102 protein-coding genes and 1 pseudogene (1 of these 103 only partly in view) are annotated in these 113631 nt (G+C 60.3%); 57 read left to right on the top strand and 46 right to left on the bottom strand.

Going from position 1 to position 113631, the window contains the following annotated elements; genetic code table 11:
* The 3 genes from C3Y91_RS09195 to C3Y91_RS09185 all read right to left on the bottom strand — a co-directional run.
* A protein-coding gene (locus C3Y91_RS09195) for an efflux RND transporter permease subunit (protein WP_024319362.1) crosses the window boundary here: on the bottom strand, positions 1-1904 show its 5' portion. 1297 nt of this gene lie to the left of the window's left edge; 1904 of the gene's 3201 nt are visible here — the first part of the coding sequence; it begins with the start codon at positions 1902-1904; its stop codon lies off the left edge, out of view.
* A gap of 118 nt (positions 1905-2022) precedes the next feature.
* A complete protein-coding gene (locus C3Y91_RS09190; RefSeq protein ID WP_018495560.1) occupies positions 2023-3213 on the bottom strand; it encodes an efflux RND transporter periplasmic adaptor subunit in 1191 nt (396 codons plus the stop codon).
* Between the two features lie 46 nt (positions 3214-3259).
* Positions 3260-4072 (bottom strand): alpha/beta hydrolase fold domain-containing protein, encoded by an 813-nt coding sequence (locus C3Y91_RS09185; protein WP_018495559.1) that lies wholly within the window; start codon positions 4070-4072, stop codon positions 3260-3262.
* A 164-nt stretch (positions 4073-4236) separates the two neighbouring features.
* On the opposite strand from C3Y91_RS09185, the gene C3Y91_RS09180 reads away from it, so the two are divergent.
* The gene (locus tag C3Y91_RS09180; RefSeq protein WP_003561999.1) at positions 4237-5148 is read left to right on the top strand and encodes a LysR family transcriptional regulator; all 912 of its coding nucleotides are present in this window, start codon (positions 4237-4239) and stop codon (positions 5146-5148) included.
* Between the two features lie 266 nt (positions 5149-5414).
* Here the strand turns inward: C3Y91_RS09180 and C3Y91_RS09175 are convergent, their stop codons facing one another.
* Both C3Y91_RS09175 and C3Y91_RS09170 read right to left on the bottom strand, forming a co-directional pair.
* Positions 5415-6317, bottom strand: a complete 903-nt coding sequence (locus C3Y91_RS09175; protein ID WP_130662105.1) for an SDR family NAD(P)-dependent oxidoreductase — start codon at positions 6315-6317, stop codon at positions 5415-5417.
* Between the two features lie 86 nt (positions 6318-6403).
* Complete coding sequence (locus tag C3Y91_RS09170) at positions 6404-7144, bottom strand: SDR family oxidoreductase (RefSeq protein ID WP_018073689.1); 741 nt, start codon at positions 7142-7144, stop codon at positions 6404-6406.
* Between the two features lie 121 nt (positions 7145-7265).
* On the opposite strand from C3Y91_RS09170, the gene C3Y91_RS09165 reads away from it, so the two are divergent.
* Genes C3Y91_RS09165 through C3Y91_RS09155 form a run of 3 tightly spaced genes read left to right on the top strand, consistent with a single transcriptional unit; the run spans position 7266 to position 9170 of the window.
* Entirely contained in the window at positions 7266-8174 is a 909-nt protein-coding gene (locus C3Y91_RS09165) for a LysR family transcriptional regulator (RefSeq protein ID WP_024319359.1), read from the top strand.
* A 39-nt stretch (positions 8175-8213) separates the two neighbouring features.
* The gene (locus C3Y91_RS09160; protein ID WP_018073687.1) at positions 8214-8528 is read left to right on the top strand and encodes a hypothetical protein; all 315 of its coding nucleotides are present in this window, start codon (positions 8214-8216) and stop codon (positions 8526-8528) included.
* Between the two features lie 27 nt (positions 8529-8555).
* Complete coding sequence (locus C3Y91_RS09155) at positions 8556-9170, top strand: DNA-3-methyladenine glycosylase (RefSeq protein WP_018073686.1); 615 nt, start codon at positions 8556-8558, stop codon at positions 9168-9170.
* Positions 9171-9228: 58 nt separating this feature from the next.
* Here the strand turns inward: C3Y91_RS09155 and C3Y91_RS09150 are convergent, their stop codons facing one another.
* Genes C3Y91_RS09150 through C3Y91_RS09135 form a run of 4 tightly spaced genes read right to left on the bottom strand, consistent with a single transcriptional unit; the run spans position 9229 to position 12827 of the window.
* Positions 9229-10770 carry a DHA2 family efflux MFS transporter permease subunit gene (locus tag C3Y91_RS09150; RefSeq protein WP_168575265.1) on the bottom strand — a complete coding sequence of 514 codons (1542 nt, stop codon included), beginning with the start codon at positions 10768-10770 and terminating at the stop codon, positions 9229-9231.
* Complete coding sequence (locus tag C3Y91_RS09145) at positions 10763-11992, bottom strand: HlyD family secretion protein (RefSeq protein WP_168575264.1); 1230 nt, start codon at positions 11990-11992, stop codon at positions 10763-10765. Before C3Y91_RS09145 ends, C3Y91_RS09150 begins: the two co-directional genes overlap by 8 nt.
* Positions 11985-12449, bottom strand: a complete 465-nt coding sequence (locus C3Y91_RS09140; protein ID WP_018073683.1) for a MarR family winged helix-turn-helix transcriptional regulator — start codon at positions 12447-12449, stop codon at positions 11985-11987. Before C3Y91_RS09140 ends, C3Y91_RS09145 begins: the two co-directional genes overlap by 8 nt.
* A gap of 15 nt (positions 12450-12464) precedes the next feature.
* On the bottom strand, positions 12465-12827 hold the full coding sequence (locus C3Y91_RS09135) for a hypothetical protein (protein WP_024319355.1): 363 nt from the start codon (positions 12825-12827) through the stop codon (positions 12465-12467).
* Positions 12828-12974: 147 nt separating this feature from the next.
* On the opposite strand from C3Y91_RS09135, the gene C3Y91_RS09130 reads away from it, so the two are divergent.
* Complete coding sequence (locus C3Y91_RS09130) at positions 12975-14150, top strand: efflux RND transporter periplasmic adaptor subunit (RefSeq protein WP_018073681.1); 1176 nt, start codon at positions 12975-12977, stop codon at positions 14148-14150.
* Positions 14147-17335, top strand: a complete 3189-nt coding sequence (locus C3Y91_RS09125; protein WP_018073680.1) for an efflux RND transporter permease subunit — start codon at positions 14147-14149, stop codon at positions 17333-17335. Before C3Y91_RS09130 ends, C3Y91_RS09125 begins: the two co-directional genes overlap by 4 nt.
* A 102-nt stretch (positions 17336-17437) precedes the next feature.
* On the opposite strand, the gene C3Y91_RS09120 is transcribed toward C3Y91_RS09125, so the two are convergent.
* Positions 17438-18214, bottom strand: coding sequence for a metallophosphoesterase family protein (locus tag C3Y91_RS09120; RefSeq protein ID WP_018073679.1), 777 nt, complete (start codon positions 18212-18214; stop codon positions 17438-17440).
* Between the two features lie 164 nt (positions 18215-18378).
* On the opposite strand from C3Y91_RS09120, the gene C3Y91_RS09115 reads away from it, so the two are divergent.
* On the top strand, positions 18379-19506 hold the full coding sequence (locus C3Y91_RS09115) for an acyl-CoA dehydrogenase (protein ID WP_024319353.1): 1128 nt from the start codon (positions 18379-18381) through the stop codon (positions 19504-19506).
* Between the two features lies 1 nt (position 19507).
* On the opposite strand, the gene C3Y91_RS09110 is transcribed toward C3Y91_RS09115, so the two are convergent.
* Together C3Y91_RS09110 and C3Y91_RS09105 are read right to left on the bottom strand one after the other, a co-directional pair.
* Entirely contained in the window at positions 19508-19972 is a 465-nt protein-coding gene (locus C3Y91_RS09110) for an RrF2 family transcriptional regulator (protein WP_024319352.1), read from the bottom strand.
* A 175-nt stretch (positions 19973-20147) separates the two neighbouring features.
* Complete coding sequence (locus tag C3Y91_RS09105) at positions 20148-20936, bottom strand: SDR family NAD(P)-dependent oxidoreductase (RefSeq protein ID WP_024319351.1); 789 nt, start codon at positions 20934-20936, stop codon at positions 20148-20150.
* A gap of 143 nt (positions 20937-21079) precedes the next feature.
* On the opposite strand from C3Y91_RS09105, the gene C3Y91_RS09100 reads away from it, so the two are divergent.
* Positions 21080-21847, top strand: coding sequence for a TIM barrel protein (locus tag C3Y91_RS09100; RefSeq protein WP_024319350.1), 768 nt, complete (start codon positions 21080-21082; stop codon positions 21845-21847).
* On the opposite strand, the gene C3Y91_RS09095 is transcribed toward C3Y91_RS09100, so the two are convergent.
* Positions 21844-22863 (bottom strand): LacI family DNA-binding transcriptional regulator, encoded by a 1020-nt coding sequence (locus tag C3Y91_RS09095; RefSeq protein WP_024319349.1) that lies wholly within the window; start codon positions 22861-22863, stop codon positions 21844-21846. The two genes, C3Y91_RS09100 and C3Y91_RS09095, sit on opposite strands and share 4 nt — an antisense overlap.
* Positions 22864-23044: 181 nt before the next feature.
* Here C3Y91_RS09095 and C3Y91_RS09090 point away from each other — a divergent pair, with 181 nt between their 5' ends.
* From C3Y91_RS09090 to C3Y91_RS09055, 8 genes are all read left to right on the top strand, one after another.
* Complete coding sequence (locus C3Y91_RS09090; protein ID WP_018073673.1) at positions 23045-24970, top strand: ABC transporter substrate-binding protein; 1926 nt, start codon at positions 23045-23047, stop codon at positions 24968-24970.
* A gap of 86 nt (positions 24971-25056) precedes the next feature.
* Positions 25057-27165, top strand: coding sequence for a family 10 glycosylhydrolase (locus C3Y91_RS09085; protein WP_024319348.1), 2109 nt, complete (start codon positions 25057-25059; stop codon positions 27163-27165).
* A gap of 104 nt (positions 27166-27269) precedes the next feature.
* Positions 27270-28256, top strand: coding sequence for an ABC transporter permease (locus C3Y91_RS09080; RefSeq protein ID WP_018073671.1), 987 nt, complete (start codon positions 27270-27272; stop codon positions 28254-28256).
* A 10-nt stretch (positions 28257-28266) separates the two neighbouring features.
* Positions 28267-29457 (top strand): ABC transporter permease, encoded by a 1191-nt coding sequence (locus tag C3Y91_RS09075; protein WP_024319347.1) that lies wholly within the window; start codon positions 28267-28269, stop codon positions 29455-29457.
* Positions 29458-29467: 10 nt separating this feature from the next.
* Positions 29468-31195, top strand: a complete 1728-nt coding sequence (locus tag C3Y91_RS09070) for an ABC transporter ATP-binding protein (RefSeq protein ID WP_024319346.1) — start codon at positions 29468-29470, stop codon at positions 31193-31195.
* A 10-nt stretch (positions 31196-31205) separates the two neighbouring features.
* The gene (gene otnI, locus C3Y91_RS09065; RefSeq protein ID WP_130662114.1) at positions 31206-32000 is read left to right on the top strand and encodes a 2-oxo-tetronate isomerase; all 795 of its coding nucleotides are present in this window, start codon (positions 31206-31208) and stop codon (positions 31998-32000) included.
* Positions 31997-32872: a 2-hydroxy-3-oxopropionate reductase gene (locus tag C3Y91_RS09060; protein WP_130673028.1), complete on the top strand. Its 876-nt coding sequence runs from the start codon at positions 31997-31999 to the stop codon at positions 32870-32872. The genes otnI and C3Y91_RS09060 overlap by 4 nt, the downstream gene beginning before the upstream one ends.
* A gap of 108 nt (positions 32873-32980) precedes the next feature.
* Entirely contained in the window at positions 32981-35083 is a 2103-nt protein-coding gene (locus C3Y91_RS09055) for a beta-galactosidase (RefSeq protein ID WP_168575263.1), read from the top strand.
* Between the two features lie 4 nt (positions 35084-35087).
* On the opposite strand, the gene C3Y91_RS09050 is transcribed toward C3Y91_RS09055, so the two are convergent.
* Positions 35088-35630, bottom strand: a complete 543-nt coding sequence (locus tag C3Y91_RS09050) for a carboxymuconolactone decarboxylase family protein (protein WP_018073665.1) — start codon at positions 35628-35630, stop codon at positions 35088-35090.
* Between the two features lie 114 nt (positions 35631-35744).
* Between C3Y91_RS09050 and C3Y91_RS09045 the strand changes: the two genes are divergently transcribed.
* Positions 35745-36218, top strand: a complete 474-nt coding sequence (locus tag C3Y91_RS09045) for a cupin domain-containing protein (RefSeq protein WP_018073664.1) — start codon at positions 35745-35747, stop codon at positions 36216-36218.
* A gap of 86 nt (positions 36219-36304) precedes the next feature.
* On the opposite strand, the gene C3Y91_RS09040 is transcribed toward C3Y91_RS09045, so the two are convergent.
* The 5 genes from C3Y91_RS09040 to C3Y91_RS09020 all read right to left on the bottom strand — a co-directional run bounded on the left by C3Y91_RS09040 (position 36305) and on the right by C3Y91_RS09020 (position 42394).
* Positions 36305-37414 (bottom strand): sn-glycerol-3-phosphate import ATP-binding protein UgpC, encoded by a 1110-nt coding sequence (locus tag C3Y91_RS09040; protein WP_018073663.1) that lies wholly within the window; start codon positions 37412-37414, stop codon positions 36305-36307.
* Positions 37415-37426: 12 nt separating this feature from the next.
* A complete protein-coding gene (locus C3Y91_RS09035; RefSeq protein WP_018073662.1) occupies positions 37427-38341 on the bottom strand; it encodes an ABC transporter permease subunit in 915 nt (304 codons plus the stop codon).
* A 10-nt stretch (positions 38342-38351) separates the two neighbouring features.
* Positions 38352-39236 (bottom strand): carbohydrate ABC transporter permease, encoded by an 885-nt coding sequence (locus C3Y91_RS09030; protein ID WP_017965892.1) that lies wholly within the window; start codon positions 39234-39236, stop codon positions 38352-38354.
* A gap of 232 nt (positions 39237-39468) precedes the next feature.
* Positions 39469-40824: an extracellular solute-binding protein gene (locus C3Y91_RS09025; protein ID WP_024319341.1), complete on the bottom strand. Its 1356-nt coding sequence runs from the start codon at positions 40822-40824 to the stop codon at positions 39469-39471.
* A 358-nt stretch (positions 40825-41182) separates the two neighbouring features.
* A complete protein-coding gene (locus C3Y91_RS09020) occupies positions 41183-42394 on the bottom strand; it encodes an ROK family transcriptional regulator (protein ID WP_018073660.1) in 1212 nt (403 codons plus the stop codon).
* 222 nt (positions 42395-42616) lie between these two features.
* On the opposite strand from C3Y91_RS09020, the gene C3Y91_RS09015 reads away from it, so the two are divergent.
* The 6 genes from C3Y91_RS09015 (at position 42617) to C3Y91_RS08990 (ending at position 48678) form a co-directional block, all read left to right on the top strand.
* Complete coding sequence (locus C3Y91_RS09015; RefSeq protein ID WP_018073659.1) at positions 42617-43855, top strand: extracellular solute-binding protein; 1239 nt, start codon at positions 42617-42619, stop codon at positions 43853-43855.
* Positions 43856-43929: 74 nt separating this feature from the next.
* Complete coding sequence (locus C3Y91_RS09010; RefSeq protein WP_075225452.1) at positions 43930-44814, top strand: carbohydrate ABC transporter permease; 885 nt, start codon at positions 43930-43932, stop codon at positions 44812-44814.
* Entirely contained in the window at positions 44814-45659 is an 846-nt protein-coding gene (locus C3Y91_RS09005; protein WP_018073657.1) for a carbohydrate ABC transporter permease, read from the top strand. The genes C3Y91_RS09010 and C3Y91_RS09005 overlap by 1 nt, the downstream gene beginning before the upstream one ends.
* Positions 45656-46678: an SIS domain-containing protein gene (locus tag C3Y91_RS09000; RefSeq protein WP_018073656.1), complete on the top strand. Its 1023-nt coding sequence runs from the start codon at positions 45656-45658 to the stop codon at positions 46676-46678. The genes C3Y91_RS09005 and C3Y91_RS09000 overlap by 4 nt, the downstream gene beginning before the upstream one ends.
* Positions 46679-47608, top strand: a complete 930-nt coding sequence (locus tag C3Y91_RS08995) for a PfkB family carbohydrate kinase (protein ID WP_018073655.1) — start codon at positions 46679-46681, stop codon at positions 47606-47608.
* A complete protein-coding gene (locus tag C3Y91_RS08990) occupies positions 47605-48678 on the top strand; it encodes an ABC transporter ATP-binding protein (RefSeq protein ID WP_018073654.1) in 1074 nt (357 codons plus the stop codon). The genes C3Y91_RS08995 and C3Y91_RS08990 overlap by 4 nt, the downstream gene beginning before the upstream one ends.
* Positions 48679-48809: 131 nt before the next feature.
* Here the strand turns inward: C3Y91_RS08990 and C3Y91_RS08985 are convergent, their stop codons facing one another.
* The 5 genes from C3Y91_RS08985 to C3Y91_RS08965 form a co-directional block, all read right to left on the bottom strand.
* Positions 48810-49637 (bottom strand): glycoside hydrolase family 16 protein, encoded by an 828-nt coding sequence (locus C3Y91_RS08985; protein WP_026171025.1) that lies wholly within the window; start codon positions 49635-49637, stop codon positions 48810-48812.
* A gap of 50 nt (positions 49638-49687) precedes the next feature.
* On the bottom strand, positions 49688-51169 hold the full coding sequence (locus C3Y91_RS08980) for a lipopolysaccharide biosynthesis protein (RefSeq protein ID WP_168575262.1): 1482 nt from the start codon (positions 51167-51169) through the stop codon (positions 49688-49690).
* Positions 51170-51248: 79 nt separating this feature from the next.
* Positions 51249-52493 carry a glycosyltransferase family 4 protein gene (locus tag C3Y91_RS08975; protein ID WP_018073651.1) on the bottom strand — a complete coding sequence of 415 codons (1245 nt, stop codon included), beginning with the start codon at positions 52491-52493 and terminating at the stop codon, positions 51249-51251.
* Complete coding sequence (locus C3Y91_RS08970) at positions 52490-53836, bottom strand: glycosyltransferase family 4 protein (protein ID WP_164567792.1); 1347 nt, start codon at positions 53834-53836, stop codon at positions 52490-52492. The genes C3Y91_RS08975 and C3Y91_RS08970 overlap by 4 nt, the downstream gene beginning before the upstream one ends.
* Complete coding sequence (locus tag C3Y91_RS08965; protein WP_026171024.1) at positions 53836-54573, bottom strand: Crp/Fnr family transcriptional regulator; 738 nt, start codon at positions 54571-54573, stop codon at positions 53836-53838. The genes C3Y91_RS08970 and C3Y91_RS08965 overlap by 1 nt, the downstream gene beginning before the upstream one ends.
* A 473-nt stretch (positions 54574-55046) precedes the next feature.
* On the opposite strand from C3Y91_RS08965, the gene C3Y91_RS08960 reads away from it, so the two are divergent.
* From C3Y91_RS08960 to C3Y91_RS08940, 5 genes are all read left to right on the top strand, one after another.
* Positions 55047-55748, top strand: a complete 702-nt coding sequence (locus C3Y91_RS08960; RefSeq protein ID WP_018073648.1) for a sugar transferase — start codon at positions 55047-55049, stop codon at positions 55746-55748.
* Positions 55749-55864: 116 nt separating this feature from the next.
* Positions 55865-57625: a GumC family protein gene (locus tag C3Y91_RS08955; protein ID WP_130763745.1), complete on the top strand. Its 1761-nt coding sequence runs from the start codon at positions 55865-55867 to the stop codon at positions 57623-57625.
* Positions 57622-58644, top strand: coding sequence for a glycosyltransferase family 2 protein (locus C3Y91_RS08950; protein ID WP_174826987.1), 1023 nt, complete (start codon positions 57622-57624; stop codon positions 58642-58644). Before C3Y91_RS08955 ends, C3Y91_RS08950 begins: the two co-directional genes overlap by 4 nt.
* A gap of 5 nt (positions 58645-58649) precedes the next feature.
* Positions 58650-60035, top strand: coding sequence for a polysaccharide biosynthesis/export family protein (locus C3Y91_RS08945; RefSeq protein WP_168575261.1), 1386 nt, complete (start codon positions 58650-58652; stop codon positions 60033-60035).
* A 125-nt stretch (positions 60036-60160) separates the two neighbouring features.
* A complete protein-coding gene (locus C3Y91_RS08940; protein ID WP_168575260.1) occupies positions 60161-61630 on the top strand; it encodes a hypothetical protein in 1470 nt (489 codons plus the stop codon).
* Positions 61631-61818: 188 nt separating this feature from the next.
* Here C3Y91_RS08940 and C3Y91_RS08935 read toward each other — a convergent pair whose 3' ends face one another.
* A complete protein-coding gene (locus tag C3Y91_RS08935; RefSeq protein ID WP_168575259.1) occupies positions 61819-62118 on the bottom strand; it encodes a hypothetical protein in 300 nt (99 codons plus the stop codon).
* A 308-nt stretch (positions 62119-62426) separates the two neighbouring features.
* Here C3Y91_RS08935 and C3Y91_RS08930 point away from each other — a divergent pair, with 308 nt between their 5' ends.
* A complete protein-coding gene (locus tag C3Y91_RS08930; protein ID WP_027689281.1) occupies positions 62427-63338 on the top strand; it encodes a glycosyltransferase family 8 protein in 912 nt (303 codons plus the stop codon).
* A gap of 132 nt (positions 63339-63470) precedes the next feature.
* Positions 63471-64493 (top strand): glycosyltransferase family 2 protein, encoded by a 1023-nt coding sequence (locus C3Y91_RS08925; RefSeq protein WP_018073639.1) that lies wholly within the window; start codon positions 63471-63473, stop codon positions 64491-64493.
* A 183-nt stretch (positions 64494-64676) separates the two neighbouring features.
* Here C3Y91_RS08925 and C3Y91_RS08920 read toward each other — a convergent pair whose 3' ends face one another.
* A complete protein-coding gene (locus C3Y91_RS08920; protein WP_168575258.1) occupies positions 64677-65429 on the bottom strand; it encodes a Crp/Fnr family transcriptional regulator in 753 nt (250 codons plus the stop codon).
* Between the two features lie 452 nt (positions 65430-65881).
* On the opposite strand from C3Y91_RS08920, the gene C3Y91_RS08915 reads away from it, so the two are divergent.
* On the top strand, positions 65882-66538 hold the full coding sequence (locus C3Y91_RS08915) for a sugar transferase (protein WP_024319330.1): 657 nt from the start codon (positions 65882-65884) through the stop codon (positions 66536-66538).
* A 66-nt stretch (positions 66539-66604) separates the two neighbouring features.
* Here C3Y91_RS08915 and C3Y91_RS08910 read toward each other — a convergent pair whose 3' ends face one another.
* Both C3Y91_RS08910 and C3Y91_RS08905 read right to left on the bottom strand, forming a co-directional pair.
* Positions 66605-66901 (bottom strand): hypothetical protein, encoded by a 297-nt coding sequence (locus C3Y91_RS08910; protein WP_018073636.1) that lies wholly within the window; start codon positions 66899-66901, stop codon positions 66605-66607.
* A 588-nt stretch (positions 66902-67489) separates the two neighbouring features.
* A complete protein-coding gene (locus tag C3Y91_RS08905; RefSeq protein WP_168575257.1) occupies positions 67490-68599 on the bottom strand; it encodes an acyltransferase family protein in 1110 nt (369 codons plus the stop codon).
* Positions 68600-68850: 251 nt separating this feature from the next.
* Here C3Y91_RS08905 and C3Y91_RS08900 point away from each other — a divergent pair, with 251 nt between their 5' ends.
* Positions 68851-71169 carry a membrane-bound PQQ-dependent dehydrogenase, glucose/quinate/shikimate family gene (locus C3Y91_RS08900; RefSeq protein ID WP_168575256.1) on the top strand — a complete coding sequence of 773 codons (2319 nt, stop codon included), beginning with the start codon at positions 68851-68853 and terminating at the stop codon, positions 71167-71169.
* Positions 71170-71426: 257 nt separating this feature from the next.
* Here C3Y91_RS08900 and C3Y91_RS08895 read toward each other — a convergent pair whose 3' ends face one another.
* Positions 71427-72182 (bottom strand): SDR family NAD(P)-dependent oxidoreductase, encoded by a 756-nt coding sequence (locus tag C3Y91_RS08895; RefSeq protein WP_018073633.1) that lies wholly within the window; start codon positions 72180-72182, stop codon positions 71427-71429.
* Positions 72183-72412: 230 nt separating this feature from the next.
* Between C3Y91_RS08895 and C3Y91_RS08890 the strand changes: the two genes are divergently transcribed.
* The 6 genes from C3Y91_RS08890 to C3Y91_RS08865 all read left to right on the top strand — a co-directional run bounded on the left by C3Y91_RS08890 (position 72413) and on the right by C3Y91_RS08865 (position 76268).
* Positions 72413-73000 (top strand): L,D-transpeptidase, encoded by a 588-nt coding sequence (locus C3Y91_RS08890; RefSeq protein WP_024319328.1) that lies wholly within the window; start codon positions 72413-72415, stop codon positions 72998-73000.
* Positions 73001-73165: 165 nt separating this feature from the next.
* Positions 73166-73285 (top strand): hypothetical protein, encoded by a 120-nt coding sequence (locus C3Y91_RS37830; protein WP_026171022.1) that lies wholly within the window; start codon positions 73166-73168, stop codon positions 73283-73285.
* Positions 73286-73446: 161 nt separating this feature from the next.
* Positions 73447-74031 (top strand): hypothetical protein, encoded by a 585-nt coding sequence (locus tag C3Y91_RS08880; RefSeq protein WP_018073631.1) that lies wholly within the window; start codon positions 73447-73449, stop codon positions 74029-74031.
* 50 nt (positions 74032-74081) lie between these two features.
* A complete protein-coding gene (locus tag C3Y91_RS08875; protein ID WP_018073630.1) occupies positions 74082-74675 on the top strand; it encodes a protein-S-isoprenylcysteine O-methyltransferase in 594 nt (197 codons plus the stop codon).
* A 10-nt stretch (positions 74676-74685) separates the two neighbouring features.
* A complete protein-coding gene (locus tag C3Y91_RS08870) occupies positions 74686-75471 on the top strand; it encodes a hypothetical protein (RefSeq protein WP_024319327.1) in 786 nt (261 codons plus the stop codon).
* On the top strand, positions 75468-76268 hold the full coding sequence (locus C3Y91_RS08865; protein WP_018485524.1) for an SDR family NAD(P)-dependent oxidoreductase: 801 nt from the start codon (positions 75468-75470) through the stop codon (positions 76266-76268). The genes C3Y91_RS08870 and C3Y91_RS08865 overlap by 4 nt, the downstream gene beginning before the upstream one ends.
* A 322-nt stretch (positions 76269-76590) precedes the next feature.
* Here C3Y91_RS08865 and C3Y91_RS08860 read toward each other — a convergent pair whose 3' ends face one another.
* The 3 genes from C3Y91_RS08860 to C3Y91_RS08850 all read right to left on the bottom strand — a co-directional run bounded on the left by C3Y91_RS08860 (position 76591) and on the right by C3Y91_RS08850 (position 79583).
* The gene (locus C3Y91_RS08860) at positions 76591-77373 is read right to left on the bottom strand and encodes a FadR/GntR family transcriptional regulator (protein WP_130656109.1); all 783 of its coding nucleotides are present in this window, start codon (positions 77371-77373) and stop codon (positions 76591-76593) included.
* A gap of 194 nt (positions 77374-77567) precedes the next feature.
* A complete protein-coding gene (locus tag C3Y91_RS08855; protein WP_130665025.1) occupies positions 77568-78554 on the bottom strand; it encodes a substrate-binding domain-containing protein in 987 nt (328 codons plus the stop codon).
* Between the two features lie 48 nt (positions 78555-78602).
* The gene (locus C3Y91_RS08850) at positions 78603-79583 is read right to left on the bottom strand and encodes an NAD-dependent epimerase/dehydratase family protein (protein ID WP_024319324.1); all 981 of its coding nucleotides are present in this window, start codon (positions 79581-79583) and stop codon (positions 78603-78605) included.
* A gap of 259 nt (positions 79584-79842) precedes the next feature.
* On the opposite strand from C3Y91_RS08850, the gene C3Y91_RS08845 reads away from it, so the two are divergent.
* Together C3Y91_RS08845 and C3Y91_RS08840 are read left to right on the top strand one after the other, a co-directional pair.
* A complete protein-coding gene (locus tag C3Y91_RS08845) occupies positions 79843-80583 on the top strand; it encodes an ATP-binding cassette domain-containing protein (protein ID WP_130693101.1) in 741 nt (246 codons plus the stop codon).
* Between the two features lie 40 nt (positions 80584-80623).
* On the top strand, positions 80624-81622 hold the full coding sequence (locus tag C3Y91_RS08840) for an ABC transporter permease (protein ID WP_018486235.1): 999 nt from the start codon (positions 80624-80626) through the stop codon (positions 81620-81622).
* A 58-nt stretch (positions 81623-81680) separates the two neighbouring features.
* Here the strand turns inward: C3Y91_RS08840 and C3Y91_RS08835 are convergent, their stop codons facing one another.
* From C3Y91_RS08835 to C3Y91_RS08810, 6 genes are all read right to left on the bottom strand, one after another.
* Positions 81681-82730, bottom strand: a complete 1050-nt coding sequence (locus C3Y91_RS08835; protein ID WP_018073621.1) for an ABC transporter ATP-binding protein — start codon at positions 82728-82730, stop codon at positions 81681-81683.
* A gap of 13 nt (positions 82731-82743) precedes the next feature.
* Positions 82744-83586 (bottom strand): ABC transporter permease subunit, encoded by an 843-nt coding sequence (locus C3Y91_RS08830; protein ID WP_168575255.1) that lies wholly within the window; start codon positions 83584-83586, stop codon positions 82744-82746.
* Positions 83583-84506: a carbohydrate ABC transporter permease gene (locus tag C3Y91_RS08825; RefSeq protein WP_164567785.1), complete on the bottom strand. Its 924-nt coding sequence runs from the start codon at positions 84504-84506 to the stop codon at positions 83583-83585. The genes C3Y91_RS08830 and C3Y91_RS08825 overlap by 4 nt, the downstream gene beginning before the upstream one ends.
* Positions 84507-84517: 11 nt before the next feature.
* Positions 84518-85765: an ABC transporter substrate-binding protein gene (locus tag C3Y91_RS08820; RefSeq protein ID WP_131717967.1), complete on the bottom strand. Its 1248-nt coding sequence runs from the start codon at positions 85763-85765 to the stop codon at positions 84518-84520.
* Between the two features lie 132 nt (positions 85766-85897).
* Positions 85898-86689 carry an SDR family NAD(P)-dependent oxidoreductase gene (locus C3Y91_RS08815; protein WP_018073618.1) on the bottom strand — a complete coding sequence of 264 codons (792 nt, stop codon included), beginning with the start codon at positions 86687-86689 and terminating at the stop codon, positions 85898-85900.
* Positions 86689-87444, bottom strand: coding sequence for a FadR/GntR family transcriptional regulator (locus tag C3Y91_RS08810; RefSeq protein ID WP_024319320.1), 756 nt, complete (start codon positions 87442-87444; stop codon positions 86689-86691). Before C3Y91_RS08810 ends, C3Y91_RS08815 begins: the two co-directional genes overlap by 1 nt.
* A gap of 160 nt (positions 87445-87604) precedes the next feature.
* On the opposite strand from C3Y91_RS08810, the gene C3Y91_RS08805 reads away from it, so the two are divergent.
* From C3Y91_RS08805 to C3Y91_RS08795, 3 genes are read left to right on the top strand one after another with little or no spacing between them, the layout of a single operon-like run.
* Positions 87605-88750, top strand: a complete 1146-nt coding sequence (locus C3Y91_RS08805; protein WP_168575254.1) for a mandelate racemase/muconate lactonizing enzyme family protein — start codon at positions 87605-87607, stop codon at positions 88748-88750.
* 58 nt (positions 88751-88808) lie between these two features.
* Positions 88809-89675, top strand: a complete 867-nt coding sequence (locus C3Y91_RS08800; RefSeq protein ID WP_018073615.1) for a DUF6772 family protein — start codon at positions 88809-88811, stop codon at positions 89673-89675.
* Positions 89675-90010, top strand: coding sequence for a hypothetical protein (locus C3Y91_RS08795; protein ID WP_018073614.1), 336 nt, complete (start codon positions 89675-89677; stop codon positions 90008-90010). The genes C3Y91_RS08800 and C3Y91_RS08795 overlap by 1 nt, the downstream gene beginning before the upstream one ends.
* Positions 90011-90044: 34 nt before the next feature.
* On the opposite strand, the gene C3Y91_RS08790 is transcribed toward C3Y91_RS08795, so the two are convergent.
* The 5 genes and pseudogenes from C3Y91_RS08790 to C3Y91_RS08770 form a co-directional block, all read right to left on the bottom strand.
* Complete coding sequence (locus C3Y91_RS08790; RefSeq protein WP_130675700.1) at positions 90045-91439, bottom strand: FAD-dependent oxidoreductase; 1395 nt, start codon at positions 91437-91439, stop codon at positions 90045-90047.
* A gap of 19 nt (positions 91440-91458) precedes the next feature.
* Positions 91459-92262: an SDR family NAD(P)-dependent oxidoreductase gene (locus C3Y91_RS08785; protein WP_024319318.1), complete on the bottom strand. Its 804-nt coding sequence runs from the start codon at positions 92260-92262 to the stop codon at positions 91459-91461.
* A 614-nt stretch (positions 92263-92876) separates the two neighbouring features.
* Positions 92877-93230 (bottom strand): annotated as a pseudogene (locus C3Y91_RS08780) (IS5 family transposase); the annotation flags it as partial.
* A gap of 171 nt (positions 93231-93401) precedes the next feature.
* On the bottom strand, positions 93402-94070 hold the full coding sequence (locus tag C3Y91_RS08775) for a hypothetical protein (protein WP_018073609.1): 669 nt from the start codon (positions 94068-94070) through the stop codon (positions 93402-93404).
* Positions 94071-94094: 24 nt separating this feature from the next.
* A complete protein-coding gene (locus C3Y91_RS08770) occupies positions 94095-95495 on the bottom strand; it encodes a selenium-binding protein SBP56-related protein (protein ID WP_024319316.1) in 1401 nt (466 codons plus the stop codon).
* 809 nt (positions 95496-96304) lie between these two features.
* Between C3Y91_RS08770 and C3Y91_RS08765 the strand changes: the two genes are divergently transcribed.
* From C3Y91_RS08765 to nuoG, 14 genes are all read left to right on the top strand, one after another.
* Positions 96305-96805, top strand: coding sequence for an NADH-quinone oxidoreductase subunit J (locus C3Y91_RS08765; protein WP_024319315.1), 501 nt, complete (start codon positions 96305-96307; stop codon positions 96803-96805).
* Positions 96805-97107 (top strand): NADH-quinone oxidoreductase subunit NuoK, encoded by a 303-nt coding sequence (gene nuoK, locus C3Y91_RS08760; RefSeq protein WP_007819572.1) that lies wholly within the window; start codon positions 96805-96807, stop codon positions 97105-97107. Before C3Y91_RS08765 ends, nuoK begins: the two co-directional genes overlap by 1 nt.
* A 5-nt stretch (positions 97108-97112) precedes the next feature.
* Positions 97113-98576 carry a monovalent cation/H+ antiporter subunit D family protein gene (locus tag C3Y91_RS08755; RefSeq protein ID WP_024319314.1) on the top strand — a complete coding sequence of 488 codons (1464 nt, stop codon included), beginning with the start codon at positions 97113-97115 and terminating at the stop codon, positions 98574-98576.
* Positions 98573-98827, top strand: a complete 255-nt coding sequence (locus tag C3Y91_RS08750) for a hypothetical protein (protein WP_075225432.1) — start codon at positions 98573-98575, stop codon at positions 98825-98827. The genes C3Y91_RS08755 and C3Y91_RS08750 overlap by 4 nt, the downstream gene beginning before the upstream one ends.
* Positions 98820-100595 (top strand): Na(+)/H(+) antiporter subunit D, encoded by a 1776-nt coding sequence (locus C3Y91_RS08745; RefSeq protein WP_168575253.1) that lies wholly within the window; start codon positions 98820-98822, stop codon positions 100593-100595. Before C3Y91_RS08750 ends, C3Y91_RS08745 begins: the two co-directional genes overlap by 8 nt.
* An 8-nt stretch (positions 100596-100603) precedes the next feature.
* On the top strand, positions 100604-102079 hold the full coding sequence (locus C3Y91_RS08740) for an NADH-quinone oxidoreductase subunit M (RefSeq protein ID WP_026171019.1): 1476 nt from the start codon (positions 100604-100606) through the stop codon (positions 102077-102079).
* Positions 102076-103515, top strand: a complete 1440-nt coding sequence (locus tag C3Y91_RS08735; RefSeq protein ID WP_018073602.1) for an NADH-quinone oxidoreductase subunit N — start codon at positions 102076-102078, stop codon at positions 103513-103515. The genes C3Y91_RS08740 and C3Y91_RS08735 overlap by 4 nt, the downstream gene beginning before the upstream one ends.
* Positions 103516-103670: 155 nt before the next feature.
* Complete coding sequence (locus tag C3Y91_RS08730; protein WP_018483156.1) at positions 103671-104036, top strand: NADH-quinone oxidoreductase subunit A; 366 nt, start codon at positions 103671-103673, stop codon at positions 104034-104036.
* Positions 104024-104527, top strand: a complete 504-nt coding sequence (locus C3Y91_RS08725) for a NuoB/complex I 20 kDa subunit family protein (RefSeq protein WP_018073600.1) — start codon at positions 104024-104026, stop codon at positions 104525-104527. The genes C3Y91_RS08730 and C3Y91_RS08725 overlap by 13 nt, the downstream gene beginning before the upstream one ends.
* Positions 104524-105060, top strand: coding sequence for an NADH-quinone oxidoreductase subunit C (locus tag C3Y91_RS08720; RefSeq protein WP_024319310.1), 537 nt, complete (start codon positions 104524-104526; stop codon positions 105058-105060). The genes C3Y91_RS08725 and C3Y91_RS08720 overlap by 4 nt, the downstream gene beginning before the upstream one ends.
* Before the next feature lie 29 nt (positions 105061-105089).
* Entirely contained in the window at positions 105090-106304 is a 1215-nt protein-coding gene (gene nuoD, locus C3Y91_RS08715; protein ID WP_018483159.1) for an NADH dehydrogenase (quinone) subunit D, read from the top strand.
* A gap of 16 nt (positions 106305-106320) precedes the next feature.
* The gene (gene nuoE, locus C3Y91_RS08710) at positions 106321-106830 is read left to right on the top strand and encodes an NADH-quinone oxidoreductase subunit NuoE (protein ID WP_018073597.1); all 510 of its coding nucleotides are present in this window, start codon (positions 106321-106323) and stop codon (positions 106828-106830) included.
* A 4-nt stretch (positions 106831-106834) separates the two neighbouring features.
* On the top strand, positions 106835-108100 hold the full coding sequence (gene nuoF, locus C3Y91_RS08705) for an NADH-quinone oxidoreductase subunit NuoF (protein WP_024319309.1): 1266 nt from the start codon (positions 106835-106837) through the stop codon (positions 108098-108100).
* Between the two features lie 33 nt (positions 108101-108133).
* Complete coding sequence (gene nuoG, locus C3Y91_RS08700; protein ID WP_024319308.1) at positions 108134-110713, top strand: NADH-quinone oxidoreductase subunit NuoG; 2580 nt, start codon at positions 108134-108136, stop codon at positions 110711-110713.
* A 74-nt stretch (positions 110714-110787) separates the two neighbouring features.
* On the opposite strand, the gene C3Y91_RS08695 is transcribed toward nuoG, so the two are convergent.
* Genes C3Y91_RS08695 through nuoH form a run of 3 tightly spaced genes read right to left on the bottom strand, consistent with a single transcriptional unit; the run spans position 110788 to position 112853 of the window.
* On the bottom strand, positions 110788-111228 hold the full coding sequence (locus tag C3Y91_RS08695) for a CBS domain-containing protein (RefSeq protein WP_024319307.1): 441 nt from the start codon (positions 111226-111228) through the stop codon (positions 110788-110790).
* Positions 111229-111273: 45 nt separating this feature from the next.
* Positions 111274-111840, bottom strand: a complete 567-nt coding sequence (locus C3Y91_RS08690; protein ID WP_017961924.1) for an NADH-quinone oxidoreductase subunit I — start codon at positions 111838-111840, stop codon at positions 111274-111276.
* Positions 111841-111851: 11 nt separating this feature from the next.
* A complete protein-coding gene (gene nuoH / locus C3Y91_RS08685) occupies positions 111852-112853 on the bottom strand; it encodes an NADH-quinone oxidoreductase subunit NuoH (RefSeq protein WP_024319306.1) in 1002 nt (333 codons plus the stop codon).
* Positions 112854-113631: the final 778 nt, after the last annotated feature.

Here is a 113631-nt window from a genome sequence, read left to right as displayed (position 1 = left end):
ACGATGCCGGCATTCGAGGAGTTGGTGAAGCCGTTGATCGACAGGCCTGGGAAGGCGATCGCATTGGCAACGCCCGGCTGCGCCAGCGCGATGTCGGTCATGCGCTTGATGACGTCCTCCGTACGGTCAAGGCTTGCGGCATCCGGCAACTGGGCGAAGCCGATCAGATACTGCTTGTCCTGCGACGGCACGAAGCCGCCCGGAACCGTGCTGAACAGGCTGTAGGTCGCACCGACCAGTGCCAGATAGATCACCATGACGATGCTCTTGCGCGACAAGAGCCCACCTACACCCTTGCCGTAGGCATTCGAGCCCGCGCCGAAAACACGGTTGAAGCCGCGGAAGAACCAACCGAAGATGGCGTCCATGAACCGCGTCAGCCAGTCCTTCGGCTGATCATGGCCCTTCAGGAGAAGGGCTGCCAGCGCCGGAGACAGGGTGAGCGAGTTGAAGGCCGAGATGACGGTCGAGATTGCGATCGTCAGCGCGAACTGGCGATAAAACTGACCTGACAGGCCGGAGATGAAAGCGAGCGGCACGAAGACCGCGACGAGCACCAGCGCGATCGCGACGATCGGACCGGAGACTTCCTTCATCGCCTTGTAGGTGGCGGCCCGCGGCGACAAGCCCTGTTCGATATTGCGCTCGACGTTTTCGACCACGACGATCGCGTCGTCGACGACGATACCGATCGCAAGCACCAGGCCGAACAGACTGAGCGCGTTGATCGAGAAGCCGAAGACATACATGACCGCGAAGGTGCCGATAATCGATACCGGAACCGCGATCAGCGGGATGATCGAGGCGCGCCACGTCTGCAGGAACAGGATGACGACGAGGACGACGAGCGCAATGGCTTCGAGCAGCGTGTCGATGACCTTCTCGATCGAGGCGCGCACGAATTTCGTCGTATCGTAGACGATCTCGTACTTGACGCCGGCAGGCATGGCGAGCTGCAACTGATCCATGGTCGCGTTCACATTGTCCGCGATTTCGATCGCGTTCGAACCCGGCGCCTGCAGAACAGCAACGGCGACGGCCGGCTTGCCGTCGAGCAGCGAACGCAGGGTGTAGTCAGCAGCACCGAGCTCGATGCGGGCGACATCGCGAAGGCGGGTGATCTCGCCACTGGCGCCCGTCTTGACGATGATGTTGCCAAATTCCTCAGGCGTGCGCAGGCGACCCTGGGCATTGACGTTGAGCTGCAGGTCCACACCGGGCTGGCTTGGCGATGCGCCGATGATACCAGCGGCGGCCTGGATGTTCTGGGAGCTGATCGCGCTGCTGATGTCGCTGGCGGCGAGATTGTGCTCAGCGGCCTTCTGTGGGTCGATCCAGACACGCATGGAATAGTCGCCGGCGCCGAAGACCTGTACCTGACCGACGCCTGCGATGCGGGCGAGCCGATCCTTGATGTTCAGGGTCGCGTAGTTGCGAAGATAGGTGATGTCGTGATCGCCCCCGTCAGAGACGAGGTTGACGACCATGATGAAGTTGGGCGAGCTCTTGACTGTCGTAATGCCGAGCGCGCGGACTTCCGCCGGCAGGCGCGGTTCGGCCTGCGAAACGCGGTTCTGCACGAGCTGCTGCGCCTTGTCCGGGTCGGTGCCGAGCTTGAAGGTGACGGTGACGTTGAGCACGCCGTCCGACGTCGCCTGGCTGGCCATGTAGAGCATGCCCTCGACCCCGTTGATCTGCTCTTCGAGCGGCGTCGCCACCGTTTCGGCGATGACGGACGGGTTGGCGCCGGGATAGGTGGCGCGCACGACGATCGACGGCGGCACGACCTCCGGATATTCGGAAATCGGCAGCGCGCGCAGGCCGATCAAGCCGGCAACCAGGATGAGGACCGAAAGAACACCGGCAAAGACCGGGCGGTCGACAAAGAATCTGGAGATGTTCATATCAAAGCCCTCTCCGGGGTGAACATGGATGCAACGTCCCTCTCCGGCGGTTTGGGAGTCGCCGGCGGGTCATATCATTTCGGGTATTGGCCTTCCCCCGGAGGGGAAGGCAAAGTCTTTACTGCGCGGTCGCGACCTTCTCTTCCATCTGAGGTGCGACGACTGCACCTGGACGGATGCGCTGCAGACCGTTGACGACGATCTTTTCGCCGACGTTCAGGCCGCTTTCGACAACCCGCTGGCCGTCGGCCAGCGTGCCGAGCTGGACCTGCCGATAGGCGACCTTGTTCTCACCATCGACGACGAAGACGAACTTCTTGTCCTGGTCCGTGCCGACGGCACGGTCGCTGATGACGATCTTGTTCTCGGCCTTCGGCTGACCCATGCGCACCCGCACGAACTGGCCGGGGATGAGACGTCCACCCGGATTATCGAAGACGGCGCGTACGCCGATCGTACCGCTTGATGCATCGACCTCGTTGTCGATCAGCTGCAGCTTGCCCTTGATCGGCGTGCCGCTGTCGGTCAGCGTACCGACCTCGACCGGGATCTGCTCGACGGCAGGCAGGGCGCTATCCGTCTGCGGAAGCTGGGCAAGCGCGCGCGTCACCATCTCTTCGCTGGCATTGAAGCTCGCATAGATCGGATCGACGGAAACGAGCGTCGTCAGCGCCGGCGAGGTCGAACCGGCCGCGACGAGGTTACCGGCGGTCACCTCGATCTTGCCGATGCGGCCGGAAACCGGAGCCCGCACCTGCGTATAATCGAGATCGAGCTGGGCCGACTGCAGTGCGGCCTGCGCCGAACGCAGCCCCGCCTGAGCCTCGGCCAGCGAACTCTGACGCTGATCGAGATCACTCTGGGAGATGGTGCGGTTGTCGGAAAGCCTGCGGCCGCGGTCGAGTTCAGTCTGCGCCAGGCTAACTTTGGCTTCGGCCGAAGCGACCTGGCCTTGCGCCTGCGCCACGCTCGCCTGGTAGGGGGCCGGGTCGATGGTGAAGAGCAGGTCGCCCTGCTTCACCAGCGCCCCTTCACGGAAAGCCACCGACAGGATGGCGCCGGCCACACGGGAACGCACCTGCACACGATCGACGGCTTCCAGACGGCCGGAGAAATTCTCCCAGGCCGTCACATCATGCGCCGCAACGACGGCCACCGTCACCGGCACAGCGGGAGCCTGTGCAGGGGCGGAAGCGGCCGTGGCGGTCGTGCTCATCGGCAATTCGAAAAACAATGCGGCGCCGGACACGGACGCAACAAGGCCTATGCCGGCGCCCACCAGGGCCCAGCGCTTCTTTCTGGACGTCATCGGTACTCTCCTTACGGCTCAAGGCCGCCGAAATATCAGGTCTTCTTCAATGCAATTGCGGTTGAACGCTTACGTCCCGAAGGAAGCTTCCGAAATGGCGGCTGACGTTTTCCTGCCAGTCGGGCGCTCCGTCGGATTTCCCACCATAAATCGAGGGCCAGCCCGTCCCGGCGGGAAGGACATGCTGGCGCACACCGACGCCGGCCTGTTTCAGGCGGGCACCGTAACCAATTGTCTCGTCGTGCAGAGGATCGTCCTCGGCAGTGAATATCAACGCCGGCGCGACGCCCGAAATACGAGAACAGAGGCAAGGCGCCGCATAAGGGTGGCAACCGCCGCCGCTCAGATAGTGGCTCCAGCCCTCCGTCCAGCGTTGGCGCATGCCGATGGCTTCGGCCTTGCGGATCGAGGACGTGCCCATGAAGGGATCGAGCAGCGGCGAAATCAGGATCTGGCCGTCGAGCGCGTCCGGCATCTGGTCGCGCGCCTTCAGCGCCACACCGGCGGCGACATTGCCGCCTGCTTCTTCGCCAGCGACGAAGAGCAACGATTTCCGGTCGCCGAGACCGGCGCGTTTGTTGGCGAGATAGGTGAAAACGGAAAAGGAGACTTCCAGCGCTTGCGGGAATAGGTTGCCGGACAGGCTGCTGTAGTCAGCAGCGACGACGATGGCGCCAGCCTTGGCGAGACTCATCGCCACCGGCCGGTCGACGTTCTTGTCGCTATCCAGAAACGCGCCGCCGTGCAGGTAAAGCACAATCGGCGGACCCTTGCCGTAATCGGCGCCCTGGTAGATGCGTGCGGAAACGGGGCCGATGGCCACCTTGTCCAGCATCATATCTTTCCATTCCACCGTCATGCTTCCGGTCTCTTTTGCGTCGGCCACAAGCAGACAACGCCTGCCGCTTGCATTTTGTACAAAAAAGATATTGTTATTCCAACCAAGGAATAAGAAGCTATATCGCGATAACACTGTTCCAGATCTCGAACAATGGTGCAACGCAAACTGCGGATTTGAAACCGATGGATCAGCTCTCGGCAATGCGCGTCTTCATTCGCGTCGTGGAGACGGGCAATTTCACCCGCGCCGCCGACATGCTCGCCATGCCCAAGGCGACGGTAACCAATCTCATCCAAGGCCTGGAGGCGCATCTGCGCACCAAGCTTTTGAATCGTACCACGCGCCGGGTGATGGTGACCACGGACGGCGCGCTTTATTACGAACGCGCCGCCCAGATTATTTCGGAACTGGAGGAACTCGACGGCAGCCTTTCCAATTCACAGAGCCTGCCGAGCGGGCGGCTCCGCGTCGAGATGGCCGGCGCTTTTGCCGATTGGATCGTCGTCCCCGCACTATGCGATTTTTATCAGCGTTATCCCGATATCCGTATCGACCTCGGTGTCGGCGACCGCACGGTCGATTATCTTGCAGAAAATGTCGATTGTGCGCTGCGGGCCGGCACGCCGGCCGACCAGTCGCTGATTGCGCGGCGCGTCTCCGAAGTCGAGATGATCACCTGTGCTTCGCCGAGCTACATCCAGAAATTCGGCATGCCCGAGCGGCCGGAAGATCTGGAGGCGGATCATTACTCCGTCAACTATTTCCGCGCCCAGAACAACCGGACGCTGCCCTTCGAATTTCGCCGGCACAACGAGGTGATCGAGACCAGTCCGCGTTACATCGCCTCGGTCAACGATAGCCGCACCTATCTGACGGCTGCGCTGACGGGTCTCGGCATCGCGCAGGTGCCGATCTTCATGGCGCGCGAGCCGATGGCAAGGGGCGAGCTCGTCCGCGTGCTGCCGGATTGGCGTCGCGATCCGCTGCCGCTCTATGTCGTTTATCCGCCGAACCGCCACCTCAGCAACAAGGTCCGCGTCTTCGTCGACTGGCTGGTGAAGCTTCTGGTCGAGGCGAGACTGAACGACGTCTGAGCGCCAAAACAAATACGGCCCGGAAGGCAGGGGAACCTTCGACGGGCCGCAATGTACAACTTTGAACATCAAGCCTGTCGCACGGTAGCAAGGGCGCGGCAGGCTCTGGAGGTTCGGAAGAGAGCGGCAGGGAATTCCACTCTCTCGCGATAAAACAGATATACGCACTCCCCGCAGGATTGTAAGAAAAAATTCCGCAATCGCGTTCACATAATTGCGATGAGGGCCTGGCTCCCATGTTTCCGCGCGGGGCGGCGGTCCAGGTTTCAATTCCTGACAGCCGGCTTCAGCAGGTCCTCGAGGCCGATGCGGCGGAACAATTCCGCCCGGACACGGTCGGCAACGCCGTTGACGATCTCCGCGCCGTCCTCGGACGGATCGATATGGACGCGGAACGGCCTCGTACCGAAGGGCTTGCCGACGACATCGACGATGGCGGCGGCTACCGCGCCGGCATCGGCGTCGGCCGGTTCAAGCGCTGCCAGGCCCTGCAGCGCCTGCTCCGGCACACCCTTGTAGGGTCCTTCATTATATTCGGCGGCGCGGGCAGTATCATCCGGCGAGCCGGAATGGGCGAAATGGTTGGTGCCCTTGGTGAAGGCGCCAGGCACGATGATCGAGGTCTCGATGCCCCAGCGGGTAAGCTCGCTGGCATAGGAGACGGCAAGTGAATCCATCGCCGCCTTGGCGGCGAAATAGGGCGAGAGATAGGGAGGCGTGCCGCCACGGCTGCTCGACGACGATACCCAGACCACCAAGCCCCTGCCCTGCCTGCGAAGATAGGGAAGTGCAGCGCGGTTCACACGCTGGGTGGAGAGCACGTTGACGTCGAAGAGCTCGGCGAACTGTTGCGGCGTGAAGGCTTCTGCCGGGCCGAAGGACATATGGCCGGCATTGTGGAGGATGACATCGAGGCGACCAGCATCGGCGATAATCCTGGCGATGCCTGATACAACCGAAGCGTCGGAGGCGACATCGAGTTCGACGCTGCGCAGATCGACATTATTGTCCTTGGCGAATTGAGCAGCGTCGGCGACGGCGGCAGCGTTGCGGCCTTCCGTGGCACGCATGCCGGCATAGACGGTGTGACCGGCCCTGGCCAGCGCGCGGGCGGTAAGAGCGCCGAAACCGCTGGAAGCGCCTGTTATGACGATGACTTGCTTGCTCATGATCGTATTCCTTCTAGGTTCGATTGGGGTTGGCTGAAGTGGAAGCTTGGGCGGGCGACGGCCGGAAGACCGTCGTCGGTCTTTCGTCAGATCACGCCGCCATTGGCGCGCAGCGTCTGGCCGTTGATCCAGCCGCCATCAGGGCCGGCGAGGAAGGCGACCGCAGCGGCGATGTCGTCGGGCGTGCCGAGACGCTCCAGCGGGTTCATCTTCGCCATCCGGGCAACGAGTTCGTCCGACTTGCCGTTGAGGAAGAGGTCAGTTGCAACGGGACCGGGCGCGATGGCGTTGACGGTAATGTTACGGCCGCGCATCTCCTTGGCCATGATCGCCGTCAGTGTTTCCACGGCAGCCTTGGTAGCGGCGTAGACGCCATAGGTTTCGAGCTTCAGGCCGACGACGGATGTCGAGAAATTGATGACCCGGCCACCGTCGCGCAGACGCTTGGCGGCTTCCCTGAGCGTATTGAAGGTGCCCTTCAGGTTGACGCTGATCTGGCGGTCGAAATTAACGTCGTCGGCCTCGGCAAGTGAAGACAGCATCATGATCCCGGCATTGTTGACGAGCACATCGACGCCGCCGAAGGCGGTTTCCGCAGCATCGAACATGCGGCGGACGGCTTCGACATCGCCGACATCGGCCTTCGCCGTCAGTGCCTTGCCGCCCGCCTGCTCGATCTTCTCAGCCAATTCCTCGGCCGGAGCGGCGTTGCCGGAATAATTGATGACAACGGTAAAGCCGTCTCTGGCGAGGCGCTCTGCGACTGCTGCGCCGATGCCGCGGGAAGCGCCAGTCACCAGTGCGACCTTGTTTTCGTTGCTGGCCATTTTCGTTCTCCTTCAGGGATGCGCCGCAGCGCGTTTTCGATGAGGAGAAGATGCCGCTTTTCTCTGGGCGGATAATCAGGCATTATCCGGCATCACTATCCGGGAATGACGAACAAACAAGATGGACAGATTCGATGCCATGCGGGTCTTTTCCCGCGTCGTGGAACGCCGCAGCTTTACTCTTGCGGCCGAAGATACCGGCCTGCCGCGCTCGACCGTCACCGATGCGGTGAAACAGCTCGAAGCCCGTCTCGGCGTGCGCCTGCTCGAGCGTACGACGCGCCATGTCAGCCCGACGCTCGACGGCGAAGCCTATTACCAGCGCTGCCTGTCGATCCTCGCCGATATCGAGGAAGCCGAAGGCGCCTTTGCCGGCGCCAAACCGAAGGGCATGCTGCGCGTCGACGTGCATGGCACGCTGGCCCGCCATTTCGTGCTGCCGAGCCTGCCGTCCTTCCTGGAGACCTATCCTGAGATCGAATTCTACATGAGCGAGGGCGACCGGCTGGTCGACCTGGTGCGCGAGGGCATTGACTGCGTGCTGCGCGTCGGCACGCCTCAGGACAGCGACATGATCGCCCGGCGCGTCGCCATGCTTGTTGAGGTGACACTCGCCTCCCCCGCCTATATCGCCCGTCACGGCCAGCCGCAGCATCCGAACCGGCTTGCCGGCCATCGCATGGTCGGCTTCCGCTCCAGCGGCACCGGCAGTCTGCTGCCGCTCGAATTTATCGTCGACGGCGCAGTAGCCAACATCGGCATTCCGGCGACCGTCGCCGTCAATGCCGCCGAAAGCTATATTTCAGCGGCCAAGCTGGGCCTCGGCATGATCCAGATCCCGCGCTATCACGCTGAAAAGGATCTGGCCGAAGGCACGCTGGTCCAAGTGCTGCCGGATTTTCCGCCGATGCAAACACCGGTGTCCCTGCTCTATCCCCGTAACCGCCAGCTTTCGCCGCGCGTACGCGTCTTCATCGACTGGCTGGTGAAGGTCTTCGCTCGACAAAATTCTGAAAACGCGCTTCACTAAAATGCGCTTTGCTAATATGAGCGCCCTCGGAGAACGGCCATGGCACTCAACGATATCACCGTCTACCAAACGGAGGACGGCTTCGTTGTCGAATTCGGCGGCGAAGGCGAAGACAGCGTTGCAGTGACGCTGCGCAGCACGCCTGAACTGACGCCGGAAAACGCCGTCTTGCGGGCCAAGGCCCTGCTCGCAGCGGCGATCGAACCTGCCCATGGCGACAGCGCCCGCGGCAAGGATCCCGCTTTGCTCGAAGAAGAGCTGGAGGAGGGTCTGGAAGATTCTTTCCCCGCGAGCGACCCCATCTCGGTCACCTCATCGTCGATCCCGATGCGCGATCCGAATGCCGGCCGTTAGACGCGGCTTGGCAGATCGGCAAGGGGAATGCTATCGGCGTTCATCATGACGGATGCAACGACGAATGGCGCGATCGGCGTCGGCGCACTTGCCGGCGAAAGCCTCAGAAAATTTTTCGAGCGCGATGCGATCACCGTCTCTCGCGACCTGCTAGGCTGCCATCTGACCGTGGATGGCGTCGGCGGACGCATCACCGAGACCGAAGCCTATTTCCCCGATGACGAGGCCTCGCACAGCTTCCGCGGCCCGACCAAGCGCAACGGCGCCATGTACGGCAAGCCGGGCAACGTCTATATCTACCGCATCTACGGCATGTACTGGTGCCTGAATTTCGTCTGCCATCCGGGCTCGGCTGCCCTCATTCGCGCCCTGGAGCCGGAAACGGGAATCCCTGTGATGATGGCGCGGCGCGGCACCGATATGCTGACGTCGCTCTGCAGCGGTCCCGGCAAGCTCTGCCAGGCGCTCGGCATCGATATAACGATCAATGACAGGCTGCTCGATCGCCCGCCCTATGTGATCGCGCCGTCCGCGCCCGTGCCGATCGTCTCGGGAAAACGCATCGGCATCACCAAAAATGCCGAAGCACCATGGCGCTTCGGCATTCAGGGATCGCGATATCTCAGCAAGCCGTTCCGCTAGAACATGATGCCGAAAAGTGCGACGCGGTTTTCCCCGGAATTGCGGCAACGCCTGGAGTTCACTCCATCACCGCGCTGTGGTCGATGGCAGGCGCTGCCTTGGGTTTGCGCAGCAGGAGCACCAGCGGAATGACCGCAAGCGACATCAGCATCAGCAGCTTGAAATCGTCCATATAGGCGATGATCGTCGATTGCAGCGTGATGATCTCGTTGAGTGACGCGCGTCCGGCCGCCGTCAGCGGGCTGAGCCCCTGCGCCGCCGCCGCGTTGAAGGCGTGGTTGAACGGCGTCACATAGGCTGCGATTGATTCATGATTGCTCTGTGTGTTTTCGACGATCAGCGCCGAGACGATCGAGATGCCGACCGACGAGCCGATGTTTCGCGACAGGTTATAGAGGCCGGTGCCGTCGCCGCGCATATGGGCGGGCAGCGTGGCAAAGGCGATCGTCGTCAGCGGCACGAACAGGAAGCCGAGGCCGGCGCCCTGGATGAAACCGACGGAGACGATCGTCCATTGTGAGACATCGGGCGTCCAGCCGGTCATGTCGTACATCGCCCAGGCGGTAAGACCGAGACCGAGCACCAGCAGCAAGCGCGTATCGACCTTGCCGATCAGCCGTCCGACGATGAACATGCAGAGCATGGTGCCAAGCCCGCGCGGCCCCATCACGATGCCGGCGGTGATCACGGGATAGCCCATCAGCGTTTGCAGATAGGGCGTCATCAGCGCCAGCGAAGCGAGATAGGTGATGCCGATCACGAAGATGAAGATCATGCTGATCGAAAAATTCTGGTCGAGAAACAGCTTCGGGTTTACGAAGGATTTCTCCGCCGTCAGCGTATGCACGACCAGCAGATAGAAGGCGGCAGCGCAGATCAGCGCCTCGATGACGATCTCGCCCGAAGAGAACCAGTCGAGCTGCTCGCCGCGGTCGAGAAAGAGCTGCAGCGCGGCGATGCCGAGGCTCATCATCCCAAAGCCGAACCAGTCCAGCTTGGCAAGCAGATCCCGCTTGGTCTCGGTGACGAAGACGACGATGCCCATGAAGGCGAGCGCGCCGATCGGCACGTTGATATAAAACACCCAGCGCCAGCTGATATTGTCGGTCAGCCAGCCGCCGATGACAGGCCCAAGCACCGGCCCAACCATGACCGAGACGCCGAAAAGGGCCATGGCCGAGCCGCGCTCCTCGACGGTATAGATGTCGAGGAGGATGCCCTGGGAAAGCGGCACCAGCGATGCGCCGAACAAGCCCTGCAGCAGGCGGAAGGCGACGATCTGGTTCAGCGATTGCGCAAGGCCGCAGGGGACGGAAGCGACCACGAAACCGACAATGGCGACGAGCAGCACGCGCTTGCGGCCGAACTTGGCGGCAAGGAAGCCGGAAGGTGGCGTCATGATCGCCGCCGCGACGATATAGGAGGTCAGGACCCAGTTGATCTGGTCGGCCGAGGCCGACACGCTGCCCTGGATATAGGGCAGCGCCACGTTGGCAATCGTCGTATCGAGCGCCTGCATGATGACAGCGAGGATGACGCAGGCGGTGATCGCACCCCGATTGGCAATCGGGGCTGCCGGGGAAGCGGGAGCGTTACTCATCACCCTTGCCCTGAGGCCGGCCCAGAAGTGCGTTGACGAAATCGGGCAGGCCGCGGACGTGGCCGGTCTCGACATCGACGACCGTGCTCATGCCGACGCGAAGCGGCGGCTTGCCGTCCGTGTCCTCGATGCTGACGCGCATCGGAATGCGCTGGACGACCTTCACCCAGTTGCCCGTGGTGTTCTGCGCCGGCAGCAGCGAGAAGCTGGAGCCGGAGGCCGGGCTGATGCTCTCGACCTTGCCCTTCCAGACCACACCCGGATAGGTGTCGACGGAGATATCGGCCGTCTGGCCGGGCTTGACGTAAGTGAGTTCGGTTTCCTTCGGGCTGGCGGCGATCCAGAGATGGTTGGTGCCGACGAGCGAGAAGGCCTGCTGCGAGGCTTCCAGGTAGGAGCCGACCTGCAGCGCGTTGACGTTGGTCACGATGCCGTCGAACGGCGCCTTGACGACGCTGTGGTCGAGTTCGCGCTGGGCATTGTCGACCTGCGACTTGGCCTGCAGGTAGAGCGGGTTTTCCTCGACCGGCTGGTCGGCATTGCCGCCGAGTTGGGCGAGCGTCGTTGCGGCTTCCGCCTTGGCGACGGCAACCTTCTGCTGTGCGGCTTCCAGATTGTGCTTGGCTTCGTCATAGGCCGACTGCGTCGCGCTGCCGTTGTTGACGAGGTTTTGCTGCCGGTCGAACTGATCCTGATAATAGGGCAGATCGGCTTGCGCCTGCGTGATCTCGGCAAGCGATTGCTGATAGCTGGCCTTGAGATTCATGATCTGGTTGCGCTGCGCGCCGAGCTGCGCCTTTGCGCCATCGAGCGCGATCTTGAAAGAATCCGACCGCAGGCGGAAGAGCACCTGCCCCGCCTTGACCGCCTCGTTCTCATGCACGTTGATCTGGTCGACGATGCCCGAGACATCGGTGGTAAGCCCGACCATATCGGCCTGGATATAGGCGTTGTCCGTCGACATCACCTGACCACCATTGACGTAATAGTAACCGCCGACGACGAGCGCCACCGGCAGCAATGCAAACAGGATCGGCCGCGTGAGACTGCGCCGGCGGCGGACCTTGTTGCCGCCAGGCGCAGCCACGGCGGCAGCCGGCGCTGAATTGGATGAAGGCGCTTCGGCTACCGTTTCCTGCTGTTTCGCTTGGTTTTCTTCGACAGGAGTCGTGATCTTGGCATTGGCGTCGGCAACGACGCGGAGGGGAGATTGATCAGCCATCGTTCGTCTCATTCTCGTCAACCGGGCTCCGGCATGCCTGAACCAGGTTCGTCTTCATTACGGATAGGATGTGGAAAAGCTGCTCGCGCTGCTCGGCCGAAACGCTTTGCAACGCTTCTGCGCGGGTGGTGTCACCGAGCTCGCGCATTTCGGCGAGCAGCGGGTGCGCCTCGTCGCGCATGTAGAGCAGCCAGATGCGCCGGTCGGTCGGATGCTGGCGGCGCTCGATCAGCCCGCGTTCGGCGAGCTTGTCGAGAATGCGCACCAGCGTGATCGGCTCGACTTCGAGGATTTCGGCAAGGCCGCCTTGGTGAATGCCTTCGTTATTCGAGAGATAGGCAAGCGTCTGCCATTGCGACCGGGTCAGCCCAAGGCACTTCGCGCGTTGCTCGAACCGCTTGCGCAGCAGCCGTGCGACATCGTGGAGAAGGAAACCGAGGGTCGGAGTGGCGTTCATGAAAACCTGTAACCGTTATTTATAAGCATACTTATAATATCGGTAGATATATTGAGCATGCGCCTTGTACAAGGGCATGAACGGCAGATTCAACGGCAGCGGCGAAAATGCCGCAGACTGGGTCAAGCATATCTGCGGCTCCTCCCTTTCTCTCGCGCCGACGAGATCGACGATGATGTCTTTCACATGCTGGAACAGGAGCTCGACTGGGGCCGAACTCGCCGCCCTGCCACCCCGGCAGAGACGAGATCGTCGAGAGCTGATGCCCTCTGTGACGTTTTGATGGATTCCGGAATCGTTACCAATTGGCATTTGCAATTTTTCGCCGCTGCCGTTTATAGTCCAATTCCATAGGGTTACGATTTTTCCGATGTGCATTGCGTGCCGGCCTTCCTTTTCCAGGGGATTGAATGCCGGGGGAATCACGGGGGCAGAGACCCTCGTTCAAAGCAGCAAGACATGAACAGCATCACTTCATCTTGAGGTTGGCGGCAGTGAATCGGCCGTCGAGATTGGAGGACCGGTATGACTTACGCGCTTCGACAGATGGTGGTGCTTGGCTGTATTGCCGCATTCATGCCTCTCCCCGCGCTGGCCCAGAGCGCCCCGCCGCCCCCGCCCGTCACCGTCGCCAAGCCTGTCGTGCGCGATGTCGTCGACAGCGACGAGTTCATCGGCCGTTTCGAGCCCGTCGACGAAGTCTCCGTCCGTTCGCGCGTCGGTGGTTACCTGCAGGAAATCCATTTCCAGGACGGCGCCCTGGTCAAGCAGGGCGATCTGCTCTTCGTCATCGACCAGCGGCCGTTCGTAACCGCGCTCAATCAGGCAAAGGCAGCACTCGAAGCCTCGCAATCCGCCCTGGTCTTTGCCGATGCGCAGTATAAGCGCGCGCAATCGCTTGCTTCGAGCGGCAGCCAATCGGCGCAGACGCTGGACGATCGTCGCCGCGAATTCGATTCGGCCCAGGCCAATGTCCGCGGCGCCCAGGCTGCCGCCGATCGCGCATCTCTCGACATGGAATATACCGAAATCAAAGCGCCGCTCAGCGGCCGTATCGACCGCCGGCTGATCTCCGCCGGCAACCTCGTGCAAACCGACCAGACCATTCTCACGACGATCGTTTCTCTCGACCCTATCGATTTCTATTTCGACGTCGATGAGCGCCGCCTGCTGAATTTCGCCGACACGGCGCGCAAGCTGGGCAAGGATCTCCAGCAGGGCGGTGGCGGACTGGATGTATCCGTCACGATCTCCGATCCCAATGCCAAACCATTCAAGGGAAAGCTCGATTTCGCCGAGAATCGGGTCGACAATGAGAGCGGCACCATTCGTCTGCGTGCCCGCTTCCCCAACCCCGATCTCGTCCTTCAGCCCGGCCTCTTCGGTCGCATACAAGTCGAAGCTTCCAACACCTACCAGGCCATTCTTGTCCCCGACGAGGCGATCGGCTCGGACCAGAATGAGCGCGTTGTTTATGTCGTCGCCGAAGACGGCACGGTTTCGACCAAGCCCGTAAGGCCCGGACCGCGTCTCTACGGCTACCGGGTCATACGCGAGGGCCTTGATGGCACCGAGACGATAATCGTCAACGGCCTGATGCGCGCCCGGCCAGGTGCAAAGATCACGCCTCAGATGACCGAACTGCCGCAGGAGCGGCAGGACACTGCGCCCGAAACCGCCGGCGCGGAGAGCGGACAATGAGATTTGCTCATTTTTTCGTGGACCGGCCGATCTTTGCGGCCGTGATCTCGATCCTTCTTCTCGTCGTCGGCGGCATTGCCTATACGCAATTGCCGGTATCGCAGTATCCGGAGATAGCGCCGCCGACCATCGTCGTGCGCACCTCTTACCCGGGTGCCGACCCACAGACGATCGCCGATACCGTTTCGACGCCGCTCGAACAACAGATCAACGGCGTCGAAGACATGCTTTATATGTCTTCTTACTCCAGCGCCGACGGCGCCATGTCGCTGACGATCACCTTCAAGCTCGGCACCGATCTCGACAAGGTCCAGGTGCTCGTCCAGAACCGCGTTTCCATCGCCCTTCCCCGTCTTCCCGAAGAAGTCCAGCGACTTGGCGTGACCACCGACAAAAGCTCGCCGGATCTGATGATGGTGGTGCATCTGCTTTCGCCGTCGCACCGCTATGATCAGCTTTACGTCTCGAACTACGCCCGCAACCGCATCCGCGACGTTCTCGTGCGCCTAGACGGCGTCGGCGACGTGCAGATCTTTGGCGAACGCCAGTATTCGATGCGAATCTGGCTGGATCCGGAAAAGCTCTCCGCCTACGGGATGACGTCAGATGACGTCGTCTCCGCATTGAGAGACCAGAACGTTCAGGTATCAGGCGGCAAGATCGGTGCCCCACCCGTCACCGGCAAGAATGCATTCGAATATACGGTGCGAACGGACGGCCGCTTCTCCGACGTGCGCGAGTTCCGATATGTCATTGTGAAATCGACGACTTCGGGCCGGCTCGTGCAGTTGCAGGATGTCGCCCGGATAGAACTCGGCGCACAGGATTACGTCACCAACAGTTATCTCAACAACGATCCCGCAGTTGCTCTCGGCATCTTCGCCCGGCCGGGAACCAACGCCCTGGACACGGCCCATCAAGTCCAGACGCTGATGAAGGACATATCCCAGAATTTCCCGCCGGGTCTGGAATATCGTATCGTCTACGACACGACTGAATTCATCTCGGATTCGATCACCGAGGTCTATAGAACCATCGCCGAAGCGGCCATCCTCGTAGCAATCGTCGTTCTTGTCTTCCTGCAATCCTGGCGAACCGCGATCATTCCAATCATTGCCATCCCGGTATCGCTGATCGGCACCTTCGCCGTCCTGCTCGCCTTCGGCTTCTCGCTCAACATGCTCACCCTGTTCGGTCTCGTGCTGGCGATCGGTATCGTCGTCGACGACGCGATCGTGGTGGTGGAAAACGTCGAGCGCAATCTGGCACGCGGCATGACGCCGAAGCAGGCGTCCCATGTCACGATGGACGAAGTCGGAACCGCCGTCGTCGCCATCTCGCTGGTGCTAATCGCCGTGTTCGTGCCGACAGCCTTCATTCCAGGTATCTCTGGCCAGTTCTACCGGCAGTTCGCGGTCACGATCTCCGTCACCACTGCAATTTCCGCATTGAATTCGCTCACACTGTCGCCCGCGCTCGCAGGCATATTGCTGAAAACCCATGACCACGAAACCAAGCGCACGAATGTCGCATCCCGTCTGGGAAGAGGGCTTGCAGACGGCTTCAATCATGGATTCGATCGGCTGAGTTCCGGCTATTCGTGGACCGTTCGGCATCTGGTCAGCAGTTGGGTAGGGTTGACAGCCGCGATGGTCACCTTCGTCTGCCTGCTGGGAGCAACCTGGTATATGGGCACGAAAGTTCCCGCGGGCTTTATCCCGACCATGGACCAGGGTTACGCCATCATCGTCATACAGCTACCGGACGGCGCCTCGCTCGCCCGTACCGATGCCGTCGTCAAACAGGTGGGCGATATCGCCCGCACCGTGCCCGGCGTCGGCAATGCCGTGCAATTTGCCGGCTTCAGCGGAGCGACATTCACCAATGCCTCGAATGCCGGCGTCGTCTTCGTCCCGTTCAAGTCCTTCGCCGAACGTGAAGAAGGCGGGGAGAACGCCAACAAGATCATCGGCGAGCTTTACGGCAAGCTGCAAAGCATCCAGGAAGCCTTCATCATTGCCATCCCCCCGCCATCCGTGCGTGGCGTCGGCAATTCCGGCGGCTTCAAGATGCAGATTTCCGATCTCGAAAACGCCGACATGACGCGCGTGCTCGGCCTCGCTCGGCAGATGATGGGTGCGGCGGCAACGACCGAGGGGCTGACCGGCGTCTTTACGACATTCTCCGATGCAAGCCCGCAATATTTCCTGGCGATCGACCGCGACAAGGCGCGTTTCCTGAATGTGCCGATTCCCAATATCTTCAACGCCCTTTCCATCAATCTCGGCGTCGCCTATGTCAACGACTTCAATGCGTTCGGCCGCGTCTACCAAGTTCGCGCCCAGGCCGACCGGCAATACCGCATGGACCGGGAAGACATCCTCGCCCTGAAGGTCCGGTCGGCGACCGGGGCGCTGGTTCCGCTTGGAACCTTGATGGACATCCAGGATGCCAGCGGCCCGGCGCTTGTCCAGCGCTACAACATGTATGTCTCGGTGCCGCTTCAGGGCAATCCGACGCCAGGCACGTCGACGGGCGATGCCATCGCCAAGATGGAAGCGCTGGCAGCCAAGATCCTGCCGCAGGGGACCACCTTCGAATGGACGGAACTTGCCTATCAGGAGACCCACACCGGCAACACCGCCATCTATATCTTCGCCCTGTCCGTCGTCTTCGTCTTCCTGGCGCTGGCGGCACAATATGAAAGCTGGGTTCTGCCCCTGGCGATCATTCTCATCGTCCCGCTGGCGGTGCTCGCGGCATTGATCGGTGTCTCGCTGAGGGGAATGGACAACAATGTCCTGACGCAGATCGGCCTGATCGTCTTGATTGGCCTTGCGGCCAAGAACGCCATTTTGATCGTCGAGTTCGCCAGGCAGGCGGAAGACGAGGGCAAGTCGCCGGTGGAGGCGGCCATCGAGGCCAGCCATCTTCGCCTGCGCCCGATCCTGATGACGGCATTCGCCTTCATCTTCGGTGTTCTGCCGCTTGCCATCGCCACCGGCCCCGGCGCCGAAATGCGCCAGTCGCTCGGCACCGCCGTATTCTCGGGCATGCTCGGCGTGACCTTCTTCGGCCTGTTCCTGACGCCGGTCTTCTACGTCGTGCTGCGCGGCTGGCGCCGCAACCGCCCGGCCACTGTAGAACCAGCGAAGACAGAGCCGGTCGAGGAAGGGGTCGTCTGAGACGATCCCGCCCGGCTCTGCAGCGCCGCGCGTCTTTTCAGACGCGCAAAGGACGCTGCAACGCTTTGAATCGACGCATCGGCTGGGAAACAGGCACAGAAGTCAGGTCGAAAACAGATGGACCTTGCCCTGCCACAAGCGGGCGACGGTGAGCTTGCCGCTGCGAAAGGCGCGCGTATCGAGATTGAGCCGCCTCGGCCGTATGTCGGGTTCGTCGTTCGGCGTATGACCGTGAACGACGAGTTTCGGCAACGGCACCCGGCTTTCGAGAAACCGCTGGCGGATGAGCACCAGATCCTCGTCCGTCTGCTCGCTGAGCCGCAGCTTCGGATTGATGCCGGCATGCACGAAAATCACGCTCGGGGTCTCCAGCAGCACGGGCATCGCCCGCATGAAATCGATATGCGTCCGCGGCAGCGACTGGCGGATGAAGGCATCGAGCTTCGCGCCGGAGGGAAAGACCAGCGGCAGGTGCTCCGGATCGAGGCCATAGGATTTGAGCGACTCCGCTGACCCCATCTGCATCCAATCGTCATAGGAGATCCAGCCGTCGACATAGTCGAGCATGGCGACTTCGTGATTGCCGGCAAGGCAGATGCGGTCGAATCCATCTGGCGGTGGCTCCATAAGATGGGCGATCACCTGTGACGATTCCGGGCCGCGGTCGATATAGTCGCCGAGCGTGACGATCAGCTTACGCCCGGGCAACTGCGCGCCATCACGCAGGATCGCCTCTTCGGCTTTCACAAGCAGATCGTACCGACCGTGAATGTCGCCGATCGCATAGGTTGGAATAGCGGCAAGATCCAGCGTCAGGCGCGGTCTCGGCTGGCGTGCCATTTTCGAAACCTCGCTGTTGCGAGCACGAGAGTCGCTCATCATATTTCTCGATCAAGGAAGCCCCACCTAACCGTAAGTAGAGTGAAGGACAAGGCAATCAAGCTGGTAAGAAAATTCAAAGCACCCGCGTTTTGTAGAAAAACCGGCCTTATCATTCGAGGGGCAATCCCTCACTCCTGTATCCGTCGAGAAAAGAGTGACCGATGGGAACGGTATCGCAGTTTCATGAGAGCCTGAGGCCTCCCGCGCATCGCATCGAAAGCGAAGAGGAGGCGATATCCACGGCCCGGGGCCTCGCCGCCGCATTCCGGCATCAGGCGAGCGAGCGCGATATCAACCGCATCCTGCCCTTTGCCGAGCTTGATGCGCTGTCGGTATCGGGACTGACGGCAATCACTGTTCCGCCAGACCATGAAGGGCTCGACGTGTCGAACGCCCTGCTCGCCGAAATCGTTGCAATCATCGCCGAGGGCGATGCTTCGATCGGCGAGGCGCTGGAAAATCATTTTTGCGCGCTGGAAACGCTCCGCACCCAGGCTGCCGAGGATTTGAAGGCATCGCTGTTTGCCCGTGTGCTGCTCGGCGACCGCCTTTCAGGCGCCGCCTTCACCGACGGGGCCGAACTGACCGCCGAAGGCCCAGGCTACCGCCTGAGCGGGCGCACGCGGCAGGCACCCGGTATTCTATTCGCCGACTGGATCGCCGCTGCCGCCACCGCTCCGCCCAGCCGCCCGGTGACACTCTACCTCGCACGCACCGACGAAGGCGTGCAGGTGGTCGACGATTGGGATGGCTTCGGCCAGCGCACCAATGGATCGGCGACGGCGATCGTCGGCACGCTTCACGTCAATGCAGATGCGATTGTCCCTGCCCCCTCGTCCGGATATTCGACCGGCATCTCGCTCGGCCTGCTGCTGAAGGCGGGCGTTAGCCTGGGCATCGCCCGGGCTGCATGGAGCGACCTGATGACCGCGATCGGCGATCCCAGCACGCCCGTCCTGCCCGGGATCGGCAAGCACGCCATCCGCATCGAAACGACGGCGGCAGCCTTGGAACGGGCTGGCCGCAAACTCGACATTGCCCAGGTCAATCCTGTGGAGGCCGCAATGGCGGACGCACATTTTTCCGCCTCGGCCGCCGCAATCCTTGCCGGGGAAACGGCACTCGACACCGCAAACGCGCTGTTTGAACTTGCAGGAGAAACATCGGCCGGCATCGGCCTCAATCTCGACCGCCATTGGCGCAATGCCCGCATTCACGCGCTATCGCTGCCGCGGGATAAGCTGTTGCACACCGCAGGCGAATATATGTCGAAGCCCGGCAGGCTCTAATTCAGCTGGCCGCGGAGATTGGGAATTCTTCCTTCGCGCCTTCGACGCGGCCGCCGTCGGCGACGAACTGCTCGAGGGTCATATTGTCGAGAATGGCGGCGATCGCGTCCCGAACATCGGTCATCGAGCGCCGCACCTGACAGGTTTCCGGATCGGCACAGTCGTCGCAGGCCTCGTAAGCCGTACGGCTGGCGCAGCGGATCGGCGCTAAGGGCCCGTCGAGCGTGCGGATGACATGGCCGATGCGGATTTCAGAGGCCGGCCGCGACAGGGAATAGCCGCCGCCCGGCCCCTTCTTCGAGCGCAGGATGCCGACATTGCGCAATTCGAGCAGGATCGTATCGAGAAACTTCTTCGGGATATTGTTACGGGCGGCGATGTCATTGATGAAGGCGGTCTCGCCCGGCGCCAGCCGTGCCAGGTCGACCAGCGCCTTCAGCCCGTATTTTCCCTTTTTCGTCAGCATCGTCGTCGCCTTGTAGAAATCGCAGTATTTATCCTGCCAATAGCAGGCAAATAGCGTCAAAAGCGTGAACATACAACAAAATAGCTATTATTTATAGCTTGTATCGGCAACGTCCACAGAAACGCCCGGCAGCCTCGAGAAAGACCGGCCGCCGCGCGCTTTCCGACCTCTTCGGTTAGATCGTCTTCAGCATGCCGCCATCGACGAAATAGGTCGAGCCGATGCAATAGCTCGCACGCTCCGAACTGAGGAAGACAAAGACGTTGGCCAGTTCCTCCGGCGTGCCGAACCGTTTGGAGGCGGCGTGCTCGTTGGCGACGCTCTGCAGATAGCCTTCCCAGTTGCCGCCGGTTTCCGCCGTCAATTGCTTGGCGGTCTTGATCCAGTCGGGCGTCAGGATAAGGCCGGCATTGACGCAGTTGACGCGGATATTGTCCTTGATGAGTTCGGTCGAGAGCGTCTTCGAAAACATCATCAGCGCCGACTTGCTGACATTGTAGATCGGCTCGTACCAGAGCGGCTGGACGGCGCAGATCGAGGCGTTGTGCAGGATCGCACCGCCGCCCCGTTCCTTCATCTGTGGCGCGATGCCGCGCGCCAGCCGCACGGCGGCCATCACATGCAGGTCCCAATAGTCCTGCCACTTCTCGTCGGGCGCCTCCATCACCGTCTCGTTCGATCCGGTGCCGGCATTGTTGATGAGGATATCGGCGCCGCCTTTTGCGGCCGCCGCCGCGATGATCGCCTCGGTTCCCCCAACCGTCGCCACATCGGCTGCGACAGCCGCGGCGCTGACGCCGTACTTATCGGCGATACGGGCGGCTTCCGCCTCGAGCCGTACGCCGCCGCGTGCTGCCAGCACGAGGTCGGCGCCCTCAGCCGCCAGCCCCTCGGCGATCGCCAGTCCGATGCCGACCGACGCACCCGTTATGACGGCAGTCTTTCCCTTCAATCCGAGATCCATGTCTTCCTCCGCAAACGGCCGGAGATCCCGGCCTGATGTGCTGAGTGTTCCGCCAATGAACACCGGGCGTCAAGCGCCCGCGCTCCTCTTGCGGCAGACGCCGATCTGTCGCATGCCTGCATCAACTGATGGGAGGAGTTTTCATGCGACGTTATTCAGCCTGCATAGAGTGGCTGTTTGCCGAAGAGGGCGACAGCTTTCCCGATCGCATCCGCCGCGCCCATGCGGCCGGCCTGACGGCGATCGAATTCTGGCGCTGGACCGACAAGGATCTGGACGCGATCGAGGCGGCGCTGAAGGAAACCGGCCTTGCCGTCTCCAGCCTCGTCGCCGAACCGATGATCGCGCTGACCGACGCCGCCAACCGGCAGACCTGGCTGAAAGGTCTTGCCGAATCCGTCACTGTCGCAAAGCGCCTCGGCGCGCCGGTGCTGATTGCCCAGGCGGGCGACGATCTCCCGGGCCTGACCCGCGAAGAACAGCGCCGGGCGATCACCGAAACGCTGAGAGCGGGCGCCGATATCCTCAAAGGCAGCAGTGTGCGCCTCGGCGTCGAGCCGCTCAACATTCGCATCGACCATGTCGGCTATTTCCTCGATTCAACCCGCGAAGGCCTCGACATCATCGATGCCGTCGCCCGCCCCGAGATCGGTATCGTCTACGACATCTACCATTCCGCCGTCATGGACGAGAGCACCGAGGAGGTGCTTGGCTGTCGCCTCGACCGCGTTATCCATGTCCATGTCGCCGATCATCCCGGTCGCAACGAACCGGGCTCAGGCAGCAGCGACCTTGCCCACCGCCTCGGCTGGATCTTCGCTAATGGCTATAACGGTGCAGTCGGTCTGGAATACCGGCCGACAAAGCCGGGTGCGGACGCCGTCAAGGCAGCGATCGCTTCGCTTGGCTAGGCATCGGCAACGTCGAGGCTCACAGCCACCTTGCAGGGGCCGGCCGAGCGGCGTTCGATGATCCGCGAGGCGATCATGATGCGTCGCGCCGGCATGCCCGGCAGGCGTGGATTCTCGATGCGTTCGAGCAGCAGACGTAGGCCGACGGCGCCACACTCCTGCCCCTCCATGCGCACCGTCGTCAGCGCCGGCGAGATCTGCGTCGCCGGCGAAAAATCGCCGAAACCGACGACCGAGACGTCGTCGGGAATGCGGTATCCCTGACCGAGCAGTTCGGACACCACGGTCAGCGCTAACCCATCATGGGCGCAGAAGAAGGCCGTTGGCCGGATGCCCCTTTGCTTCAGTGCCTGGTAGGCCGTCGCGAAGCCGTTCTGCTCGTCGAACTGCATAACGTGTAGGGTAACATCGGAATAACGTTCGGCGACTTCGCGGGCACCGTAATAGCGCTCCTGCCGCCCCCGAAAGCCCGGCGTGCCATAGACATAAACGATCGAGCGATGGCCGAGACCGGCCAGATATTCGATCACCGCCTGCCCCGCCTCATGATCCGTACCCGTCACCTGGTCGGCCTGCTCCAGCGGATCGACCCAGCCAAAACGTACGATCGGAACGCCCGTGGCACTCGCCGCCGCCACTGCCTCGCGGTCATGGGGGCCGACGAGGATCAGTCCGTCACATGCGCGTGCCAGCTCTTCCAGCTGCCCCTGATTATGGGTCCAGCGGAGGCGCAGCGTCATGCCCAGCCGGTGCGCCTCGCGCTGCACGCCGTTCTGAACCTGCATATAAAGCTCGCTATTGACGGCATCCAGGTCGTGAAAGACCACGGCGACCTCGCCTGCAGCACCCTGCCCGGCTGGCCTCGTATAGCCGAGGCGCTGCGCCGTCTCGCGGATCAGTGCGCGCGTTTCCTCGCTGACGCCGCTCTTGCCGGCAAGCGACCGCGACACCGCATATTTCGACAGGCCGACCTCCCGCGCGATCGTCTGCAATGTAACCCGGCCTCTGCTTCCCACGTGGCACCCCTACATTCGGTTGATGGGACGCTGGCTATATCAACCGCATCCCAAAAGGAAATTTTCGCACTAACGAAAACATAACGCTTTACCTAACAATATCCAAATGTAATCTTTCCCTCATCCCAAGCCCAACAGCAAAATAATGAATAAGGGCACGGATTTTTGGAGGATAACCCCTATGATCAAGCTGAAACGACGTGCGTTTCTGGCCGGGACATCGGCCGTATTCATCTTGCCGGCGCTGCCGGTTTTCGCCACAGAGTTCAAGGAAGCCGATATCCTGAAAACGAAGGTGTCGAGCGGCGCCCTGCCGGCCCTGAAGGACCGGCTTCCCGAAAATCCGCTCGTCGTCAAACCGGTCGAAAGCGTCGGCAAATACGGTGGCGATTGGAACATGGCGCTGGTCGGCGGTGGCTCGCTGTCGATGCTGTTCCGCTACCAGGCCTATGAGCCGCTGCTGCGCTATACGCCCGACTGGTCCGGCGTGACGCTGAACGTTGCCGAGTCCTTCGAGGGTGACGCCGATTCCAGAGTCTATACGATCCGCCTGCGCAAGGGCATGAAGTGGTCGGACGGTCATCCCTACACCACCGCCGACATCAAGTTCTGGTACGACACCGTCTTTACCGACAAGCGCGTCGCCTTCGTCGGCCAGGATCATTGGAAGTCCGGCGGCAAGCCGGCCAAGCTGGAGATCGTCGACGAGCAGACCTTCAAGGTCACCTTCGACAAGCCGAACGGTCTTTTCCCGCTGCAGGTCGCCTGGGCCAACAACGACCAGACGACGCGCACGCCGAAACATTATCTCGAGCAGTTCCACATCGACTTCAATCCGAAGGCCGATGAACTCGCCAAGCAACGCGGCTTCGAAAGCTGGATCGCCTCTTTCCAGGCGGCCGCCGGTTTCCAGGACGACAACGCCTTCTTCTTGAACTCCTCGAAGAAGCCCTGCGTGCATGCCTGGATGTTCACGATAGCGCCCGGCGAAAACACCGAACGCGCCGTTGCCGAGCGCAATCCCTACTATTGGAAGGTCGACACCGAGGGCAACCAGCTGCCCTATATGGACCGCATCGTCTACCAGATGGTCGCCGACCCGCAGGTTCTGCTGCTGAAGGCCATGCAGGGTGAAGTCGACCTGATGGACCAGTATATCGCCACACCCAACAACAAGTCGGTTCTCTACGATGCGCGCGAGCAGGGCGGCTATGATTTCTACACGCTGACTTCGACCGAGGCCAATGTGATGAATTTCATCTTCAACCTGAACCACAATGACGAGACCAAGCGGACGCTCTTCCGGAACAAGGATTTCCGTGCGGCACTCTCGACCGCACTCGACCGGCAGTCGCTGATCGATGCCGTCCTCGTTGGCCAGGGGGCGGCTGCCCAGCCGTCGATCAAGAAGGAAGATCCGCTTTACAACGAGCAGCTCGCCACGCAGTTCACGGCCTATGACGTCGACAAGGCGAATGCCATGCTCGACCAGATCGTGCCGAAGCGCGACGACCAGAACTTCCGCCTCGACGAAAAGGGCCGCCGCCTGACGATCATCTTCGAGATCGACCAGGCGCGCGCCGTCTTCCTCGATCTCTTCCAGCTTGTCATTCCGATGTTCCAGGCGGTCGGCATCGATGCGCAGATGCGCTCGATGGACCGTTCGCTCTGGGAGACGCGCGTCCGCCAGGGCCGCGATTTCGACGCGACCGCCCACCAGTTCGGCGCAAATGGCGGCGTCGCCGCCATGCTCGACCCACGCTACTACGTGCCGACCGATGCCAACGCCATGTATGCCCCGGCCTGGCAACTCTGGTATCGCGACCGCGCCAATGCCAATGCCGAGGAACCGCCGGAAAGCACGAAGAGCCAGCTTGCGCTCTACGACAAGCTGAAGGCGACTTCCGACTCATCAGGCCAGCGCGAGGTCATGAAGCAGATCCTGCAAGGCGCCGCCGACAACTTCTATGTCTTCGGCATCTCGCTGCCGCCTGATGGATACGGCATCGTCAAGAACAACATGAAGAACATCACGAAGATCATGCCGAACTCCTTCGGCTGGCCGACGCCCGCTCCGACCATGCCGGAGCAGTTCTACAAGGCCTAATGGCCTTCAACCTCATGAGCCATACCAGGCGCCCGACGAGCCGGTCGGCGCCGGGGGCCTTCTTTGCCAATGATTGGATGAAGACGATGCTCGACGCCAGAAAACAGAACACCCACACGCTGAGGACGCCGGATTGGTTCAAGACCGCGACCCGCTGGACCCAGCTGACCTTCGTGGAAGACGACCCGGAGAAATACGACCCGGCCTTCTGGATCAATGTCTTCAAACGCACGAAATCGAACGCGGTCTGCCTCAGCGCCGGCGGCTATATCGCCTATTATCCGAGCGACGTGCCCTACCACTATGTGAGCAAATATCTCGGCGACAAGGACATCTTCGGCGCGCTCGTCGACGCCGCCCGCAAGCTCGACATGCATGTCATGGCCCGCGTCGACCCGCATGCGATCCATGACGATGCCGCCAAAGCCCATCCGGAATGGGTGATGATCAATGCCGACGGCACGCCGCGCCGCCACTGGGCCTATCCCGATGTCTGGGTCACCAATGCCTATGGCGACTACAACAGCCTCTTCATGCCTGAGGTGGTCAAGGAGATCGTCCGCAAATACGATATCGATGCGGTCTTCGCCAATCGCTGGCAGGGCCACGGCGTCGATTATAGCGAAGACAGCGCCCGCCGCTTCAAGGATATGTCCGGCCACGCCCTGCCGGTAAAACCCGATGCCGAGGATCCGGCCTGGCAGGCTTGGGTGCAATGGCGCCGCCGCGTGCTCACCGACATGATCGCGCAATGGGACGATGCCGTCAAAGCGATCCGCCCGCATGCGAGCTTCATTCCGAACATGGGCGGCGCGTCGCTGATGGAATTCGACCTCTCGGTCATCGCCAGGCACTGCCCCTTCCTCGTCGTCGACCATCAGGGCCGCAAGGGGCTCGAGCTCGGCTGGTCGGCCGGCCGCAACGGCAAGCGCATTCGCGCCACCTTCCCCGACCGCCCGGTCGTGCTGATCACCTCGATCGGCCCGGAGGAGGAATATCGCTGGAAGGATGCCGTCACCTCGGGTGAGGAGATGCAGCTCTGGATCAATGACGGCACTGCCCACGGTCTCTATGCCTGGTTCACCAAGTTCAACGGTGTCGTGCCCGACAAACGCTGGGTCGAGCCGGTGGCCGACGCCTTCGGCCTGCAGGCAGCCGTCGAGCCCGTGCTGGAAAGCATGAAGCCGACCGCTGAAATCGCCGTCATCGATCCCTCGACAACGCTGCGCCACTGGGCGCCGGAAGAGCGGCATTCCGCCGAGAAGCACGATCTCGGTCTCTATCACGCCCTCGTCGAAGCCCGGCTGCCCTTCGAGCTGCTCTCGGACCAGGTGCTGACCGAGGAAAACCTCGACCGCTTCAAGCTGATCATTCTCGCCAACGCCTCCTGCCTTTCGGATGCGCAGAACGCGGCGATCCGCGCCTATGTCGATCGCGGCGGCAGCGTGATTGCCTCTTATGAGACCTCGCTGCGTGATGAATTCGGCAAGAGGCGTGCCGACTTCGGCCTGGCCGACGTGCTCGGCGCCAAATACGTCTCCGGCCCGCGCGGCATCGTCAAGAACACCTATGTCGCCCTTTCCGGCGATCACCCGATCAATCGGGATTTCGACGACGCCGAACGCATCATGGGCGGCACCCGCCTGATCCACGCCGAACCGTCGGCCGATGCCAAGACTCCCTTCCTTTATATCCCCGACTTTCCCGATCTGCCGATGGAAGAGGTCTATCCGCGTGAAGAGCCGAAAGGCGCTGCCGTCATCGCCCGCGAGACTGGCAAGGGTGGCCGCACGGTTTACATCCCCTGGAACATCGGCGAGATCTTCTGGGAGGTCTTTGCGGTCGATCATGCGCGGCTCATCGCCAACGCCGTCCATTGGGCACTCGGCAAGACGCCGCGTGTCACCGTCAAGGGCAAGGGCGTCATCGATCTGGCGCTGCGCGAAAACGGTGAGGGCCTGGCGCTCAGCCTCTTCAACCTCACCAATCCGATGATGATGAAAGGTCCGATCCGCGACAATTACCCTCTGGCAGCGCAGACCGTTTCGGTGGAGATTCCGGAGGGCCGATCGGTGGCGAAGGCGTGGCTCGTCGTTGCCGACCGCGCCGCAAGCTTCAGCTTCGGGAATGGCCGCGCCCAGGTGGAGGTACCTGGTATCGATCGGCTGGAGGTCCTGCACATCACCTGGAAATGAGGTGACACGCGACGGAGGAGCGCTTTCGGCCTGGAGGGCCGAAGGCGGGTGAAGATCCGGGGGAATCGCCTCACAGCGTTCCCGACGGGAGGAGAAACGTTTCGATGCTTGGCTATATCTTCAAGCGCGTGCTCTACATGATCCCGACCTTGTTTGGCATGTCGCTGATCTCGTTCCTGATCATCCAGCTGCCGCCGGGTGACTATCTGACGTCGATGATCGCCACCATGAGCGACAGCGGCCAGACCGTCGATCCGGCGCAGATCGAGCGGCTGAAGGAAATCTACGGCTTCGACGACCCCTTCTATGTCCAATATCTGAAATGGATCTGGGGCATCGTCAGCCGCGGCGACTTCGGCTACTCCTTCGAGTGGGGCCAGCCCGTCTCCGGGCTGATCTGGGCGCGCATGGGCTCGACGCTGGTAATCTCGCTCTTGAGCCTGCTCTTCGTCTGGGTCGTGGCTTTGCCGATCGGCATCTATTCCGCTGTCCGCCGCCACTCCATCGGCGACCACGTCTTCACCTTTCTCGGCTTCATCGGCCTTGCGGTGCCGAACTTCATCCTGGCGCTGACGCTGATGTACATCGCCTATAAATATCTCGGCCAGAGCGTCGGCGGGCTGATCTCGCCTGAGTATGCCGAGGCGCCTTGGAGCCTCGCCAAGGTCGGCGATTTCCTCGCCCATCTCTGGATCCCGATCATTATCATCGGCGCATCCGGAACGGCAGCGATGATCCGCATCCTGCGCGCCAACCTGACCGACGAACTGCACAAACCATATGTCGTCACCGCCCGCGCCAAGGGACTGCCGGAATACAAGGTCATCTTGAAATATCCGGTCAGAATCGCGCTCAATCCCTTCGTCTCGGCGATCGGCTGGGTTCTGCCGCACCTCGTCTCTGGCGTGACGATCACCGCCATTGTGCTGAACCTGCCGACCGCCGGCCCGCTGCTTTTCCGCGCGCTGATTTCGCAGGATATGTATCTCGCCGGCAGTTTCATCCTGCTTCTGAGCGCGCTCACCCTCGTCGGCATGCTGCTGTCGGATCTGCTGCTGGCGCTGCTCGATCCGCGCATCCGGTTCAATTGAGGGGGACGCGATGAGCACGCACGAAACCTTCGGAAACCACGCGGGTCCGCTTCACACTGTTGCCGATGGCCCGTCGATCAGCCCGCTGAAACAGGGCAAGACCGTCTCGACCGCCGCGATCGGCCCTTGGCGGCTGGTCGCCGGCAAACTGATCCGCCAGAAGGTGGCGATGGTGGCCGGCGCCATCATCCTCTTCCTCTATCTGGTCGGCCTCTTCGCCGAATTCCTGGCGCCGGCTTTGCCGATGACCTCTCGGCCGCAATATACCTATGCCCCGCCGCAAGGCTTCAGCTTCTTCGTGGAAAAGCCGGACGGCAGTTCGGAGTTCAATTTCCATGTGAAGGGCTACAAGGTCGAGATCGACAAGGTGGCGCTGCGCCGCACCTTCGTCGTCGACGACACCAAGGTCGTCCCGATCGGCTTCTTCGTCAAAGGCGCGGCCTATGACCTCTGGGGCCTGATCCCGATGAACCGGCATCTGATCGGCCCGCTCAACCAGAACGACCCGATGTATCTGCTCGGCGCCGATCGGCTCGGCCGCGACGTCTTCTCGCGCCTCGTCTACGGCACCCGCGTATCCATGTCGATCGGCCTCGTCGGCGTCGCCATGTCGCTGATCCTGGGCGTCGTGCTCGGCTCCATCTCCGGCTTTTACGGCGGCTGGGTGGATACGCTGATCCAGCGTGTCATCGAGGTCGTCAGCGCCATGCCGACCATTCCGCTGTGGCTTGGCCTGGCGGCGGCGATCCCGCTGACATGGTCGCCGGTCAATGTCTACTTCGTCATAACGATCATCGTCTCGCTGCTTGGCTGGACCAGCCTGGCGCGAGAGGTGCGCGGCCGGTTCCTGGCTCTGCGCAGCGAGGATTTCGTCGTTGCCGCCCGGCTCGACGGATCGAGCGAGGCGCGGCTGATCTTCCGTCATATCCTGCCGTCGCTGACGAGCCATATCCTTGCGGTCGTGACGCTGGCCGTGCCGACCATGATCGTCGCCGAGACCTCGCTTTCCTTCCTCGGCATCGGCCTCAAGCCGCCGGTCGTCAGTTGGGGCGTACTGCTGCAAGATGCGCAGAACATCCGCACCGTCGCGACCGCGCCGTGGCTGCTGATCTGGCCGTCGCTCGCAGTCGTCATCGCCGTCCTGTCCTTTAATTTCTTCGGCGACGGCCTGCGCGATGCCGCCGACCCCTATGACAATTGAGGAGGAAACCATGACCGATCTTTCAGAAGACGTCGTTCTCTCCGTCGAAAACCTCTCGATCGATTTCAGGCTGCGCACCCACATCCTGCACGCCGTCGAAAATGTCAGCTTCGAGCTGAAGCGCGGTGAGACACTCTGCCTCGTCGGCGAAAGCGGCTCCGGTAAGAGCGTCACCGCCCGCTCGCTCCTGCAGATCGTCGACAGCCCCGGCAGCATCGTTTCCGGCCGCATCCTGCTCAGCAACGGCGACGGGGTCACCGGGAGTAACGGCATCACCGATATCGCCGCGCTGAAACCGTCCGACCGGGCGATGCGCGCCATCCGCGGCCGTCGTATCGGCCTGATCTTCCAGGAGCCGATGAGCTCGCTGTCACCGGTCCATACCATTGGCTCGCAGATCATCGAGGCCGTGCGCCTGCACAGCAATCTCGATCAGCGTGCCGCCCGCGAAAGGACCATCGAACTGCTGCGCCAGGTCGAAATTCCGAATCCGGACAAGATGGCCGACCGCTACACCTTCGAGTTCTCCGGCGGCATGCGCCAGCGCGCCATGATCGCCATGGCGCTTGCCGGCAATCCCGACATTCTCATCGCCGACGAACCGACGACGGCGCTCGACGTCACCACCCAGGCCGAAATCCTTGACCTGATCAAGCGATTGCAGGTCGAACGCGGCATGGCCATGCTGCTCATCACCCATGACATGGGGATCGTCGCCGAAGTGGCAGATGACGTCGCCGTCATGCGCTTCGGCCGCATCGTCGAACGCGGCCCAGTGGATGCGATCTACCATGCCGCCGAGCATCCCTATACCCGGCAGTTGCTGGCCTCGACGATCAAGCTCACCCACCATGTCGAAGGCCGGCTGCCCGCCGTGGCGCTCTCGCCGGAGGCGCCGCAGCCGATCCTGTCCGTCCGCAATCTCGGCAAGATCTACGGCTGGCACGGCAAATCAAACACGCTGCGCGCCGTCGACGACGCCAGCTTCGATCTTTATCCCGGCGAAAACCTCGGTATCGTCGGCGAAAGCGGCTCCGGCAAGACGACGCTCGGCCGGCTCATCCTGCGCACCGTCGAGCCGACATCGGGCAGCATCAGCTATCGCGGCAAGGACGGTAGCGAGATCGACGTCACGAAACTCACCAAGCGCGAACTCCGCACCTTCCACCGCGAGGTCCGCCTGGTCTTCCAGGACCCTTTCGCCTCGCTCAATCCGCGCATGACCGTCAAGGAAGTGATCGGCGATCCGCTTGTTGTCAACGGGCTGGCCAAGGGCAAGGCGCTGGAGGACCGCGTCGCTGAACTGATGCGTCTGGTCGGCCTCGACCCGATAGCTATGGAGCGTTATCCCCATGCCTTCTCCGGCGGGCAGCGCCAGCGCATCGGCATCGCCCGCGCCCTTGCGCTCGATCCGCGCATCATCATCGCCGATGAGGCGACGTCGGCACTCGATGTCTCGATCCGCAGCCAGATCCTCGACCTGCTGCTCGATATCCGTCAGCGGCTGAACCTGAGCTTCATCTTCATTTCGCACGATATTTCGGTCGTGCGTTATTTCTGCGATCGCGTCGCCGTCATGCATCGCGGCAAAATCGTCGAACTTGGCGAGGCCGAACAGATCTGCACCGCTCCCGAAGAGGCCTATACGAAGAGCCTCATCTCCGCCGTGCCCAATCCCGACCCTCGCGACAAGCGCATGCTGCACCGGCATCGTTTCGTCGCGCCTGCCAATATTTAAGGACGATCCCGTGCCGAAATTTTCCGCCAACCTTTCCTTCCTCTACCAGGACCTGCCCTTTCTCGACCGTTTCACGGCAGCCGCAAAGGACGGCTTCGGCGCCCTCGAATATCTCGGCCCCTATGCCGAACCCAAGGAGAAGGTCGCCGAGGCGCTGAAGGCGAGCGGCCTGAAACAGGCGCTCTTCAACGTGCCATCAGGCGACTGGGCCGGCGGCGAGCGCGGCATCGCCTGCCTGCCGGAGCGAGTAGAGGAGTTCCGCAACGGGATCGCGCAGGCGCTCGATTATGCCGCAGCGCTCGATTGCCGGCAGGTGAATGTCATCTCCGGGCTGGTGCCGAAGGGTGCGGACCTTCAAACGCTGGAAACGGTGCTGGTCGATAATCTGAAATATGCAGCAAAGCGTTGTGCCGACGTCGGCGTCAGGCTGCTGGTCGAGCCGATCAACCTGCGCGATATTCCCGGCTTCTTCCTGTCGACCACCGCTGATGCCGAACGCATTCTCGACCGGGTCGGCTCGGACAATCTCTACATCCAGTATGATTTCTACCACATGCAGATCATGCAGGGTGACCTGATCCCCACCTTCACAAGGCTGAAGGAGAAGATCGCCCATGTGCAGATCGCCGACAATCCCGGCCGCAACGAACCCGGCACCGGCGAGATCAACTACCACTTCATCCTCTCCGAGCTCGACCGCCTCGGTTACAACGGCTGGGTGGGCTGCGAGTACAAGCCGAAATCCGGCACCAGCGAAGGCCTCGGCTGGATGAAACCCTATCTGAAGTCAGCGAGGACAGCATGAACATCGGATTTATCGGACTGGGCGTCATGGGCCGCCCGATGGCGGAACACCTGATCGACGCCGGCCACACGCTGCACCTGAGCCGGGTGAAGGAGGCTTCGCAACATCTTGTCGACAAGGGCGGCAAAGCCGCCGCCAGCGCCAGGGCGGTGGCGCGCGCCTCCGACATCGTCATCCTGATGCTGCCGGATACATCAGATGTCGAGGCGGTGCTGTTCGGCGAAGACGGCGTCGCCTCCGGCCTCTCCCAGGGCAAGCTGGTTATCGACATGAGCTCGATCTCGCCGGTCGCCACCAAGACTTTCGCCAAACGCATCGAGGCGCTCGGCTGCGACTATCTCGATGCCCCGGTTTCCGGCGGTGAGCTCGGCGCCAAGGCCGCATCGCTGACGATCATGGTTGGCGGCAAGGAGCAGGTATTCGAGCGCGCCAAGCCGCTTTTCGAAAATTTGGGCAAGAGCATCACCCATGTCGGCGGTAGCGGCGACGGCCAGACGGCCAAGGTCGCCAACCAGATCATCGTCGGTCTGACGATCGAGGCGGTTGCCGAAGCGCTGCTGTTTGCCAAGCGTGCCGGCGCCGATCCGGCCAAGGTGCGCTCTGCACTGATGGGCGGCTTTGCCGCTTCGCGCATTCTCGAAGTGCATGGCGAGCGCATGGTCAAGCAGACCTTCGAGCCCGGCTTCCGCATCCGCCTGCACCGCAAGGACATGACGCTTGCCGTCGATGCCGCCCGCGCACTCGATCTGTCGCTGCCGAACACGGCCGCCACGCAACAGCTGATGAATGCGGCGATCGCCAATGGCGACGGCGAACGCGACCATTCCGCCCTCATCCGCACCCTGGAACTCCTCGCCGGAGGACCGCGCTAGATCAACGCTTTTTAGAATAACCGGACGACATCTTCGATTGCCGACTGCCGGAGCCTTCTTTCCGGACGGCGAAGCCATGTCCGGGCATCGATAGAAAAGGATAGGAAAATGCTCAACAAAGATATCCAGTTGCCCTACGGCGCCGTCTATTTCCGCAAGTCGAATCCGCCCCGCGAGGATTGGGAACGCGACTACGCCACCGCTGGGCAGGACGGCCTCAACATCTTCCGCCACTGGTTTATGTGGAGCGCGATCGAAACTGCTCCCGGCGTCTATGAATGGGAGGAATATGATCGTCAGATGGACCTTGCCGCCGCAAACGGCATCAAGACCATTATCGCCGAGCTGATCCATGCCGTGCCCGACTGGGCGGTGCGCAAATACGCTTATGCGTTGCAGGTCAATGCCGACGGCACGAAACTCGGTTCCTATATGGGCGTCTCGTCGGCGACCGGCGGCTTCTCCAACAATGGTGGCGGCGCCGGCGCCTTGACGCTGAACTGCCCCGAAGTGAAGGAAGCCGCCGGCAAGTTCCTGACCGCGCTCGCCACCCGCTATAAGGATCATCCGGCGATCTATGGCTACGACGTCTGGAACGAGTGCAACTATTCCGCCGATGTCGATTACAGCCCCTATGCCAAATCAGCCTTTCGCAAATGGCTGGAAAAGAAATACGGCAGCCTGAAGGTCCTGGCGAAAGCCTGGTACCGCTACAGTTATGCCGAATGGGACGATATCGAGCCGCCGGTGCACATGGCGCCCTATCCCGAATGCATCGACTGGCTGCAGTTCAAGCGCGACAATTTCTACGACCAGATGCAGTGGCGCATCGACACGATCCGCGCCGTCGACAGCAAGAATGTGATCGCCGCCCACGGCATATCGGGCGCAATTCCCAACATGGCGGCCAACGGCTGCGACGACTGGCTCGCCGCCTCCAAGGTCGAGGTCTACGGCTTCACCTGGATCCAGGCCCGCAAGGGGTCGGAAGCCTGGAGGAACTGGTACGGCGTCGACATCAACCGCGCCGCCGCCCGCGGCAAGCCGTTCTGGCATGCCGAACGCCAGGGCGGCCCGCTCTGGCTGCAGCCGCAGGTGATCGGCCGCGACAAGGAGGATGGCCGCGTCGTCGAGCCCGAGGATATCCGCCTCTGGAGCATGACCTCACTTGCCGGCGGCGCCCGCGGCGTGATCAATCTGCGCTGGCGCCCGCTGCTCGACGGTCCGCTCTTCGGCGCTTTCGGCTCCTACGGCATGGACGGCTCGCGCACGCCGCGCTCCGATATGGCAAGCGCCATGGCGAAATGGGCAAATGACAAGGCGCAAGGCCCCCTCTGGGAAGCAAAGCCCGTGCGCGGCGAGGTCGGCATCCTCGTCGTTCGCGAAACGCAGGAATTTGACCACCTCCTGAACCACGACCGCAAGGAAAAGCCCTATCCCGAAGCCATGTGGGGGGCCTATCGCGCCTTTCTCGAAAATGGCGTGCAGCCGGACTGGGTGCATATCGACGATATCGCAGCCTATGATTTCCTCTATTTCCCCTATCCGATCATGTTCACATCGGAGCAGGCAAGGAGCCTGAAAGCCTGGGTCGAAAACGGCGGCACGCTGATTGCCGAGGCATGCCCCGGCTATTTCGGCGATCGCGGCCATGTCGGCACCGTGCAGCCGAACATGGGCCTCGACGAGGTCTTCGGCGCGCGCGAGGAGGACGTCGAATTCATGCCCGATATCGGCGACCGCATCCATTTCGATCTCGACGGCGCGGCGGTCGACGGTGGCGGCTTCCTGCAGTCTTATCGGCTGACCGGCGGAACGGGACGCGGCCACTTCACCGACGGCCGTCTTGCCGTCGTCGAAAATGCCTATGGCAAGGGCCGCACGCTGCTGATCGGCACCAATCCTTCCGTGGCCTATTACCGCACGCAGGGGAAGGCGAACGGCGCTTTCTTCGCCGAGCTATTGAGATGGAGCGGGAAGAAGCGCCACGTGACGCTGTCGAATGCTGCACTCTTCGCCCGTATCCACGAGGGAGAAAAGGGCAGCTTCCTCTGGCTCGTCAATCCGACAAGGGCGGCGCAGAAGACCGAGGTGACGCTCGCCCGGGGAACGCTTGCGCAAAGCCAGGCAGTCTGGCCGATGGACCATATCGGCAATAGTGGCATCGAGGTGCCGCCGCGCGATGTGCTGATCCTGCCGCTTGATAGCTGAAACTTCAGGATGCGGATGAACTGGCGCCTTCGGCAAAGGCTTCAAGCTCGGGATCGAAATCGACCTCGACGACATTGTTGAAGACGGCGGTCGCCAGCATGATGCCGGCGAAGGCGACGAGATCGACGAGCACCTTGGTCTCGTAGCGCTCTTTCAGCTCTGCCCAGAGTTTGGCGGGAACGGCGTTGGAATCCGCGACGATCGCCCTGCCGAAGGTGTCGAGCAGCGCTTCCTCGTCTGAAAACTTCAGCGCATCGGGATTGAAACCCTTGTTGATCAGCGCCCGGCGAAAGAAGGTGATGGCGATCTTCGATTTCGCCGCCTTCGAGATCGCATGCGAGAAGATCCAGATCGCCCGGTCGCTGACAGCAGGATCAAGCTCGGCCCGCAGCGTGAACCATTCGGCATAGATGCGATGGGCGGCTGGCGAATGCAGCAGTGTGCGCTTCATGTTGGTCATCCGCCCGCGCAGCCTGACTTCCTCGTCATGCGCCGCACAAACCTCTTCCGAAGCGGTATCGTAATCGATCTGCGGGAGGTGGCTCATCGGGTCCGTCCTTTCCTTGTGCACAGAAGCTATGTGCGGCAGCACAGCCGCAAATCCACTTGGCCACCGCCCAGCTCGAGCCTAGACTGATAAAATCGAAGCTGGAGGCAAGGCATGAGCGACGATCACGAGCATCATCATGTCGACTGGCGGGAACATGGCGTCAAGGTCATTCCCGGCAATTCGCTCGATCCGAACACCACGCAGACGCCGGGCATGAACCGCGCGACCGCGATCAACAATGCGCGCGCCGGGGCCGAGAAGATCTGGGCCGGCACGGTCACGATCCATGCCAATGCCAAGACTGGCGCCCATCACCACGGCGATCTCGAAAGCATCATCTACGTGGTCAAGGGCAAGGCCCGCATGCGCTGGGGCGAGCATCTGGAATATACCGCCGAGGCCGGCCCCGGCGACTTCATCTACGTTCCGCCCTATGTGCCGCATCAAGAGATCAACGCCAGCCGCGACGAGACGCTGGAGTGCGTTCTCGTCCGCTCAGGCCAGGAACCGGTCGTCGTCAACCTCGACATCGAGCCGGTCGAAAAGCCGGAAGACGTTGCGTGGATCGACCCGATCCACCGATAGAGCAATTCACGATCGAGCAAGCGGCTGACATCCTCAGCCGCCGAACGCTCTGCCAAGATCCTCGCAAAGGATCATCGCAGACCGCTTTAGGCGTGAACAGCACCGACACCGCTCATGGCGGGGTTCTCGATGACCCGGCCGGTATCGGCGGCATAGAGGTGGATCTGGTCGTAATCGATCGCGATGCCGATCGGATCGCCCGACTTCACCTTCACGGCCTCAGTCAGCGCCACGGCAAAGGGCAGCCCATCGAAATCGGCGTGGACGACGCGGCTTGCGCCGAGCTCTTCGATGAAATCGGCCGTTGCGGTGAGGGCGCCGGGAGCATCCGGGGCGACCAGCCGGGCGGCCTCGGCGCGCATGCCGAGCACGACGCGTTTGCCTTTCAGCGGTGCGGCGCGCTCGCGCGGCAGCGCGACTTTGCGGCTTTGATCGTAGACGAAGACGCCCTCGTCATTGATTGTGCCCTCGAGCAGGTTCATCGCCGGCGTGCCGACGAAGCCTGCAACGAAACGCGAGACCGGATGATGATAAACCTCTTCCGGCGTGCCGACCTGCTCCACCCTGCCGCCATTCATCACCACCAGCCGGTCGGCCAGCGTCATCGCCTCGGTCTGGTCATGCGTGACGAAGATTGACGTGGCGCCGAGGCGGCGGTGCAGGCGGCGGATTTCGGCGCGCATGGCGATGCGCAGCTTGGCGTCGAGGTTCGACAGCGGCTCGTCGAAGAGAAACACCTTCGGCTCGCGGATCATCGCGCGGCCCATGGCGACGCGCTGGCGCTGACCGCCGGAAAGAGCGGCGGGCCGACGGTCGAGGAAGGGTTCGAGGCTGAGCGCCTTGGCGACCTCGCCGATGCGCCGCTGACGCTCCGCCTTCGAGACGCCGGCCACCTTCAATGCGTAGCCGATATTCTCGGCAACACTCATATGCGGATAAAGCGCATAGTTCTGGAACACCATGGCACAGCCGCGCTCGCGCGGCTCCAGCTGGTTGACGACGCGGCCGTCAATGGCGATTTCACCGCCGGTGATTTCCTCGAGGCCGGCGATCATACGCAGCAGCGTGGACTTGCCGCACCCGGACGGGCCGAGGATGACGATGAACTCGCCCGACTGGATGTCGAGATCGACGCCGTGAACGACGGGGGTCTTGCCGTAGTTTTTCTTCACGCCACGAATGGAGATCGGTGCCAAGGGAGTACTCCTTCACTTCTCGGTGGAGATAAGGCCGCGTACGAACCAGCGCTGCATCAGAATGACGAGGATCAATGGCGGCGACATGATGATCAGGGTTCCGGCCATGGCGACGTTCCAGTCGGGCAGGCCGAATTCGGACGGGATGAGGGTCTTGAGCTGCGTCACGGCGATGCCGAAATTCGGATCGGTGGTGATCAGCAGCGGCCAGAGATACTGGTTCCAGGCCCAGACGAACATGATGGTGAAGAGCGCGATCATATTTGGGCGCGAGAGCGGCAGCAGAATGTCCCAGAAGAACCGGACCGGGCCCGATCCGTCCATCTTCGAAGCCTCGGCAAGCTCGTCCGGAACCGTCAGGTAGAACTGCCGGTAGAGGAAGGTGCCGGTCGCGGTTGCGACCAGCGGCAGAACGAGACCGGGATAGGAATTCAGCAGACCCCATTCGAGCTTGATCTGGACGCCGGTGATCTGCGCAATGAGCCAGCTTATGCCGGTAACGTCGAGGATCGTCTGGAAAGGCTGCAGCGCATTGGCCGCAATCGAATAGGTCGGCACGATACGGACTTCCAGCGGCAGCATCAGCGTGATGAAGATGATCCAGAAAATCACATACCGGCCACGGAAGCGGAAGTAGACGATCGAGAAGGCTGCCATGGAAGACAGCATGACCTTGCCGGCGCCGACGGTTGCGGCGAAGATGATGCTGTGGAACAGCTTGTTGCCGAGATCGGCGCGAACCCAGGCGGTCTGCGCGTTTTCCCAGAAATGCGAGCCTGGAACCAGCGGCAGCGGCACGCGATTGACCGTCTCCAGATCGAGTGTCGACGCGATGATGACGATGGCGAAAGGCAGAAGCGCGATCACCATGCCGAGCGCGAGAAGCGTATAGCAGATGAAGTTGAATATCGGCGTGCGTTCGATCATGTTCGCGACCTCACTTGTAATGCACGCGCCGCTCGATGAAGCGGAACTGGAAGATGGTGAGAAGAACAACGAGCACCATCAGGATGATGGACTGCGCTGCGGCGCCCGAATAATCGAGACCTCTGAAGCCGTCGAAATAGATCTTGTAGACCATGAGTTCGGTGGCGCGCGCCGGGCCGCCCTGCGTCATGACGTCGACGATACCGAAGGAATCCTGGAAGCTCTCGGTGATATTGATGACGAGCAGGAAGAACAGCGTCGGCGTCAGCAGGGGCAGCTGGATATCCCAGATCCGGCGCATCGGCCCCGAACCATCCATCGCGGCGGCCTCGATCAGCGAGCGTGGAATGCCTTGCAGCGCCGAGAGGAAGAAGATGAAGTTGTAGCCGATATATTTCCAGGAGAAGGCGACGATGACGGCGATCATCGCATCCTTGCCGTCGAGTGCGGGGTTCCAGAGGCCGGGCCAGACGTGGTTGATGACCGACAGAAGGCCGGCCTCCGGCGCCAGGATGAAGCGGAAGGCGAGGCCGAGAGCGGGAGCCGCAATTGCGTAAGGCCAGATGAAGACTGACCGGTAGACTTTGTGGCCGCGCAGTTCACGATCCGTCAAAAGCGCCAGGATAAGCGCCAGCCCCATGGCAATGGCCGTCGAGCTGAAGCCAAAGATCATGCTGCGGGTGATCGAGTCCCAATAGATCGGATCGGTGAGCAGCTGTTTAAAATTGTCGAAACCGACCCAGGCATTACCGCCGCCCCATGGCTGCTCGAGCGTAAACGCCCAATAGAGCGCCTGCGCACTCGGCCAATAGAAGAAGACGAAGATCAGCAACAGCATCGGAAATGCGAAGAGCAGCCCGATCGTCGTTGAGGAGAAAGTGACGCGCTTTTCCATGAGTGGTCGTTTTCGTCCTGGTTTGGTTTAAAACATGTCGCGCAAAAATGTGCAGCGGTTTTGCGGTAACGACATGCGTCAAAATAGAGATCTAAAGCGCGAGGAGCGAATCTGAAAGATTGCGACGCGCTTTAGGCGCGGGCGGCAAGTTCGCATCCGCGGCTGGCTAAATAACTTACAAGGACGCACCCGGCGCGCGAAACGCGGGCCGGGTGCGGCTCATATCAAGCGATCAGGGGAGCTGAACGTTCTTATAGGTCTGCTGGAACCGACGCAGAAGCGTATTGCCGCGTTCAGCAGCGCTGTCGAGCGAAGCCTGGATATCGGCATTGTTGACGAAGATTGCCTGCAGACCATTGGCGATTTCGGTGCGGACCTGCAGCAGGCCACCGAGGCGGATGCCCTGCGGAGCAGCATCGCCAGCAGGCGATGCGGTCAGGCTCTGAATGGCGAGTTCGCGGCCGGCATAAGGAGCCTTGTCGTAGAAGCCCTGCTTCTTCAGATATTCGAAGCCGGAGTTACGAACCGGGATGTAGCCGGTAACGGTCGACCAGGTAAGAGCTTCTTCCGGCTTTGCGATGAAGTTGAAGAAGGCAGCGGCAGCTTTGTATTCAGCGTCGGAATGACCCTTCAGAACCCAGAGCGAAGCGCCGCCAACGTAAGAGCTGTGCCGGGTTGCGTCGCCGTAGGTCGGGAGCATGGCAACGTCCCAGTTCATGCCTTGCTTGGCGGTGCGGCCAACATTGCCGTGGTCGCCGACCGAGGTCAGGATGACCTGGCAATCGCCAGCGGCAAAAGCTTCGACGAAGGTCTGGCCGACAGCCTTGTTCTTGATGATCGCAAGCTTGTTGTCGTACCAGGACTTGAGATCCTTGACGTAGCTGACGAGAAGCGGGTTCTTGTTGAACACCAGCTCGGCGTCGAGACCTTCAAAACCGTTCTTCTTCGTGGCGATGGCTTCGCCGTTTACGGCTTCGAACTGCTCGATGTACTGCCAGACTTCGTTGTTGGATATGTCAAAGCCGAGCGGGCAAGCATAGCCTGCATCCTTCAGAGCCTTGAGGTCCTCGCCTGCTTCCTTCCAGGTCGCCGGAGCATGATCCTTGCCGATCTTGGCGAAGGCGTCCTTGTTCCAGTAGAGAAGAGCGGTCGAGGAGTTGAAGGGGAAGGAGTACATCTCGCCCTTCGATGTCGCGTAGTAGCCGGAGATACCGGAGAAGTAGTCCTTCCAGTCGACGGTGTAGCCCATGTCGGTCATCAGCTTGTTGGCCGGGTAGTAGGCGCCGGAGAGCATGATGTCGAGGGTGCCGGCGTCGGAGACCTGGGCGATGGTCGGCTGCTTGCCGGCGCGGAAGGCAGCAATGGTGTTCTGCAGGGACGCGTCGTAGCTGCCCTGGCTGGTGCAGACGACTTCGTAGTCGGCCTGCGACTGGTTGAAGCGATCGCACTGCTCCTGGACACGCTTTGCGATGTCACCGGAATTGCCGAACCAGAAGTCAATCTTGGTCTTATCGGCGGCGGCAGCGGGACCAGCAAGAAACGCTGTAGCGAGAAGGGCGCCAACGGCGCCGAGAAGCTTGGCTTGCATGAGAACCTCGAACGTAAAAGGGACGCGCACTTTCAGCGCACGCCCTATTAGCTGGTTCAAATTGCCGCGGCCAATGAATATTACATGACATGAAATTATCTAAATACAGTTGTCATAAAACCTTCACACAACCATTATTCGCAAATCTCAGGGAAATATTTAGAGAAAATTCAAAGCTTGCTTCAGCATATTGCCAAAAAATTACAGCTATATTCGAAACAATGGAATTTTAGGGGATATTTAATATTTATTTATATTGCAACAGAGTGCCTTTATTCGGCTACTCCGCCGCAACGAAACTTGTAAAAACGCTGGCATTTTCGCCATTGCACTGGTGTGCAACCTCAGGGTTTAGGCCTCAGGATTGAAGGGAATCCTTGAGGATCGCCGCAAAACGCGGATCGAATGCACGGCTGATCGGTCCGGCGGCAGCGCCAAGCGCCACCGACCAGGGATCGGCCATGCCGGGCTGCAGGCGCGGCAGCGTCCGGCCACGACGTTCGGCGATCGAGGGCAGCAACGGCCCGATTGCCGCAATCAACTTGTTCACCAGCGCTTCCGGCGCGCTGCCGCAGAGGATCACCGTCTGTGGATCGAACAGTGTCTCGATGAGATGGATGCTCCAGCGCAGGTCCACTGCCGCTGCTTCGACCCAGGCGTGGATGCTTTGATCGCCTCTCAAGGCAAGATCGTTGATATGTGCGTGCAGATGAGGATCGGCGGGATCGACCGATAGATGCTGATAAAGCGAGGCGAGCGAAGCTCGATGTTCGAGCGGCGTCGATTTGCCGTCGGCAAATAACAGCGCCATGCCGATCTCGCCGGCATTACCGTTGGTGCCGCGGTAAAGCTCGCCGTTCAGAATGAGGCCGGCGCCAATGCCATAACCGACGAAGAGGCAGACGGCATGATCGAGGCCATGGGCGGCTCCCACCATGCGCTCGGCGGTCGCCGCCGCCGCCGCATCGTTCTGCAGGCCGACATCGAGCCCGGTGCCGGCGGTCAGCGTTTCCAACAACGGAAATTTCTGCCAGGCCTCCATCATCCACGGATCGTCGCCGCTGCCGGCGACCCCGAAGGGCCCTGGCATGGCGGCGCCGAGACCGACAAGCCGTTTTTCCGACTGCTGGACGATCCCTGCAAGCTTTGACCGCACACCGGCAACGAGATCGAGGACGACCTTCGTCCCGTTCGACGGACCGCCTGGTGGGAGGCCTGCCTCATCACGCACGAGAACGCTACCGACGAGATTGACGGCGACCGCTCGCGTCACATGTCGGTCGATCTGCAAGCCGATCGCAAAGGCGCCTTCGGGCACCAGGCCGTAGGGTGTCGACGGCTGGCCCCTGCCCCTCCTCACCGCCTCCTGCGAACTGACGAGACCGTCGCGCTCGAGCTCTTCGATGATATTGGACACCGTCTGTTTGGTCAGCCGCGTCGCCCGTGCCAGATCGGCGCGTGAAAGCGCACCGTTGATCCTCAGGGCATCGATCATCACACGCCGGTTATGCGCGCTAGTGCCTTCGTGATTGGTGCCGCTTTTGGCCCGGATCGGGCGGCTGTCATTCATGTGCAATTCCCTCTTGACTCCAATAGAATGTTGAAGAAGTAATAAGTCAAGACACTTGACTTAATGAGGAACCGGAGAGTTCCAGGGAACGCAGGAGCCCGCAAGGCGCTCCGACGACGCTCCGAGACGACGAACCGGCACGTTTTCGCGCGTGCCTTCTCGAACACCGATGGCGGAGGACCGCCCTCGGCAATGCGTAAATGTCAAAAACTGGAGGCTGCAATGCTGAAATCCTTTAACAAGACGCTTCTGGGTGCGGCCTTGATCGGCGCATCCCTTGCGCCGCACGCTTTCGCCGAAACGACGCTGAACGCGCTTTTCATGGCGCAGGCCGCCTATAGCGAGGCCGACGTGCGCGCCATGACCGACGCCTTCGCCAAGGCGAACCCCGACATCAAGGTCAATCTCGAATTCGTCCCCTATGAAGGCCTGCACGACAAGACGGTGCTGGCGCAAGGTTCCGGCGGCGGCTACGACGTCGTCCTCTTCGACGTCATCTGGCCGGCCGAATACGCCACCAACAAGGTGCTGGTCGATGTCTCCTCTCGCGTCACCGACGACATGAAGAAGGGCGTGCTGCCGGGTGCCTGGACCACCGTGCAATATGACGGCAAATATTACGGCATGCCGTGGATCCTCGACACCAAATATCTGTTCTACAACAAGGAAATCCTCGAAAAGGCCGGCATCAAGGCTCCGCCCAAGACCTGGGACGAACTGACCGAACAGGCAAAGACGATCAAGGACAAGGGCTTGCTTGCCACGCCGATCGCCTGGAGCTGGTCACAGGCCGAAGCCGCGATCTGCGACTACACCACGCTCGTCAGCGCCTATGGCGGCGATTTCCTGAAGGATGGCAAGCCGGCCTTCCAGACCGGCGGCGGCCTCGATGCCCTGAAGTACATGGTCTCCAGCTATTCCTCCGGCCTGACCAATCCGAATTCCAAGGAATTCCTGGAAGAGGACGTCCGCAAGGTCTTCGAAAACGGCGATGCCGCCTTCGCGCTGAACTGGACCTACATGTACAACATGGCCAACGATCCGAAAGACAGCAAGGTCGCGGGCAAGGTCGGCGTCGTGCCGGCGCCGGGTGTTGCCGGTAAGAGTGAGGCTTCGGCCGTCAACGGTTCGATGGGCCTCGGCATCACCTCGGCCAGCAAGCATCCTGATGAGGCCTGGAAATACATCACCTTCATGACCTCGCAGGCGACGCAGAATGCCTATGCCAAGCTCAGCCTGCCGATCTGGGCGTCCTCCTATGAGGACCCAGCCGTCACCAAGGGCCAGGAAGAGCTGATCTCCGCCGCCAAGATCGGCCTGGCCGCGATGTATCCGCGTCCGACGACGCCGAAATATCAGGAGCTCTCGACCGCGCTGCAGCAGGCGATCCAGGAATCGCTGCTCGGCCAGTCCTCTCCCGAGGACGCGCTGAAGTCGGCCGCAGACAATAGCGGCCTCTGATTGAGCCATGAAAACCCGGGCGGCGCCTGCCGTCGCCCGGTCTCCAAAACCTGTAATGAAGAAGGGTCGCCTTGATGTCGGGCACTTGGCTGACAACCCGCGCGTGGCTTTTGATGCTGCCGCTTCTCGTGGTCATGATATCAGTCATCGGCTGGCCTCTGATCGATACCGTCGGCCTCTCCTTCACCGATGCCAAGCTCGTCGGCACGGAAGGAAACTTCGTCGGCATCGACAATTACGCGAAGATGATCTCAGGCTCGAATTTCCAGCGCACGCTGATTACCACTGCATGGTTCGCGATCGTCTCGGTCGCCGCCGAAATGGTGATCGGCGTGCTTGCCGCCCTGCTGCTGAACCAGCAGTTTCACGGCCGCACTGCGCTTCGCGCCCTGATGATCCTGCCCTGGGCGCTGCCGACCGTCGTCAACGCCACGCTCTGGCGGCTGATTTACAATCCGGAATACGGCGCACTGAACGCCGCGCTGACCCAACTCGGCCTGTTGGAGGCCTACCGCTCCTGGCTCGGCGAACCGGGCACCGCGCTGGCGGCCCTCATCGTCGCCGACTGCTGGAAGAATTTCCCCCTGGTGGCGCTGATTGCGCTCGCAGCACTCCAGGCCGTGCCGCGCGACATCACCGCCGCCTCGCTGGTCGACGGCGCCGGCGCTTTCGCCCGCTTCCGCTTCGTCATTCTGCCCTATCTCGCCGGTCCGCTGATGGTGGCGCTGGTGCTGCGCACGATCGAGGCCTTCAAGGTGTTCGACATCATCTGGGTCATGACCCGCGGCGGCCCGGCCAACAGCACGCGCACACTGTCGATCCTGGTCTATCAGGAAGCTTTCTCCTTCCAGCGGGCAGGCTCCGGCGCCTCGCTGGCATTGATCGTCACGCTGCTGGTAACGCTGCTTGCTGCCGGCTACGCCGCTCTGGTGCGCAAGACGGCGGGGAGTGCGGCCTGATGGAACGCCAGAGCCCGCTCTTTTCCGCCTTCATCCACCTCTGCGCATTGCTGCTTGCCGCCGTCATCCTGGCGCCGATCCTGTGGTTGTTCATCATGAGCATCTCGCCGGCCGCCGACCTTGCGGCAAAGCCGCTGCGCTGGTGGCCGCAGACGGCGGATTTCTCTCGCTACGGCGTGCTGCTCTCGACGCTCGAAAACAGCGCCGGCGACGCCTTCACCTCGTCGCTGCGAAACAGCATCGAAGTGGCGGGCATGGCGACGATCGCCGCCATTGCACTCGCCATTCCGGCCGGCTGGGCTGTGTCGCGCACGCCTTCGGTCGGCTGGTCGCTGTCGATGGTGATCGCCACCTACATGCTGCCGCCGGTGGCGCTTGCCGTGCCGCTCTATATGGGCCTCTCCTATCTAGGATTGCTGAACAACGTCTTCGGCCTCGCCCTCGTCTATCTCACCATCCTTGCGCCTTTCACCACCTGGCTGATGAAATCGGGTTTCGATTCCATCCCGCGCGAGATCGAATCCGCCGCGATGATCGACGGTGCCGGCCTGTTCCAGACGCTGCGGATCATCACGCTGCCGCTGGCAGCCCCCGTGGTCGCGACGTCAAGCCTCTTTGCCTTCCTGCTTGCCTGGGATGAATTCTTCTATGCGCTGCTCTTCACCTCGGACCAGCGCGCCAAGACGCTGACCGTCGCCATTGCCGATCTCGCCGGCGGCCGCGTTTCCGATTACGGACTGATTGCGACGGCAGGCGTGCTCGCCGCCCTGCCCCCGGTGCTGATCGGTCTTGTCATGCAACGCGCCCTGATTTCGGGGCTCACCAGCGGCGGCGTCAAGGGATGATCATGACAGCAGAAAGAACCCGGCCGGCCGGGCTTGCCGCGATCGATCGCGAAATGGCACGCCAGCATGCCGATGCGATCGCCTCCTATGAAGCGGCCCAGCCAATGGCGGCAAGGGCTGCCGCCTCGCTGAAAAAGACCGGCAAGCTGCTGCTCATCGGCATGGGCGGCTCGCATGCCGTCAACCGCGCCGTCGAGCCGCTCTACCGGGCCCTCGGCATCGATGCCGTCGCCCTGCCGCTGTCCGAGCAGCTTGGCCAGCCGCTGCCGATCGCCGGCAGAACGATCTTCGTCACCTCGCAATCCGGCGAAAGCGCCGAGGTCGTGCGCTGGTTCGACGAGACCGGCGGCACGGAAGAGACCTTCGGCCTGACGCTCGAAGGCGGCTCCTTCCTGGCAAGAACCGCCCCGTCGCTGGTCGGCGCCGGCGGCACCGAGCTAGCCTTCGCCGCGACCCGCAGCCTGACGGTGACCTTCGCCCTGCATCTGGCTATCCTCGCCGGCCTCGGCGAAAATCCCGACGCCGCACTTGCCGCCCTCAAGGCACCGGAAGACCGTGACATCACCGCCGCCCTCTCGGCACTCGAAAACGTCGCGACCGTCGTCACCTCAGGCCGCCGGCTGCAGGGTGTTGCCGAGGCGCTCGCGCTCGGATTGACCGAGCTGTCGCGCCGTCCCTGCTTCTCGCTTGAAGGCGGCCAGCTGCGCCACGGACCGATGGAGATGCTGGGATCGGAGATCGGCGTCGTGCTCTTCCGCGGCTTGGACGAGACGGCCGGCCTGGTAACGGCGATGGCGACATCCGCCGTCGAGACCGGCGCCCCGGTCATCCTGTTCGACGCCTCGCGCGAAGCGCCGGTCGCCGGCGCGGTGACGATCCGCTTTGCGCCTGCAACCGGTCTTGCCGCGATCTTCGCCATGCTGCCGGTCGCCCAGCGGCTGATGATCGCCTTTGCCGATGCCCGCGTGGTGAATGCCGGAACGCCGGTCCGCTCCACCAAGATCACCCGGAGCGAATGAATGCAGCCGCTTGCAGTCATCGGCAACGTCAACATCGACCTGATCCTTGGACCGGCCGCCCCCTGGCCGAAGGCAGGGACGGAAATCATCGTCGATCATGACGAGTTGCGGGTCGGCGGAGCCGCCGGCAACAGCGCGCTCGCCTGGCAGGCACTCGGCGTCGAATTCGAGATCGCCGCCAATATCGGCAGCGACCAGTTCGGCCGCTGGCTGAGCGAAGCCTTCGGCCACCGTTCCGACAAGTGGCCGGTACGTCCGGAGAAAACGACGCTCTCCGTCGGCATCACCCATCCGGACGGCGAGCGCACCTTCTTCACCACAAAAGGCCACCTGCCGCGCTTCAGCCTGGCAGATGTCTTCGCGGTCATCGAGGGTGCAAGGCTGCAGGGCGGCTACGCCCTTCTCTGCGGCTCGTTCCTGACCGACGACCTGACAGCAGATTATGGCGCCTTCTTCGACTGGGCCGACAGCCATGGCATCACCGTCGCGCTTGATACCGGCTGGCCGCTCGACGGCTGGACAGACGAGAATTGCGCGGCGACACGTGCCTGGCTCTCCCGCAGCGGTATCGCGCTGCTGAACGAGGTCGAATCGACGACGCTTGCCGGCATCGCCGATCCGATCGAGGCGGCCCGTCACATCAGGTCGCATATGCCGGAGGGTGCAATCATCGTCGTCAAGCGCGGCCCGGACGGCGCTCTCGCGATCGGGCCGGACGGCCTGTTGGTTTCGGTGGCGGCACCCGTTGTCGAGGTCGTCGATACGATCGGCGCCGGCGATGTCTTCAACGCCGCTTTCCTCGCCGCACTCGCAAGCGATGAGCCGCTGATGTCCTGCCTGGAGGCGGGAACCGCAGTCGCCTCGCGCGCCATCTCCACCCTTCCCCGCAACTACGGCGGCCCGTCATCTCCTGAGGAGCCTGTGCGATGAGCGCGCTCGAAATTCAGAACATCCGCAAGACCTATGGCGACGTCGAGACGCTGAAAGGCATCGACGTCTCATTGGAAAGCGGCGAGTTCCTGGTGCTGCTCGGTTCCTCCGGCTGCGGCAAGTCCACCCTGCTGAACATCATCGCCGGCCTTGCCGAGGCAACGAGCGGCGATGTCAGGATCGGCGGCCGCTCGGTGCTTAGCGTGCATCCGAAGGACCGCGATATCGCCATGGTCTTTCAATCCTACGCGCTCTATCCCAATCTGACGGTGCACCGGAACATCGGCTTCGGCCTGGAAATGCGCAAGGTGCCGGCGCCGGAGCGCGACAGGGCCGTGCATGATGCCGCAAAGCTCCTGCAGATCGAAAGCCTCCTCGACCGCAAGCCGAGCCAGCTTTCCGGCGGCCAGCGCCAGCGCGTCGCGATCGGCCGTGCGCTGGTGCGCAAGCCGGAGGTATTCCTCTTCGACGAGCCGCTCTCCAACCTTGATGCCAAGCTGCGCATGGAGATGCGCACCGAGATCAAGCGGCTGCACCAGATGCTGAAGACGACAGTCGTCTATGTCACCCATGACCAGATCGAGGCGATGACGCTTGCAAGCCGCATCGCCGTCATGCGCGACGGCCGCATCGAGCAGCTGGGCCCGCCGGAGGAGATCTACAACCATCCGGCAACGCTCTATGTCGCGACCTTCGTCGGCGCGCCGCCGATGAACCTGCTGAAGGCGACGGCGCGCGACGGTCGCCTGGCGCTTTCAGGCTCGGATGCGATCCTGCCCCTGCCCGCCCGTTTCCGCGAAGCGGCCGGCAATGGCTGCGACCTTATCCTCGGCATCCGTCCCGAGGCGCTTCGCACGGACGGCGCCGGCCCGTCGATCGAGGCAACCCTTGAGGTCGCAGAGCTGACCGGCCCGGAACTCGTCGTCACCGCCCTTGCCGGAAATCAGCGCCTGATGGCCTGTCTGCCGCCACGCACGCCGATCCGCGACAACGAAAAGCTCACTCTCTTTTTCGACGAGGAGGCAATGCATCTCTTCGACCCGGAAACAGGTCTCAGCTGCGGCCGCTAGAGCATGTCGCGCAAAAGTGTGCAGCGGTTTTGCGACAACGACATGCGTAAAAACAAGGACCTAAAGCGCGAGGAGCGAATCTGAAAGATCGCGACGCGCTTTAGCGACCGAACGGTTATCCCGTCAGTTGTTCAATTCGCTGCGTCAGTCGGCTTCCGCTGGTAGACGTGAATATAGTCGACGAGCAGGATGGAAGGATTCGGCGTTTCATCGATCGGCCAACCCGAGCCGAGTGCCAGGTTCACCAGCGGATAGAACGGCATGTGGAACTCCTTCGGCGTATCGAAGCTCCAGATGAACTGACGGTCGAGGTAGAAGCTCGTCTTGTCAGCTTGGATATCGACGCCGTAGGTGTGGTATTCGCTGTTCAAAATTCCGTCCTGGACGGTTTGCCAATGGCCGCCGGTCGTGTTCTGGCCGCCCTGGCTCTGACGCCAGATATGAAAGCCCATGCTGAATTCGTAGGGCGCGCGTCCATAATATTCCAGGACGTCGATCTCGGCGGTGTATTTCGACCGGTCAAGCCCGATGAGCCAGAAGGCCGGCCAGACACCCTTGCCCGGCGGCAGCTTCATCCGTGCTTCGAAGTAACCAAATTGCTGCGAGAATCCTTCGCCTTTCGGGTTCACCGACGACAACAGGCCCGAGCGCCAGGTTCCATCGGCCTCCTTGCGCGCTTCGATCTTCAGAACTCCCTGATCGGTGGTAAACGGAAAGCCCGGCGCCGGATCTGTGAACCGGGCGTCACCGAAATCGCCGTTCCAGGGTGTATGCGCGATCCAGCGGGAGCTTCTCTCCCCCCAGGCCGAGACGTCCAGACTATCGAAGCTCTCCTCGAACGTTAGCTGGTACGCATTGATATTGAGTGGTTGCTGAGCCACGCTGGGCTGGCCGGGCAACGCCCCCAGACCGAGAACGATGAGCAAACCCAGAGCCTTAGAAGATATCCCGTAACGCATCCTGCTCCTCCGAAAACGCCAAACCAATCGTTGGACTACACTTGTCTCGATCAAAAGGTGAGAACCCCGTTTCGTCGCGGCATGAGCCTTTGGACGACGATGGTCTCGATGCCGTCGGGCCTTCCCAGAATCTGCCATAGCAGCAGCGCAAAGGCCCAGAAGATCGTGACTGCCGCTCCGCCGCAAAGCGCCAGGCTGACGACAAGGTTGAGGCCGACAGGCATGACGGCGAGCATCGGCGCCATCCACAGCAGGAAAGCGATCATCGGCAAGCTCGCGGCCAGAGGCCGTAAAAAGGCGTGCAACTGAGCGGCAAACGTCGCGCCGATCAGCCGCCGCGTGATGATGAGCGATGCGGCATAGGCGACAAGCACCGCCACGATCCGCGCGCCCAATGCTCCTCCCACCTGAAAATAGACAATGCCCAAGACGGTGACCGGAACCCTGACGGCAAACTCGGCAAACATCCGGAGAGCGAGATAACGGGTTTTGTTCAGGACCATGGCCAACGGCGGCATCATATTCGTCGGAAGACCGAGCAGACTGACGATGCACAGCCATTGCAGAATCGGCGCGGCGGATGCCCATTTCTCGCCAACGATGATCCGTACGGCCGGCTCGGCAAGAAGCGCGAGCGTGATGAGGATGGGCGCGGCCACGAAGGTGATCGCGTTCGTCGCCTTCAGATAGGCAGTGATCAGATTACGACGGTCATCGACGGTCGAGAATGCCGCCATCAGCGGGCGCAACAATGGCCCGACGAAGGTCTGGTATGGAATACCGGCAATATTGTCGGCGACGCTGAAGGCGCCGAACGTCGACAAGCCGGTAAAGCGTGGCAAAAGCAGCCGGTCCAGTTGCCAGTTGATCGAACTCAGCACCTGCGAGACGGTGTTCCAGCTGATCATGTCCTGAAAGTGCTTCCACTCGGAAAGGCTGAATCTCGGTCGCATCGGTGCAAAGACATAGGAGGTGATCGCCGCAGCGGTCGGGCCTGCAACCGCGCCGATCGCCAGTCCCCAATAGCTGCCGGTCGCGACCGCCACCCCGACACCGAACAGCAGTGTGGAACCCTTGGTGATGAGATCGAGTGCGAACTCGCGTTTGAAATCGAACCGCTGCATGAACAGAACCATGCGTGGGCTGATCACACTGCGCATCGCAGGCGCAATCGAGAGCACGGCGACAAGCGAGAAAAGCCGGGAATCGTCATAGATCAAAGCCATCGGCCAGGAAATGATCATCATCAGTATGCTGATGGCCACGCCTCGAAGCAGGCTGAGGGTAAGGGCCGTGGCAAACATATCGTCCGAAGGCGACGGCTGGCGCATCAGGGCCTGCGTCAGCGGCAGGTCCAGGATTGTCTCGACGATGACCAGAACCGAGGTCGCGATGGCGACAAGGCCGAAATCCGCTGGGCTCAAAAGCCGTGCGAGGATCAGGAGGCTGACGAAATCGAGCAGTCGCGCCAGGAATTTTCCGCCGATGGTCCAGATACTCGCCGTCGCCGTCTTCTGAGATACGCTTGACATGATCTATCTTCTATTCCTCGTCGACGGATTGAGACGGTTTCGGTCGCAGCGGCAAGACAGGCAGCTCCGCCCTTTCCCGTCAGCCCGGCCGTCTTCTGAAGACCTCGGCGGATCGGTCGCCATGGGTGGACAGTTGTTGTTCGATCAGGCTGGACAGACGGTCGCGGAACACGGCGGAAGAGAATTTCAGCGAGTGCGCGCGGATGGCATGCGGATCGATATCGTCCTCCACCTCTTCGAACGCCGCCATCGTTTCCAACAGAGCTTCCGTGGTCTGCTGCCCGAAGCGAAAACCGACCTGCGGCGAGGAAACGGTTTCTCTGGCGCCGCCGGCGTCGAAAGCCAGGACCGGCCGCCCCGATGCCATGGCTTCCACCGGAAGGATGCCGAAATCCTCCGTGCCCGGAAACAACAGGGCGCGGCATCGCGACAGGTGGTCGCGCAGAACGTTGAAGGGCTGATGGCCGAGGAACTCAACGGTCGGTCCGGCGATCGACTTCAGATAAGCCAATTGTTCTCCCTCGCCGATCACGACCAGCTTCCGCCCGGCCTCGGTGCAGGCGCGAACGGCAATATCCGGCCGCTTGTAAGTGGTCAGCTGCCCCGCATAGAGATAGAATTCACCTTTTCCTTTCCCGACCGCAAAATCGTCCGTCGCAACGGGCGGATGGATGACGATGGATTCCCGGTCGTAGAAACGGCGGATGCGGCTTGCGACATAATCGGAATTGGCGACGAACACATCGACTCGCGAGGACGTCGTCACGTCCCAGGCGCGCAACATGGGCGCGGTGATCGACATCAAGGCGCGCCCAACCCAGGGCAGGCCATGACGGTAGACATGGAACTGATCCCAGATGTAGCGCATCGGCGAGTGGCAGTAACAGACATGCAGCGCGTCGGCGCGCGTGATGATGCCCTTGGCGGGTCCGGATTCACTCGACAGCACGAGATCGTAGTCCTGCAGATCGAACTGCTCGAGCGCGAAGGGCATCAGCGGCAGCATCTTGGTATAATGCCGTTGCGCGCCGGGGATCTTCTGCAGGAAGGACGTGCGGATGTTCCGCGTCTTCAGAAAATCGCTGATGCGATCCCGGTTGCAGACGAGGGTGAAGATGTCGGCCTGCGGAAACATGCGGCACAGCTCTTCGACGACTTTCTCGCCGCCGCGCATCGAAACGAGCCAATAATGCACGATGGCGACACGAAGCTGCTTTGTGTCGCTCGCGCCTCCGGCTTCGGCGACACGTCTTTTCGCCATGACAGGCGCATCGCCGAGAAATGCCCTCGCGTCGGGAAGAGAGGTTGTTGCTTTAAGAGTCAACTCAATACTCCTTGTATCACCACACCGTCTGTCAGCTCGGGAACCGCATTCGTCGAAATCAGGCTCTGGTATTCGGCAAGAAGCGCGTCGCGCCATTCCTCGTGTGTCGAGGCGAGATCCGGCGACAGCCGGAAAGCCCGCTCGCTCATGGCGCGGACCTCATCTCTCGGCATTTGGCTGAATCTCGTCAAAGTATCGGCAAAGGCGCTTTCGTCAGCCGTATCGCAGGCAAGCGCCATGCCGGCTCTTTGCATTTCCTCGGCGAGAAAGGCGCTGCGCGACATGATGACCGGCAGACCGCTCCTGGCCGCTTCGATAGCGACGAGACCGAACGGCTCGGGATAGCGCGACGGCATCAACAGTGCGCGCGCCTTGCGGATGATCGGGCCGATCTCCGCATGCGACTGCCAGCCGACGGCCCTGACGTCATCTCCCGAAGCTGCGACCAGCGGCATCAGCGGCCCGTCCCCGATCACGCAGAGCCGGACGCCGGCTTTGCGCGTGGCGGCCACGGCGTCTTCTATGCCCTTCTCCTCATCCAGCCTCCCGATGAAGACGAACTCGTCGTTGGCCTCCGCCTCGATGCGTTTGATGGATAGCGGAGCGACGGGATTGCGGATCGTCGTCAGGCGTTCGGGCCGATATCCGGCGCCGACGAGAAAGCCAGCCATCTTCTCGTGCAGCAGGATGATCCGGCCGAAATCGGCCTGATCCTTCAGCAGCCGCAGGATATTGGAGCCGCGGGCGACCCGCCACAATTTGTGCGAATAACTTCTCTTGTCGCAAGCCGTCGCAATGCAGCTTCCGCCGAGCGGGCGCCGAAGGCAGATCTCCTGCGCCTGATAGTCGAAGAAGGCGCCGTTGGGGCAGGCGGTAAAGAAATCATGCGCGTGAACCACGCATCGTCCGGCGACCGGCGCCAGTGCTCTGAAAATCGCCGGAGACAGGATCTGGTGCCAGCCATGGACATGGTAGACGGTATTGCCGGTGTCGTTTGCGGCAATCCAGTTCGCGACCATACGGACGGCGGCGCCATTGTGAATGCCGGTCACGAAAGCCTTCGCACGCTCGGCGCTGAGCAGGTCGCGGCTGTTCAGACCGACCATCGAAACCCCGAGCGCGACAAGCTCCACGTTGGCGGCGTCATCCCCGCAAATATAGGTCACGGGGATGTCGAGCCCCCGAAAAAGCTTGGCGGACAGCACCGCCAGCGCCGTCGCGCCGCCTCTGGCCACCGAGTAGTCGTCGATGATGACCACGCGATCGATCTTTGTCGTGCCTGGGCCGGGAAAGCGGCCGACGCTTGCTGCGGATCGGAGAGCCTCGGGAAGCGATGGGCGCATCACTTCACCGAAACCGCGCCATTGGCACAGGCCTCCAGCGCCTTGCGGTTGAGAATGCGGATCTTGCCCTGCCCCCCGTCGATGATCTTGCTTTCCCGCAGGCGCCGCAGGCATTGATTAACCTTCTCACGGGACGCCGGCAGCGTCGCGGCCAGATCATTTTGCGAGATGATTAGTTCGTCGCCGCTATTTGCCGCATCTTTTCCATAAACAGCGGAGAGCCGCAGCAGCGTGCTGGCCAGCCTCGACTGCAGGCTCGACGCCGCATTGGCAATGATCCGGAGTTCAAGCTCTGAAATACGCGCCAGCGCCCTGGAGAAAACCTTTTCGCGAAAGCAGGGGTCGCTGGCGTACATGTCGCGCAGCAGCCGGCCTTCGAAGAAATGCAGTTCGCAGTTGGAACCGGCGCGGTATTCGAGACTCAACGTCTGCCTGCGCAGAACCTCGAGCTCGCCGATGAGGCCGGATTTCGGAATGATCTCGACGATGAATTCCCTGCCGTCGGGCAGCATCGTGCTGGCGCTGACCACCCCCGAATGGACGCGCGCGAAGGTATCGACGAGGACGCCGGCCCCGGCGATGACTTCGCCGCGCCGGAATCGCCGGACGCTCGACCGGCAGGAAAGAAATTCGTCGTCGATGACGATGCGGCTGTTGAGATGAATGCTGCCGTTAGCCGATATCGCCGGCTTGCCGATGCCGGCCCTGCGATCTGATGTGTGTGTCGCCCCATCCATGCGCATAACTCCGAGTACTCGAATAACCATAGAAAATGCTGCACTGCATCATTTATATTGTCTTAATATGAGAGTCAAACAACATCACCGAAATTTGACGTAAAGATAAAGCATCTATTTAGATTCAAAACAAAATATACATCATGAACTGAATTCAAAATCTCAATGAAGCCAAAAAACCGCCTTGTGATCGAATATGACTGCCTATTAAAACGGCTTACTGAATTAAAAAAAGCAATAATCGAAATGATGATATCAAAACTGATAAATAAGTATCAGCAGATAATCGCTCCGAATTAGGTTAGATTGTCGTTTGAAATGAAAAGAAGGCCATCAAGATGTAATCCAAATTCTCTATTGCCCGTTAGTAGCATAAAGAATTTATTAAGGATTATGACCTTGGTAACAGACAACCAGAGTGCGGCGCAGCAAACTTTGAACGGTTCTTAATCGGAATATTTTGGAGACCACCGATGACATGGGAAGCACATAGTTTCGAGGCCTGGTCGCGTGTCGGACGGTCCGCGAAAGGCGGCGATCTCCATTCGTCCCGGCCTCGTGCGGCAGGCAGATCGTCGAAGCGCGCGATAGACCTTCTCATCGCAATCACGGCGCTGATCCTGCTTTCCCCGCTTCTGTTGATCGTCGCAATAATCGTGAAGATGAGCGACCGCGGCCCGGTCTTCTATTCCCATACGCGTATCGGCGTCGGTGGAGCGCCGTTCGGGTGCCTCAAGTTTCGCACGATGAAGACCGATGCGAGTGCTCAGCTTGCCGAATTGCTGCAAAACAACCCGGCTGCGCGAAGCGAATGGGAAGAGACACGCAAGCTGAAGGACGATCCGAGGGTCACAGCCGTCGGCGAGATCCTGAGGCGGTCCAGCATCGACGAGCTCCCCCAGCTGATCAACATCGTGCGTGGCGACATGAGTCTTGTCGGCCCCCGGCCGATCACGGCCGAGGAATTGCCGCGCTACGGCGAGCATATTTGGGCCTACATGGCCGTCCGTCCGGGCCTGACCGGTCACTGGCAGACCAGCGGGCGCAACGATGTCAGTTATGAGTACCGGGTTTCCCTCGACGTTCACTATCTCGACAATTGGTCGCTCGGCCGGGACTTCGTCATCATTGCCAAGACCATTCCCGCTCTGTTTTCGCAGCGCGGCTCGTACTGAGCATTCAAGGGGAAGCTGCCGACCATGCTTGAAATCGGAAGACACGCTGCCCCCGTCCCCTCCAAGCTGCCACTCCCTGGTTACTCCGTGATCTCGCCATTTTGGATTAGGACGACATGACCTCAAGCACGATCTTCAGCGGTGTTTCTCCGATATCTCTGCCTGCCGCAGCCACTGGCGGAAATTCGCCGCTGACCTTGCGAGATATGCTCTTCTTTCTCAGGATGCGCTGGCGGTGGATTGTGGCGACGACGTTCGTTTTCCTCGCAATGGCAGGGATCTATGTGCTGACCGCCGAGCCGACTTTCGTTGCCAGCACGCAACTTGTGATCTTCCCGCAGGTGAGCGGCACCGAAGCACAAAGGTCTTTCGCCGAAGACGCATTCATAGAGGGACAGCTGGAGATCGCCAGATCCAGCGATGTCATCGGCGAAACGGTAAGGGCACTTGGTCTCGATACCGATCCTGACTTTGTCGATCAGGCGCCTTCGCTGCAAGATAGGGCAAAGAACTGGTTGATGGGGATTTCTTCTGAATCGGATACGGAATCGCAGGAAGCAGTAGGCACAGGGCCGCGCCAAGCACAGCCGCAGGCCGAGGACGAGCGGATCCAGGATCGGGCGATCGCTACGCTGCTGAGCATGATAGGAATACGCCGGGTCGGGAGTTCGACGATCATCGAGATCTCGGCTGCTGCGTCGACCCCTCAGAGGGCCGTCGACATCGCCGATATGCTCGCCAGGCAATATATCCAGAAGAATATCGCGATGAAGGCCAGTGCTTCCCGGCAATACAGCGAATGGCTGGCAAGATTCGTAAGCGAGCAGCAGCGTGGACTGGCCGAAGCTGCCAGCGCCCTGGCCAGCTTCACGAGCAACCCGCGCGATCAGTTCAAGCTAGCGGAGCTGCAGAGTGCAACGGACGCCCGCCGCACCCTCTACGAAAACACCTTGAACCAGTTGACGGAAGCCCGGCAGCGCATCACCTACCCGGTGTCCGATGCCACGATCGTCTCGCAGGCCACACTGCCTCTTTCGAAGGCTAGACCACGCAGCGCGCTCATCATCGCCTTTGCGTCGGCGGTTGGTCTTGGCGTCGGCCTGGCACTCGCCATGATCAGGCACGCCGGCGATCGCCGGATCATCCGCCCTCATCAGATCGCGGAAGCCGGTGGACTGCCCTTTGTCACTTTGCTGGCGACATCGAGGCGGATCCGCAATGGTCATCCTGCACGTTTCCTCGCCGCCGGTACTGGCAGCAGCAGCACAGCCGCCTATCCTGTCATACCAGGCATGGCGGAACTGAGCGCGACGGTCGTCGGTCTTCGGCGCAAACGCCGGGTCGTCATTGGAATCGTCGCCGTCAATCCCGGCGGCGGGGCGTCGACCATAGCATGCGAACTTGCGGCGCTGTCCTCGATATCAGGCGCTCACACGCTGCTGATCGATGCAGCCGCACAGAAATCGTCGCTCAGCAAATCGATTGCCCCCCATAGTTCCACAGGCCTCGTCGAAGTTCTCGAAAATGGCGAACTGATCCAGACGGCGGCATTGGCCCTCACCCCGACGCTGAAATTCCTTCCCCTCGGCAAGGTCGAAGCGGTGACGCCAGCCATACGCCTCAGTTCCCGCCGCACGCAGTTGAGTTTCGCCGACCTGAAAAAGGAGTTCGACGCCATATTCGTCGACATTTCCGCATTCTCCGCGTCGCCGGATGCCAATGCGATCGCGCCGGAACTGGACGGTGTCCTCGTGGTCACGTCGCACGGGCGCACCTCGATCGACGACACCATGCGCGTCATCGACACCCTGCGGAATGTCGGCGCGGAGATCCTCGGCGCGATCATCAATCATGCACCGAAAAGAATAGAGTCATGACCTCACCTTCGGCAGAAGCAACCAGGCAGGACAGCGCGATCGGACCGGCGCCTGTTCCTTGCGGCGCTGAAGCCATGGCGGGGTACGCGAGCCGCCCATTGCGAATGGCCGTGGGGATCGCTTCGGCCGGCCGCCCCTCGATACTGCGGGAGACGGTGGATTATCTCACGGCCCTGCAGGATCAGGCCAAGCGGCTGATCGTCTGCGTGCCCGTGATCGACGACGCAGCCGGGCTCGCCGACCGCCGCGACGTGGAAGTCATCGTCGGCAGCTGCGGCCTGACCTCTCAGCGCAACAGGATCATCCAGGCGGCCGCCGCCGATACGGATGTTCTGATCTTCCTGGATGACGACTTCATTCCCGCCGCGACCTTCCTGTCGCGGATGGCGGCTGTCTTTGCGGCAAACCCCGACGTGGCGATCGCCACCGGTGAAGTTCTGGCCGATGGCATCCTCGACGGCGGCCTCAGCATGTCAAACGCCCTGCAGGTTCTTGAAACTGCGGCCGAAGGAGCCGAGCAGGTGACGGATGTCTATAACGCCTACGGATGCAACATGGCGGTTCGCCTTTCACCCATTCTCGAGCACGCGCTGGCCTTTGATGAACAATTGCCGCTCTACGGCTGGCTCGAGGATGTCGATTTCAGCCGGTCCATCGCCCGCTATGGCAGGTCGGTACGTGTCGAAGGTGCCCGCGGGGTGCATCTCGGCGTCAGGTCCGGGCGCCAACCCGGCCGAAGACTCGGCTATTCGCAGGTTGCCAATCCTGTCTACCTGATCCGGAAGGGCACGATGTCGAAGGGCCGTGCCGTTGCACAGATCGGCCGTAACATCCTGGCGAATACGCGCGGCCTATTGTTCAATGATCGCTTGATCGACCGTTGGGGACGTTTGAACGGCAATTTGCTGGCCCTGTCCGATCTTCTTGTCGGTCGCGCCTCTCCGTCCCGCATTCTCGAATTCGGCAATCCCTCGCCGCGCGAGATGCCTTCGCCGCCGATCGCAACGAAACGGAGATAGCAGACATGCAGCGCACATCCTTGTCCGATCGCCTCATCTACGCCGCCCTTGCCTTGCTGGTATCTTCCTGCCTGACCGGCTGGAGCGTCGCTCATGCGGAAAACTATACCCTCGTGCCGGAAGATCAGGTGCGACTGCGTGTCGTCGAATGGCGATCTTCGGATGCCCGGTATGCCAGCTGGGAGGCACTCGGCGGGACATATACAGTCGATGATACCGGCAATCTGGCGATCCCGATCGCTGGCCAGGTGCAGGCGATCGGCAAGACGACGGAACAGGTTTCCGATGCGATCGCCACTGCGCTCTCCGAAAAGGCCGAACTGCCGGGAAAACCGTTCATCGCGGTGGAGATCGCTCAACATGCACCGATCTTCGTAACCGGAACCGTGCAGACCCCTGGGCGCTATGCTTTTGAGGCCGATATGACGGTCATGAAGGCTGTCAGCATCGCTGGCGGCTTCCTTCGGGAGCGCGAGGAAAATACCGTCTTCGAGCGCGACCGGATCCAGGCCGCCGGCGCCTATCGAACCGCCATTCTCAACCGGCGCGATCTTCTGATGCGCCAGGCGCGGTTGCGCGCCGAGATTGCCGGCGAACAGAGTTTCGAGATCCCTGCCGAGCTCGCCGGAACGCCCGATGTCGACAAGCTGAAGGCGCAGGAATTGAACCTGATGCGGCTGCGACGTGTCGATATCGAAAGCCAGATCGAAGCGGCAAGCGACCTCAGCCGTCTCTACGGCCAGCAGGTCCAGTCTCTCGAGGCCAAGATCAATTCGCAAAAACGGCAGATCGACCTGGCGCAGAAGGAACTGGACAATGTCAACAGCCTGGTGAGCAAGGGCCTGGTCAGCAATTCCCGTCAGGTCTCGGTCGACCGCGGGGTCGCGGATGCGCAAGGTACCCTGATCGATCTCGAAGTCGCCCTGACCACGGCTCGCCAAGGGCTCAGCGAAGCCGACCGTTCGAAGATCAATATCGTCAACCGGCAGAACAGCGAAAACCAGGAACTGCTGAACCAGGTCAATCTGGCGATCGGCAGGGCGGCGATCGATATCCAGGTGGCCCAGCTTCTGGGCGAGCAGGCTGGCTACAGCGCCCAGCTCGCCCAGATGAATACGGAAACGCCGGGTCTTGGCAGAGCGCAGAAGAACTACAGGATCGTGCGTCGCAACGAAGACGGCACTTATCGCAACATCGAGGCGGACGAGACGACCACCTTGCGGCCGCATGATGTCGTCGAAATCGGCATCGACACCGACCTTCAGACGCCGTCGCCTCCGCTGCAGCTGCAGTCCGCACCGCAGCAGCAAAGCTCGACCGTCCCGCTGTCGAATGTGGCAGGCGATAATCAAGCGGCTGCCGGCTGGATATCCCAGACGGGATCGAATTAGGGGGCGGTTGTGAGCATCGACGACAGCTGGCGGCTTCCGCCTCAAGCATCGCGCCGAAAGGCGGATGCCGGTCTTCGGCAAAACCGATGCCTCCGCCGCTCGCCGTCCGGATCGGGATCTGAAGCATGTCGATAGAACCGATCGGTTTCATCGTTCTGCTGCTCGGCCTGCTCGGCATGGTCAACGGCGCGCGTTTTGCGGTCGCGACCCTTTGCCTGTCGACGCTGCTGGGGGCCGCAGCGGCTCTCCAATTGCCCGCGCTCGGCGGCAGCAGCATCCAGCCGAGCCATCTTCTGGTGCTTTTTCTCGTGGCCGCCGCCCTGCTGCGCCCGGCTCAAACACAGGCCATGCTGACCAGCCTCGCCTATCCGGGTCCCGGTTTCTGGTTTGCCGCCTACATCCTGTTTTCTGTGGCATCGTCTTTCTTTTTGCCCCGCATTTTTGCAGGCGCGACCCTGGTCTACTCCTCTGCACGAGACGCCACGGGCATGATGTCGACGGTGGCCGCTCCCTTGTCGCCGGGTTCGTCTAATCTCAGCCAGTCCGTCTATCTGCTCGGCGACCTCGCCTGCTTTGCCGTCATCTCGGGGCTTGCCAGGCTCGGCTATGCCCGTTTTATCGCACTGCAGTTGATCGTCGCCTCGATCGCATGTTTTGCCCTGGCGTTGATCGATATCGGAACGTTCCTGACTGACCAGTCCTACCTGCTCGATGTCATCAGAAATGCGAATTATACGATGCATACGGCCGAGACGATCAGTGGCTTCAAACGCATCGTCGGTTCGTTCCCCGAAGCAAGCACTTATGGCGCGGTCGCATTGGCCTATTTTTCCTTCACGCTCATGCTTTGGCTGGAGCGCGTCAAAAGCCGCATGGCGGGACTTGCAACGCTTTTCATCGGCCCGACGATCGTCCTTTGCACATCGACAACCGCCTATATCGCCGGCATCTTCATTGTCTGCATGTTCGTGCTGTATTGCTTGAAACGACTGATCGGCGGCCCGGCCACGACCCCGCACGTGACACTCCTGGTGATCACGCTGTTCTTGATTCCCTGCGCCATCGTCGCGCTCAGCCTTGTCCCCGATGCGTGGGATTCCATCGCCGGCCTGGTGAACACCACCTTGTCGGACAAGCTTCAATCGCAATCCGGCGAAGAGCGCACTGCCTGGAACACGCTGGCACTGATTGCATTCGTCGATACTGCGACCTTCGGCGCCGGGCTCGGCACGGTTCGAGCCTCGAGTTTCATCGCTGCATTGCTCTCCAATGTCGGATTGACCGGCACTCTTCTCTTCGCCGCCTTCCTGTACAGCCTTGTGAGAGCCTCCGGCCGGCATAGGTCAGGCGATCGGGAGATGCACGCGATCGGAAACGCGGCGGTGATGGCATCCATCGCCCAGGTCGCCTCGGCGGCGATATCGGGAAGCGGCACCGATCTCGGTTTGCTGTTCAGCACCACGGCCGGCCTGGCGGCCGGCTGCCTGGCGGCAACCAATACCTCGCCATGCCGCGCGACCCGATCGCTTGCCAACCGGACTCCACTGGAGACATCGACATCTCTGATGAGAGCGCCGATGTTCTCAACACGATGACGCCCGCTGTGGAGCTCCGCCATGGCGTAGCATGGCAATCTCATCAAGCCGTTGGCGCGCCGGCACGGGGCCGAAGCCGGCCGGCCACACCGCATCTTTCAAGAATCGCCTGTAAAAACAACCTGGCCAACGAACGCCGTCCCGCAAGGCCATCCGCAGAGGGCTATGCGGCGGATTCTATGTCGATATTAGCCTTGCGGGCGCTCACGGGTGGTCGCGACACTATCTGCAGCGGAATTGTTTTCCCGCAGCCTGGCACTGCGTCGCAAAAACCCCGAGAGGAACACGCCCGCCAGATAGCCGATTTCCATAAGCGAGAGAATGGCGACACCAAAGAGGATTGCCGCAATCACCGAAGACCCGTCGGCGAAAGCCACACTGCCGAAGCCGATTGCCACGAGAAATGCAAAAATTGCGAAAGCCCAGGCGCGGATGGAAGCCCCGGCAGCGATCGAAATGACGGCTACCACAAGTATGGTGATCAACATGACAATCCCCCTCCCCTCCGCATTCCACCAAACGTCCCGGCACCAATCGTCGTACCGCGAAACGATATGTCGAAACACAGCCTTATGACAGACAAGGCATTCTTCACAATGAATACCTCAACAATGAAACACACAAAAGCCGCCGTCAGCGAGACACCGATTCAGCACCAGTTGGACTGGATGTCGGCAATATATACTGAACAGGGCCTTCATATGACAGAGCTGTCGGCTCAATTCACAACTGTTCCCTCGCCTCGCAAAGACAATGCCGATTCAATCGTATTGCGCACAATCGGAAGGGTGATGACATGAACAATCAGTGCGTCGTCTACGTCACGGATGTCGAGTATTCATTTCCGACCATTCTCTCGGCGCTTCAGGCTCGCAAATTCGCAAGCCCCGCGACCGATGTCTGCGTCCTCATGTCGGAACATCTCGACAATTTCGAGGAGCTGAAAGGCCTGCTCGCAACGAACGGGGTCATATTGATCGATGCGACTGAGGCGCTGCAGGACTCGCTCGGCAAGCTCGACAGTTCGCATTTCCAGGGGCGCATCAGCGTCAGCACGATGGCCAAGCTGGTCCTTTGCGAGATCCTGCCTGCCCATTATACCCAGATCATCTACCTCGATGGGGATACCCAGATCGTCAGCGATCTGGGTGCTTTCGAAAGTACAACTGTGCCCGAAGGCAGGTTTTTCGCGGCGCGCGATTACACGGCGATCCATGACTTCCTCGACACAGGAAAGGACAGCCACTATTTCAATGCAGGGGTCCTGAAATTCCATCGCCACGGCTGGATCGGACAGGAGGCGCTTGAGCTTTTTGCTAGAAATCCCGAGGCCTGCGAGGGCAAACATGATCAGGGCGCTTTGAATTATGTCTGCGGTTCATCGCTCATCCTCGTATCGAACCGGTGGAACTTCCCCAAACAGTTCCTTCATCTGGTGACCATGTCCTCCTTGTCGATCGTCCATTATATGGCGCATCCGAAGCCATGGCACGGAACCTTCTTTCCATGGACCGATAAAGAAAGCCAAGTGTACGTCGACCTGCGCAAAGCACATCCGATTTACAACTCGCTGTATCGCGGAATAAGCTTCGACCGTAAGATGCTGTATAAATATCGATCGATACGGGCGCGCATCGAACACGCGATTGAGAAAAACGAATCCAATCCTCGGGTTCAGAGCCTGCTGGTTGGCGATTATGCCGTATGATGATGTATTGCTGGTCCGACCTGAATGTTCGCGAAACTGAACTTAGCGTCGCCGGTCGAGCCGTGGATTTGCAGACGGAAGCGCAAGTATTCATCCATTCATTCCAGGAATGGATAATGTTCAGGACAGAATATGAGTTATAGGGCTTCCGCCGCCAGTATCTCGCATTATGTGAAAGCCCGCCTGCGCCGGTCGCTCAAGGCTCGGCAGGTTCGCTATGACCTGCTGCGCAGCGGGCTCAAGCAGGCGCGTCACGTCGTCATCTGCGTCATCCGCGACGAAGGGCACCGCCTGGCCTTCTTCCTGCAGTATTATCGTGATCTCGGCTTCGAGCACTTCATCTGCATCGACAACGGCTCGAACGACGGCACGGCCGAGTTGCTGTCCAGCTTCGACGACGTCTCCCTTCTTTCAGCTCATGGGTCCTACAAGGCGGCGAGATTCGGAAACGACTGGATCAACGAAGTCATCAACCGGCACTGCCGGGAGAAGTGGGTCCTGTACGTTGATGCAGATGAATTTCTGGTTTATCCCCATTGCGACACCCGGCCGATCGATCAATTGACCGCCTATATCGAATCCATGGGCGGCCACTCGCTCCGCTCGGTCATGATCGACATGTATAGCCCGCATCCCGTTCTCGAGAACATCTGCGAGCCCGGTCGCAACCCGCTCGAGGTCTGCAATCTCTTCGACCGATCCGGCTACGTCGCGCATTTCGACAAACGCGACCGAACAATATGGATCAAGGGTGGCGTTCGCGGGCGGGTCTACTTCCACGACCGGCTGTGGGACGGCCCCGCGCTCAACAAGATACCTCTCGTCTATGTGGCGGGTGAACGTCTGTTTCTCAAATCATCGCACCAGGTCTGGCCGCTCTCGCTGAATTTGGGCGACATGCGCGGAGCGCTCGGCGTATCCGGCGCCCTTCTGCATTTCAAGTTTCTGTCGACCTTCGTGCACAAGGTTGCCGATGCGGCACACCGGTCCCAACATACGGAAGAATACACCGTATACTCCTCAGGCAAGGACATGGATGACTTCGTCCATGACGATACGGGGACCTACCGAAGCTGGAAGGACCTGTCCGATCACGGGCTCATACAGGGTGAAGGCTGGAAATACTGGAGGAATGCTTCCGAGACCGAAGTCTAATGCAAGTCGCCCAAAAATGCGCAGCGGTTTTGGGACGACGCGCATGAAGACAAGAGCCAACACGTCAACCCGAGCTTTCAGCCTGCATCGTCTGACTATCAAATCCCCATCAAACACAAAACCCGCCGGCGGCGGGTTCTGTTGAGGCTTCTGCCGTTCCGTTTATTTTATCGAGGCGCCGCCTCAAACGAGAGACGTCACACCCTCGGCGTAAGCTTCTAGCGCCTTCCGGTTGAGAATGCGGATTTTGCCCTGTGTCCCGTCGACCACTTTGCTCTCGCGCAAACGCCGCAGGCACTGGTTGACCTTCTCACGCGACGCCGGCAGCGTTGCGGCTAGGTCATGTTGGGAGATGATCAGCTCATCGCCGCTATTCTCCGCATCCATTCTGTACAGGGCAGAAAGACGCAGCAGCGTCCGGGCCACTCTCTGCCTTAGACTCGATCCGGCATTGGCAATGATCCGCAGTTCGAGTTCGGAAACACGCGCCAGCGCCTTTGACAGGATCTTCACCTGAAATTGCGGATCGTTCGCACACAAGTCGCGCAGTAACCGACCGTCGAAGTAATGGAGTTCGCAGTCCGAGGAGGCCCGATATTCCAAACTGAGAGACTGCTTGCGCAGCACCTCCAATTCGCCGATCAAGCCACCTTTAGGAATGATTTCGACGATGAACTCTCGTCCATCGGCAAGCGGGGTGCTTGCACTCACCATTCCGCGCTGCACGCGGGCGAACATGTCGATGAGAACACCGGCGCTGGCAATAAGCTCACCGCGACGAAACTTTCGAACACTCGAGCGGCAAAACGGGAACTCGTGATCCAAATCCCCCCGGTCGCCGTAAACAATACCTACAGTCCCGAAAGTAATCGCTTCGCCAATTCGCGCCGCGCTTCCTCTAGTCCCGTCGTCTCTGATGCTAATCGCCCCATCCATAAGTGCAACTCCACGCAGACTAATTGACTTACTATCTCGAGAGACATTCGTAATAAGTTGAATTAGAAAGTCAAACAATAATAAAATAAAAATCTCGTGTTTAAACTATACATAATTATGACGACTCCTCACATTTATATATAATAAAATTCATATTGAATTCTATCACAAGAAAATCCTTGAAGCTGCGCGACGGTTTTTATACAATTTATGACAATTGCCTACCTGTAGAATAAGTTAACAACTATAAGAGTAATATAAGAATATAAAATAAATATGAATGGCGCCTCCGTTATATATTTCAATAACAAAGGTAATATTTTAAATAGTCAAAAGAATTTCTTCAGAGTATAAGGAATTTATTGAAGATTATGACCTCGGTCACAGACATCAAACTTGCATTAAAACAAGCTTTGGCTGTGATTTCTGGGGTTTGTCTAACGGAGACGCGGATGGCGGGAAAAAATCAGGGCGTCAACCCGACCAAACCTTGGCGGGATTTCGCCAGGGCTCGACAGGAAAGGCGTCCATTCAATTCGTCACAATCCCATAGGATCAGCAGAATTCTGAAGCGTGCATTTGACATCATCATTGCGGCAAGTGTCCTATTCCTTCTGTCGCCGCTCCTTCTGTCGGTGGCAGTCATCATAACGCTAAGTGATCGGGGGCCTGTATTCAATTCCCATCGTCGGCTCGGTCATAAGGGAAAAGAGTTTGGTTGCCTCGAGTTTCGTACGACAAGAGCCGACGCAACGGCCAAAGCACAGGTCACTGTCGTCGGCGATATTTTGAGACGATCGAGCCTCGCCAAGCTTCCGCAATTTATCAACCTGTTGCTGGGTCAAATGAGCCTCGTCGGGCCCCGCGCCATTAGCAAAGAAGAGCTGCCACATTACGGTGAACATGCTTACGCCTACATGGCCGTCCGTCCCGGCCTGACTGGCCATTGGCAGACCAGCGGGCGCAATGACGTCAGCTACCAGAATAGAGTTTCCCTCGACGTCGAGTATTTGTCCAAATGGACGCTGGCGTTGGATTTCGTGATCATGGCAAAGACGCTCTCCGCCCTGCTTTCCCGGCACGCCTTACTGCCCAGGGTGGATTCCTAAAGCGCGTCGCAATCTTTCAGCTTCGCGCCTCGCTTGGCCGAGCATCCGGCGGCCTCGGTCATGTCATTACCCATGAGGACGTTTGCCCGTGACATGGGAGCGCTCCGTGATGGAGTTCTTTTTCCGGCGCTTTTGAATATGCCACAAGGAGAAGGCAAATAGACCCACCAGATAGCATATCTCCATCAATACAAGCACTTCGACACAGGAAACGACCGCCTCCGTCAAGGAGGTACCTTTCAGCAGGATCACGCCGCCCAAGGCCGTGACCACCAGAAATGCAAAAATTGCAAAGGCCGAGGCGCGAATGGTCGCTCCGGCAGCGATGGAGACGGCAACCACGACGAGCGTGCTCTTCAGCATTATTCTGATCCTCTCTTCACACCTCCTTCAAGCCACCGCCAGCCCTCAATGACATGACAAAACCCAAAGTCGAAACGAAGTCCGATCAAAGTATTTTATCTATTACGGTTAAAATATTGCTAATATCCGCCCAGCAAGTCGATTGAACCACGTCGGATAATATTCGACTATTCACCCAGCAGGGCCGCTCTACCGATTAAACCCAAGAAATCCTTGGATATTGCAGTCAGAAAGATTTAGGCACCGGCGGCTTATACAGGAGCCGGCAATGCAGCTCCGGCGTTCTCTCGCCGAACTGAACGTTCACTTGTTGTGTTCCTGAAAAGATGAATTTGGCCATAGGCTTACGCTCGAGCGCATGTGCGCTGGCAACGATCGGGCTTACGCTCGTCCGGCAAGCGCGGCGGCATCAGGGTTGAGCAACAGCCTACGCAAAACTCGGCTCCTACGATGGACCCGGATTGTTCATCTGAGGTGATCGGCGCGCAACAACGAAACAGGGCCCGCCGCTATGACGAGCCCTGCTGATGTCCTTGCCGGTTGAACACCTGCGATGAATTGCCGGCATCGAGGCCGGTGTCGACAAGCCTATTTCGAGACCGCGCCGGCCAATTGCCGTTTTGCGACGCGTTGGAGACTGAGGTTTTCCAGCCAGGTGACTTGTTTCCTCAATTTCAACGCCGGCTTTTCGATGAATCTCCACGAGAAGGCGGCAAAGCAAGTGGCAATGATGCTGCAGACAATGCCGTTCAGCCACCAGTTATGCGCCCAAGGCCCGAGCGCTACGAACGCCTGCTGGATCGGATAGCCATAGAGGAAGACGCCGTAGGAGTAGTCGGCTCCACGCAGGACGCCAAGCTTGCGGGGCGAGGTGAGACCAAGGAAGACCGTGACATATCCCATGGCCGGAATGGCAACAAAGTCCCCAAAGGAGGTGAACCAATAGGCCCACAGTATGAATGCCACCGAGGCGAGGAAAATTCGGATATCCCAAAGAACCTTGTCCTTGTAGAGATAGAAGGTCACCCCCACAAGAAAAGCACAAATGAGCAGATTGCCCGACGCGGTCGTCGGCATATTCGCCCAATCACTTTCATGTTTCCAATATCTTGCGATACCGAAGCTTATGATCAAGGCCGGCGTTGCGATAAGGGCAATCACCCGCCGCCTGACCACGCCCAGCAAGAAGAGGGCGGCGATCACCGCATAGCACTCAAGCTCGAAGGGCACCGTCCAGAGCTGTCCGTTCACCATCTCGGCATCAGGATTATCCAGGAATACCCCGGGAAGATTGAAGTGAATGTGCCCTGTGACATTCATCAGATATGTAAAGAACTGAGGATCGGTGAAATAGTCACGCAGGTCATACTCTGTATAGATCGCTCCGAGTATAAAGGCAGCCAGCAATACCTCAACCGCAAGAGCAGGGTAGATCCGGATAAATCGGTTACCGAGAAAGGAGATCAATGTCTTCGATCGTTCAAGACTGCCAGCCACCAGGAACCCGCTCAGGACAAAGAACATGGGCAGCACTGACTTGATAACAGGGCGGAAGGGTGACTCCCAGAGAAACAGGTCATCGCCGTACGTGACGCGGGCTGTATGTATCCAAAGCACTGAAAAGGCTAACAGTAATCGCATATAATCGAATCCTGTCGGTCGCCCGTTCGCTTGATCAAGCTTTTCGCCGAGAAACATCTGTGCCCCTTTCAGAAGTATTAACTCGATTTGGATGGCAAGCCGTCGTAGCAGAGCGGCGACCGCATCATTGCCGGATGGGGGCCGTGTGTCAGTGACCACAGGTACATCAGCTAAAAATTGAACGAGAGCGCCCCTCTCGCGAAGATGCGTATTTGACCATCAACCCATGGCCCTGTGCTTCCCGAGGTGCCCTGCGACGGTCGGAGTCGGAATCCAGGTGATTGGGCAGCGGATTGGATGAGGAGACTATGAATTTTTTGGCCACCCTGTTTTGTCTTGTTCTCGCCTTTATCGGATTGGGGCTGATCGGAGGCGGCGCCTGGCTGTTGCGCCTCGGCGGCTCGCCCTATTACGCGATCGTTGGGCTTGCTTATGTGGTTGGCGCGTTTCTGCTGTGGCGCCGGAAGATATCAGGCAGCCTCATCGTCCTGCTTATCGCCGTTTTCACCCTTCCCTGGGCGCTATGGGAGTCGGGTCTCAATTTTTGGGCACTTTTTGCCCGCTTGATGTCCCCCATCGCGCTGGCGGGCTTTGCGCTTTTTTTTGCGCCGTCACTTTCCCCGACCGCCAACCGGAAGCTCTTTTATGGCGGCGCCTTGATCACGGCGATCCTGTTCGTCGCCGGTTTCGGCCTGAGCTTCGTGCCGCATGGGATCATCCGTCCCACCGCCGACATCACCGCTTACAAGATCGCCAAGGGTGACAACGCTCCCTCCGATTGGACATCCTATGGCCGCACCACCGCAGGAGATCGTTATTCGCCATTCGATCAGATCAACCGCGGCAATGTGTCCAAGCTCGATCTTGCCTGGACATATCGCACCGGAAAAAGCGATGGCGCCGATCAGAACACGCCTCTGCAGATCGGCGATACGGTCTACACCTGTACGCCGACAGATGTGATCGCAGCGCTCGATGCAGATACGGGTAAACCCCGCTGGACCTTTGACCCCAAGGCGACGGCGCCTTACTGGCAGCGCTGCCGCGGCCTCGGCTACTACAAGATGCCAAAGGAAACCCAGTCCGCCGATGGTCTCTGTAACGAGCGTTTGGTGCAGACGACGATTGATGCCCGTCTCCTGGAGATCGACAGCAAGACCGGCGCACTTTGCAAAGGCTTCGGAGACAATGGCACCGTGCAGCTTTCCCAGGGCATGGGCGAAGTCAAGACAGGCTATTACTTCCAGACATCAGCGCCGCTGATTGCCCGCAACCTGATCGTCGTCGGAGGCTGGGTCACGGACAATCAGGAGGTCGGCGAGCCCTCGGGCGTCATCCGCGCGTTCAACGTGGTCACGGGCGAGCTCGAATGGGCATGGGATCTTGGCAACCCCGAGATCACCAAACTCCCGCCGGAGGGCCAGACCTATACGCGAGCCACGCCCAACATGTGGACGACGGCCGCATTCGACGACAAGCTTGGCCTCATCTATGCACCGCTCGGCAATACCACGCCGGATTATTACGGCGTCAATCGCCCTGCCTTCGCCGATCAATACAACGCGACATTGGTGGCGCTCGATGTGACGACGGGTCGGGAGAAATGGAAATTCCAGACCGTGCATCACGATATCTGGGACTATGATCTGCCGGCCCAACCCATCCTGATCGACCTGTCTGACGGCAATGGCGCCACCGTGCCTGCTCTGCTGCAGACCACCAAACGCGGGCAGCTTTTTCTCCTCGACCGCCAAACCGGCACACCCCTTGCCGAAGTTCAGGAGAAGCCGGTGCCGCAGCAAGGCGGCGCGCCGGACGAGAAACTCTCCCCGACGCAGCCCTACTCAGTCGGCATGCCGACGATCGGTGCAGAACGCGTGACCGAGCAGACGGCCTGGGGCCTGACGATGTTCGATCAGCTGGCATGCCGCATCGCATTCCGCAAGATGCGCTACGACGGCGATTTCACCCCGATCGGCACGCAGTATGCGATCCAGCAGCCGGGAAATCTGGGTGGTCTCAACTGGGGAAGCGTATCGGTCGACCTGCCCAACAACAGGGTCTTCATGAACGATATTCGCGTGCCCAGTCTCTTCGCACTCATTCCGCGCGCCGAATACGTCGACTTTGCCCTGACCACAACCGCGCACGGCCCCTCCGCCCCCCAGCGTGGTACGCCTTACGCCATGGCCACCGAGATGTGGACATCGAGGCTTCGCGTTCCCTGCACGCAACCGCCCTTCGGCACCGTCACCGCAGTGGATCTGAATACGCGCAAGATCGCATGGCAGGTTCCGGCCGGCACAGCCGAAGAACTCGGGCCGTTCAAGATCAAAACCAAGCTGCCCATGCAGATGGGCCTGCCGAGCTACGCCGGCACTTCGGCGACCGCCGGCGGAATCGTCTTCTTCGCTGGCTTCCAGGACTACTATATCCGTGCCTATGATGCCGAGAACGGTACCGAACTCTGGAAATATCCCCTGCCGGTCGGTTCGAGCGCGACGCCCATGACCTATGTCTCACCGAAAACAGGCAAGCAATATGTTCTGATATCGGTTGGTGGCGCACCCTATTCGAAGGATATCGGCGACTATGTCTTCGCCTTCTCTTTGAAGAACCGAGATTAGCGGGGGGGGCGTGATGGAGGAGCTTGGACCGAAAACCTCGCGAAAGCAGCGCGTATCGTGAGTATTCCGCTTGATACGAGACATCGATTCGGTTGCTGCGCGCTATTTCCAATCTCAGCTACGGTCATGGCGATAGCCGACAGGATCACCAGAGAGGACCGCGATGTCGTGTAAAACACGGGCCATCCCAGTCAGCCACGCCATCTGGCAAAATAGAGACAGGTTGGACATCGTCGCATCCTTCTCAAGCCCTTTCTTCAGTGAGCAGTATAGGCCCCATCCACTAGGTAGTGCCCTCCAGTGATGAAGCTGGCCTGCTCGGACAAAAGGAAACACACAAGAGCTGCGACCTCTTCCGGTTTTCCACGCCTGCCCATTGGTTGAAGCGATGCCATGCGTCGCGTGCTCGTCGCCTCAAGATGCTCCGACAAAAGTGGCGTTTCGATCCAGCCGGGACCGACGGCATTTATGCGGATACCCAATCTCGCATACTCCATCGCAGCGACTTTCGTCAGTCCAACGACCCCGTGCTTGGCTGCGGTGTATGCCGCCGCGGTGGGTAATCCAACGGTCCCGAGAGTGGAAGACATATTCACGATTGCGCCGCCGCCCAGCTTGAGCATCGCGCCAATTTCGGACTTCATGCAATAGAAAACGCTGTTCAGATTGACGTTCATCACCTTGTGCCAATTATCGAGCGGATAGTCTGCGACCGCTGCGCGCACCCCATCGATTCCCGCATTATTGACCGCCAGATCCATGCCGCCACATGTCTCGACGGTAAAATCGACAAGTCTCTGCACACTTTCACTGTCACTGACATCGACGACAAATTCACGGGCGCGGCCTCCCTCTGATCTGATCGCGGCGGCAATCGTGTGTGCTGCGTCAGCATTGATATCGGCGACAACAACCTCGGCACCCTCCTCAGCGAGGTGTCGAGAAACGGCGGCACCAATTCCGGAACCTGCGCCCGTTACGATCGCGATTTTTCCTTCCAGGCAAAGCTTCATCGTCTCCGTCCTTGTTGATATGCTAATATTCGATCGGCGCGATTGTTGATGCAAGGGGTTTCACGGATAAATAGAGGGGCATGGTATTGCGCAGCTTCAGATGTTGCCAGTGTTGCGAACTCATCCTCCACAGAGTTGAGTGTCTTTATCAAAAGATGTCGCAATCTAATTTGGAGTGAACGGGCTAATTTGGAATGAACGGGATCGACGGTATTACTGGGCAGGTGGAAATGGATAAACAGCATATTACACGCCGGGGGCTCGTGCTGGGGAGCCTGGCTCTCATGCTTTCTGGATGTACTTCGGGCGATGGACCGCCACTGGGCTACCGATTCGCAAGGGATCCGGATTCCGATCCCCGCTATCGACGACAGGAGGTCGCCTATACGGGGAGTGAACCGCCCGGAACTATCGTCGTCGATACGGCGAGCCGCTACCTTTACTTCGTGGAGGCAGACGGACTGGCGACTCGCTATGGCGTTGCCGTCGGAGAGGAAGGACTGAGTTTCAAGGGCGAGGCCACCATCGGCTATAAGGCAGAGTGGCCTTCGTGGAAGCCCACCAATGACATGATTCAGCGCAAGCCCCGGCTGGCCAAATATGCCGATGGGGTACCGGGAGGACCGCTCAACCCTCTCGGTGCAGCGGCCCTCTACCTCTATCAAGGCGGACAAGATACACTGTTCCGGTTGCACGGAACGAATGCCCCCTGGTCGATAGGCCGTGCTGTTTCGAATGGGTGTATTCGCTTGACGAACGCAAACATCGTCGACCTCTACTCCCGTGCACGCGTAGGCACGCGCGTGGTTGTCATCTGATGGTGTTTACCATTTGAAATCGTGGGGTTGGCCATAGCAATATGTATCTGCTAATGTAGATTCGTTGCATGTTGCATCATGTCTGCCCTATCCAGGGTACTGAGTGTCGCTAAACTTTAAGGTGTAGCTTAGAAGGCTATGCCATGATGAGGAGAGGACTTCTTGATGAGCAGAATTCTAATCGTAATCCTTGCGATGTTTGCGGTGGCCAATCTGAGTGCTTGCGGGTCGATTGGCAAAGGCAAGGGGAAAGCCCCACCGCCGGCAGAGGCAGTCTATAAGTAGCATATCGCGTTTGAAATTTAGGAAGGGTCACATAGACCCTTCCTCTTCTTGCACCATAAACCGCCAGGCTTGCGCTCCTTCGCGACTCACAGCGCACGAGTGGCATTTTATATGCTGACGTCGGGCTCCCATTCGTCAGGGCCTGCATATGGAGCTTAGTGATGGCGCTTGGAAGAGGCGGTAGGTCGCTATTTATTATGTTGGCGGTCGTGGCATCGTCATGCCAGACAGAAGACAAAAGGCCTTTACCGCATTATACGTCGAATGGCAGAGGCGTAGCTCCAATCAATGCGGCTGAAAACAAATCAAATCGGCATTTCATCGAATTCCGCTCACGCTATGCGCTGACCTACGGCCACACCTACGTCGTTTTTGGGCAGGCGGATAAAAACGGAAATATGATCAATCCCGAAGTTGCAGGGCTTGCCCCAGCTTCTCCCGATGCCGCGCAGTATGTAATAGGCCACTTCATACCGGTTCCGGCCACGACCGGAGCGACGGACGGTGACCTGGAAGAGCAGTACAGATCAGCAAGCTGGCGTGTGATGCTGAGTGATAATGAATATAACGACACAGTTGCGTATATACGCAAACTGCAGGCAACCTCTCGTCTCTGGGAGGCATCGGTATACAACTGCAATGCCTTTGTGGCGGATATCGCACGGCACATGGGTTATAAGGCGCCCAGCATTTGGCTAAGGCCGCAACAGTTCATTACAAACCTTCGGGAGATGAATACAGGTTGATTACCGGGCATCAAAGAAGGCAGATCGTGGAAAGGTTCTGGTGACTTGATTTGAACTTATCAGCAGCCGTCGTCGGCGAGGTCATCTGGGTTCTCGGAATTGTTGCATGGTGCATCATTCGATACCCATTTGAGCGTCGCGCAAAGCGAGTGCCGGTCGTCAGTAACCGCCGTACCGGTTCAGAGGCGGTCGGGCTTGCGGCAGCCCTCGCCGGACTTGCGATCGTGCCGGGATTTTACGTCGCGACCGGCATCCCTGAGGCAGCCGACTATACCGCCCATTTGTGGGCCGTCGTGATCGGGACAATACTCTTCTGCGCCGCGATGTGGGTCTTTCGAAGGACCCACAAGCAATTAGGACGAAACTGGTCGATTACACTGGAGATCCGCCAGCAGCACGAATTGATATGCGCTGGCCCGTACGCCCTTGTCCGCCATCCGATGTACACGTCGTTTCTTCTGATGGGGCTTTCACAAGCGTTTCTGCTGCCGAACTGGGTGGCAGGCATGGCGGGCCTGATCGGCTTCGCCGTTCTATTCTTCCTAAGGGTGGACAAGGAAGAACGTATGATGCTGGAAGTTTTCGGCCCTCAATATCAAGCGTATATGGCGAAGACCAAGCGCATCATCCCTTATCTTTATTAGAGGTGGCAAGATGAGAGGCCGAACGATCAAGCTCTCGGCATCGCGACGCCTTGTCGGAGATCTGATGAGATTCTCGATCGGGGTGCCGCGTGTGACGGTCCAGCGGCAAATGAACCTTCGGCCCCTCCTGGATGCAAGAGACGGAGCGGATGCCCGGCCGTCCTGGACAGTGCTTTTCTTGAAGGGATACGCTCTGCTCTCTCAAGAAATTCCTGAATTGCGGCGTGCTTATATCAAGTTTCCGTGGCCACAACTCTATGAATATCCGGCCAGCGTGGCCTCCATTGCCCATGAGCGCGAGCATGACGGAGAGCGGGTCGTTCTGCTGAGCACCATCAAAGGTCCCGAGCAACGCTCAATCACCGAGCTGGAGACGCTGATCCGTGCGGCGAGGTCACTTCCGGTTCTGGAGATCAAGGAGTTTCGGCGCGCGCTGAAGCTTGCTCGCGCACCTGCCCCTGTGAGGTGGCTGCTCATGTGGCTCGGACTCAATATAGGACGGAAGCGAGCGCGCTATTTCGGCACCTTCCAACTGTCAGTCTATTCGGGTCTCGGAGCAGAGTCTCTCAACCCTCTCAGTCCGCTGACCACACTTTTCAACTACGGCCCGATCGGCGAGGATGGATCGGTTACTGTCCGCATTCACTACGACCACAGGGTTATGGATGGAGCGAATGTGGCACGGGCATTGGAACGATTCGAAAGGATCTTGAACGGCGAAGTCACCGACGAAGTAAAAAGCCTCGTCCAGAGAGGAGCCATGACCATCATACCGTCGGTGGGAACATCGAAGTGACCCCACACGACGAGTTCCGTTCGGCTGTCGTCGTGGTTGGCGGTTCCCGCGGCATTGGACGAGCAATCGCAAAGGTTGCCGCACGCGACCGCAACGTCGTCGTGCTCATCGCACGCTCGCCTGAAGGCCTCACCGCTGCGGCAGCCGACGTACAGCAGGCCGGCGGTGAGGCCTTCACGCTGGAGCTGGATCTGCTTGCAGCCGACGCGTCCGAGCGTCTCGAGGCTTTTCTGACCGCCAATGATTTGGTCTGTGGCGTGCTGGTCAACAGTGCCGGGTATGGCCTGCGAGGCGCAGCAACATTACTCCCCCTCAACGATCAGCTTGGGATCGTCGATCTCAATATACGCGCCCTGACGGATTTGACCCTTCGCTTCCTGCCTGGAATGCTTGCGCGCGGACGCGGCGGCGTGATCAATCTCGGCTCCATAGCCGGTTTGTTTCCCGGGCCGTATATGGCGTTGTACTACGCAAGCAAGGGTTTCGTGCACTCTTTTTCGGACGCGCTCCATCAGGAAGTGCGCCGCTTTGGCGTTACGGTGACATGTGTCGCGCCCGGACCGGTGTCCACCGAATTCCTCGAAAAGGCCGGCGCGAACCGGGCGGCTCTCTTCAAGATATTGCCCAAGCTGGACGCTGAATATGTCGCAGAGCGGGCCTGGAGCGGTTTCAACTCCGGCCGTCGCCGCGTTGTGCCCGGCATTTCAGCCAAGTTGCTTACGCTTGTCGCATTCTTGCCGACCGCAGCTATCCTCCCCCTGATCGGTCGCCTGCAGCGCAGAAGCAAAGATCCATAACCTTGCGGTTCAGGAAATAACCTCGAGGTATGTTGCTATAGACGGTCTCCGGCATGGTGCCAGCCGATTCCGAGCCAGCAACGGGCGCGAAGAGGATACAAAACGGACGGCCATTCCGATCGTCCTCCAATTTGTCGAGAAACGCGTGATCGGCGAGACACCCTCCATCGGCCCGGGGCGTTGCAGGTGCATGGCCTCATCGCCAGCATCGTGGCGCTCCAGGAAGTTCTCGATCTCATGACCCGGCACTATCTTGCCGAGGTGCGGAACGATCTCGAGGAAAGACTGGCCTCAGGGAACTAGCCCGACAGGATACAACCGTCTAGCGTGACCACCGGGCTATAATGTCGTCGGTATTTGCCAGCGCCTTGCGGACTGCGTTACGCGCCATGTTCGGTCGCTGCAATCGAATGCTTTTCTCAATATTTTCATGAAGTTTCAGCGCATATCGCAGGTTGTCTTCCTCCCGCGTGACATGGGCGAAGAGGTGATTCAGCGCCGATTCGATCAGGACGCCGAGCGGCACCAACAGATCATTTCCGGAGGCGCGTAAGATCGCGATGTGAAATCGCGCATCGGATTCTGTTCGCTGCTGGAGCGATGTCGCCTGATCCATGTCATGCAGGGCCTGACTGATCGCGTTCATTTGCTCGTCAGTTCGGCGCTCCGCAGCAAGCGCAGTCGCTTCCGGCTCGATCATATGCCTGAGTTCTTGGACGGCCCTCAGAAAGGATTCGCGATCAGGAGATGCGGCATACCAGCCCAAGACATCTCGATCCAGCAGGTTCCAACGTTCCTTGGGTTCGACCCAGCTGCCGATTTTCGGGCGGGAAGAAAGCAGGCCCTTGGCCATCAGCATCTTGATCGCTTCGCGCACCGCTGATCGGCTGACGTCAAAGACTTCCGACCATTTTGCCTCATTTGGCAGGATCGTACCCGGCGGATAGTCGCCGCGCACGATCCGGAGACCGATCTCGCCTGCCAAAGACACATGAACACTCGCCCCAGTCATGCGGGGAGAATTTGGGCGCCTTGTGGTGGCCGAGCGGTCAACCATCACCACCTCGACCGCAGCCGTTGGCTTTCCCGATTTTTTGTCAGGCATTTATTTCTACTGCCTCAGCATTCTTTCGACTGTCTGCACGTATGATCAAAACAATCGTAATAACGAGGAAGTCGCCTGCGATTGACGCCGGCACAAAGCGCGGAATTCAGGGCGCGTCAAGTCCTGCGGATCTCTCGATCCGTCTCGTGAGGACAGTCGGCGCACCCTTGAACCGGGTGCGCCAAACCGTGAACCTACTTTTGAATGCAGGTGTCGACTGTATCCTTTGTGCACTCATCGAGCCCGGTGAAGACCGGATCTTCAACCGGCTTGCCGGCAATCAGATCCATCATCACCGAAGGTGCCTTGTAGCCCATCTCGAATGGCCGCTGGCCGACCAGCGCAGTCACCAGACCTTCCTTCGCAATGGCAACCTCGTCGCCGATCGTGTCGGCCGCACCAATGACGAAATCGTTGCTGGCGATCTTGTCGGCCATCGGCTTGAACAGGTCGCGATAGGGTTGCGGCGCACCGAACAATGGCCAGCCACCCATAATGCCGAATGCGTCCATGTCGGGATTGGCCGCGAGAATATCGGTCATTGCCTGAACACCCGCGGCACCGTTGTCATTGGTGAACACCGGGCAGCCGGCAACCTCAGTCCAACCACCCTCGCCTTTCAGCGCGGTCAAGCCCTTCTGGCCAGTGAGCGTGTCGCGCATGCCTTGTGCGCGGCGGAGAATATTGTCTGCGCCCGGATTGCCTTCGATCGTGCAGATCTTACCGCCGTTCGGCTTGGCCTTCTTGATGTACTCCCCGATGCGGGCGCCCATCAGATAATTGTCCGTGCCAAGATAGGTCTTGCGTAAGGCTGCATCCTCGGCGGCAAGATCTGCGTCGAGCGTCATCACCGGTACCGTTGGATTGGCCGTCTTCAGGGTCTGGGCGATGAGCTTTGCATTTGACGGCGAAATTGCGATTGCTGCCGTGTCTGCCTTGCCCAACATATCCTGAACGATCTGCGCTTCGCCGGCTTCATCGGATGTCGATGCCGGACCGGTGTAGAAGCACTCGTATTCCGCCGTGGGGTTCTCCTTGTTCCATTTCTGGCAACCTTGATTGATTGCTTCGAAGAACGGATTGTCGAGGCCCTTGACGACGATGACGAGTTGCTTCTTGGCCAAGGCCTGCCCGGCGGTGAGTGCTAAGACTGCGGCTGTAAGTAGTAATGCCTTCCTCATAGTTTCCTCCCTTGAAACAGACGGACACCGCGTGCCCGCCACACGAAATCAACCCGGATACCAGACGATGCGAGGCTCCTCCTTCGAACGCTCGTATTGCCAGGCTGAGTCGATAAGCATTTCGAGATCGTAGTTTGGCCGCCAATCCAGCAGGTATTTCGCTTTGCTGTTGTCCATCCAATTGGAATGGAAGCGGCTTGGTATGTCGATGGAGCCGAGATTGCGCGTACGCAGGAGATAGGCGGCGACCTCAGCATAGTCGACAGGTCGATCCATGCAGATATTGAAGAGTTGCCGCTCCGACCGCGGGTTATCGATCGCTGCCAGTATTGCCGATACAAGGTCGTCGACATGCACGAAGTTGCGTTTCAGCGGACGCCCATCGGCATCGAGCAGCAGCGGCACCGTACCCATCGCTGCATAACGCCGCGCCGCGTCTTCGGGAACGAGCGTCTTCCAGTCCGGACCGCCAAAGATATCGTCTCCAAAAGACAGCGAATACTTGAAATCGTCCTTTTCCATGATCCAGGGCGCGCGCAGACAACAGCCATTGAGGCCGTACTGAATGCCAAACTGCTCCAGCATGACCTCTTCCAGGACTTTGGAAAGCGCATAGCTTCCCGGATAGGCACAATGGCGGGCGTTCTCGGTGATCGGGCCGTCGTGGCGATAGTGGAAATGTCCCACACCCGCATCACCACCGATCAGGATGAACTGGCGTGCCGTGACGCTCGTACGGAACTCCTCGAGCAGCCAGAAGAGACCTTTGACCGTGACATCCATGACGTCTTCAGGCGTTTCCTTGCATGTGGCGAGATGCACGACATGGGTAACGTCATCCAGCGCCGCTGCCACGACATCGCGATCAGCGATCGAGCCTTGGAAAACGTCGACACGGTCGGTCGCCTCGTACAAACGATTATGACAAAGCGCACGAATACGGGCCTTGGAAAATCTCGGATCGTCAAGCAGCCCAGCAATGAAGCGCCGCCCGACCTTGCCCGTCGCACCGGTAACAAGGATTAGCATGCTCTTTCTCCCCCATTGATAGCTAATATCCGGGCGCCACTCTCGTCAAATGATATTTGTCTGACAAAACAGATTTTTGCGACAATAAGATCAATGGCCGGGACAATGAGTTGACGCTGTCGCAGGGTTTTGCGTAAATGCTCCCAATCGTTTTTCCTGGGAGGATATTGGAAAGGCGAACTCGCCGGAGCCTTGCGTCGAAGACAAGCAGGGTTCGGAGCGATGGATGGCCCGCAGGTTTTGGGAGGCGCGGAGGCTGGTGGCGGTTCTTGAGCTCAGCAATATTTCCAAACATTTCGGTGCCATCCAGGCAGTCAACGATGTTTCGTTTTCGCTCGAAGCGGGGCAGGTCGTCGGCCTGATGGGCGACAACGGGGCTGGCAAATCCACACTGGTGAAGATGATTGCCGGTAACTTTCGACCGAGTCATGGAACCATGCGGCTCGACGGCGCCGATCTCGTGCTTCATCAGCCGAAGGAAGCGCGCCTGAATGGCATTGAGATCGTTCACCAGGATTTGGCGCTTTGCAACAATCTGACGGCGGCAGCGAACGTGTTCCTCGGCCGAGAATTGCGCCGCGGCGTATGGCCTCTTCGCATCCTCGACCACAAGAGCATGTACAAGCGCGCCGCTGAGATATTTCGCGAGCTCAAATCCGAAACGCGGGCGCGCGATCTCGTCAAGCAAATGTCAGGTGGCCAGCGGCAAGCGGTGGCAATCGGCCGCACGATGCTGTCTGAAGCCAAAATCGTATTGATGGACGAGCCGACAGCAGCCATTTCAGTGCGCCAGGTGGCTGAGGTTCTGAACCTGATCCGCCAATTGCGGGACCGGGGCATTGTCGTTGTCCTGATCAGCCACCGCATGCCCGACGTCTTTTCGGTCGCCGACCGTGTGATCGTGATGCGGCGAGGCAGAAAAGTTGCCGACAAGCAGATTGCGGCAAGTTCGCCGGAGGAAGTGACGGGACTGATCACCGGCGCCATTGAACAGGTGTGATCGATGCTATCCGTTGCAACAGGAAGGAAGAAGGTCGACGATGGCGATTACACTTGACCAAACGATCGGACAGAAACAACGGAGCTGGCTTGCGACGATCATGGGCGGCCAGACATTCTGGGTACTGATTGCAGTCATTCTCGCCTGCATTTTTCTATCGACGGCGACGGACTCCTTTGCGACGGCGAAGAACATCTACAACATCACCCGCAACGTCACTTTCGTCGCCATTATCGCGCTCGGCATGACGCTGGTCATCATTACCGGCGGCATCGATTTGTCCGTTGGCTCCGTGCTTTGCCTGTGCAGCATGGTGCTGGCGGTCGTCATGCATGCGGGATACAGTATTGAAGTCGGCATCGCCGCCTCAATCGGTACTGCTCTTCTGGTCGGCGCTTTCAACGGCGTATTGATTGCCTATCTCGGCTTCCCGCCTTTCGTCGTCACACTCGGCATGTTGTCGATTGCCCGCAGCCTTGCGATGGTTGCGTCAAACAATACGGTCGTTTTCCAGTTCGGGCCTGATCACGACAAGCTCCTGGCGCTCGGTGGCGGCGCCTGGGTTTTCGGCATCGCCAATCCAGTGCTTTATATGGTCGTGCTGGCACTCGTGACCGGTTTCGTGCTGCGCTGGACCAAGTTCGGCCGCTATGTTTTTGCGATCGGCGGCAATGAGCACGCCGCGACACTGACGGGTGTTCCCGTGCCGAGGATCAAGGTGATCGTCTATATGATTTCTGCCCTCTCGGCGGGGGTTGCCGGCATCATTCAAACCGGCTGGCTCGGCGCTGTCACCACAAACATCGGCGCCGGGATGGAACTTCAGGTGATTGCCGCCGCGGTTATCGGCGGCGCCAATCTGGCCGGCGGCGTCGGTACTGCCTTTGGAGCGTTGGTCGGCGCCGCACTCATCGAGGTCATTCGTAACAGTCTTGGCCTGCTCGGCATCAACGCATTCTGGCAGGGTTGCTTTATCGGCGGGGCAATCGTGCTCGCCGTCCTTTTCGACCGACTTCGCAACTTACGACAGGGCGAGTAGACGAACCCGGCTCTTAAGAGATTTCCGCGGCTCGTGTGCGCCAAGAGCGGCCGTACGTTCAAGCAGTCCGACCTCGTTCAGTCCGCTTTGTTGTCTGCCCGTTGCCCTTGAAAAAGTGCACCTTCGAGACATCGGCGGTGAGCCCTATTTGGATTCCCGCCTTCGTGTCATGACCGTCGTGCAGGACGAGGCAATCGTGCCCGTCCGGCAGCTTGACGTGGAGCAGCGTTACTGCCCCGGTATATTCACAAAGCCCGACGGTTCCGCGTAGCGTCCCGTCTCGAGGTTCCACGACCGTCAGATGCTCCGGCCTTATCCCGATGGTCTCGGCGGCGGCATCCATTGCCGTTGCGCCTGTCAGCAAAGGCGCGATATCTGCAGGGAGCAAATTCATTTTTGGGCTTCCGATGAACTGCGCCACGAAGGTATTTGCCGGCCGCTCGTATAGGTCCCGGGGGGAGCCGACCTGCTCGACGCGGCCGTCGCGCAGAACCACGATCTTGTCAGCGAGCGTCATCGCTTCGATCTGGTCGTGCGTTACATAGATCATCGTCGTGGAGAGCCGCTTGTGTAGAGCGGCAATTTCAGAACGCATGTGCACGCGCAACTCTGCATCGAGGTTCGACAGCGGTTCGTCGAACAGGAAGACATCAGGATTTCCGACGATGGCCCGGCCGATCGCGACGCGCTGCCGCTGACCGCCGGAAAGCTCGCGGGGGTAGCGATCGAGCAGTGCTTCGAGCTTCAGCGTGGCGCTTGCTTCATCGACGCGCTTCTGACGCTCCTGTGCCGGGACTTTGCGGACCTTCAGCCCGAAACCCATATTGTCCCGGACGGTCAGATGCGGATAGAGGGCATAGGATTGGAAGACCATGGCCACGCCGCGTTTCGAAGCCGGCACTTCGTTGACCACCCGGCCGCCAATCGCAAGTTCACCGCCGCTGAGATATTCCAGCCCCGAAATCAGCCGCAACAAGGTGGACTTGCCGCAGCCCGACGGACCGACGAATACGACGAACTCGCCCGGATCGATCCTGAGATCGACGCCGCGGATGACCTCGACGGCGCCGAAACGTTTTTCGATGCCTTTAAGCGATACACTGCTCATGAACGAAAATTCCTCATCCCTTCACGCCTGATAGCGCAAAACTTTCGATGATCTGCCGCTGGGCGATCAGATAGACGATCAGGATCGGCACGACGGCAAGGCTGGTAGCGGCAAGCTGCAGGTTCCACAGCGGTAAGCCGTAGCTGTCGTTGAAGTTCGACAAGGCCAAAGGCAGCGTGAACATGTCGAGCGAGCTCAGAAAGATCAGCGGCTCCAGGAACAGGTTCCACGAGAACAGAAAGGTGATGATGGAAACTGCAGCCAGGGCCGGACGCGCCATCGGCAACGCTATCTTCCACCAGACGCCGAAGCGTGAGAGCCCGTCCATCTTGCCGGCTTCTTCCAGTTCCTTGGGCAGGGCCAGGAAATACTGGCGCATCAGGAACGTTGCCATCACCCCATGAGGGCCGAAGGTGGGCAGCAGGATCAGCGGCCAGTGAGTATCCACCAAACCAAACCAGCGCATCAGGAAGAAGTTCGGAATGATCGTCACTTCCTCCGGCACCATGAGCGCCGAGATCAGAAAAAGCATTAGCAGCCCGGCACCGGCAAACCGCATGCGCGCCAGCGCATAGCCGGCCAGGGACGAGATGACGAGAGTGAGCGCCGTTACAACGATCGCGACGTAAAGCGAGTTGAAATACTGCCGCGCGAACGGCTGGTATGTGAACACTTCGACGAAATTCTGCCAGCGCCAGACGCGCGGAATAAGCGTCGGCGCACCGAATATCTCGGTCACGCTCTTGAAGCCGGCAGACACCATCCAAACGAATGGGAAAACAAAAGGAATGGCGGCGATCAGCAGTGCGATCGTCCAGCAGGCGCGGTAGAGGATCTGGATTTGGCGCTGGGTCACTCCGATCCCTTCCTCCGCAGCATCACCTGAACCAGGGTCAGCGCCATGATCATCACGAACATGATCATGGCGAGCGCCGAGGCATAGCCGACATTGAAGAACTTGAAGCCCTGCTGGTAGATGTAGAAGGCAAGCACCATTGTGCCGTTTTCCGGACCGCCACCGGTCATCTGATATATGTGATCGAAGACCTTGAAAGAGCCGATCGTCGTGATGACCATGATGACGAGCGTGGTCGGCGCCAGCAACGGCCAGGTGATCATGCTGAAGATCTGCCGGCGTGAGGCACCCTCCAGGCGCGCTGCCTCTTCATAGTCCCGCGGGATCGCCTGCAGCGCCGCAATGTAGAGGATCATGTTGAGGCCGACCATCTTGATGACGCGGGTGACGATGACCGCCGCCATGGCCCAGTTCGGTTCACGCAGCCAGTTTGGACCAGTGATCCCGACCAGCGCCAGCACCTGGTTGATGAAACCGCCTTCTCCTTGCAGCAGAAATTTCCAGACGATCGCCCAGGCGATGGCCGAGGTGATGACGGGAGCGAAAAACACCGTGCGAAAGAACACGACCCCGAAGAACGGCCGGGAAAGGGCGAGCGCCAAAGCGAGCGCGAGCGCCATGTTGAGCGGCACGAGACCGATCGCGAAAATAACCGAATTGCGTATCACCAGCCAAAAGTCAGGGTTTTCGAGGAGCGCATTCTGAAAATTGGCAAGGCCTACGAAGGTGGCCTGCTGGCTGAGCAGGTTCCATTCGGTCATTGAATAATAGACCACTGCACAGAGCGGACCGAGGAAGAAGATGAGGAACCCGATGAAGGTGGGGCTGACGAACAGCCACGCCTCCATCATCTCTCTCACCTTCAACGTTAGCCAGGTCTTTTGACCGGTTCGAACGGAGTTATGAACGGTATCGGCCATCTTCGTTCGGATCAAAGCAGCGGCTGGATTGCCACGCAGATGCCCTTGATGGCGGCATCGACATCGGCATCCGGCTTCCACAGGGCATCGACGCGAGGCGCCATGGCGGCAAGGATCTGGGGCGCTTTTTCGTTAGCCGAGACCACCCGGCCCTTTTCTATAGCGGCAGCCACATTCTTCATCATCTCGGGCGGCACGAGCTTGTTGCCGCTGATGAATGCATCGGCCTGCAGAACGCTCTTGCGGGCGGGCGGGAAGAACTGCGCCATGGTGGCGACGTTTTCCTTGTTGGTCATATGCGCCACGAATTCTGCGGCGATATCCGTATTCTTGCCTTGGGCGAACACAACAAGACCGGCCTGGCCGATAACGGGTGACTCACCACTTGGGCCGGTGGGCAACGGTGCGATTCCCCACTTGAAGCCGGCTTCCGTCATCTTCGAAGCACGGGAAATCTGGTTGACCGTCATCGCCGAATTGCCGGAGAAATAGTCTCCTTGTTCGCCCGGGGGAACGATGGACTTGTCCTTGAAGACCATGTCATGCAGCTGCTTGACCGCCTTGACGGCTTCGGGCTTGTCGAAGCCGCATTCCTTGTTCGACCAGATATCGCCACCATAGGCGCGGATTGGCGGCAGAAGGGCATGGGTCATGCGAGAGGCATAGCCTTCGCCATCCTTGAACTCGAAGCCCCATTTGCCGGGATTGGCTTCTGCGAGCTTCTTGGAGACTTCCTGGAACTTGTCCATGTTCCATTCGCCCTTGGCGGCGAGCGTCAGTGGATCTTCGAGCCCGGCTTTGTCGAACATGTCCTTGTTGTAGTAGATCATGAAAGGCGAGGTGGAGAACGGAATGCCGTAGACCGTTTCATCCTTCTGCCACAGGCCCATGGCCGGCTTCGAGAAATCGTCGAAATCATAGCCTTCCGCCGACTTGAGCGTCGGGCCGAGATCCATCAGAAGATTGGCGTTTTCGAAAGCCGGAGCGGCATCCTCCATCATCCAGGCTATGTCGGGAGCATTGCCGCCCGCGATCTGGAAGGTCAGTTTCTGCGTGTAGTCGTTGACTGGCACGGTCTCGAACTTCACGTTGACGTCGGGATGCGTGGCTTTGAAGCTCTCCGCAATGCCATTCAGCATCTTCAGATGAGCCTCGCTCCCGGTCCAGACCGTCATGCGGAGATCCGTCGCGAAGACGGCAGACGTCGATATGCACAATGTCAACGCGGATGCTGCGATACCTGCTAATGCGGCCTTCATGGTTTCCTCCCTTTTTGGTCGTGGGCAAGCAGCCTTCGCCGACTGAATGCAAACGGCATTCGCCTGGAATTTGGCTGCAAGCTGCGGCGGATGGCTTCGCCGCATGATCTCGAAAACCTTGCCGCAGGCCGCTCACCCGGCAGCGTGCGGAAGGCTCCCGGGCGCGTCTCCAATCGACCATCCTCCGTCGACCGGGATATTTGCACCCGTAATGTAGCTGGCAGCATCGCTGCACAAAAAAACAAACGCCCCCACCAGGTCCTGCGGCTGGCCCGGCCTGCCCATAGGGATCTTGGCGGCAACCGCTTTGCGGAACGCCGGGTCGCCGTAGCGCGCGGCATTGGCTTCGATCTCGATCGCACCCGGCGAAACCACATTCAGCGTGACGCCGCGATGGCCGGTTTCGCGCGCAATCGACCTGATCGCGGTCAACTGCGCCGCCTTGAGCGACGCATAAACAACCGTTTCCGCCCGCGGCCGCACCGCCATGATACTGCCTGTGGCGACGACCCTGCCCCAACCCCGCTCGGCCATCGGCGGAACCAGCTTTGCCGTCAGCATCAGCAGCGCCGAGAAATTCGATGCCACATGAGCGCTGACATGCGCCTCATCGAATTCCTGCCAGGGCCGCCGATGTTCGATGGCGGCATTGGCAATGAGGATATCGATCGGGCCGTGTGTTTTGAGCACTTCATCGGCAAAAGCCTGCGTCGCACGCCCGTCGGTGAAGTCTGCTTCCAGTACCGGCGCTGTGCCGCCGGTCGCCCGGGCCACCTCACTCGCGCCCGTCTTATTACCGAAATGATGCAGGATCAGTTCCGCTCCATGCTCCGCAAGGCCAAGCGCAACAGCCCGGCCAATGCCGGAACTGGCACCGGTTACCAGCACCCGCCGGCCTTTCAATGAGAAGCGCGCGGCGCTCATCACTCGGCATCTTTCAGCTTGTCGGCCACCTCGAGCGAGGCAATGTCGGCAGCTTCGAAATGCTCCCGGATTTTTTGCTCGGCGAGGTCGGCATCGCCAGCTGCAATTGCGTCGTAGATCGCCTGATGCCGGTCAATCGTTGCCCGCCAGTCAGCGTCGCTGCGATTGGCGCGACGTGAAAACAATTCCGACACCTCGCGCTGCACGGAACGCATGCTCTCCATGTGCACGCGGATCATGTAATTACCCGTCGTCATGGCAAGGCCAAGGTGAAACAGGATGTCGGCGGCGGTAAAGCTGGAGGGCTCCTGCACGGAAGCCAGCATGCCCGCCAGGCCCTGCCGCATGATATCCAGACCTTCCGGATCGCGACGTTCGGCGGCGAGCCGGGCAATTCCCGTCTCGACGACGCGGCGCATTTCATTGGCTTCGCGCAGCCGCTTGAGACTGGAGCGGACCGCGTAGCCGTAAATCTTGTCCATCGAGTCGCCGCTCAGCGCCTTGGCGCGGGCAACCTTGCCTTGTTGGGTGAAGATCAGCCCGGCCGCCGTCAGTTGACGAAGCGCCTCGCGGGCGATCGGCTTCGAGACGCCGAACTCCCTGGCGATCTCCCCTTCGGGCGGCAACGGCTCGCCAGGCGAAATGCGCCCATCAAAGAGTGCTGCGGCAATCGCATCGGACACCCCATCCGCCAACCGAGAAGGGTTCGGCGGCTTGGCGGTGAAAACGGGCTTCCTTTCGGGAATTTCAGTCATCTCGGTCCTCATATTCACAAAGCTAACATGCAGTTTCCAACTTAGCAACTAGGTTTATCAGTTGCCAAGTCGCCAACATCTAGCTAGGAATAACAGACGCGCCCCAAAGCAGCGAGCAAAACCCGGAGCAACAAGCAAAATATTGGGAACGAAAGAGCCGATGGATTCCGTGCAACGTTCGATCGGACAGGCGATCCTCATTTCAGATGTCGTCGCTCATCCGCTCAGCCAGATGCTGCCCAAACCGACCGTCACGTCCTGGGGCACCTATCACAAGGTCTCGATGGTTCTCATCGAGGTGCGCACCGATGCTGGCATCGTCGGCGTCGGTGAGGTGCTGGCCCGATTTTCGCCCAAGGCCTATGCGGAACTGATCGAAACCTCGTTAAAACCACGGCTGATCGGACAGGACGCACGCAACATCGGCGCGCTCTGGCAATCCATGCGGCGCTCGCTGTCAGGCCGCGCCGGCGGCATGCTGATCGAGGCGATCGCTGGCGTCGACATTGCGCTGTGGGACATCATGGGCAAGGCCGCCGGCATGCCGATCGCCAAGCTGCTTGGCGGCATCGGTCGGGAAGCAATCGAGGTCTATGCCGCCGCCGTAAACTGGGTCGACGATGCTGAGGCAGATCGGGAACTGGAGCGCTATATCGGCGAAGGATTCCCGCGCATCAAAGTCAAGATGGCCAATCCCGTCAGGGAAGCCTGCCGGCGCATCGAACGGCTGCGCAAACGCGCCGGCGACGATATCGAGCTCTGTGTCGACGCCAACTGGGCCTATGATCTGGACCAGGCGATCGAGGTCGGCAGGGCACTTTCGGCCAACGGCTACTTCTGGTTCGAGGAGCCACTGGCGCCGGAAAACGAGCAAGGCTACGAACAACTTCGCAAACGCTGCGACGTGCCGCTCGCAGCCGGAGAGAGCAACTTTACCGCCGATCAGGCGCAGCGTCTTGTCGCCAACCGCACCCTTTCCATCCTGCAGCCAGATGTCGCTCGTGCCGGCGGCATATCCGAAACACGGCGCATGGCCGACTATGCCGCTCTCCATGATGTGGGCTACGCCCCGCATATCGGCATGTCCGGCATTATCTGCGAGACGGCCAGCGCGCATCTGGCCGCCGCCCTTCCGAATTTCCGGGTGATGGAATGCGAATGCGATCTTAGCCCCTTCAAGCGCGACCTGGCCGATCTGGTGCCCGGCTGCCTGCGCCAGAAGAATGGCCAGCTCGACGTGCCGACACGGCCGGGTCTCGGCATCGAAATCGATTGGGACGCCGTCAAACGGCTCCGCGTACAGTGAGGTCAACACCATAATGACGACATCAGCCCCCTCTTCCACAGCCGACATAATGGAAGCCATGAGGCTCGCCATGCTTCGCGCAGATCCGGCGCTCAGCCGTTTCGATCCTCTGCCGCGCATCCTGTCGTTTGACGATTTTTCGCGCGGGCATTGCGGCTGGTCACAGTTGGTCGGCAATTACGAGGACACACTCGACGTCATGCTGCCCGGTTTTGCCCAGCACTCGAGCGCCATGCTCTCAACTCTCGGGCATTGGGATGCAGGCTCCCACGGCGGCATGGATTCGTCCTATGCGCTCAAGATCGCCACAAAGGCAAAACCGGGTGCCCAGAACGTTGCAATCAAGCGTCATACCTTCCGCAAGCGCGGGCCGATCCGCTTCGAGATTTTCTTCACGTTCAAGCCGGAGGCGACGGAGCTGAAACTATCGGAAACCGACGTGCGATCGGTCGGCTTCCTGTTCGACCTGCAATGCGGCGATCGCGACGGAGACGGCGAGCGGGTTATGCCACATCTGCGCTTTCTCAACGCACTCGACGGCAAGCACCTGCAGAAATGGCAGTACAAACGTGAGACCACGTCCTTCACCGCCATCGGCCGGGAAGACAAGACCGTAAGCCACTATCACCTGGCGCCCGAAGGCTGGCTGGACCTGCCCGATGGTGAACAACGGCTCTGCTACAACGAGATCCCGACGAAGGTGAACTGGAGCTATATGCGCTTCGATTTCGACTTGGCCTCCATGAAGGCGACCGGCTTGCAGTGCAACGACCGGAATTTCGATGTATCCGGCTTCGAGTCGATCCGGATTCCGGCGATGAAAAACCTCTGGTGCATGCTGAACTTCTGCCTGTTCGCCGAGACGGATGTCGCCAAGCGCGCCTTTCTCTATGTCGATTCCATCTGCATTTCAGGGGATTTTTGATGCTTCCCGAAAACATCACGGCGGTGATAACCCGCAATGAGCGCTGGAGCGGTGACGCCGCGAGCGAACCCTATGAGGCTGGCTGGGCGCATGAAGCCGTGTTCTTTATTCGGGCATTGAAGCCTCCCGTCGGCACTGTACCCAAGGGCTGGGTGGAAATTTCGCCTGACGGCATGCACTGGGTTCGGGAAGGAACGGAATTCGCCATGCCCTGCGAACAGGACGGCGTTGCCGTGGCCAGGCTCAACGCCTTCGGCAATTGGCTGCGGGTTGCTACCCGCTTTGCCGATGGCGCTGAGTGCACCGTGCTGGTGACCCTTCATCTGAAGGCTTAAAACGCGGGTATCGCTTCCCCGCTTTCTCCTTCCGTCAGCCAAGATAAGCGCCCTGGGCCAGAAGTTCCCTTCGCAAATCCGCGTAGTCGACATGCCGAGGGCTTGCCCTGTTGCCGACCGAAAGTGCCGCAGCAACACCGGCCGCCTGGCCGAGCGCAAAACAGGGCGGCATGACGCGAATGGCGCTGAGCGCCTCATGCGTCGCCGAAACGGCGCGGCCGGACACCAACAGGCCCTCATGAGCGCGCGGCAGCATGACCCGGTAAGGTATCTGGTAGATATTGGCCGCATCAAGTCCCTGGCCGCCGGTCCCACCGCCCGAACCTGTGGGGTCGTGAATATCGAGCGGATAGCCGCACAACGCCACGACATCGTCGAAGGCGCGGCCGGAATGCAAGTCTTGCAGCGTCAGTTCGTAGGCGCCATCGATCCGTCGAGTTTCCCGCACGCCGATCTGGGTTGCCGTGTCCCGCAGTTCCACCTGTTCGAAGCCGGGCAGATTGTCGCGGAAGAAATCGAGCAGCGCCACTGTCTGCTCGCGGCCTTCAACCTCGGCAAGCGAGAGCTCAAGGGAATCAGCCCCATTGCGGCGCAACACGCGGCCGGTATTGATGCGCCAGACGCCCGGTTCCATGGTCTTGTAGAGGCCGATGCCGCGGCGAGGCGCGGGAAAGCGGCCTTCTGCCGTCGCCTTGGCGACGATCGAGGCGAAAGGCCGAAAGTCCTGCGGATGCGCGCGGATGTAATCCTCCACCACCTGGTCATCGACGTTCTGCACGCGGAAGAACAATGTTTGCGGCTGGGAAAGGCCGTCGCTTTCCCGCCCCTGACGGGTATGGACGCCGGCATAATGGGCGACATCGCCATCAGCCGAGCAATCGACGACGACCTTCGCACGAGCGCTCCTCAGCCCGCCCTTGCCGGCGCAAACAACCCCGAGCACCCGGGGATTGTCCGCATCATGGTCATCGACGATGGCATCCACGACCATGGTGTGCAGCAACAATTCCACTCCTGCCTCGACGCACATACGCTGCGCCGCGACCTTCGCCGCCTCAGGCTGGAAAGGGGTCACCTTGTCATGGCCGTAGACGATGAAGCCGCAATAGGCCGAACCTGCCGGGATGGTACTCGGATGCAGCGCGCCGCCGAGCGCCATCATCCGCTGAACGAATTCTTCGTAGATGCCGCGGATCAGTTGCTGGCTGCCATCGAGCGAATAGGAGGTCATGCAGGGGCCGACGAGGCCCGCCGTGAGATTGCCGCCGAGGAAGCCGTAGCGCTCCACAAGACGTACCCGCACGCCAAGACGTGCCGCCGCGACCGCGGCCGATAATCCCGATGGTCCGCCCCCGATGACGAGCACATCGACATCATCGAGTTCGGGAATATCGGCCGAATAGGCATAACGGCGGGCTGTCTGCTGCATACGTTTATCCCCTCCCCGTCTAGCGGAACATCGATCCGCCATCGACATCGAGCGCGGCGCCGTAGGTAAAGCTGGCTGCATCCGAGCACAGGAACATGATTGCCGCCGCCATGTCCTCCGGCCGCCCCATGCGCCGCATCGGCAGATTGCCGGCAATACGGTCCTTCAGCGACTGGTCGATATGGGAGTGCATCGGGGAATCCGTCGGCCCGGGGTTCAGCGCGTTAATGCGGATCTTCTTGCCCGCAAGTTCCCGCGCCACCGACTTGACCATCGACAGGGTCCCGGCTTTCGATGCCGCATAGGCGGTATCGGCAATCAGCCCGCCGCCGCCATGCACGCCGGCATCCGAGGCGATACAGACGATGTTGCCGCCATCGGGATTGTCGAGCATGCGTTTGACTGCGCCCTGCACGATGAAAAAGGTGCCGAGCAGATTGACATCGAGCACGCGGTGCCAATGCGCCCGATCCTGCTCGAATATACGCTTGGCTGTGATGATCGCCGCACATGTCACGACGTTATCGAGACGCGCGAGATTGGCGTCGCAATAATCGAAGGCCTTGTCGATGCTCTCCTGATTGCTGACATCCACCGTCACGGTATGAACAGCCGCGCCTCCATTACGGAGTTCCGCCCCGTAGCGCTTCAGCCCCGCCTCATCACGATCGGCCATGACGACTTCCGCGCCCTTGCTGGCGAAGGCCCTTGCAGTTTCAAGACCCATTCCACTCGCTGCGCCCGTGATAAGAACGGTTCGGCTCGCAAAACTATCGTCGGAAAAAGTAGCATAGGTCCCAGACATCGTCGCAGCTTCCTTCATAAACGGCAGCCCAACAACCAGTCAGAAGGCCTGTCTCGCTATTGCTAGAAACGTAGCAACTATGTTATATAGTTGTAAAGCGCAATGTGTGGCGATACGCTGTCTGGAAACAGTATCCCGACCAGGAAAGGCGCCGAGGACCGATCGGGCATGTTTCACGACAGTTGCCGGAACGTGGCTGAGTTTGCTGCAGCGGTTCCCAACGTCAAATCTCGCATGGCCACGTCATTTGGCAAAAGCAGCAAAGCCCCGGCCGTTTTTGCGGTCCGGGGCTTTTAAGTATGTGTATTTGGGAATGTTTGGTTGCGGGGGCCGGCTTTGCCCCGTTCGGGTCTTAAAACAGTCCACTGGACTGTTTTATCGGGCGGGGCCCGATCGACCTCTCACCCTTCAGGTTATGGTGAGCTCTGCGAACGAGGAGCTACCATCGCCAGGGAAAGCGAAGCTTTTCCGCCAGCGATAAAAAGATAGGTGCTGATCTTTAGAGAGGAATTTGGTTGCAGGGGCTCGCAACACCCGATTCCTGCGATTAGTCGAACGCTATGTACCGAAATTGGCGGCGTAATTCCGATGCAAAAAGTTTCACTCGATACTAGGTCGTAGTGACGATTTAACTATTTGAGCCAGATGGCGATTGCGGCGAGTTTTACAAAGCCCATGAAGTTGGCGAGGAGCTTGTCGTATCTGGTTGCGACGCGTCGGAACTGCTTAAGCTTGTTGAAGATGCGTTCGATCTTGTTGCGCTCCTTGTAAAGATCGACGTCGTAAGAGCGCAGGATTTTCCTATTGCACTTGGGCGGGATGACGACTTGGGTTCCGGCTCCGGTGATCTTGTCGACGAGATGGTCTGCGTCATATCCCTTGTCGGCAATGGCTGCATCGGCATTGATGCCGTCGATGAGATCCTCGGCCAACGCGATGTCGTGGCGCTGGCCGGGATTGTCGATCAGGCGGACCGGAAGACCAAGCAGAAGCGGTCATCGGCAGAACCCGCGCAAGTTGTCAGAAACTCTGTGGCGATCCAGCCGATATGATTGGGCCTGTATGCAACCATTGGCTCGCTCGCGGACCGTTGCTCAGCAATTGCGCTTACAACATCGTGTGCTATGCGCTTGTCGTTACCATCGAGGGCCTCGGGCCTACTGAGCGAATCCGAGACTCGCGATCCCAATTCCCCCCACCAGGATCAGGCTCGCGGCCCACACGATATCGAGATTGAACCAGCTTTGTGAGATGAACTTGGGTCCGAGCCATCGATAGACGGCAATGGCGATAACGCCGCCACTTACAATCATGGCGGCCGCGTGGACCACGGAGACGGCGGTGGCGGTGATCAGATTACCAGTCATGAGCGTGGCAGCCGCTTGGTGTCCGACATCCGGTTCCCCGGCCAAGCACAGGCCCAGATAAATCGGCACCAGCATCAGCCCGGCGCCATGCGCGGTGGCAGCCGCGAAGGACCACAACGCCAGTTGCGCCGGCGGGATACGGGCAAGAACACGCGGGTGGCGCCGGTTGATCAAGAGATAGATTCCGGCTGCGATCACGATCAACCCGGCCGCGATGCGGATCTGTCGTTCCCAGACAATCAGCGTCAGCATCGCGCCGAAGGGCAGCAGGATGCCAATCATCGCCACAAAGTGGCCCATTGCCAAAAGGCCGAGCGCCCGGAACAATTCGCTGGCACGTCTGTCCAACAGTCCGGCCGAGACGGCCAACGGCCAGCCCATGCCGGGGTTGACGCCGTGATAAATGCCGCTGGCGATGACGGCCAACCAGAGAGACCCGGCAGTCGTCCACTCGCTCATCGCTTCGTTGACCCGAGCAGTCGGTTACACCGATGGATAGCAAAATGAATCCGTCGAGCAATCGCCGCCTTCCAGACGAATCTGGTGCGAGCGATACCCCTCGGGGAACTTGACATAAAAGTCCTTGTCCAGGGTGATCCCACCGTTCTCGCCGACACTAGCCTTGACCATGGCTGCCGGGATACCATCGGGATAGAACTGGTCGTCCCAGGTCGAATACAGGGAGTTGGTCCAGTAAACGCGTTTGCCGTCGCGGCTGATCTCGACCATCTGCGGGCCGCCCCTGTAGTCGCCGCCGCCGGGATGCTTGGTCTTGCGCGTGATGCCGCCAATATGGACGGACCCTGCAAGCTTAGGCTTCATAGGATCGGTGACGTCATATTGGCGCATCTCACCGGTCCCCCAGCAGGATACGTAGAGGAAGCGGTCATCGAGCGATAGGTCTATGTCGGTTACCAGCGGCGGGACCGCCTCGAAGCCCTGCAAAAGCGGGGGAAGGTCATCTTTCGCAGCTGCCTCGGGCGGGATAGTCGCCGTCTTTTCGCAATGAAATTTGCCGTCCTCGCGCCACCATGTCCAGATCGATCCCTCAAGGTTCGTCGTGTCAACGACCACTCCAAGGAAACCGTATTCTTTTACCGGGTCATGGGCGGGGCGGACTTCCAGTGCCATCTGGTGATTGACTCCCAGATCAATGGTCTGCACGTTCCTGCGTTCGCGCAAATCCCAGAAATGCACCCGGTGTCCGTATTTGTTCGACAGGAGATCTTCCGGGACGATGCCCTTCTCGAACTGGGGCGGAAGTGCCCACTCGCTCGATACCATGTAGTCGCGTGGCAGGTTCCACCAGAAATCATACTGCTTGTCCTGTGGCCCACGATCGATCTCATAGCGCCCGATGACATCGAACGTCTCGCAATCCATGACAAAGATGCCGGGAGGTCCGTCGGTGCCCTCAGGGCCACCGCCCCCAAGCGTCGAGACATAAATACCTTCCGGACCGCAGTGAATCGTATGAGGCCTAGAATAGCCCGTCTTGGCAAACACTTCTTCTGGCTCGATGACCTTGTGGATTTTGGCTTTGGTCGGTCCGCCCTTGGTGTCTATTACGTAGATGCGCGAAGATCGAATACCGGGAATGATCAGAAACCGGCGCTCGAGAAACGGGTGACCGTTCAGCGGCGAAAGGGCCGAAGAGCACGCGTTCCAGCCGAAGTGGTGAAACTCGTCGCCCTTGTTTGGCATTATCACGCTATGGACGACCTTGCCGTAGTCCTTTGACTTCGGGTCTACGTCAATTATTGCTAATCCATCAGGCCGAGAGAAGTCGGGACTCAACATCAAAGTGTACGCAAAATTTTCGACTGGCGCCTGCATTGCGAGCTTGGCAGTCGCGTGGAAAGTCCGGTCTGGCCGTACAGTCATTGTCGTCCTCCCTTGGCGGGTTAAGCAGCCCGTCAGACAATCAGGGCACGACCTGCGTTTGGACGCCCGCCGAAAACGTCGAGACGCTTTGTTGTTCGCACGCTATTTTCATCCGACTTTGAAGAATCTCACGGATTCTGGAGAACTACAATCTCGATTTGCACCGGAAGAGTGTAAGCGCGATTTTCCCCGCACCTTGGTCAATCAGGTGACGCTCGTGCCCGAGGTGTTTACCCAATGCTAGCCGTGTGCCAGGCCTTAAACGCAAGAAAGCCCTCCACGATGGGAGGGCTTTCTTGTTGATAATTAGATAATTGGTAAATTCTGGTTGGGGGGCAGGATTTGAACCTGCGGCCTTCAGGTTATGAGCCTGACGAGGCGAGGCGGATAAGCAATCGATCCAGTGAATCGATTGCCCGCCGAGCGGGCTGCTCCACGAGGAGCGCTTTGATTTTTGGAAGGAAAGTTTGGTTGCGGGGGCCTGAAGCCACAGAGACTTGTAACTTCGGCGGAACAGCCGGTGTGATTTGGAAGAAATTTCCCACTACGCCGTAACAAAACGTCGGTACCGACCGGCCCAAGCCATTTGCCTATGGAACAATAAAATCGGTACGGCGCTATCGAAAGCGCGCGCTTCGCAAGCGACCTTCGCCACATCCGGACCGGCCTGGTTTGCTCCGCCAATGACAATAATCTTGTGAAAAATCCGATATTAGGGCACAATTTGTGAACGCATCGGAATTTGCGGCGCAATCTCGAATCCGGCCGTCTCGCGCCGGGTACCAGTTCGCGTCGGAGGGTCGGCGTCGATGGATCAGGGGTTCTTTCTTCTGTTCGCTGCGGTATCCGTGATCACGGCCCTGACGGTGGTCCTGGCGCGCAATCCGGTTCACAGCGCATTGGCGCTGATGGCGTGTTTCCTGCAGGTCTCGGCAATCTTCGTCTTGCTCGGGGCACCGTTGCTCGCGGTCATCCAGATCTTCGTCTATGTCGGCGCGATCATGGTCCTGTTCCTGTTCGTGATCATGATGATCGATGTGCGCGAAGCCGTGTTGCAGCGATTCTTGCCGGGCGGCAACCTCCCGGCTCTGGTACTGCTCGTCCTGCTCGGGGTCGAGATGCTCGTGCTGCTGCTCTGGAGCGACCGCTTTTCGGTCATGGAGCCCGTCGCCATGCGCGGCGGCGATGACATCCGGCAGCTTAGCACAGCACTTTTCGCCGACTATCTCCTGCCGTTTGAAACCGCCTCCGTAATCCTGCTGGCAGCCCTGGTCGGCGCCATCATGCTGGCGCGGAAGGAGCAGGGGTGATGGTTCCGCTCTGGTGGTATATTGTGCTCGGAGTGGTCCTGTTCGTGATCGGAGCGGCGGGCGTGCTGCTCAGGCGCAATATTCTAGTCGTACTGATGTCGTTGGAGCTGCTGCTCAACTCGGTCAACATCAATTTCATCGCTTTCGGGCGTTACCACGCCGATTTCCGCGGGCAGATCTTCGCGATCTTCGTCATCGCAATCACCGCGGCGGAGGTTGCCGTCGCCCTCGGAATCCTGGTCGCCCTCGTGAGGAACAAATCCACCCTCAAGGTCGACGACGTGACGGTGATGAAAGGATAGCGGCTTTGGACCCGGTTGTATCGATCCGGCCGTTGCTTGCCGTCACCGTCGCCGGTCTGGCGGCCCTTGCCGTTCTCCTTTTGAACAAGCGCGAGAGACTTCGCGATCTGGTCTCGCCGTTGGCCGCGATCGCCATGTTCGCGATTGTCGTGTCGATGGCGCCCACGGTGCTCGCGGGCGGGACGGTCGAACTGCGCCTGTTCGAGATTCTGCCGGGGATTGACTTTGCTTTCCGGGTCGATGCGCTCGGCATGGTGTTTGCCACCGTCTCGTCGCTGCTGTGGATCGTGGCGGCGATCTATTCGGTCGGCTACATGCGGCATTTGAACGAGCATGCGCAGACCCGGTTCTTCGCCTGCTTCGCCAGCAGTCTTGCGGCCGCCGCCGGCGGCGCCTTCGCCGCCAATCTGTTTACGCTGGTGATCTTTTACGAAGTGCTCAGCCTCGTTACCTATCCGCTCGTCTACCACCACGAGGACGAAGAGGGATGGAGGGGCAGCCGCAAGTACCTCGTCTATCTGATGGGCGCCTCGAAAAGCGCGTTGCTCGCCGCACTGGCGCTGACCTACCATATTGCGGGGTCGCTCGACTTTGTCGCGGGAGGGCTGCTGGCGGGGAGCGATGCCTCGGCGGCGCTGCTGACGGTCATCTATTTCTGCTATCTTTTCGGCTTCGCCAAGGCCGCTGTGATGCCGATGCACGCCTGGCTGCCCGCCGCGATGGTCGCGCCGACACCGGTCAGCGCGCTTTTGCATGCAGTGGCAGTGGTCAAGATGGGCGTGTTCTGCGTGCTGCGGGTGGTGTTCCATGTCTTCGGCACGGGGCTAGTGGGCGGGCTGGGCCTCGGCATCGTAACGGCCTATCTGGCTTCGTTCACGATCCTGATGGCGTCGGTTTACGCCCTGACGCGGGACGACCTGAAGGCCAGGCTCGCCTATTCGACGGTCAGCCAGCTCTCCTACATCGTGCTGGGCGCGGTTCTGTTGTCGCCGGTCGCGATGGTCGGCGGGATCATCCACATCGCGGCTCACGCATTCTCAAAGATCACACTCTTTTTCTGCGCCGGCTCGATTTATTGCGCGTCCGGCAAAAGGAACATCAGCGACATGGCCGGTGTCGGCCGCAGGCTGCCCTGGACGATGGGGGCATTCTTCGTCGCCTCGCTCAGCATGATTGGCGTGCCGCCAACCGCGGGGTTCGTCAGCAAATGGTATCTGGCGCTGGGCTCTGTGGAGGCGGGAGAAATTGCGTTCCTGATCGTGCTCTTAGTGAGCTCGGTCCTGAACGCCGCCTACTTCCTGCCGGTTAGCTATGCCGCCTTTTTCGGGACGGAAGAGCAGGAAAGTCCGGCGACGGTCCGTGAAATTCCAATGATGACGATCCCGCTGGTCGTAACCGCCCTCCTGTCGGTGTTGATGGGCATTTTCCCGGGCTATTTTCTGGCTTTGGCGGAAGGAGTGGTCAGATGATCAATAGCATCGTCGATTATTTCGGCAACGAGGCATATGCGACACGCCGCCGCCGGCTGTTTTATCTGGTGCTCGTCCTGATCGTCGTCGCCGACTTCCTGGTCTTCCGCGAACACGCCGAATATCTGTGGGACAGCGTGCCTGGCTGGTCGGCCGTCTACGGCTTCGTCTCCTGCGTCCTGCTTATCTTCGTTTCCAAGTTTCTCGGCCATCGCGCCGGGCTGATGCGGCGCGAGGACTATTATGACTGACTTCATCCATCCAGCTCTGCTCTTTATTCTTGGCGCCCTACCGATCCCGTTCCTCAGCGGGTCGGTCCGCAAGGCCTATCTGCTTCTGATCCCTGCGCTGGCGATCCTTGTCGTGCTTGCGATGGAGCCGGGCAGCTATGGCGAAGCGCGGTTCATCGGGCAGGAGATCCTGATCGCAAAGGTGGACAAGCTCAGCATCGTCTTCGCCACCGTTTTCACCATCATGGCGCTGATCGGCATGGTCTACGCGTTGCATCTGACGGATGCCGGCCAGCACGTGGCGGCATTCGTCTATGTCGGCAGCGCGCTTGGCGTGGTGTTTGCCGGTGACTACCTGACCCTCTACCTGTTCTGGGAGGGCATGGCGTTCGCTTCCGCCTATCTGGTCTTCGCGCAGCGTGGCGGGCCGGCGATCCGGGCCGGGTTCCGCTATCTCATGGTCCATATCACCGGCGGCGTCGTCCTGCTCGGCGGCATCATTTCCCACGGGCTCGCCACCGGTTCACTGCTTTTCGGCCCGATCGCGGGGGGCCTCACCAACGGGGGAATGGGGGTCGGCGACTACCTGATCCTCGCCGGCTTCATCCTCAACGCGGCCGTGCCGCCGCTCAATGCCTGGCTGACCGATGCCTATCCGGAGGCGACCGTCACCGGGGCGGTGTTCATGAGCGCGTTTACCACCAAGACCGCCGTCTATGTGCTGGCGCGGGCGTTTCCGGGGACTGAGATTCTGGTCTGGCTCGGCACCGCGATGGCACTCTACGGCGTCATCTACGCCGTGCTGGAGAACGACTGCCGGCGGCTGCTCGCCTATCACATCGTCAGCCAGGTGGGCTATATGATCGCGGGTATCGGCATCGGGACCGAGATGGCGGTGAATGGGGCTGCCGGCCACGCCTTCGCGCATATCCTCTATAAGGCACTTCTGTTCATGGGTGCCGGGGCAGTCATCTACGTCACCGGCCGTCGCAAACTCACCGAGCTCGGCGGGCTTTACAAGACTATGCCGCTGACCGTGGCGCTTTACATGGTCGGCGCCTTCGCGATCTCGGCGTTCCCGTTCTTCTCGGGCTTCGTCACCAAATCGATGGTGATTGCGGCTGCCGGACAGGATCATCGGGCGTTTGTCGTGCTGGCGCTGACGATGGCGTCGTCGGGGACGTTCCTGCACACGGGCTTGAAGCTCCCGTATTACATGTTTTTCGGCGTGGACCGGAAACTGGAGGCGCGGGAGCCGCCGCGCAATATGCTGGTTGCAATGGGCATGGCGGCGGTGCTCTGCATTGCAATCGGGGTGTTTCCCCAGCCACTTTATGCGCTTCTGCCCTATCCAGTCGACTTCGAACCCTACACAGGCCCCCATATCACGGAGAGCCTCGGCCTGCTGATGTTCACCGCCCTGGGATTCGTGGTGTTCCTCAGGGCGCTCGACCCCGAGGACACGATCAGCCTCGACACCGACTGGTTCTATCGCAAGGGCGCGCGGCTCTTCATGTGGTTCGCCGAAAAACCGTTGGCACGCTACGAAAAGGCGGTGAGTGACGTGTCGGAGACCGCAGCGCTACCCCTCCTGCATGGGGCGGCACGGGCGGGACTGTGGATCGATCTCACCGGCGTGGACGCCGTCGTGAACGGCGTCGCCCGCTCGATCCTGCGCGGCGGCGACGCGCTGCGGCGGCTCCAGACCGGCGTCGTGACCCATTACGCTCTGGCGATGATCGCCGGTGTAGTCGCGGCCACCATCGTCTTCGCCGTGGTGTGGCGGTAGGGGGTGCGATGGGATTCCCGCTACTGAGCCTCATCGTATTCACGCCGGCCGCCGGAGCAGCGGTTTTGATGTTTCTCCGCAGCGACGATGCCGTACGGTGGACCGCGCTGGGTGTCACCGTTGTCGACCTCGCTCTCTGCATTGCAATGCTGACGAGCTTTGACACCACCACCCACCAGATGCAGTTCACCGAGACGCGCCCGTGGGTGCCCACGCTCGGGATCACTTATGCGCTCGGCGTCGACGGAATCAGCGCGCTCTTCGTTTTCCTGACCACGCTGTTGGGCTCGATCTGCGTGCTCGCATCGTGGGTCGCGATCGAGCGCAAGGTGAAGGAGTTCATGATCAGTCTGCTCTCTATGCAGGCCTTGATGCTGGGGGTGTTCTGCGCGCTCGACCTGTTCTTGTTCTACGTCTTTTGGGAGGCGATGCTGATCCCGATGTACCTGATCATCGGCGTCTGGGGCGGCGACGGCCGGGTCTATGCGGCATTCAAGTTCTTCCTCTACACGCTGGCGGGCAGCGTCCTGTTCCTGATCGGTGTCATCGTGCTCTATTTCAACGGCGGCGAGACCTTCGACATCCTCGCCCTCACAGCGCAGGATTTGCCGTTCCGGGTCCAGTCTTGGCTGTTCTTCGCCTTCCTGATCGCTTTTGCGGTCAAGGTGCCGATGGTGCCGGTCCATACCTGGCTGCCGGACGCCCATGTGCAGGCGCCGACGGCGGGCAGCATTATCCTCGCCGGAGTGCTCCTGAAGATGGGCGCCTACGGATTCCTGCGGTTCTCGCTGCCGATGCTGCCGGAGGCATCGATGTATTATTCGACGCTGATGCTGGCGCTTTCGGCGCTTGCGATCGTCTATGGCGGGTTGCTCGCGCTGGCGCAGGACGATCTGAAGAAGCTGGTGGCCTATTCCAGCATCAGCCACATGGGCTTCGTGACGCTGGGGATTTTTGCGCTGAACCTCCGCGGGCTCGAGGGCGGTATCCTGCAGATGTTCAATCATGGCGTGACGACAGGCGCCCTATTCCTGTTCGTCGGGCTGATCTACGAGCGGACCCATACCCGCAGCATCGCCGACTATGGCGGGTTGATGAAGGTGGCGCCGGTCTACACCACGTTTCTGGCACTGTTTACCCTGTCGTCGATGGCGCTGCCGGGAACGAATTCGTTCGTCGGCGAGTTGCTGGTGCTGTCAGGCGGGTTTGCGGCCAACTTGGTCGCCGGCTCGGCCGCCGTTTTGGGCGCATTGCTGGGGGCTGCCTATCTGCTTGGCATGTATGGGAAAGTCGCGCTCGGCCCGGCCAGCGTCGGCGCCCGGTTGACGATACGCGACGTGAACGCCCGTGAGATGGTTGCGATCCTGCCGCTGGCCGTCTTCGTACTCTGGGTTGGGCTCTATCCGAAACCCTTTCTCAACGTCATCGATGCCTCGGTGCAGCATCTGCTGACGCACGTGCACAGTAGGGGGAGCGGCCAATGACCGCCGCCACGCTTTTCCAGTCGGCCCTAGCGAGCCTGCCCGAGATCGTGGTGATCACCGGCGCCTGCATCCTGCTGATCCTGGGACAGTTTGTGCGAAAGGGACAGGAACATTTCCTTGTCTGGGCGTCGGTCGCGGTCGTGTTGATTGCCGCCTTGGCGACACTCATGCTGGCAAGCGAAGTGCGGCCGGCATACACGGGCATGTTCATCGCCGACCGCTTCGCGGTCTTCTTCAAGTTCGTTTTCTACTTAGCCACCGTTCTGACGTTCCTCCTTTCGCGAAAATATGCCGATATCGAAGGGATCGGGAGCAGCGAATACTATGTCCTGCTGCTCTTCGCGCTTTCGGGCATGATGATCATGGCCTCCGCGACCGATCTCCTGTCGATCTATGTGAGCCTCGAACTGATGGTGATTTGCACCTATGTGCTGACCGGCTTCCTGCGGCATGAGCGGCGGTCGAACGAAGCAGCACTGAAATACGTAATCCTTGGCGCGGTCTCGACCGGGATTTTCCTTTACGGCGTTTCGCTGGTCTACGGGCTCACCGGCACAACGCAATTGGACGGGATGGCTGCGGCCGTGACCGGCGATCCGCTCGATCCCGGATTGCTGCTTGCGGTGGTCTTCATTGTCGCGGGGCTAGTCTTCAAGGTCGGCGCGGTTCCATTCCATATGTGGGTGCCGGACGTCTATGAAGGTGCGCCGACGACGATCACCGCCTTCATGTCGGTGGGCCCCAAGGCAGCGGGGTTTGCGGTGATCCTGCGGGTGTTCCTCAATCCTCTGGTCGCAGCCTCAGACATTTGGATCATCCTCGCCGTCATTGCGGTGGTGACGATGGCACTCGGCAGTTTCGTGGCGCTGGTGCAGGACAATTTCAAGCGTCTCTTGGCCTATTCGAGCATCGCCCATGCCGGGTTCGCCATTTTCGGGGTAGCCGCCGGCGGTGCGGACGGGATCGCCAGCGTGATGCTTTACCTACTGATCTACTCTTTCATGAATCTCGGCATTTTCGCCACCGTCATCATGATGCGGAATGGCGATTTCTCGGGCGAGATTATCGAAGACTATGCGGGTTTCGCCAAGTCGCATCCCGGGCTGGCGCTTCTGATGCTGCTGTATCTGTTCTCGCTGGCCGGCATTCCGCCGACGGCCGGGTTCTTCGCCAAGTTCTACGTGCTGGTCGCGCTCGTCGAGCGAGGTTTCGTCATGCTGGCGGTGATCGCAGTGCTGCTGAGTGTCGTCGCCGCCTACTTTTACATCCGCATCGTCATGGTGATCTACATGCGCGAGCCGGAGAGGACGTTCGACCCCGCACTGACGCCCTTGGTGCGCGCCACGCTGGCCTTCACCGCCGCCGGCACCATCGGCATCGGCCTATTTCCGGCGTGGTTTCTGAGGCTCGCTCAGCATGCAGTGTTTGGTGGCTAATCGATTGGATTTGCAATGATCAACCCGACGGAATAAACTGGCAACTCAAGAAAGGATTGCCCAGGTCGCTTCCCAGGACGACCGCATTACCGGTCCCGAACGGGGTCGGTCGCGGCGTGAGGAAAGCCCCCGATGGGTGACCGGTGCAGTGCGATATGGCTGCAATGGAATTTTTACCGGTTCTTTTCATGGTCGCCGGAGTTGTTCTGGTGGCGGGGGTGACGCTTTTTGTCTCCTCGCTCCTGCGCCCGTCCAATCCGTATCCCGCAAAAAACATGCCCTATGAATGCGGCATGGACGCCGCCGGTGACGCCGCCGGGGGCCGCTTGAGGGTGCAGTTCTTTATCCTTGCGATCCTGCTGGTGGTCTTCGATGTCGAGACGATGTTCCTCTTTCCCTGGGCCGTCGTCCTGAAAGAGATCGGGCTGGTCGGCTATGTTGAGATGTTCATCTTCATATTGCTGCTTCTCGTGGGCTTCGCCTACGCTTGGCTAAAGGGAGCGCTGGAATGGGAGGCGTAAACAACGCGATTCGCGACAGCGTGCTGTTCACCACGGCCGACAGCCTGATCAACTGGAGCCGAAAGTCGGCGCTGTGGCCCGAGACCTTCGGAATTGCCTGCTGCGCCATCGAGATGATCTCGGCGGGGTGCGCCCGCTACGATCTCGACCGGTTCGGCGTCGTCTTCCGGCCATCGCCCCGTCAGTCCGACGTGATGATCATTGCCGGCACCATAACGCGGAAGTTCGCGCCCGTGGTGCGCCGGCTCTATGACCAGATGCCGGAACCCCGCTGGGTCATCGCCATGGGCACCTGCGCCATTTCGGGCGGGGTCTACAACACCTATGCCGTGGTGCAGGGGGCGGAAACCTTCGTGCCGGTGGACGTGCATGTGCCCGGCTGCCCGCCGCGGCCCGAGGCGCTGATGCACGGCTTCCTCCTGCTTCAAGAGAAGATCAAGAGGTCCCGCGCGCTGGCCGGGACGCCTCTGGATAGGGTTGTAGCGTCATGAGTGTGGAGCCGTCCCTCAATCGCGCTCCGATCATGGAGCGTTTCGGGGAAGCCGTCGAGGACCTCGGCGCCGCGCACGGGATTCACGCGTTTGCTGTTCCACCTGAGAAGATCGTCGAGTTCTGCCGGTTTCTGAAAGAACATCCGGCGTTGCAATTCAACTTCCTCTCGGACATCTGCGGGGTTGATCATTATCCCGAAACACCGCGGTTCGAGGCGGTGTACCACCTCTATTCGCTGCCCAACGGCTGGCGGGTTCGCATCAAGTGCCGGCTTGGCGATCCCCCGCAGGTTCCCTCGGTCACCGGAGTTTGGCGCACCGCCAACTGGCACGAGCGTGAGGCCTGGGACATGTATGGCATCAGGTTCGCGGGGCATCCCGATCTGCGCCGGATCTACATGTGGGAAGGCTTCGAGGGCTTTCCCCAGCGCAAGGATTTCCCCTTAAGGGGCTACAAGGACAAGCTGAACCCCTTCGGGGCCGAAGGTCCGTCGCCAACACAGCCCGACCTTGCCACCAGGGACATTCCGTAAGGGAGGCCGTTCTACGCCGGAAAGTTGAGATGACCGAAGTCACCGAACTCAGCAGGCCGGAAGATGAAGCGCTCAATACCAAGGAAGTGCTTCTCAATCTCGGCCCACAGCACCCCAGCACGCATGGGGTTCTTCGGCTCGTCCTCGAACTGGACGGCGAGTACGTCCAGCGCGTCGACCCGCATATCGGCTACCTCCACCGCGGCACCGAAAAACTGGCGGAGAGCTTCACCTATACCCAGATTTTCCCGCTGACGGACCGGCTCGACTATCTCTGCCCGCCTTCGAACAACCTGGCTTTCGCGCTGGCAGTGGAGAAACTGCTCGGCATAGAAGCACCGCTGCGGGCGCAGTATATCCGCGTGATGATGGCCGAACTGGCACGGATCTCCGGTCATCTCCTGATCACCGGCGCGCTGCCGCTGGACCTGGGCGCCATGACCGCGTTGCTCTACGTCATGCGCGAGCGCGAAATGATCATGGATCTGTTGGAGATGATCAGCGGCGCGAGGATGCACACTTCCTTCTGCCGGGTCGGCGGTGTGCGCGAGGATCTGCCCGACGGGTTCTTTCCCAAGATCCGGGAGTTTTGTGACATCTTCCCGAACCGGATTCGCGACTATGAACGGCTGGTCGATAACAATCGGGTGTTCCTGAAGCGCACGCAGGGGATCGGCGTGATCTCCGCCGAGGACGGCATCGATCTTGGCCTGAGCGGCCCGAACCTGCGCGCCTCGGGCGTCGATTGGGACATCCGCCGCGACGAGCCCTACGAGATCTATGACCGGCTCGCGTTCAACGTCATTACCCGCGATGAGGGCGATTGCTATGCGCGCTGGCGATGCCGCGTCGATGAGATGCGCGAGAGCGTCCGGATCATCGAACAATGCCTCGACCAGATGCCCGAGGGGCCGTTCCAGATCGACATGCCAACAATCGCCTTCCCGGTGGACAAGGACAAGGTGCATTGCTCGATGGAAGCACTGATCCAGCATTTCGACTTGTCGGCCTATGGTTTCAAGGTGCCGAAGGGCGAGGTCTATTCGGCGATCGAGGCGCCAAAGGGCGAGCTTGGCTTCTATATCATCAGCGACGGGTCGCCAAAACCGTTCCGCATGAAGGTGCGGGCACCCTCCTTCGTCAATCTTCAGGCCCTCTTCGGGGTCACCAACGCCCGCTATCTGGCGGACATGATCGCCGTGCTCGGCAGCCTCGACCCGGTGATGGCGGAGGTGGACAAGTAGCAAGGATTTGAATGCGATGACCATGCGCGAAAAGATAAAAGAGGCGGCGGCGCGGTATCCCGACCAGCGCTCTGCGATCATGCCCGCGCTTCTGATCGCGCAGAGGGAGCATGGCCATCTGCCTGGTCAGGTGCTGGAAGAAGTCGCCGACACTCTCGGAGTCGAACGGATCTGGGTCTACGAGCTGGCGACCTTTTATACGCTCTTCCATACCGAGCCGGTGGGCATGTTCCACCTGCAACTCTGTGACAATGTTTCCTGCATGCTGTGCGGAGCCGAGGACCTGCTGAAGCATCTGGAAACGGCGCTGGCGATCAGGAAGGGCGACACCACGCCGGACGGGCTGTTCACGCTTTCCTCCGTCGAGTGCCTCGGTGCCTGCGAGATGGCTCCGGTGATGCAGGTCGGCGACGATTACCATGGCGCCCTTGATGTCGCGCGGATAGATGCACTTTTGGACAACCTGCGGGCTACGACGGAACGGGTCGCGAGCATCGAGCCCTCTGCGCGACCGCAGGGAGAGTAGCGCCATGTTCGAGCCGGTTCTCCTCAAGAATGTCGCCGTGCCGGACAGTCACCTGCTGTCGACTTACGAGGCTAGCGGCGGCTACCAGGCACTGGCGAAGGCGCTGCGCGAATACACGCCTGACGAGGTGGTTAACCTCGTCAAACAGTCCAACCTGCGCGGTCGCGGCGGTGCCGGATTCCCGACGGGCATGAAATGGAGTTTCGTGCCGAAGCAGGTCGACAAGCCGAAATATCTTTGCTGCAACGCCGATGAGGGCGAGCCAGGTACCTTCAAGGACCGAATCATCATGGAGCGCGATCCGCATCAGCTCATCGAGGGGCTGGCGGTAAGCGCCTATGCGATTGGGGCCAAAACCGCCTATGTCTACATCCGCGGAGAATATGTGACGGCGATCCGTCGCCTGGAGCAGGCGATCGCCGAGGCACACGAAAAGGGTTATCTGGGAACGGGCATTCTGGGCTCGAATTTCGATTTCGCCGTCCACATCCATTGCGGCGCAGGCGCCTATATCTGCGGCGAGGAGACTGCGATGCTCGAGTCGCTCGAGGGCAAGCGGGCGCAGCCGCGATTGAAGCCGCCGTTTCCGGCCGTGGCCGGGCTCTACGCCAGCCCGACTGTGATCAACAATGTCGAGACGCTGGCCTGCGTGCCGCATATCGTAGCGCGGGGCGCGGACTGGTTCCGCGGCATCGGCCCGGACAAGAGCCCCGGCCCGAAGCTCTACTGCCTCAGTGGGCAGGTGCGCAAACCCGGCCTCTACGAGTTGCCGATGGGCATACCACTGCGCGAACTGGTCGAGGAACATGCCGGCGGGGCGTTGCCGGGACGCAAGATCAAGGCGGTGATCCCGGGTGGGGTCTCAGCGCCGGTCATCCCTGAGCACGGGCTGGAGGTGAGGATGGATTTTGACTCGCTGGCTGCCGCCGGCTCGATGCTCGGTTCGGCTGGCGTTATCGTGATCGACGATAGCACCTGCATGGTCAAGGTCGCCACCAGGATCATCGAGTTCTTCCACCATGAGTCCTGCGGCAAGTGCACGCCCTGCCGGGAAGGATTGAACTGGGTCGTGAAGGTCCTGCGCCGGGTTGAAGGCGGGGATGGCGCACCCGGCGATCTGGAGCAGTTGGAGATGCTCTGCAAGGGCATTTTCGGCAATACGTTTTGTGCCTTGGGTGACGGTGCAGCGATGGGATTGCGTGCAGCACTCGCGCATTTCCGAGATGAATTCGTCGCCCATGTCGAGGAGCGGAGGTGCCCGTTTCACTGAAGGAGTGTGCTGGATCAGGGTTGTGAGGAAACCATGCTTAAAGTCACGATCGACGAACAAACGCTGGAAGTTGAGGCTGGCTCGACAGTGCTGCAGGCCGCCCAGCGTTTGGGCATCGACGTCCCGACCTTCTGCTATCTGAAGCGGCTGCCGCCGCTGGCTTCGTGCCGCATGTGCCTGGTGGAGATCGAGGGCGTGCGGCGGTTGCAGCCGTCCTGCGCCACTGCGGCCACCGATGGCATGGTCGTGCGGACGAACACGCCTCTAATCGAGGAAACGCGCTCTTCCATGCTCGACATGCTGCTCGCCAACCACCCCCTCGACTGCCCGATCTGCGACAAGGGCGGCGAATGCGAGCTTCAGGACATGGTAATGGCCTACGGGCCTCGCGAAAGCCAATTCCGCGATGACAAACGTGTGTTCCACTCCGAGGACATTCGTCTGAGCCCGGTCATCATCATGAACGTCAACCGCTGCATCCAGTGCCAGCGCTGCGTCCGGATGTGTGAGGAGGTCGTCGGTGCGGTGGCGTTGGGCACCGTCGAAAAAGGCATGGATACCGCCGTCACCGGCTTCGAGGGCAGTCTGGCGAGTTGCGACCAATGCGGCAATTGCGTCGAGGTCTGCCCGGTCGGCGCGCTGATGAGCTTCCCCTACCGCTACAAGGCGCGCCCCTGGGATCTCGTAGAGACCGACACGGTCTGCCCGCATTGTGGCACCGGTTGCCAGCTGACGGTGGGCACGCGCAAGGGCGAGTTCATGCGGGTGCGCTCGAAGTGGGACGAAGGTGTCAACCACGAAACTCTCTGCGTGCGAGGACGCTTCGGCCTCGATTTCGTTGCAAGCCGGGACCGGATCAAGCAGCCAATGATCCGTCAGGATGGCGCCCTGGTTCCGGTTTCCTGGGAGGAAGCGGGGGACTATCTGCGTCGGCGACTGTTGGCCGTCGAGAGCAAGGATGCCGGCGGGCTGGCCTCGCCTCGCCTGCCCAACGAGGTGCTTTATCAGTTCCAGAAGCTGATGCGAACAGTATTCCGGACCAACAACATTGATTGTTCGTCACGCTGGGCCGCGCCCTTCGATACGCTCGGCCCGCTATTGGGAACTTTCTACAGCCGCACGCCGCTGGACGACGTAATCGGCAACGACTGCGTGCTCGTCGTCGGAGGCAATATAACCGAGGAGAACCCGGTCACCGAATACCTGCTGCGGGACGGCGCGCGGCGGCGGCAGACCGGATTGCTCATGCTATCGGCGCGGCCATCGCGTCTGGACGCCGATGCCAGGGTGGTGGTTCGTGTGCCTCCAGGCGGAGAAGCGGCAAGCCTTGCGACGGTGGTGGCCGGTCTCGTGGCGGCAGCTGGTCTGGCCTTGCCGGGCGGCGCTTTTGCGGACATCGACGCGACAATCGGCAGGCCGGCGGCGGGCGCCGGCAGTGACGGGCCGGATCGCCTGGCCGCCGCGCTCAAGGAAGGCCGCAGCGTCACCGTGCTTGTCAGCGTCGACCTCCTGAGATCACCCGAAGCGCGCGCGACGCTGCAGCAGCTCAACAACCTGCTGCACGTTCTCCGCCTGCTAGGCAAGGGCCCGGCGATGCAGTTTCTCTTCGACCGTGCCAACCAGATGGGCGCCTGGGACATGGGGGTCCTGCCGGCGGCTCTGCCGGGGCTGCGGGCGGTCGCCGATGACGCGGCGCGCGCAACTCTTGCACGAAACTGGGGCGCCGAAATCCCGTCTGAACCCGGCGCGGATCTCGACGCCATGCTGGAGCTCTGCGTCGGTGGGCGGATGGGCGCGCTCTACATCGTCGGAACCGACCCCCTGGTCGCCTATCCCGACCGGGACTTTGCGACGCGGGCGCTTGGCGCCGCCGATCTCCTGATCGTGCAGGACGCGTTCCTCACGGATACGGCGGGCATGGCCGAGGTCGTCTTGCCCGCGGCGGGCTACGGCGAGGAATCCGGAACGTTCACCAACAACGAGGGTCGGATCCAGAATGTTCGCAAATTCCGTGAGCCCGTTTTCGAGGCGCGAGGCAATCTGGCGATTGTCGACTTCGTCGCGGCGCTACGCAACCAGGCGCTGCGGCCATCGACGCAAGCCGAAATTTTCGACGAGATTGCCCGGCTGGTTCCGGCCTATCAGGGGTTGACGCAGGACGGGCTTGGCGCCGACGGCGCTTTCACCAGGGCGGTGCCAACACTACCGGCTGGCATGCTCCCTGCGCCGCCGCCCGTCCCGACAGCAGCCGACCGGCTCATGCTGATCACCGGCGACTGCCTGTTCCACAACGGATATCTTTCCGAACGGTCGGACATCCTGAACACGCTCGCCAACGATCCCTATGTCGCGATGAGCGCGCAGGATACCGCGGAGCTTGGCCTTTCGGATGGCGATCAGGTAATCGTGCGTTCCGGCCAGGGCGAACTGACGGCGCAGCTCAAGGTCGACAGGCGGTTTCCCAAGGGCCTCGTCTTCGTTCCGGAAAACTATAGAGCCTTGCGTCTCAACAGCCTGCTGCGGCGGGGCGAATATCCATGCGCGGTGGAAGTCCAGAAGGCGCATGCCACTCTTGAGGTCGACCGCCCAGGCCGGATCTGGCGTGGGGTCTGAAGATTTGGGGTCGGGCACCGCGAGGCTCCGCGGCAAGCTGCCCGCGCCAGCGTCTTCACATCGAGTTGGCGACGTCAGTGATACCTGGTCCCGCATATGTAATCCTGCAGATCCTGCTCTGTACGCTGCGCTTCGTCGAGCCTGTGTTTAACCACGTCGCCGATGCTGACCACGCCGACAACGTCGCCTCCATCCGTGACCAGCACATGGCGCGTACGCCGCTGGGTCATGATCCCCATCGCGACGGGCAGCAAATCCTGTGTCGAACACGTCGCCACATTGCGGTTCATGATGTCCGCGACCCGCTTTGCCGCCGCCTCGGCCCCGTATTCCGCCACCGCATTGCAGCAGTCCCGCTCCGACAGCGTACCGAGGTATTTACCGTTCGATCGGCTGACGACGACGAAGCCGATATTGTTGTCTCGAAACAGCCGCAGTACCTCCACCATCGTCTGATCGGGAGCAACTGCGATGACACCGACACCCTTGTTTTTCATGATTTCACCGACAAACATCTGAGCCTCCTTTCCGAGCGCTTCGGTTTGACAGCTGGCGCGCGTTCATGTTCGCCGGATATTCCGCCACCAGTTGTAGCCCTGCGTCTCTTTCGTCTCGACAAGTACGTCCTTCTTCGTATTCAGGCGCGCGGCAACCACGCCGCCGCCGGTTGCCGCCTTGCCCGGCTTGGCGAGCAGATCATCGCGCCCGATCACCAGGTCAGCCGAGGAAAAACTCGAGAATTCGTATTGTTGGCCAAGCGCGATCGCGTCCGCCGGGCAGGCGTCCTCGCACAGCCCGCAGAACAGGCAGCGGGCCGTGTCGATCTCGAATTTGGCCGGGTGCCGCTTGCCCTTCTCGTCTTCGTAGGGGACGACTTCGATACAGTCGCAGGGACAGATCCGCGCGCAGAGTTCGCAGGCCACGCACTTGATCTCGCCCTCTTCATCCCGCGTCAGGAAGTGATGCCCGCGATAGCGGGAGTAGGGCAGCCACTTTTCCTTGTCCGGATACTGCATGGTCACGGATCTGGAGAACATATAGCCGAAGGTCAGAGCCAAGGCGCTCGCCAGATCGGCAAAGAACGCCCAACCAATCCATGTTCCAACTCTGTCCTGCGCGCGCGACATCGCCGCCTCGCTTACGGAGCCGCTACGACCCCTAAAAGTACACCGGTTATAATTATGTTCGCCATTGAAAGAGGAAGCAAGACTTTCCATCCGATCGCCATCAGTTGGTCGTAGCGGTAGCGGGGGAAAGTGAAGCGGAACCAGATAAACACATAGACGAAGAACGCGATCTTGAGCACAAACCACAGGAGCGGTGGCAAGGGAATCAGAACTCCGTTCCAACCGCCGAAGAACAGGATCACCACCAGGACCGACACAAGCAATACGATGGCATATTCGCTGACCATGAAGAAGGCAAAGCGGATACCGCTGTATTCGGTATGGAACCCGGCCCCCAGATCACCCTCCGCCTCCGCCAGGTCGAAGGGAATGCGCTGCGCTTCGGCCAATCCGGCGACGAAGAACACGAAGAATCCGACCGGTTGGTAGACGATGTTCCAGACATCGGCCTGCGCCCGCACGATCTCGAGCAGGCTCATCGATTGCGCCAGCATGACCACGCCGATGACCGCGAACCCCATCGGGATTTCGTAGCTGATCATCTGCGCGCAGGTCCTGAGGCTGCCCAGGACAGCGTATTTGCTGTTGGAGGCCCAGCCGCCGAAGATGACGCCATAAACCTCGATCCCGATCACCGAGAAAACGAAAAGGAGCGCCACATTCATGTTGGAGACGTAGAGCGTGATCTCGTGGCCGAGGACCGAGACAGTTTCGCCGAAGGGGATCGCGACGAACACCACAAAGGGCGGGGCGAGCGCCAAGATTGGCGCCAGTTTGAACAGGAACCGGTCGGCCTCGGCCGGGATGTGATCCTCTTTGGTCAGGAGCTTGATTCCGTCCGCCACCGGCTGCAACAGCCCGTGCCATCCCACGCGCATCGGCCCCATCCGCTGCTGCATGTGCCCGGCGATCTTGCGTTCCAGCCAGGTTAGCGGCAAGGGTAGCAACAGCAGGATCGCAATCAGCAACGCGACCTTCAAGACGATCAGGCCAAGGGCGACGATAAGTTCCATGATCCCGGCTACTTATTCATCGGGTTGAAGCGCACGACCGGACTTTGGCTCCGGCTATATAATGAGCACTGCGCGCACTTGTCAGACTACATGGTACAACGGCGACGCACCTCATACAATGCCGTCGCAGTTATGTCGTCGCTGGTTATGATGTGTCCGGGCTCAGGGACGTTTTGAGACGAGTGGTTCGCTGTGCAAGATGAAAGCTTCGCATTTCCGCCGGTTGCACCGCGCCATCTTGCGGTTCAAAAACCGCCGAGGCTCTCATCGCTGCCGGATGAAAGTTCCGTGGCAGGCCAGCTGGCGTCCGGGGAACTGGACACCCAGCAGAAACGCAAAAAGCTCCTCGACGCTTAGGCGGAGGAGCTTTCTGTCAAGCGACTTGCATGGGCAAATATTCAAGTATCGTTGGTTTCGGGGGCAGGATTTGTCCCGTTCGGGTCTTAAAACAGTCCACTGGACTGTTTTATCGGGCAGGCCCGATCGACCTCTCACCCTTCAGGTTATGGTGAGCTCTGCGAACGAGGAGCTACCATCGCCAGGGAAAGCGAAGCTTTTCCGCCAGCGATAGGAAGGTAGGCTCTGATCTTTAGAGAGGAATTTGGTTGCGGGGGCAGGCTTTGTAGTTTTCTGTCCCGCTGCGTCGGCTTTGCCTTCTTGCGGGCCCTGACGAGGCGTTAAATCCTCGACCCGTTACCAAACAAAAAGCCGCCCTGAAGGCGGCTCAGACTGCTGACAAACCCCTGGCACCGTCCAGGGGTTTGTGATTCATTGGGAC

It is taken from the genome of Rhizobium ruizarguesonis (assembly GCF_012349115.1).
Lineage (GTDB): Bacteria > Pseudomonadota > Alphaproteobacteria > Rhizobiales > Rhizobiaceae > Rhizobium > Rhizobium ruizarguesonis.
Note: the sequence above shows the minus strand (reverse complement) of the source record. Positions and strands in the feature narration are given on the sequence as shown.

Excerpts from the sequence above, each read along its gene's own strand:
- C3Y91_RS09190 (WP_018495560.1), bottom strand. The coding sequence starts at position 3,213 with ATGACGTCCAGAAAGAAGCGCTGGGCCCTGGTGGGCGCCGGCATAGGC.
- C3Y91_RS09185 (WP_018495559.1), bottom strand. The coding sequence starts at position 4,072 with ATGACGGTGGAATGGAAAGATATGATGCTGGACAAGGTGGCCATCGGC.
- C3Y91_RS09180 (WP_003561999.1), top strand. The coding sequence starts at position 4,237 with ATGGATCAGCTCTCGGCAATGCGCGTCTTCATTCGCGTCGTGGAGACG.
- C3Y91_RS09175 (WP_130662105.1), bottom strand. The coding sequence starts at position 6,317 with ATGAGCAAGCAAGTCATCGTCATAACAGGCGCTTCCAGCGGTTTCGGC.
- C3Y91_RS09170 (WP_018073689.1), bottom strand. The coding sequence starts at position 7,144 with ATGGCCAGCAACGAAAACAAGGTCGCACTGGTGACTGGCGCTTCCCGC.
- C3Y91_RS09165 (WP_024319359.1), top strand. The coding sequence starts at position 7,266 with ATGGACAGATTCGATGCCATGCGGGTCTTTTCCCGCGTCGTGGAACGC.
- C3Y91_RS09160 (WP_018073687.1), top strand. The coding sequence starts at position 8,214 with ATGGCACTCAACGATATCACCGTCTACCAAACGGAGGACGGCTTCGTT.
- C3Y91_RS09155 (WP_018073686.1), top strand. The coding sequence starts at position 8,556 with ATGCTATCGGCGTTCATCATGACGGATGCAACGACGAATGGCGCGATC.
- C3Y91_RS09150 (WP_168575265.1), bottom strand. The coding sequence starts at position 10,770 with ATGAGTAACGCTCCCGCTTCCCCGGCAGCCCCGATTGCCAATCGGGGT.
- C3Y91_RS09145 (WP_168575264.1), bottom strand. The coding sequence starts at position 11,992 with ATGGCTGATCAATCTCCCCTCCGCGTCGTTGCCGACGCCAATGCCAAG.
- C3Y91_RS09140 (WP_018073683.1), bottom strand. The coding sequence starts at position 12,449 with ATGAACGCCACTCCGACCCTCGGTTTCCTTCTCCACGATGTCGCACGG.
- C3Y91_RS09135 (WP_024319355.1), bottom strand. The coding sequence starts at position 12,827 with ATGCACATCGGAAAAATCGTAACCCTATGGAATTGGACTATAAACGGC.
- C3Y91_RS09130 (WP_018073681.1), top strand. The coding sequence starts at position 12,975 with ATGACTTACGCGCTTCGACAGATGGTGGTGCTTGGCTGTATTGCCGCA.
- C3Y91_RS09125 (WP_018073680.1), top strand. The coding sequence starts at position 14,147 with ATGAGATTTGCTCATTTTTTCGTGGACCGGCCGATCTTTGCGGCCGTG.
- C3Y91_RS09120 (WP_018073679.1), bottom strand. The coding sequence starts at position 18,214 with ATGAGCGACTCTCGTGCTCGCAACAGCGAGGTTTCGAAAATGGCACGC.
- C3Y91_RS09115 (WP_024319353.1), top strand. The coding sequence starts at position 18,379 with ATGGGAACGGTATCGCAGTTTCATGAGAGCCTGAGGCCTCCCGCGCAT.
- C3Y91_RS09110 (WP_024319352.1), bottom strand. The coding sequence starts at position 19,972 with ATGCTGACGAAAAAGGGAAAATACGGGCTGAAGGCGCTGGTCGACCTG.
- C3Y91_RS09105 (WP_024319351.1), bottom strand. The coding sequence starts at position 20,936 with ATGGATCTCGGATTGAAGGGAAAGACTGCCGTCATAACGGGTGCGTCG.
- C3Y91_RS09100 (WP_024319350.1), top strand. The coding sequence starts at position 21,080 with ATGCGACGTTATTCAGCCTGCATAGAGTGGCTGTTTGCCGAAGAGGGC.
- C3Y91_RS09090 (WP_018073673.1), top strand. The coding sequence starts at position 23,045 with ATGATCAAGCTGAAACGACGTGCGTTTCTGGCCGGGACATCGGCCGTA.
- C3Y91_RS09085 (WP_024319348.1), top strand. The coding sequence starts at position 25,057 with ATGCTCGACGCCAGAAAACAGAACACCCACACGCTGAGGACGCCGGAT.
- C3Y91_RS09080 (WP_018073671.1), top strand. The coding sequence starts at position 27,270 with ATGCTTGGCTATATCTTCAAGCGCGTGCTCTACATGATCCCGACCTTG.
- C3Y91_RS09075 (WP_024319347.1), top strand. The coding sequence starts at position 28,267 with ATGAGCACGCACGAAACCTTCGGAAACCACGCGGGTCCGCTTCACACT.
- C3Y91_RS09070 (WP_024319346.1), top strand. The coding sequence starts at position 29,468 with ATGACCGATCTTTCAGAAGACGTCGTTCTCTCCGTCGAAAACCTCTCG.
- C3Y91_RS09060 (WP_130673028.1), top strand. The coding sequence starts at position 31,997 with ATGAACATCGGATTTATCGGACTGGGCGTCATGGGCCGCCCGATGGCG.
- C3Y91_RS09055 (WP_168575263.1), top strand. The coding sequence starts at position 32,981 with ATGCTCAACAAAGATATCCAGTTGCCCTACGGCGCCGTCTATTTCCGC.
- C3Y91_RS09050 (WP_018073665.1), bottom strand. The coding sequence starts at position 35,630 with ATGAGCCACCTCCCGCAGATCGATTACGATACCGCTTCGGAAGAGGTT.
- C3Y91_RS09045 (WP_018073664.1), top strand. The coding sequence starts at position 35,745 with ATGAGCGACGATCACGAGCATCATCATGTCGACTGGCGGGAACATGGC.
- C3Y91_RS09035 (WP_018073662.1), bottom strand. The coding sequence starts at position 38,341 with ATGATCGAACGCACGCCGATATTCAACTTCATCTGCTATACGCTTCTC.
- C3Y91_RS09030 (WP_017965892.1), bottom strand. The coding sequence starts at position 39,236 with ATGGAAAAGCGCGTCACTTTCTCCTCAACGACGATCGGGCTGCTCTTC.
- C3Y91_RS09025 (WP_024319341.1), bottom strand. The coding sequence starts at position 40,824 with ATGCAAGCCAAGCTTCTCGGCGCCGTTGGCGCCCTTCTCGCTACAGCG.
- C3Y91_RS09020 (WP_018073660.1), bottom strand. The coding sequence starts at position 42,394 with ATGAATGACAGCCGCCCGATCCGGGCCAAAAGCGGCACCAATCACGAA.
- C3Y91_RS09015 (WP_018073659.1), top strand. The coding sequence starts at position 42,617 with ATGCTGAAATCCTTTAACAAGACGCTTCTGGGTGCGGCCTTGATCGGC.
- C3Y91_RS09010 (WP_075225452.1), top strand. The coding sequence starts at position 43,930 with ATGTCGGGCACTTGGCTGACAACCCGCGCGTGGCTTTTGATGCTGCCG.
- C3Y91_RS09005 (WP_018073657.1), top strand. The coding sequence starts at position 44,814 with ATGGAACGCCAGAGCCCGCTCTTTTCCGCCTTCATCCACCTCTGCGCA.
- C3Y91_RS09000 (WP_018073656.1), top strand. The coding sequence starts at position 45,656 with ATGATCATGACAGCAGAAAGAACCCGGCCGGCCGGGCTTGCCGCGATC.
- C3Y91_RS08995 (WP_018073655.1), top strand. The coding sequence starts at position 46,679 with ATGCAGCCGCTTGCAGTCATCGGCAACGTCAACATCGACCTGATCCTT.
- C3Y91_RS08990 (WP_018073654.1), top strand. The coding sequence starts at position 47,605 with ATGAGCGCGCTCGAAATTCAGAACATCCGCAAGACCTATGGCGACGTC.
- C3Y91_RS08985 (WP_026171025.1), bottom strand. The coding sequence starts at position 49,637 with ATGCGTTACGGGATATCTTCTAAGGCTCTGGGTTTGCTCATCGTTCTC.
- C3Y91_RS08980 (WP_168575262.1), bottom strand. The coding sequence starts at position 51,169 with ATGTCAAGCGTATCTCAGAAGACGGCGACGGCGAGTATCTGGACCATC.
- C3Y91_RS08970 (WP_164567792.1), bottom strand. The coding sequence starts at position 53,836 with ATGCGCCCATCGCTTCCCGAGGCTCTCCGATCCGCAGCAAGCGTCGGC.
- C3Y91_RS08965 (WP_026171024.1), bottom strand. The coding sequence starts at position 54,573 with ATGGATGGGGCGACACACACATCAGATCGCAGGGCCGGCATCGGCAAG.
- C3Y91_RS08960 (WP_018073648.1), top strand. The coding sequence starts at position 55,047 with ATGACATGGGAAGCACATAGTTTCGAGGCCTGGTCGCGTGTCGGACGG.
- C3Y91_RS08955 (WP_130763745.1), top strand. The coding sequence starts at position 55,865 with ATGACCTCAAGCACGATCTTCAGCGGTGTTTCTCCGATATCTCTGCCT.
- C3Y91_RS08950 (WP_174826987.1), top strand. The coding sequence starts at position 57,622 with ATGACCTCACCTTCGGCAGAAGCAACCAGGCAGGACAGCGCGATCGGA.
- C3Y91_RS08945 (WP_168575261.1), top strand. The coding sequence starts at position 58,650 with ATGCAGCGCACATCCTTGTCCGATCGCCTCATCTACGCCGCCCTTGCC.
- C3Y91_RS08940 (WP_168575260.1), top strand. The coding sequence starts at position 60,161 with ATGTCGATAGAACCGATCGGTTTCATCGTTCTGCTGCTCGGCCTGCTC.
- C3Y91_RS08935 (WP_168575259.1), bottom strand. The coding sequence starts at position 62,118 with ATGTTGATCACCATACTTGTGGTAGCCGTCATTTCGATCGCTGCCGGG.
- C3Y91_RS08930 (WP_027689281.1), top strand. The coding sequence starts at position 62,427 with ATGAACAATCAGTGCGTCGTCTACGTCACGGATGTCGAGTATTCATTT.
- C3Y91_RS08925 (WP_018073639.1), top strand. The coding sequence starts at position 63,471 with ATGAGTTATAGGGCTTCCGCCGCCAGTATCTCGCATTATGTGAAAGCC.
- C3Y91_RS08920 (WP_168575258.1), bottom strand. The coding sequence starts at position 65,429 with ATGGATGGGGCGATTAGCATCAGAGACGACGGGACTAGAGGAAGCGCG.
- C3Y91_RS08915 (WP_024319330.1), top strand. The coding sequence starts at position 65,882 with ATGGCGGGAAAAAATCAGGGCGTCAACCCGACCAAACCTTGGCGGGAT.
- C3Y91_RS08910 (WP_018073636.1), bottom strand. The coding sequence starts at position 66,901 with ATGCTGAAGAGCACGCTCGTCGTGGTTGCCGTCTCCATCGCTGCCGGA.
- C3Y91_RS08905 (WP_168575257.1), bottom strand. The coding sequence starts at position 68,599 with ATGTTTCTCGGCGAAAAGCTTGATCAAGCGAACGGGCGACCGACAGGA.
- C3Y91_RS08900 (WP_168575256.1), top strand. The coding sequence starts at position 68,851 with ATGAATTTTTTGGCCACCCTGTTTTGTCTTGTTCTCGCCTTTATCGGA.
- C3Y91_RS08895 (WP_018073633.1), bottom strand. The coding sequence starts at position 72,182 with ATGAAGCTTTGCCTGGAAGGAAAAATCGCGATCGTAACGGGCGCAGGT.
- C3Y91_RS08890 (WP_024319328.1), top strand. The coding sequence starts at position 72,413 with ATGGATAAACAGCATATTACACGCCGGGGGCTCGTGCTGGGGAGCCTG.
- C3Y91_RS37830 (WP_026171022.1), top strand. The coding sequence starts at position 73,166 with ATGAGCAGAATTCTAATCGTAATCCTTGCGATGTTTGCGGTGGCCAAT.
- C3Y91_RS08880 (WP_018073631.1), top strand. The coding sequence starts at position 73,447 with ATGGCGCTTGGAAGAGGCGGTAGGTCGCTATTTATTATGTTGGCGGTC.
- C3Y91_RS08870 (WP_024319327.1), top strand. The coding sequence starts at position 74,686 with ATGAGAGGCCGAACGATCAAGCTCTCGGCATCGCGACGCCTTGTCGGA.
- C3Y91_RS08860 (WP_130656109.1), bottom strand. The coding sequence starts at position 77,373 with ATGCCTGACAAAAAATCGGGAAAGCCAACGGCTGCGGTCGAGGTGGTG.
- C3Y91_RS08855 (WP_130665025.1), bottom strand. The coding sequence starts at position 78,554 with ATGAGGAAGGCATTACTACTTACAGCCGCAGTCTTAGCACTCACCGCC.
- C3Y91_RS08850 (WP_024319324.1), bottom strand. The coding sequence starts at position 79,583 with ATGCTAATCCTTGTTACCGGTGCGACGGGCAAGGTCGGGCGGCGCTTC.
- C3Y91_RS08840 (WP_018486235.1), top strand. The coding sequence starts at position 80,624 with ATGGCGATTACACTTGACCAAACGATCGGACAGAAACAACGGAGCTGG.
- C3Y91_RS08835 (WP_018073621.1), bottom strand. The coding sequence starts at position 82,730 with ATGAGCAGTGTATCGCTTAAAGGCATCGAAAAACGTTTCGGCGCCGTC.
- C3Y91_RS08825 (WP_164567785.1), bottom strand. The coding sequence starts at position 84,506 with ATGGCCGATACCGTTCATAACTCCGTTCGAACCGGTCAAAAGACCTGG.
- C3Y91_RS08820 (WP_131717967.1), bottom strand. The coding sequence starts at position 85,765 with ATGAAGGCCGCATTAGCAGGTATCGCAGCATCCGCGTTGACATTGTGC.
- C3Y91_RS08815 (WP_018073618.1), bottom strand. The coding sequence starts at position 86,689 with ATGAGCGCCGCGCGCTTCTCATTGAAAGGCCGGCGGGTGCTGGTAACC.
- C3Y91_RS08810 (WP_024319320.1), bottom strand. The coding sequence starts at position 87,444 with ATGACTGAAATTCCCGAAAGGAAGCCCGTTTTCACCGCCAAGCCGCCG.
- C3Y91_RS08805 (WP_168575254.1), top strand. The coding sequence starts at position 87,605 with ATGGATTCCGTGCAACGTTCGATCGGACAGGCGATCCTCATTTCAGAT.
- C3Y91_RS08800 (WP_018073615.1), top strand. The coding sequence starts at position 88,809 with ATGAGGCTCGCCATGCTTCGCGCAGATCCGGCGCTCAGCCGTTTCGAT.
- C3Y91_RS08795 (WP_018073614.1), top strand. The coding sequence starts at position 89,675 with ATGCTTCCCGAAAACATCACGGCGGTGATAACCCGCAATGAGCGCTGG.
- C3Y91_RS08790 (WP_130675700.1), bottom strand. The coding sequence starts at position 91,439 with ATGCAGCAGACAGCCCGCCGTTATGCCTATTCGGCCGATATTCCCGAA.
- C3Y91_RS08785 (WP_024319318.1), bottom strand. The coding sequence starts at position 92,262 with ATGAAGGAAGCTGCGACGATGTCTGGGACCTATGCTACTTTTTCCGAC.
- C3Y91_RS08775 (WP_018073609.1), bottom strand. The coding sequence starts at position 94,070 with ATGAGCGAGTGGACGACTGCCGGGTCTCTCTGGTTGGCCGTCATCGCC.
- C3Y91_RS08770 (WP_024319316.1), bottom strand. The coding sequence starts at position 95,495 with ATGACTGTACGGCCAGACCGGACTTTCCACGCGACTGCCAAGCTCGCA.
- C3Y91_RS08765 (WP_024319315.1), top strand. The coding sequence starts at position 96,305 with ATGGATCAGGGGTTCTTTCTTCTGTTCGCTGCGGTATCCGTGATCACG.
- nuoK (WP_007819572.1), top strand. The coding sequence starts at position 96,805 with ATGGTTCCGCTCTGGTGGTATATTGTGCTCGGAGTGGTCCTGTTCGTG.
- C3Y91_RS08750 (WP_075225432.1), top strand. The coding sequence starts at position 98,573 with ATGATCAATAGCATCGTCGATTATTTCGGCAACGAGGCATATGCGACA.
- C3Y91_RS08745 (WP_168575253.1), top strand. The coding sequence starts at position 98,820 with ATGACTGACTTCATCCATCCAGCTCTGCTCTTTATTCTTGGCGCCCTA.
- C3Y91_RS08740 (WP_026171019.1), top strand. The coding sequence starts at position 100,604 with ATGGGATTCCCGCTACTGAGCCTCATCGTATTCACGCCGGCCGCCGGA.
- C3Y91_RS08735 (WP_018073602.1), top strand. The coding sequence starts at position 102,076 with ATGACCGCCGCCACGCTTTTCCAGTCGGCCCTAGCGAGCCTGCCCGAG.
- C3Y91_RS08730 (WP_018483156.1), top strand. The coding sequence starts at position 103,671 with ATGGCTGCAATGGAATTTTTACCGGTTCTTTTCATGGTCGCCGGAGTT.
- C3Y91_RS08725 (WP_018073600.1), top strand. The coding sequence starts at position 104,024 with ATGGGAGGCGTAAACAACGCGATTCGCGACAGCGTGCTGTTCACCACG.
- C3Y91_RS08720 (WP_024319310.1), top strand. The coding sequence starts at position 104,524 with ATGAGTGTGGAGCCGTCCCTCAATCGCGCTCCGATCATGGAGCGTTTC.
- nuoD (WP_018483159.1), top strand. The coding sequence starts at position 105,090 with ATGACCGAAGTCACCGAACTCAGCAGGCCGGAAGATGAAGCGCTCAAT.
- nuoE (WP_018073597.1), top strand. The coding sequence starts at position 106,321 with ATGACCATGCGCGAAAAGATAAAAGAGGCGGCGGCGCGGTATCCCGAC.
- nuoF (WP_024319309.1), top strand. The coding sequence starts at position 106,835 with ATGTTCGAGCCGGTTCTCCTCAAGAATGTCGCCGTGCCGGACAGTCAC.
- nuoG (WP_024319308.1), top strand. The coding sequence starts at position 108,134 with ATGCTTAAAGTCACGATCGACGAACAAACGCTGGAAGTTGAGGCTGGC.
- C3Y91_RS08695 (WP_024319307.1), bottom strand. The coding sequence starts at position 111,228 with ATGTTTGTCGGTGAAATCATGAAAAACAAGGGTGTCGGTGTCATCGCA.
- C3Y91_RS08690 (WP_017961924.1), bottom strand. The coding sequence starts at position 111,840 with ATGTCGCGCGCGCAGGACAGAGTTGGAACATGGATTGGTTGGGCGTTC.
- nuoH (WP_024319306.1), bottom strand. The coding sequence starts at position 112,853 with ATGGAACTTATCGTCGCCCTTGGCCTGATCGTCTTGAAGGTCGCGTTG.